This window comes from Acinetobacter sp. NIPH 284 (assembly GCF_000369425.1).
Taxonomy (GTDB): Bacteria; Pseudomonadota; Gammaproteobacteria; order Pseudomonadales; family Moraxellaceae; genus Acinetobacter.
The window spans coordinates 1,628,011-1,734,760 of sequence record NZ_KB850011.1; the positions used below are offsets into that span (position 1 = coordinate 1,628,011).

The window sequence follows — 106,750 nt, forward strand, 5'->3', positions numbered from 1 at the left end:
CAGGACAGTCAACCGATCATGCGTCAACTGTATGTCTGGCTGAAAGAATATCAAGATAAAGTACCAAAGAGTTCGCCTACAGCGAAAGCAATCAATTACAGCCTAAAACGCTGGTCTGCCTTAAGCCGTTATCTGGATGATGGCAATTTGCCAATAGACAATAATTGGATAGAAAACCAGATGCGTCCGTGGGCATTAGGCAGAAAAAACTGGCTATTTGCAGGATCACTGCGTAGTGGTCAACGGGCAGCGAACATCATGACTTTAATCCAGTCAGCCAAGCTGAATGGTCTTGATCCGTATGCCTATCTCAGTGATGTGTTGAAAAGGCTGCCAACACATAAAATGAAAGATATCGAAGCGCTGCTGCCGCATAATTGGAAGCCTGCTTGAGTTCAAGTGGGCTTCACTGGATGCTTACGTTTAGTTTTCTAAATACAATCATTTTGCTACTTTCAAACATAAAAAAGGCACCCAAAGGTGCCTTTTTTAATTCGTTAAGACTTAGAACTGGTCTGAGTTCAACGCTTGACTAAATGCTTGGTCAACTTCACTGAAATCGTTATGAAGTTCAAATTCAGCAGCTTCTGCTTCTTGACGACGACGCTCTAAGTGATATGCAAGACCTGTACCCGCTGGGATCAAGCGACCCACAACAACGTTTTCTTTCAAACCACGTAAATCATCTTCTTTACCTGTTACAGCCGCTTCAGTTAACACACGAGTTGTTTCCTGGAAGGATGCAGCAGAAATGAATGAGTCAGTAGAAAGCGACGCTTTAGTAATACCCATCAATTGACGTTCAAACTTCGCTGGAAACTTGTTCTGAGCCAAGACAGCTTGGTTCTCTTGAACAACGCGGATGTAATCCACTTGCTCGCCTTTGATGAAGCTTGTATCACCGCCGTCAGTGATATCAACTTTACGCAACATTTGACGTACAACAACTTCGATGTGCTTATCGTTGATTTTTACACCTTGGAGACGGTAAACGTCTTGAACTTCGTTCACGATGTAGTTGGTTAATGCCACTTCGCCTTTCAAGCGTAAGATGTCATGTGGGTTTTGTGGACCATCAGAAATGGTTTCACCACGGTTGACATGCTCACCCTCGAACACGTTGATTTGACGCCATTTAGGAATCAACTCTTCGTAGATCTCTGAACCATCATCAGGTGTGATCACTAAACGGTTCTTACCTTTGGTCTCTTTACCAAAGCTTACGATACCAGACACTTCTGCCAAAATCGCATGTTCTTTCGGCTTACGTGCTTCAAATAAGTCAGCTACGCGTGGAAGACCACCGGTAATATCACGGGTACGTGAAGTTTCTTGTGGTACACGACCAAGTACATCACCCACACCAATCGTTGCGCCATCACGAACGGTTACGATCGTATTTTGTGGTAAGAAGTAGAATTGTTCGCCACCATCTGTTGTATCCAACACAATTGCAGGACGTAAATCTTTACCAGAAGCAGGACGAGCTGTTACAGGCAAGATTTCAACAGTGGTCATACCCGTTGCATCATCAGTTTTCGATGTTGCAGTTACGCCATCAGCGATCTGGCTGAAACGCGCTTTACCAGCAACTTCGGTAACAAGTGGATGTGTATGTGGATCCCAAGTCGCCACGATACCGCCCGCTTCTACAGCTTCACCATCTTTCAACAAGATGGTTGCACCGTAAGGAAGTTTATAACGCTCACGTTCACGACCTAATTCATCCGCAATACCAATTTCACCTGAACGTGAAACTGACACCAAGTGACCTTTGGCATGTTGTACAGTTTTCACGTTGTGGAAACGTACAGTACCTTTGTTACGGACTTGAACACTGTTTGCAGCAGACGTTCGGCTCGCAGCACCACCCACGTGGAAGGTACGCATCGTTAACTGTGTACCTGGCTCACCAATTGATTGTGCAGCCATAACACCCACTGATTCACCTGGGTTCACCAAGTGACCACGTGCAAGGTCACGACCATAACAACGCGCACATACACCGAATGTAGATTCACATGCAATCACTGAACGTACTTTGACTTCATCGACACCCGCTTCTTCAAGCTGAGCAGCAATTTTCTCGTCAATTAACGTACCACGTGGAAGTACAACTTCATCATCAGATGCACGACGTACATCTTCAGCAGTTACACGACCTAATACGCGATCGCGTAATGGTTCAATAACGTCACCACCTTGAATGAATGGTGTCATCACTAGGCCACCCGCTGTACCACAGTCAGATTCAGTAATCACCAAATCTTGTGCTACGTCTACAAGACGACGTGTCAAGTAACCCGAGTTCGCAGTTTTCAATGCGGTATCGGCCAAACCTTTACGCGCACCGTGTGTTGAAATGAAGTACTGAAGTACCGTCAAACCTTCACGGAAGTTTGCTTTAATTGGGGTCTCAATGATCGAGCCATCCGGCTTCGCCATCAAACCACGCATACCAGCAAGCTGACGGATCTGCGCCGCACTACCACGGGCACCCGAGTCAGACATCATATAAATCGAGTTGAATGATTTCTGTTTCTCATCTTCACCTTGTTTGTTTTTAACAAGGGTATAAGACAAGTTATCCATCATCGCTTTCGCAACTTGGTCGTTAGTACGCGCCCAAATATCGACAACTTTGTTATAACGCTCACCTGCAGTTACGAAACCTTGCTCAAACTGTTGTTCGATTTCACGAACTTCGGTTTCAGCTTTATCGATAATCGTATGCTTGGTTGGTGGAATCAACATGTCTTCCATACCAACAGATACACCTGAACGCGTCGCTTGACGGAAGCCCAAATACATCAATTGGTCAGCGAAGATAACAGTATCTTTCAAACCAAGTTTGCGGTAGCAAGAGTTGATTAACTTAGAGATGTTTTTCTTAGTCATCTCAAGGTTGATCATATCGAAGCTTAAACCTTGTGGAACGACTTCCCATAACAAGCAACGACCAGGTGTTGTATCAACAATAATGGTTTGCTTTTCACGCTGACCGTTTTCATCAATTACAGTTTGATGTACACGTACTTTTACACGTGCATGGATCGCAACTTTACCCGTTGCTAATGCACGGTTAACTTCGTGAGTATCAGCAAACACCATGCCTTCACCTTTGGCATTTACCGCATCACGTGTGATGTAGTAAAGACCCAAGACAACGTCCTGAGAAGGAACGATGATCGGCTCACCATTTGCAGGTGACAAGATGTTGTTGGTCGACATCATCAACGCACGTGCTTCTAACTGTGCTTCCAATGTCAATGGAACGTGTACCGCCATTTGGTCTCCATCGAAGTCGGCATTAAACGCAGCACATACGAGTGGGTGAAGACGGATTGCCTTACCTTCGATCAGAATAGGTTCAAATGCTTGAAGACCTAGACGGTGAAGTGTTGGCGCACGGTTCAACATGACTGGATGTTGACGAATTACAGAAGCTAGAACGTCCCAAACTTCTGGCGTTTCGCGCTCAACCATTTTCTTCGCAGCTTTAATGGTTGTTGCTTGGCCCGATGCTTGTAGTTTCGCGAAAATAAATGGCTTAAATAATTCAAGTGCCATCTTCTTCGGAAGACCGCATTGGTGAAGACGTAAAGTAGGACCTACGGTAATGACCGAACGACCAGAATAGTCAACACGCTTACCAAGTAAGTTTTGACGGAAACGACCTTGTTTACCTTTGATCATATCTGCCAAAGATTTCAATGGACGTTTGTTCGAACCTGTAATTGCACGACCACGACGACCGTTATCAAGCAACGCATCAACAGACTCTTGTAACATACGTTTTTCGTTACGTACGATGATGTCTGGCGCAGCAAGGTCAAGAAGACGCTTCAAACGGTTGTTACGGTTGATCACACGACGATATAAATCGTTCAAGTCTGAAGTCGCGAAACGACCACCTTCAAGTGGTACAAGCGGACGTAAGTCTGGTGGAAGTACAGGAAGTACGTTCATCACCATCCATTCAGGCTTATTGTTTGAATCTTTGAATGCTTCCATCAATTTCAAACGCTTAGACGCTTTTTTAAGTTTCGTCTCAGACGTTGTTTGTGGAATTTCTTCACGTAAACGCGCAATCTCAGCTTCAAGATCGATATCTTTTAATAAATCCTGAACTGCTTCTGCACCCATTTTCGCAGTGAATTCATCACCGTGTTCTTCAAGTGCATTGTAGTATTCTTCATCTGTTAAAAGTTGATACTTTTCAAACGGAGTCATACCAGGATCAGTAACAACATAAGATTCGAAATACAATACACGTTCGATATCACGTAATGTCATATCAAGCAGTAAACCGATACGGCTCGGTAATGATTTCAAGAACCAGATGTGTGCAACTGGAGAAGCAAGGTCAATGTGACCCATACGCTCACGACGAACTTTTGCAGTTGTTACTTCAACGCCACATTTTTCACAAATGACGCCTTTGTATTTCATACGCTTGTATTTACCACACAAGCATTCATAATCTTTTACTGGACCAAAGATTTTGGCACAGAACAAACCGTCACGTTCAGGTTTAAAAGTACGGTAGTTAATGGTTTCAGGCTTTTTAACTTCACCGTGAGACCATGACTTAATCATCTCTGGTGACGCAAGACCAATACGGATACGATCAAATTCAACAGGTGCATGACCTTCTGAATCCGTTTTCTTACGCATGATATCGAGCAAGTCTTTCAATTTTTTTCTCCGTGTGTCGGGGAGCTACGCTCTCCCGACTGGGTCACAAATATTGTTTTTACTGAAATTTGGAATCTCCCCTAACCCCTCTTTAAGAAAGAGGAGAACTTCCCCCTTTAATAAAGGGGAATCGAGGGGGATTTAGTCACCATTTTTCAGTTCAATGTTGATACCTAAAGAACGGATCTCTTTGGTCAATACGTTGAACGATTCAGGCATACCCGGATCCATATAATGGTTACCATCTACAATATTCTTATAGATGCGTGTACGACCTTCGACGTCATCCGACTTCACTGTAAGCATTTCTTGGAGCGTATATGCTGCACCGTATGCTTCAAGTGCCCAGACTTCCATCTCACCGAAACGCTGACCACCGAATTGTGCTTTACCACCAAGCGGCTGTTGGGTAACAAGTGAGTAAGAACCTGTTGAACGCGCATGCATCTTGTCATCAACCAAGTGGTTCAATTTGAGCATGTACATGTAACCTACAGTTACAGGACGGTCAAACTGTTCACCTGTACGACCATCAAACAATACTGTTTGACCTGTACGAGAAATGTCTGCCAATTCAAGTAAGTCTTTGATCTGACTTTCTTCAGCACCATCAAATACAGGGGTCGCTAATGGAACACCGGCACGCAAGTTACCTGAAAGCGCCAAGATTTCTGCGTCAGTCAAGCTATCAAGCTCTTCCTGCTCACCACCAACCTTGTTATAAATCTTGTCTAAGAATTCACGCAGTTCAATCACTGTACGTTGTTCTTTCAACATTTTTTCGATCTTATCGCCAAGACCTTTCGCCGCCATACCCAAGTGTGTTTCAAGAATCTGACCCACGTTCATACGTGACGGTACACCTAATGGGTTCAATACGATGTCGACTGGTACACCATTGGCATCATGTGGCATGTCTTCAACTGGTAAGATGTTTGATACAACACCCTTGTTACCGTGACGACCCGCCATCTTATCACCAGGCTGGATACGACGTTTAACTGCAAGGTAAACCTTAACAACTTTCAATACGCCAGTTGTTAATTCATCACCTGTAGAAAGTTTACGCTTCTTCTCAGCAAACTTCTCGTCAATCTCGTAACTCTTCTCTTTCAGGAATACCTGAATTTGAGTTAAGCGTTCAGCAATTGCTTCGTCATTTGGCTGAATTTCAAGTAGATCAACCAGCTCTAAACCAGACAATACGTCTTCAGAAAGTTTATCACCACGTTTGGTTGTACCACCACCGTTAGATTCCTGACCTTTCAACAAACGAACAATACGTTCACGTGCTGCTTCTTCGAAGATTTTATATTCTTCTTTCAAGTCTTTACGGTATGCGTCAAGTTGAGCTTTCTCAATTGCTTGAGCACGTTCATCTTTTTCCAAACCATCACGTGTGAAGACTTGAACGTCAATCACTGTACCTTTGGTACCAGACGGAACACGTAAAGACGAGTCTTTTACGTCAGCCGCTTTTTCACCAAAGATTGCGCGAAGTAATTTTTCTTCAGGTGTTAACTGAGTTTCACCTTTAGGTGTTACCTTACCAACAAGGATGTCACCTGCAGTCACTTCAGCACCGATATAAACAATACCTGACTCATCCAATTTAGACAGCGCAGCTTCACCAACGTTAGGAATATCAGCAGTAATTTCTTCTGCACCTAACTTAGTATCACGTGCGACACATGACAATTCTTGAATGTGAATTGACGTTAAACGGTCTTCTTGAAGTACACGCTCAGAAAGTAAGATCGAGTCTTCGTAGTTATAACCATTCCATGTCATGAACGCGACACGCATGTTTTGACCAAGCGCAAGTTCACCCATGTCAGTCGATGGACCGTCAGCCAAGATGTCACCACGAGCAACTTTGTCGCCTAATTTCACGATGACATTTTGGTTAATACATGTATTCTGGTTTGAACGTGTATATTTGATCAGGTTGTAGATATCTACACCTGCTTCACCCGCGATCATTTCATCTTCGTTGACACGAATTACGATACGAGATGCATCAACATATTCAATCGCACCGCCACGGTTTGCGATCACACACACACCTGAATCACGTGCTACGTTTGCTTCCATACCTGTACCAACAAGCGGTTTGTCAGCACGCAATGTAGGAACAGCCTGACGTTGCATGTTCGAACCCATTAATGCACGGTTCGCGTCATCGTGTTCAAGGAATGGAATCAATGATGCCGCAACTGAAACAACCTGCTGTGCAGAAACGTCCATATGTGTGACACGCTCAGGCGACATACGTACGAATTCACCTTGATGACGGACAGAAACCATTTCTTCAGTCAGGTTGCCATCTTTATCAACAGCGGAGTCAGCCTGTGCAATGACAGTCCCTACTTCTTCAATTGCAGATAAATATTCAACTTCATCAGTTACACGACCATCTACAACTTTACGGTATGGTGTTTCCAAGAAACCGAAGTCATTCGCTTTTGCATAGACAGAAAGCGAGTTGATCAAACCAATGTTTGGACCTTCAGGCGTTTCAATTGGACAAACACGACCGTAGTGAGTTTGATGTACGTCACGTACTTCGAAGCCCGCACGTTCACGTGTCAAACCACCAGGGCCAAGCGCAGATACACGACGTTTGTGTGTAATCTCAGACAATGGATTGTTTTGGTCCATGAATTGAGACAATTGGCTTGAGCCAAAGAATTCTTTGATTGCAGCAGCAACAGGTTTTGCGTTGATCAAATCTTGTGGAGACAAGTTATCTGTTTCTGCTTGGCTTAAACGCTCTTTAACAGCACGTTCAACACGAACTAAACCAACACGGAATTGGTTTTCTGTCATTTCACCAACAGAACGTACACGACGGTTACCTAAGTGATCGATATCGTCGACTTCACCTTTACCATTACGAATTTCTACTAATGTACGTAATACATCAATAATATCGTCGTGTGACAGAATTCCTTCAACTTCACGTGACTTCTGGTCAGTACCCACTTCATAAGGACGACCCAAACGACGGTTGAACTTCATACGACCCACTGGAGAAAGGTCATAACGCTCAGAAGAGAAGAATAAGTTGTTGAATAAGTTCTCAGCAGCTTCTTTCGTTGGTGGTTCGCCTGGACGCATGACTTTATAGATTTCAACAAGTGCTTCTTCACGACCTGTTGTTGTATCCGCACGCAATGTATCTGCAACGAAAGGACCACGATCGATGTCGTTCGTGAACAGGATGTTAAACTGTTTAACACCACCTTCAGCGATCTTCACCATGATGTCATGGCTAAGTACGGTATTCGCAGGAATCACATCACCACTTTTCAGTGTGATATCTTCAGCTGTAATACGCTCATATAAATATTCATCAGGTACAGAAAGCTTGGCTAAGTTCGCAGCTTCCATTTGACGTACATGACGTGCATTAATACGTTTACCTTGTTCAACGATCGCTTTACCATCATTATCCAAGATATCGAATTGTGCCATTTCACCACGTAAGCGATCTGGAACAAGATCAATCTGATAGCTACCCATATCAAGATATACAGGTACTTTTTCATAGAACAAATTCAAGATTTGTTCATTGCTGTAATTCAAGGCACGCAGAATCACCGTTGCAAGCAGCTTACGACGACGGTCAATACGTACGTATACTAAATCTTTAGCATCAAATTCAAAATCTAACCATGAACCACGGTAAGGGATAATACGTGCTGAATACAACACTTTACCACTTGAGTGAGTTTTACCCTTATCATGATCAAAGAATACACCTGGTGAACGGTGTAATTGAGATACGATGACACGCTCAGTACCATTGATAACGAAAGTACCGTTATCGGTCATGAGTGGCATTTCACCCATGTAAACTTCTTGTTCACGAACGTCTTTAATTGATTTCGTTTCACGATCTTTAATGATCAAACGAATTTTTACGCGCATTGGTGCTGCATAAGTTGAACCACGTAAAATACATTCACGCACGTCAAACTCAGGCTTACCAAGGCTATACTCAACAAATTCTAAAGCAGCATTGCCAGAATAACTTTCAATAGGAAAAACTGAACGAAATGCGGCTTGGAGACCGATATCTTCGCGATTTTTTGGAGTTTTACCGCCTTGTAAGAATGTACGGTACGAATCGACCTGAATCGACAGTAAGTACGGTGCTTCCATTACGTGGGGCAATTTACCAAAATTCTTACGGATCCGTTTCTTTTCGGTATATGAGTATGCCATCTGGAGTCCTCGGAAAGTAAACTAAACCCGCCTGCAGAACGGGTCTAGAAGGAATTACGCAGGCCGATATGGCCACCACTGTTTACAAATGCTGCAATTTTTAGTGGTATTAAAACGCTTAACAATATTTTTATAAGCAAAAAAATATTGGTAAGCGTTTGATTTCATGAATTTTGTTTAAATAATACGCACAATAAACGTAAAACTATCAAAAAACGAGCCGATTATTGTAACGCAAAAAGGCTGATGACCCAAGAGCCATCAGCCATTTTTTGGAGCCGATTTTGAAAAAATCGACTCCCTACAGCATTACTTAAGTGTAACTGTAGCACCAGCTTCTTCAAGCTTCTTCTTAAGTTCTTCGCCTTCTTCTTTAGAAACGCCTTCTTTAAGAACTGCAGGAGCGCCTTCAACAAGATCTTTCGCTTCTTTAAGACCAAGACCAGTTGCTTCACGAACTGCTTTAATTACAGCAACTTTGTTCGCGCCGAAAGAAGTCAACTCAACGTTGAATTCAGTTTGTTCTTCAGCAGCAGCAGCAGCGCCTGGAGCAGCAGCAACAGCAACAGCAGCAGCAGATACGTTAAATTTCTCTTCGAAAGCAGAGATTAATTCAACAAGTTCAAGAACAGTTTTTTCAGCAACTGCGTTTAAGATTTCTTCGTTTGTTAAAGCCATGAGAATAACTCCAAATGGATATTGAATGGTGTGAAAATAGGATTAAGCCGCTTCTGACTCGTTTTTCTCTTTGAGCGCTGTAATAAGGCGACCCAATTTCGAAATAGGAGCTTGAAGAACAGACGCGAGCATAGTAAGCGCTTTTTCTTGGTTCGGAAGGTTTGCAATTACGCTAACGTCAGCACCTTGATAAACCTTACCGTCAAATGCGGCAGCTTTAAGTTCAAATGCTTTGTTAGTTTTCGCAAATTCTTCGAACAAGCGTGCAGCTGCACCCATGTCATCTTCAGAAGTTGAGAAACCGAGAATGGTTGGGCCAACAAGATTGTCATTTAAGATATCGAATTGAGTACCTTCTAATGCGCGCTTAGCCAAAGTGTTACGTACGATACGCGTTGTAACACCCAACTTACGAGCTTCAACACGAAGTTGTGTCAACTGCTCTACGCTTGAACCTTGATAGTTAGCCACAACAACAGAAAACGCTTTAGAAGCAACTTCGCTTACTTCTGCAACGATCTGTTTTTTGCCTTCGATAAGAAGAGCCATTGTAAAACCTCCTAACGGTGATTTATGCACCTATACAGGCACACTCCCAATTCGTAAGCCTTTCGACTTACACGTGGAGGAGGAACAAATCACACCACCACGTCTACTCAGACTGGATTTTTAAGAAAAGTGTCCGAAAACACTTCTCGCCTGAGGTCTTTGACGCTGATAAATATTCATTTACCAATTCAAAGTTTGCCTAAGTTCGCAAAATACGACAGCGCGTTTCTTACGTAAAAATCAAAGCAGCACTTTGATTTTTGCTCAGGGCTTTAAAATTCTGTCTAATTACTTAGAAACGTTGTTTACGTCAACAGTAAGACCTGGGCCCATAGTAGAGCTTAAAGTGATCTTCTTAACGTATACACCTTTAGAAGTTGCAGGTTTTAAACGTTTTAAATCTGCAATTAAAGTCTCAACGTTTTGACGTACAGCTTCTTCGCTAAAGCCAAGTTGACCGATTGCAGCGTGGATGATACCCGCTTTGTCTACACGGTAACGTGCCTGACCAGATTTAGCATTTTTAACTGCATTAGCAACATCTGGAGTCACTGTACCCACTTTAGGGTTTGGCATTAAGCCACGTGGACCAAGAATTGTACCTAACTTACCAACAACGCGCATTGCATCAGGAGCAGCAATAACCACGTCGAAATCAAGATTTCCACCTTGAATGCTTTCAGCAAGGTCATCAAATCCAACAACATCTGCACCTGCTTCTTTTGCAGCTTCAGCAGCAGCACCTTGAGCAAATACTGCTACACGTACAGTTTTACCTGTACCTGCAGGTAAAGTCGTCGCACCACGAACAACTTGATCAGATTTACGTGGATCAACACCAAGGTTTACAGAGATGTCTAATGATTCTTTGAACTTCGCAGCTGGAAGGCTGTTAAGAACTTGTACTGCTTCTTCCAAAGTATAAACTTTGTTTGCTTCTACAGCAGCAGCAATGGCTTTTTGACGTTTAGTTAACTTTGCCATGTCTTATAGCTCCACTTCCAAGCCCATAGAACGTGCAGAACCAGCAATGGTACGCACACGAGCGTCTAAATCAGCACCAGTTAAATCTGGTTCTTTAGTCGTCGCAATTTCTTCTAATTGAGCACGAGTCAACTTACCAACTTTAGTTTTGTTAGGTACAGAAGAACCCTTTTGAATACCAGCAGCTTTCTTAAGAAGAATAGATGCAGGTGGAGTTTTCATGATGAATGTGAACGACTTATCGTTGTACACAGTGATCACGACAGGAATTGGCAAGCCAACTTCAAGTTTTTGTGTAGCAGCATTGAATTCTTTACAGAATGCCATGATGTTTACACCACGTTGACCTAAAGCAGGACCAATTGGTGGAGATGGATTTGCTTTACCAGCTGGAACTTGCAGCTTGATATAGCCGTCAATCTTCTTAGCCATTGAAAATTACCTCTGGGTACAAACGCCGTCAGGCTCCCCAAAAAATTAAACAACACCGAAGTGTTAGAACAACAATGCCCGATCAAATCGGGCGCTTACCAACCAACTCAAATTAAATCGTTTTTTCGACTTGTCGAAACTCGAGTTCAACTTGCGTTGGTCGATTAAATACATTGATCGTCAACGTTAAACGTGACTTTTCGTATTGCACTTCCTCCACGACCCCTTTAAAGTCAGTGAACGGACCATCAACCACGAGTAATTCTTCACCAGGCTCAAACATTGTCTTAGGACGAGGTGCTTCACCTGTATTACGTACACGCGCAAGAATTGCATCAGCTTCACGTTGAGAAATTGGTGCTGGTTTTTCTGGTGTACCACCAATAAAACCTAGAACCTTTGGACACTCTTTAACGATGTGCCAAGTATCATCATTCATTTCCATTTCAACTAATACATAGCCAGGAAAGAATTTACGCTCAGACTTGCGCTTCTTACCATCCTTCATTTCTACTACTTCTTCAGTAGGAACAAGGACTTCACCAAAACTATCAGCAACAGTGCTGCGCTGGATTCGGTCATTAAGTGAACGCATCACTTGTTTTTCAAAACCAGAATAGGCATGAATAATATACCAACGTTTCATCGCACTCTTACCCGATAATTAACCTAATAAACCAACCTAACCCGTAATCGAAACACCATAAAACCAATGATGCAACAACCACAACCAAAAGTACCTGCCACGATGTCGTGATCGTCTCTTGTTTTGTTGGCCAAGTCACTCGACGCAGTTCAATTCGCGCATCTTGCAACAAACGCACAAAGCCTTTGCCTTGATGGGTGGCGTATAATAAACCTAAAGCGACGACGACACAAGCCAAAATTACCCCAACGCGCACCCAAATATCATTTGCAGGTGCCCAATAGGCTGGTAAATGTTGATTTACCAATGCTGAACCAACTAACAAAACAATTGCAATTAACCACAAGACAATATCAAGTGGAGAATTTGCATTTATAACTTCTGCAGCATTATTTCTTTGAGGGATTGGCGCGTCGCTTAATGCGTCACGCGATTTATCATTCGACATTTTTTTACTCGTCGTAGAATTCGCGAATTATTATATGACAACTTAGCCAGAATTAAGCTTTTTTATTTAAAAAAAGTGGCAGGCCAGGAGGGACTCGAACCCCCAACATTCGGTTTTGGAGACCGACGCTCTACCAATTGAACTACTAGCCTATGAAGCAAATCGAAAGCCGAAGCTTTCGATTTGAATGCAATATAATATTGGGCTTATGCAGTTACTTTAGCAACAACACCAGCACCTACAGTACGACCACCTTCACGGATCGCAAAACGTAGACCTGGGTCCATTGCGATCGGGTGGATTAACTCTACTGACATTTCTACGTTGTCACCAGGCATTACCATTTCTACGCCATCTTGTAATTTGATCGCGCCAGTTACGTCAGTTGTACGGAAGTAGAACTGTGGACGGTAACCGTTAAGGAATGGAGTATGACGACCACCTTCTTCTTTAGAAAGTACATATACTTCTGCATCGAATTTAGTGTGTGGCTTGATTGTACCTGGTTTAGCAAGTACTTGACCACGTTGTACGTCTTCACGCTTAGTACCACGTAGAAGAACACCACAGTTCTCGCCCGCACGACCTTCGTCAAGAAGTTTACGGAACATTTCAACGCCAGTAACTGTAGTCGTTTGAGTATCACGGATACCAACGATTTCAACAGACTCACCAACTTTGATGATACCAGCTTCTACACGACCAGTTACTACTGTACCACGACCAGAGATAGAGAATACGTCTTCGATCGGCATCAAGAATGCTTTATCGATTGCACGCTCTGGTTCTGGGATGTAAGAGTCAAGCGCTTCAACAAGTGCAAGAACTGATTTCTCACCATATTCGCCATCATTGCCGTTCAATGCTTGAAGCGCTGAACCACGGATGATTGGAGTGTCATCACCTGGGAAGTCATAAGTAGAAAGAAGTTCACGAACTTCCATTTCTACTAATTCAAGTAATTCTTCATCATCAACAAGGTCACACTTGTTTAAGAATACGATGATGTAAGGTACACCAACCTGACGTGAAAGAAGGATGTGTTCACGAGTTTGTGGCATTGGACCATCAGTCGCAGCACACACAAGGATCGCGCCGTCCATCTGAGCAGCACCCGTAATCATGTTTTTAACATAATCGGCGTGGCCCGGGCAGTCTACGTGAGCGTAGTGACGGATTGGAGAATCGTATTCTACGTGTGAAGTATTAATTGTAATACCACGTGCTTTTTCTTCAGGAGCTGAGTCGATTTGTGAGTAATCTTTCGCTTCACCGCCGTAAGTTTTTGCACAGATCGTTGCAATCGCAGCAGTTAAAGTTGTTTTACCATGGTCAACGTGACCAATTGTACCCACGTTTACGTGTGGTTTATTACGTTCAAACTTAGCCTTAGCCATTTGATTTTCCTCGTTTACGTCGACACCAGTTTAGAGAAAAACAACCCTGAAAAACTTTCTTTATCGACATTCGCCTAAAAAACTAGACACCCAATACTTGAAAAGCAGACTATAATAGTCTGCTTCTTTAAAAATTTTGTAGAAATTCTACTAAGCTGTATATCTGGAGCTCTTATCGAGATTTGAACTCGAGACCTCTCCCTTACCAAGGGAGTGCTCTACCACTGAGCTATAAGAGCGACATCTTCGATGGAGCGGGAGACGAGGATCGAACTCGCGACATGCAGCTTGGAAGGCTGCCACTCTACCAACTGAGTTACTCCCGCATGTTGGTACTTACCACTTCAATCGAAGTTAGATGGTGGTGAGAGAAGGATTCGAACCTTCGAAACTTTCGTAGCAGAGTTACAGTCTGCCCCCTTTGGCCGCTCGGGAATCTCACCATATCACACTTACACAGTGCTGTTCTTTACGCTATACTACCGCACTTTAAGATGGTGCCGGCACACGGATTCGAACTGTGGACCTACTGATTACAAGTCAGTTGCTCTACCAACTGAGCTATGCCGGCTCTTTCTTAGTGTTTCGTACGTTTCGTATCGGAACGGTGTGCAGTTTAGCAAAACTCTGAATCGATGCAAGTGGTTTTTTCAAAAAAACCGTTAAAAACTCATAAAATCAATCCGTTTGATGATAATTCAACCGCTTTGATCACTGCGCGAGCTTTTATTTGGGTTTCATTCCACTCTGATTCAGGGTTTGAGTCTGCAACTAAGCCTGCCCCTGCCTGTACATAGACCTTTTTATCACGAATCACACAGGTACGAATCGCAATCGACATGTCCATTTCACCATGCCAGCCTAAATAACCTACAGCACCACCAAATACACCACGTTTAACTGGCTCTACTTCATCAATAATTTCCATAGCGCGGATTTTTGGCGCGCCTGAAAGGGTTCCAGCAGGAAAGGTTGCTTTAAACACATCTAAAGCATCCACGTCATCACGTACTTCACCCTGCACATTAGACACGATATGCATGACGTGAGAATAACGCTCAATCACCATACGATCAGTCACTTGCACTTTACCAATTTTAGAAACGCGACCAACATCATTGCGACCCAAATCGATTAGCATGAGATGCTCAGCAATCTCTTTTTCATCTGCGAGTAAATCTTGTTCCAAGGCAAGATCTTCTTCCTTGGTTTTACCACGTGGTCGTGTTCCAGCCAAAGGACGTACTGTTGCAATACCATTTTCTAAGCGTGAAAGAATTTCTGGCGAAGAACCCACGATATGAAATGGCTTTTGATCTGTGAGCGTTTGTCCTTGCACCAGAAATAAATACGGCGATGGATTGAGATGGCGTAATGCACGATAAACTTGTAAAGCCTCACCATCAAAGTCAGACACCATACGTTGACCAGGCACAACCTGCATCACATCGCCTGCACGGATATACTCTTTTACTTTCTCAACGGTTTCTAGAAACTTTTCTTTACCCGTAATGGATTCGAAATGTGGCGCAGTATGAGGTTTCGCTTGTAAGCTGACAGGCGTAGCGAGCAACTGTTCAAGTTGATCCAACTTCTGCTGAGCCGTCTTATAGGCATCAGGCTGACTCGAATCTGCGTGATGAATTAAAAACAAAGTGTCCTTTAAATTATCAAACACAATCACGGTTTGAGACAACATTAACCAAAGATCTGGCAACGTCACAGGATCAGCCGTGGGAACGTTTCTAAGTTTTGGTTCGATATAACGTACCGCGTCATACCCCAAATACCCAACCAAGCCACCAGTAAAACTTGGTAACTCAGGCAATTCAACTTGGGTTGGCACTTTAAATTGACTTTGAAAATCACGGATATACTGAAATGGATCAGCGCAGTCTTGCTGACGAAGCGAGCCATCAGCTTGCTGAATGGTCAATACACCTGCATTACAGGAAAAAACAATCGACTCCCCTAAACCAATCATTGAATAGCGCGCCCAATTCTCACCCCCTTCAACAGACTCAAAGAGATAAGCTTGTTTTTGTTCTTTAAAACGTGCAAAAACAGAAAGTGGGGTTTCTGTATCGGCTAAACGTTGGCGATACACTGGAATGGTGTTATAGCCTGCTGATTTTAATTGCTCAAATTGTACTAAGGTCGTCATGAATCTTCTCTATGGTTTTAATTTCTGTGCGTTTTTTCTGTAGTGCCTTCTCAAGCCCGCCATCGAAAAACCATAACAAACTTCATGCTTGTCTCCTGACTAAATCATCTTCTATCAATTCTGCCAAACTATCGACCACTTGCTGTGGCTGACAGTCATAGATACTTTCCCCATGATTATAGCCATAGCTGACCACAATACAATCAATACCTGCACGTCTAGCGGCTTCCACATCATTACTCGAATCACCGATCATCAAAGCTTGTGACGCTGTAATATTTTGTTGCTGCATACAGTGTAGTAAAGGCAAAGGGTGAGGTTTACGTTCAGCTAAACTATCACCACCAACCACCATCTTAAAATATGGGCTTAACTGCAAAATATCGAGGATACCTTGCGCTAAATGCTCTGGTTTGTTAGTTACGCAAGCCATCGTAATATTATGCTGTTGGCAGTAATCCAAAAATGGTAAAACACCTTCATATACGTTGGTGTTTACACATAATTCTTGTTCATAAATCTCAACAAAAGTATCAAGCAATTGCTTCTGCTGCTGGGCATCAATCTGCCCAAACAAATGCTCCAAGACAGTCTCACATAGTTTAGCCGCACCTTTGCCTACCCAAGCTCGAATCTGCACCTCTGTTACCAATGGTAATGCCAGTTTTTCCAAACTTAGATTCATTGCTCGATATAAATCAGCCGCCGAGTCCACAAGCGTCCCATCTAAATCAAATAAAATTAAACTTCGTTGTTGTAACTGAGCAACAGACATAGATTTCGACTCAAGAAATAAAAAGGCACGCCCATATGAGCATGCCTTGATTGTAAAAGGTTAATATAATTATTTAAAGAATAACCAAGCAATCACAGCTAAAATGATGAGTACAACAATTGAAATCAAACCAATCGATGCATTTTTTTGCTGTTCAATTTCTTGTTGAACACGAGAAATAGGTTCTTCAATCGCAATCGGCTGCTGTTCAGCAGCAGCATGAACATCAATACCTTCAGGAATTGGTGCTGGTTTTGGAATTCCAACTTGTTGTGGCATACCATCTCGATTAATCGAAGTCTCCGCAGCTCGCTCTGCAAGCGTTGGCATACCCGCATCGTGATTCGTTGCCGCTACTGGCTCAACTTCAATTTCAGGTAAATCAGCCTTATAACGCTCAGGAGCAAGAATCATAAATATAAAATTGGCAAACTGGAGCATATCCCCATCATGCAATTCTATTTCCTGTTCCTGCTCAACACGCTCACCATTCACAAATGTTCCATTTGTAGACTTTAAATCTTTTACCCAAACATGGTCATCTCTAAACAGTAATGCAGCATGTTTTCGTGAAATGTCCTTGAGCTGCAACAAAATTTCAGCGTCCTGATCCCGCCCCACCAGCATGTCACGCTCAATACTAATCTCTTGCCCTGTAAATTCACCTGTAATGGCTTGTAATTTCCAAGTCATAGATGTTTATCCTTATCATCATTTCTTTCAATCATAACATTGTGACATAAGCGCTTCTGTGCATCTACTGTGAAGACGCAGGACGAATCGTCGTGGTTGTCACTGTATGTTTACTGCGTTCAGTTGCTTTGGCTGGAAGCTGCACCGTTTTTCGTTGTATTTGAGGCTCAACTACAACGACAGGCTTTGTGATAACCACAGCCTCTTTTTGTGTTGTTGTTGGAACTTTTTGGTATGGTGAGCTACTTACCGCAGGTTGTGGGCGATAAATATCCGCAACATTTTCAGGTAATTTTGCAAAATTACCATTTTTATCCATAGACAATTGGAGACTGTATAGCTGGTTATAACGTTGTTGAGATATACGTTGCACATCCTCAGCATCACCCACTATGGTTGGATGGATAAATACAAGTAAATTACGTTTTTCATTGCCACGACTATCTGAACGGAACAAACGACCAAGATAAGGAATATCCCCAAGAACAGGCAAACTTTGACGACTAACATCTGTCTGATCGGTAACCAAACCACCCAACACGACTGTTTGCCCATGATCTGCGAGGACTGAAGTTTTAATCGCTCGTTTACTTGTCACCAAGTCAGCAGCCTGACCCTTACTATTTTCAACGTTTGAAACTTCTTGCTCCACTTCAAGTCGAACAGAACCACCTTCACCGATATGAGGGATCACCTTTAAAGTAACACCCACATCTTTACGCTCAACAGTTGTGTAAGGATTCACCGTACTGTTTCCAGTCGTCGCAACTGACCCTGTTACAAATGGAACATTCTGCCCTACGACAATATACGCTTCTTCATTATCCATTGTCACGATGGATGGTGTAGACAATAAATTTGATTTTTTATTTTCTTTTAGCGCTTGGATGAGAGCACCATATAATTTACGAGAGCCATTCGCACCTTCTTTGTAGTCACCCAAAATAATAGATGAACCCGTACCAAGTGCTGAACCAACGCCAGCCGCCCCACCTGTTAGATAACCTGCTGCGAGCTTAGAAATACTAGAGCCAACATTCGAAAAGTTAATTAACCCAACACCGCTATTTAGATCACCTAATGCCCATTGCACACCAAGTTGATCAGCATCACTACCTACAATTTCAATAATGGCAGCCTCAATCAAGACTTGCTGACGTCGAGTATCTAACTGCTGAATGGCTGCCTCAATTTCACGCATCAATTGCGGATCAGCTTTAACAACCAAAGCATTTTGAGTGCTATCTGCAATAATACTCACACCAGCACTATTAAAGCTTGTAACACCACTATTTTGGCTATTATTGCTGGTATTGTTTAGGTTAATTGATGAAGTAGAAATTGACGATGAACCTGTCGATGAACCCGAATTTTGGTTATTTGAAACTAGATTGCTAATTGAGTTTGGTTTACTAGCACTAGTATTTGATGAGGACGAAACTGACTGTCCTGTGACTAAACCTTGTAGAATTTCAGCTAAGTTCTTGGCACTCGCATATTTTAAACGGAATACTTTCAAACCACCCAAGCGATCTGCCGATGGAACATCGAGCATTTCAATCATCTGGCGTAAACGTTTGCGTGAATCAGGATCACCCTTAATTAAAATACGATTGGTTCGATTATCTGCAATAATTCGCACACGCGAACCAATAAAATCTTTCGAGGCACCTGTGGCACTCATGGTTTCGAGTAAACCAATAACTTCTTCAGCCTGACTTGATTGCAAACTGATCGCTTCAATATCATTTTGCCCTGTACCATCCAAATTACGGATAATATTTTCAAGTTGATAAATATTCGTCGCACGATCTGAAACGATCAAAGCATTGGTGCCAGCCACAGCAGCCAAATGTGCAAATTGCGGCATTAATGGTCGTAACGCAGGAATCAAATCATTTGGGTTCGTGTTTTGCAACCAAATGACACGAGTAACAATTTGATCCCCACCTGCACGACTTCGAGCATCGTAAGGAATTCCTGAGTTTTTAGCATTGCTATCAGGAACTAACTTGACCGTATTACCTGATGGAAGTGCAACCACACCATTAACATTCAACACACCTAAAAATAGGTCATATACCTCATCTTTATTGAGCGGTTTATTGGAAATAACAGTAACGTTCCCGCGCACACGAGGATCAACTGCAAAGTTCTTACCCGTAATATCAGCGACTTCATTAATAAATGCCGTTAAATCCGCATCACGTAGATTAATCTTCCATGTTTGTGCTTGCACATTGGTACTGATGGTCGCAACCAAAGGTGCGGCAGCAAGTAGTGCCCAAAGTGGACGTTGATGATTCAAGAAAGCCATAACCTGCACTTATTCCTAACTAATGTGATGACGTGTTATCACTAAAAACTTTGTTGTATGGTCATCACTTGATCACCACGTTTTATTTCTATTTTGGCATGTCCTTCACGACGTACTTGCTCTAATAATTGCACTTCGCTAAGACCCTGCCCGACTGTCTGACCGTTGATCGATAGAATACGATCACCAGACCGCAAACCCAAGGTATTTTTTAAATTCGTTGGTGTTCGATCTGAGATTTCGTAACCGTCTGAACCACCACTCACTCCCATATTTTTTAAATACTGCTCACGATTTTCCTGCATTTGTTGGATGGCTTGTCCCAGCGCAGATTGTGATGAGTTTTGAGCAGGCGCAGATGTTTGAGGTGTTGCAGCTTGAGGGTTTAATACAGGGGCAATTGGCTGGTATAAACCATTATCTAAACCCTTAAATTTAACTTCTCGTGTTGCACCATTATCCTGCTTCAGAATGACATGGTCCCAATACACTTCCGCCAGTTGATAGGAAGTTGAACCAATGGTTTCACCAACACGATAACGTTCAGCAGTATCGTTTAATTTAATAACCGCCGATGACAAATAGCTTGGATAACCCAACAATACGCCCTGCAACTCCACATTGACATTATCTTGTGCTGTCGTAGTAGCAGGTTCATTAAATAGTGCAAAAGAACTAATATTAGGAACTTGCGCCTGTTGTGAACCCAATGCAACACGATCAAACTGCATCGGCTGAGGTGGCGCCACAACCAACCAGAATAAAGAAGCTAACTTCCAACATAACCATAAAATGAGTAAAGCTAGGATAAAAGCACTTGTTTTATCGAATTGCTGCCAACGAAACTGCTGTAGTTTTTGTGCTATTGTTTTCATTAAAAACCACCTTGCAACAATGGTTGGCGAGAACTAATCACGTAAGTGTCGAGTCCCGCTTTACCTTGATAAGATGGTACATTTAATAACATCCGCTGTGTCAATTGAACATCGAGCATAAGATTCGGGTCTAAACTTAGATTCGCCATTTTCTGACTTTGCTGATCCCGAACATCTATTTGCAATTGCCCATTTTCATCTTTCATTTCCGCAGTCAATGAAGGCATACTCATACGATCTTGGCGTTGGCCAAAGGTATAATTCAACTCACCACCACCCCAGTGCCATTTACCTTCAGTTGCAGTAAAGCCTTTTTCTTTTTGATAATTAAATTGTACATCTTTAAGTTGAATTGAATTCTCAGGCCATTGCCAATTGGCAAAATACTTTAAAGTCTCTGGTGCAATTTCACCTTGCAAATCTTTGATCAAAATCTTTTGACCTAAACCGTAACCCAAAATACCATTAAATTGGGTATTCCCGCTGTGAATATCGAGATTTGCGCCAAGACGCAACATTAATAAATCTAAAGGACGGGTTTTCCAATGTACAGAACCACGTAACTGACCTTTTTGCCAATCCGCTTGTCCCTGCCAAATATTGCCGCTAACATTATGTAAGATTTGATTATCTTTAGAAAATTTCGCAATTAACCATGTTGCTGGAATTTGTAAAATAATAAAAATTAAAAATGCAAAAATGGTGAAAACCCACCACTTCCATTGTTTGGTATTTTTCTTCATTCCACCCTTACCAAATGCACAAATTATCATCCTTTTAGAGACACTCGCCCCTGAATGACATTATGCATACTTTTTCAACATCGCCAATTCTCTCATATAAAAAAACCAAGCTTTTTAAGCTTGGCTTTAATGAAGCATAGAATCATCGTATGACAGAACGATGACGAGTAAAACTTGCTTAGATTAGAAAATCTTCAAGTTTTGCGCCTTTCTCTAATTCAGCAACTAACCAACGTGGCTGTTTACCACGACCAGTCCAAGTTTCTTCTGTATTATTTTTATTACGGTAACGTGGTTCTACTGCTTTGCGCGTTGTCTTCTTACGCTTTTGCTCACCTAACTCCAATAACTCTTCAACACTAAAACCAACTGCTTCAGCTATTGCAATAATTTCATTATAAGCATCTTCAATTGCTTGATCTTTTTTGCTTGCGATTAAAGCTTCCGCTTCTACCTGTAAACGTTTTAAGTCTTCTACAGATAAATCACTAATATCTGGTTTCATTAGAACCACTCCAACTCAAAAGAAATATATCACTCAAAATAAAAAAGAATTCAAAAATTCTATTGCCATAGTAATTTATATACAATTAAATAATCAATATTAAATTAGTCAAATTAATCACAATACAACCATAAATCATCTTATACTTACAATAAAACAAAAAACTTAAGTGCATTTCATTAAATCCATTGTATTAATTTTTTTTAAAATGATGAAATAATTTTTAGAACCTGATGAATATTAATTTTACCTTAATTCTTGATGCTTTCTATAGGTTGAATTCCATATAACAAATCTAGACTATCTATGAATTAATTCACAAAATAAAAAGATAAGTTATATGAGATTAACGCACTCAAAATAAATATAGACATAATAGTCTTTATAAAATTATTTTAATGCAAGATTATTTCCAACACTTTGTTCAATAGCAATAATATTTTGTTTAATCAATTCAGGAATAGCTTGTTTATTGGAGGTTACTTTATCAACACAAACCATCACTGCCTCTCCTGTTGCAACGATTTGGTTTTGTGTTTCACTCCATAAACTATAATGCATTCGAAAAGCACTATTTCTGAGCTCCTCAATACGTGCACCAATATGCAGCACATCAGGATAAAATACTGGCTTTAAATACTTACATTGACTAGAGGCTACCACCGTCACTATATCTTGATCAAATATATTTAATGCCATTAAATAAGCAATTCGTGCACTCTCAATATAGCGATAATACTGCACATTATTTACATGCCCAAAAGCATCCATATCACCCCAAGCAATTGTTTGTCGATGTACAACAGGATAGACAGACAGTTCTTTCATATCTCACTCATATCTTAAAGTTTAAAAAATTAACATCATTTTCAAAGATTAAATTCAACTGCCTGATCAAATCCAGATTATCTCCAAGCGTTGATTTAATCCGCAAATAGCTCATTAATATATTATCAGGATATAAAGTTAATAACTGCTCAGCTTCTTCTAAACGTTGAGTTGCAACATAAATATGCCATTTTGCAAAGGTCAACATTGGAACACTCGTGTAACGCTGTTCTAGCTGAATAATACGTTGCTCAACATAGCTATAATCGGGAATTTGCTTCAGTAGTTGCTGTTGGAACCAAAGATAAAAAACCTCTGGATCGAAATTTTCTTGCAATAAATGCAATGCAAGATCCTCATGCTGCAATCCCATTTCTGGCATACGTGCCAATAATTTTAACCACAAAACCTTACTACTATATGGTCGTGCTTGAATTTCATTCTCTAGAGCAATATACCGCTGTTGCAGTGCAGCTAAGTCATCCACAGATGCTTGATCAAACTGTATGAGTAATTGTTGCAACCAGAGATCTCGATGTTCTGCACTTAATAAACCATGCTGAATTGATTGTAAATAGGACTTACGCACTATTATTTATAGATTCTCTGTGGTAGGAGATGATTTTTATCGAGAATAAAGTCATCAATGAAGTCTTTGATGATTGGTCTAAATAATTTCTTCTGCCAACGATATACATTTTCAAAGATCCGCTCAAACTGGTTCTTTTGTATCTCGACGTAGGCCATCAAGGCTGCAAAAATATGATTCAAAATCAGTTTAGATCGTCTTACTTGAAACTTTTCAATATGACAAACCTGTTTAATCACTCGGTGATATTGCTCTATTTTCCAATGACTTGAATGTAATTCATGAAAACCCTCAAAGGACAATAAATCATCTTCATCTTGATGCACAATATAAAACCTCTGCTGTTCTTTTAACTGAGTCTTAAATAATTGTACAAAGCCAAAATCTTTGAGCCAGACCACTTGACCCTGATGAAAATCTGGCAATAAACGCAGTTGAAACCATTGTCCTTTTTCTGGGGAAACCTTACGGTTACAGTCGATACCAAACATAAATCGAATACCATATTTTCTTATGGTTTTTAGATTTCCAGTCGATGAATACCAACTATCACCTGTAATAAATTGAATCTTTGCACCCCAACTAAGTACTTCACTTAACATATCCATAAAGTAATCATTCTTGGTTTTACCCTCAGATTTGTCATAAATTCGGAAATTAATTGGAATATTTTGACCATTCTGATCTGTCGCATACAGGGTAATGAGATTAATCCCCTTGACGGATCGGTGGTGTTTGCCTGACCAAAAATAGCTAACCAAGTCCATATGTTGACTATATGGTTTATCTAAAACAGTATCATCAATACTGACTATAAGTTTATTATTATCAATATGTTGAATTGCTTCTTGATATAGGTCGTGAGGTGTGTAGTCTTCACGCTCCAGAAAGCGATTTACACTATCATGCGAGATATTATAAGTCTCGGCAAGTTGTGTGCAGCTAATAGAGTTCGGTTCTGTCATGAGAAAGCCCATATAAATGGGTAATGTACAAGTTGCTGTAGAAGCATGTTTAGTTCGTCTGATCACAGATACTTTATAAACTATTTTAATACTTTTTTGAATCCGTCAATGCGTAAGTCCTAGTAAAAATAACCAAGGCTGTTGTAAGGCAAGTTTGCCCCACAAAACAGTAATGCGTTGTTGATAAGCAGTTTCAATCTCAGCCAACCAAGGTGAAAGTTGATGCTGTGCAAGGAATTCTAAATGGGTTAATGCTTTTTCTGTTTCATGTTGTTCTAAGAAAATATCGATCCGCTGTAGTTCTGCCAGCTCAAAGGCCATCGGTGCTGATTTCTCTAGTTTCTGCAAAGCGAGTTGATAGTCACCATTTTTATAATCAAATTGTGCATCAACAATATTACTCAGCAATCCTGATTGAGCAAAAACACGCTCAATAAATCCCTGCTGTTCTTTTGCCGCATCAAGCAGCCAGACTATACCGAGCTGCTCATATGGATGTAGATCTTTAAATTGTAAAATATTTTCTTTCTTACGCTGTTCTCGCGCAAAATATCTGCGACTCACAAACCATAACAACTGTGCGAATAAACTAATCACAATAAAAAGTGCGATTAAGCCCCATAAACTGCTTTGGAACTGCCAATCGCGCCAGTAAATATAAACATAGCCATTACCGTAGCCATAGCTCAGCATGGCAAACATAGCAAAAAATAATAGGCTTACAAGTAAATAAATGAACACCAGTTGTTTCATAATTACATTACCCCAGTAAACCAAGGGTCGTTAATTTAGGTGTCGGAATAACTGAAAGATTTAACAGCTTTTCTAATTTTTGCTTGATCATTTGACTGTTTTTATCAGGTAAAATTGAGAATAATCGAATTACCTCTTGAACGGATTTGCGATACTCAGATGCTTGTCCCTGATGTAAGGCTTGTGAAGCAAGCAGTAAACGTAACTGAGCTTCCTTTAAAATGAGATGACGATTGATTAAATCAGGCTGTGTACGCTGCACCCTTTCAAATTTGAACCAAGACCACCATGAAGAGGCTTCAGCTTTTTGCATTTTAATAGTTGGGTTATGCACTTCTTGTAAAAGCTTTTGATCCAATTGCTGCAATAAAGTATCAATCTGTTGCTGCTGTTGGGTTTGCATAAGCACATAATGTTGAATAGCTTGTTTATCCTGTTCGATCGCTTTCATCAAACTATGCTGTAAAGCAGGAGATACCGTATATTGGACAATATGCTGCTGTACTTGATTTAATTGATCAATCGCATAAATGAACTGTTGTTGATCTATTGCGAATTGAACTAACTGTAATTGCTGTTTGATTAATATAACAGGCGCTACACCCGTGACCATACTGGGTAAGCTCGAAGCTTCTGAAGGGTCAGATAAATGAGCATCTTGTAATTTTCGCTGCAGAGCGACAAATTGATCATTCAGCAAAGAACAACGTTGCTGCTGCTGTGTAAGCTGTTGCTGGAGTTGAGGAACGATCTGAGAATATTGTGCTACGTCATAACTAAGTTTGGCTAACCATAATAAACTTAGTAATAAAATCAGGTAAACAATCTTTCTCATATACGTCCTTGCCAAGCACCGATACGTTGAATAATCTCTGATATAGATAAATTATCAAGCTGAATAATGTTAATCTCTTGATGTGTTTGCAACCGTGCATTTTTGAGTAGCTGCGCTAAACGGTCACCTAGCGCCAAATATATCCATTTCGCATCTATATTATTTTGACCACAAAGCTGCTGCCAATTATTCCAACTCGCTTCACTACTAATCAATACCATAACAGGTTGACTTGGCATTATTTTTTTTAAAATTTTTGGAAAAAGCCTAACACTTTGAATTGGGCATTGGCGACGATAAAGAACAAAATTAAGAATCTCGACACCTTGCTGTTGCAACTGCTGCATCATAAACTGCCGCCCCCCAAGACCACGCCAAAAAGCAACTTTATCCAAATGTACTTGTTGATTTAATATTGGAAGCTCTAGCATACCTTCCGAATTTTCAACCTCAGGGATGTGGCTGTCTATATCAAATTTTGCGAGTGCTTGGGCAGTTGCTTGACCCACTGCGATCCATTGCACATGCTTAAGTTGATCTAAGGATATCTTTTGTTGTTGTAAATATTGCATACCAACATCAACAGCGGTCGGGCTGACAACAACAATAACTTGCACCTGCTCAAGTTGCTGATACAGTTCACGTAAATGCCCCGAAAAAGGTTCAGCTACAAGTTCCAACAATGGCAGATTGATAACCTGATGACCCACTTCCAACAATGCTTGCGTTAAGTTCACAGCACGATCTTCAGGGCGCGTATTAATAAAAAGCATTAATAAAGCGCTTTTAACAATTCACCTGCACCTTGCTCCAATAAGCATTGTGCAAGTTGTTCACCTAATTGTTCAGCATCTTCTGAAGTTCCAGCCAATTGTTGTTTTAGTAAGATTTTTCCATCAACACTTCCCACACGACCTTCTATGCTGAGCTGATCATTGGCTAAAGTTGCATATCCTGCGATTGGAACTTGACAACCACCTTCTAAATAGGCATTAAACGCACGTTCTGCACGCACACAAATTGAGGTTTCTTCATGCTGTAATGGTTGAATGATTTTTAATAATTCCACATCATCTGCACGACACTCTAAGCCCAATGCACCCTGACCAACAGCAGGTAAACTTAAAACAGGCGCTAAACAATGACGAATTCGATCTGCCAAACCTAAACGCTTTAATCCTGCACTGGCTAAAATGATCGCATCATATAAACCATCATCAAGTTTTGATAAACGCGTCCCCACATTGCCACGTAAGTCAATAATCTCTAAATCAGGACGTATTTGTAAAATCTGGCATTTGCGACGCAAACTAGATGTACCTACTTTGGCACCTTGAGGTAACTCATCAAAACTTTGGTAATGATTCGAAACAAAGGCATCAAGTGGGTCTTCTCGCTCACAAGTCACAGCGAGCGTTAAACCTTCGGGTAAGTGCATTGGCACGTCTTTCATTGAATGGACCGCCAAATCAGCGCGACCCTCTAACAAAGCAGCTTCCAGTTCTTTAACGAATAATCCTTTACCACCAATTTTTGCCAAAGGTGTATCTAGAATTTTATCACCTTGCGTCACAAACTTAAGCAACTCAACCGTTAAATCTGGATAAAGCGCATTTAAACGGGAGCGAATATGCTCCGCCTGCCAAAGTGCAAGAGGGCTTTGTCGAGTCGCAATTTTTAAGGTCTTCATAAATTCAAGTTAAGCATGGATCAAAACAATTGTTTCAAACTTAACTTGCTCATCTAAAATTGCAAGCAAAAACTGATTTTTCATCTGACTTAAGCTCAATATTTTATAATTGATGCATACATTCTCTTAAGCTTGGTAAATGACGGCGACTTACAGATAGGCGTTCATCTAGCTCACGTAATCTAACCTGATACTGACCAGCCGCAATCAGTTCCAACCGTTCTAAATAATCAAGAGAAACTAAAGCATTACGATGAATTCGAATAAAACGATCTGAAAACTCAGATTCTAGATCTTTTAAAGTTTCATCAATTAATACACTGCCATTCCGATGACGCACAGTGACATATTTCTGATCTGCTAGAAAATAGTAAATATTCTCTATTGGAATAAGTTCGACCCCGCGATAAGTTTTCGCAGCAATTTGATGGCGTTGAGTTTTACTATCGTACATATCGTCTTGTTGTTGTAAACCAGTCATTTGTGCTTGTGTAAGTTGCGTCAGACTATTGAACACCTGTTGTAAATCTTGTTGTGCAATAGGCTTGAGCAAATATCCCTGTGCTTGAAATTTAAACGCTTCCAATGCGTGTTGCTCATATGCTGTACAAAAAATAATAGCTGGACGAGGGCTAAAATGACTGATCTGCTCAGCGCACTCCAATCCGTTCATTCCAGGCATTTGAATATCTAATAGAACAACATCGGGCGAATCATTTTCAATATGGTTTAACACATCCTGCCCATGATGCGCCGTCGCAATCACTTCATGACCCATTTGGGTCACTAAACGTGACAAACGCTCTACTGCGAGAGGTTCATCATCAGCAATCAGAACTTTCATCCTCTCCTCCTTGTCACCGTTAACTTCATCCGTCATTTTTTTATGGTTAACTTAACTTATTATTTTACTCGATAGTGATAACTTACCACCGTGGTATATAACGATACTCCTCCATAAACCTGAAACTTCACTGTCTGTCCGTAATAGGCTTTTAGACGTTGCTTCACATTGTCTATTGCAATACCATTCCCTTGTCTCGATTTTATTGTATCGTGAGAATAAGGGTTAGTAATGACTATACTGACTTGATTTTGCAATATTTCAACCAATACACTAATGGTTGAGGGCTGTAAAACTTTTTCTACTCCATGAAAAATACTATTCTCTAGCAAAGGTTGCAATGTTAATAATGGAATCGTGACTCGTTTTAACTCTAAAGACGTCGCCTGTATATTCCATTCTACCTTTAAACGCTCTCCTAAACGTAATTTTTCAATACTTAAGTATTGCTGACACAAGTCAATTTCTTCAGCCAAACTCACCAATTTCAATTCTTGAAAACTGGCGCGGAATAATCGTGACAAGTTAATCAGCATGTTTTCTGCTTTGTCAGGATCAATTGAAATCAAACTCACGACACTATTTAAACTATTAAATAAGAAGTGAGGATGAATACGTGCTTGCATGGCTTGAATCCGCGCATTCAGCTCACTATATTGCTGATTCATCCATTGCTCTCGCATATAGAGATAACGCAAACAGAAAGCACCAAGCAAGATGCCATACCCCAAATGCAGACTTACACCTTGAAATAAGATATCTTCAGAAAAGTTATTTGTTGATGAACCCCAATATTGAATTATATTAATGACACACGTGGTAAGTAAAACAATAAGTTGAAGAAAAATAAAACCTAAAATTAACGCCATTTTCTGACTAAATTTGACAAAAAACTCTTGAAAATAGTCAACAAAAGCAGAAAACGATAAAATTATCCAGTTAATAAAAAGCATGTATTGAAAAACTCGGATACTTTCTACTGCTTGCCAAGAACGGGCTTCTGCAAGTGCGAGTACCATTGCCAAAACATTACTTGCTACAATTAGTTCCAATAAGTGTTGCGATTGCCTTATTTTCGTAAAAAAATAGGACCCTGCTGGACTTATTTGACGTGTTTTCGATAACTTCTTGCGTCGAATTTCAGCAACTACGTTTGGATTTGCTATACTCTTTTTTATTTTACTGAGCCGCCATGACCACATCTTCTCAATCCTCTTCTTCAGCAAGCCCTAATCAAACCTCTGGAATGTGGGGCGGTCGCTTCTCTGAAGCAACAGATGCATTTGTTGCAGAATTTACCGCATCTGTTCAATTTGACCAACGTTTTTATAAACAAGATATTGCAGGTTCGATTGCACATGCAACCATGCTTGCTAAAGTTGGTGTACTGACCGAGGCTGAGCGTGATGATATTATCCAAGGTTTAAATACAATCAAGGCTGAAATCGAAGCAGGTAATTTCGAATGGCGTATTGATTTAGAAGACGTACACATGAACATTGAGTCTCGCTTGACTCAACGTATCGGCATCACAGGTAAAAAATTACATACTGGTCGTAGCCGTAATGACCAAGTTGCAACTGACATCCGTTTATATTTACGCGATGAAATTGATGACATTTTAGGTCTATTACTACGCTTACAAAAAGGCCTACTCAGTCTGGCAAGCAAAAATACCAATACGATTATGCCTGGTTTTACTCATTTACAAACAGCTCAGCCAGTAACATTTGGTCATCACCTATTGGCTTGGTTTGAGATGTTGGTTCGCGATACTGAACGCCTTCAAGATTGTCGCAAGCGTGTTAATCGCATGCCACTCGGTTCAGCAGCCTTAGCAGGAACAACCTACCCAATTGATCGCGCATATACAGCCGAATTATTGGGTTTCGAAGCTGTTTCTGAAAATTCGCTTGATGCTGTTTCTGATCGTGACTTTGCCATTGAATTTAATGCGGCGGCATCTTTGATTATGATGCATTTGTCCCGTATGTCAGAAGAACTGATTTTATGGACTTCGGCTCAATTCAAGTTCGTCAATATTCCAGACCGCTTCTGTACGGGCTCATCTATCATGCCGCAGAAGAAAAACCCAGATGTTCCTGAGTTAGTACGTGGTAAATCAGGTCGCGTGTTTGGTGATTTGATTAGTTTATTAACACTAATGAAAGGTCAACCATTGGCATATAACAAAGACAACCAAGAAGATAAAGAGCCTTTGTTTGATGCAATTGATACCGTTCGTGGTTGCTTAATGGCCTTTGCAGATATGGTGCCTGCACTCGTTCCAAACATTGAAATTATGCGTGAAGCAGCGCTTCGTGGTTTCTCTACAGCAACTGACCTTGCTGATTATCTTGTGAAGAAAGGTGTTGCTTTCCGTGATGCACACGAAATTGTAGGTAAAGCAGTTGCGCTTGGTGTGGCTGAAGAAAAAGATTTATCTGAATTGACATTAGAACAGCTTCAACAATTCTCTGATCTGATTGAAGCAGATGTATTTGACAAAGCTTTGACTTTAGAAGCTTCTGTAAATGCGCGTGATCATATCGGCGGGACATCGCCAAAACAAGTTGAAGCAGCCATTACTCGTGCACACACTCGCCTAGAACAGTTATACGCTTAAGGATAAATCATGACGAGACAAGTATTTTGCCGCAAATATAAACAAGAGCTTGAAGGTTTAGACTTTGCACCATTCCCAGGTGCAAAAGGTCAAGAATTCTTTGAGACGGTTTCAAAACAGGCTTGGCAAGAATGGTTAAAACACCAAACCACGCTCATTAACGAAAAACGCCTCAATGTATTCGAACCCGATGCGAAGAAGTTTCTTGAAGAGCAACGCGAGAAGTTCTTCAACAATGATGAAAGTGTTGAAAAAGCAGAAGGTTGGACGGAACAAAAGTAAATCATTTCAGCTAACACCACTGAATAAAAGAGAGCTAAATATAGCTCTCTTTTTACATGACATTTACACAAGTAATAAAGGTTTACAGAGTATACACAGTTGTCTACGTGACAGATCAACACTCTCCGCTTATATTGAATATCAGAAGCAAAAAGAGATAGTTCGATATCTCAAGTAACACATAATATTTCTCTCCCAGACTTTCCCCCGAAGTCTGGGATTTTTTTATTTGTATGATATCAATTTATATAAAAATCATATTCACGGTTATATTAGGTCAATCAATTGCCCAGCAACGTTGTTCAAATTACGCTAATCCCACAATAAAAAATGCCTTAGGATTTTGAGAAATTATTGGATGACTACTCTTAAAATTTACCTAATGATTACTTCATTTCCGATGACTTTATGCAACGTATGGCAATAAAAAAAGCTGCTCATTATGTAGCAGCTTTGAATCTTTATTTGATGATTATTTTTGATTCACTTTTTGTTCAATTTCTTCAATACTGGTATGACGTACATCCATCCCTTTTGCCATATAAATAACTTGCTCTGAAATATTACGGGCATGATCGCCAATTCGCTCAAGCGAACGCAATACCCACATCACATTAATCACACGAGCAATATGGCGTGGGTCTTCAATCATGTAGGTCATCAAAGTTCGTGTTGCAGACTGATATTCACGATCAATATCCACGTCTGCCATCACCACTTTTAAAGCCTGATCAACATCTAAACGCGCGAAAGCATCCAAAGCATCATGAATCATAACACGCACTTGGTTACCAATATGGCGTGTTTCCATATAACCGCGTGGAGACTCACCTTCTTCACATAAATTTTGCGCAATACGAGCAATTTTTGAAGCTTCGTCACCAATCCGCTCTAAATCTGTATTTGCTTTACTCATCGCAATGACCATACGCAAATCAATTGCAGCAGGATGACGGCGGGCGAGAATCAAGGTCAAACCTTCATCAATATCACGCTCATATTGATTAACAACATTATCTTTAAATTGAACATCAATCGCCAAATTTTCATCTGTGTCTAATAAAGCATGAATTGCATTTGCAACCTGCTGCTCTACTAAGCCACCCATAGTCATAAATTTGGTATGTACATCTTGTAAGTCTTCATTAAATTGTGAAGAAATATGGTGACTTAACACAGGATTACTTGGACTCACAGTATGCCTCCACTAGACACATGGAAAAATGATTGGTGATTAAAACACAGCAATGATGAAACTTTTATGACAATAACACAGCTGAGTCAAAAGTCGATTGCTGCGAATTGATAAAACAAAAATCTAAAAATCTGTTAGTCTAAATGCCTAGCTTGACGGAGCGCAGTTAATTAACTGCTGAGATTATCTTAATCGCAAGATTTAAAGATGAGTACCGTTGAACCTGATCAGGTTAACACCTGCGTAGGAATCAAGCCCAACAAAAGCCTCGCCTTTATTTATCAAAGAGATAAATGCGCTATCGTTTTTGCTCGTGCTTGATTCGTTAATGTAATACATAAGGATCATGCCATGAACCAATTAACGAATCTTCCCTCTGCTGATATTTCTGCTCAACATGAGCAAGATGCTAAAGATTTAACCCGTATTTTACCTGCTTCACGCAAGGTTTATATTGAAGGTTCTCGCCCCGATATCCAAGTTCCATTTCGTGAAATTAGCTTGACAGAAACGCCGACAGGTTTAGGGGGTGAATATAATCCTCCTGTTATGGTTTATGACACATCGGGTGTTTATACCGATCCTGATGTCCAAATTGATTTAAATCAAGGTCTACCTTCTGTCCGCCAAACTTGGATTGAAGAACGTGATGATACCGATGTACTCTCAAGTTTAAGTTCTGATTTTGGTCAGGCTCGCTTAAAAGATATTCGTACTGCTGACATTCGTTTTGCTCATATTCAAAATCCTCGTCGAGCTAAGGCAGGGAAAAATGTTACGCAAATGCATTATGCGAAACAGGGCATTATTACGCCTGAAATGGAATATATTGCAATTCGTGAAAATCAACGCCAAGGTGACGGCGTAGACATGCGTCAGCATGCAGGACAAAACTTTGGTGCTCAGAATTTAAGAGAAATTACACCTGAATTCGTGCGTCAAGAAGTTGCCGCAGGTCGTGCAATTATTCCTGCCAACATTAATCATCCTGAAATTGAACCAATGATCATTGGTCGCAACTTTTTAGTAAAAATTAATGCGAACATTGGGAACTCCGCACTCGGTTCATCGATTGATGAAGAAGTTGCTAAAATGACATGGGCAACGCGTTGGGGCGCCGACACGATCATGGACTTATCGACGGGTAAGAATATTCATGAAACCCGAGAATGGATTATCCGTAATTCACCTGTTCCTATCGGTACTGTTCCAATTTATCAAGCTTTGGAAAAAGTAGATGGTGTCGCGGAAGATCTCACTTGGGAAATCTTTAAAGACACGTTGATTGAGCAAGCTGAACAAGGCGTCGATTATTTCACTATTCACGCAGGTGTGTTATTACGCTATGTGCCTATGACCGCAAATCGTCTCACCGGTATTGTGTCTCGTGGCGGTTCAATTATGGCGCAATGGTGTCTTGCGCATCATCAAGAAAACTTCTTGTATACGCATTTCGATGAAATCTGTGAAATCATGAAAGCCTATGACGTTTCATTTAGCTTAGGTGATGGTTTACGTCCAGGCTGTATTCAAGATGCAAATGATGAGGCTCAATTCAGTGAGCTTAAAACCTTAGGTGAATTGACACACCGTGCTTGGGAACATGATGTTCAGGTGATGATTGAAGGTCCCGGTCATGTGCCTATGCATATGATTAAAGAAAATATGGATCTACAACTTGAAGTTTGTAAAGAAGCACCTTTCTATACACTTGGTCCACTCACCACCGATATCGCACCAGGTTATGACCATATTACTTCTGCAATTGGTGCTGCAATGATTGGATGGTATGGCACAGCAATGCTGTGTTATGTCACACCGAAAGAACACTTAGGTTTACCAAATAAGAAAGACGTCAAAGACGGCATTATCACTTATAAAATTGCAGCACATGCAGCAGACTTAGCCAAAGGTCATCCGGGTGCTCAAGTTCGTGATAATGCATTATCGAAAGCACGTTTCGAATTCCGATGGGATGACCAGTTCAACCTCAGCTTAGACCCTGATACAGCACGCAGCATGCACGATGAGACTTTACCCAAAGAAGCACACAAATCTGCACATTTCTGTTCTATGTGCGGACCAAAATTTTGCTCGATGAAAATCACGCAGAATGTGCGAGATTATGCACAAAATCAGCACAATGCTAAGCAATCAAATGATGCTGAAAAAGATGTTGAAGCAGGTCTCAATGCAATGAAAACCGCTTATCAGGAACATGGTCTAAAACTGTACCACAAGCTGTAAATCGACTAAAAAAAGATTTGCCCACGAATCAATCTCGGTTAGGATGAGATATGTACAATCTCATCCTGATTGAAGATGAATATTCTTGACCACGCCAGCTATTCAGCATCCGACGTTACGATAGAATCTCGGGAGTTTTTATTCCGAGGATTCATTCAAGTTGAGAAAGTGAATCTTACGCACCGACTATTTCATCGATCTGAATATTCACCAATTATTCAGCGTGAACTTATACATCGTCCAGAAGCTGCTGGCGTTTTACTTTATAACAATCAGCAACAACGTTTCGCACTTATTGAACAATTCCGAGTTGGTGCATTAAATGACTCCGAGTCAGCATGGCAACTTGAGATCATTGCGGGTGTACTGGATGGAAATGAATCTCCAGAAACCTGTATTCGTCGTGAAAGTCTAGAAGAATCAGGCTGCGAAATTAATGAATTGCAGCATTTATTCAGTTTTTATCCTTCTGCTGGTGCATGCGCTGAGTTTTTTCATTTATATGCTGCAGAAGTTGATTTACCAAGCAGTGGTGGCATCTTTGGCGTTCCAGATGAAGGGGAAGATATTCAACTCCATTTGTTTGATTACGCTGAAATCACCATGTTATTCAAAAATAATCGCTTGAAGAATGCCCCTGTCATCATGGCATTACAATGGCTTAGTCAACATATACAACGACAATAAATCTGAAAGGGGATAAGACGGTGACTTTTCAAGTCTCAAAATTATCACAAAAAGATTTTGTGATAATACAAATTACTGATACTCATTTATTGGAGTATCCGCATTTAGAGTTTGTCGGGATGCACCCTGAACAAAGCTTTCATGCAGTAATTGACTTGATGCGCCAACAACATCCGCAGATCGATATGATTGTGCATACTGGAGATTTAGCACAAAACCCAACAACTGTGACTTATGATCGCTATCTTAAGCATATGCAGAGTATAGGTATTCCCTTTTTTCAGACGCCCGGCAATCATGATGATGTATCTCACTTCCCTTTTCATGGAGCAGATCCGCATCAACCTACTGTCGTAGAAATTGGCGATTGGTGCATTATTTTACTCAATAGTGCACAGCCAACAAGAATTGATGGCAAAATTGCAGAGGCTGGCCTTGAACAATTAACAGAATTATTAAAAAAACATCATGATCGTCATATTATGATTGCCTGCCATCACCATCCTTTTGCGATGGAATCTGCTTGGATTGATCAACATAAACTAAAGAACTCATCTGATTTACTCGAAAGGATTCAACCTTTTTCAAATATCAAAGCCATTATCTGTGGTCATGTCCACCAAGATTCTATTAACACATGGCAAGATATTCAATTTTTATCAACGCCATCAACCTGCATACAATTCAAACCTAAAAGTGATAAGTTCGCACTCGATGAAGAACATCCGGGTTACCGCTTTATTAAACTCAAAGCAAACGGAGAAATCGAAACTCAGGTCTATCGTTTATCAACTTCACAGCGAATGAATAGCTCTGAAGTCTTGGGATATGACTAAACTTTTGATTACAAATTACATTCTCGTTTTCTCACAAAATCTGGACGGGAATGACTACCATCTTGCTGAAAAACTCTATATGATGTCGACCCTTGATGGGAAAAACCATCTTAGGTTTCTATAAAAACACTTGCATATCACCATATTTTTTGCGTATAGATAGTACGTGTAAGATGAGGAATGCCCTATATGGCGAATGACAACCAAAATCAAGTCTTGGACGAACAAACAGAAGTGATCGACGATCAAAAATCGGCTGTGAAACGCGTACGTAAAACCAAACCAAAAGCTTCAGAAGGTGGTACAACTGCCAGCTTATTTGGAATTGCACCTTATCAGCCGAAGAAAAATGAAGAATATATGTCTGAAGGACAGCTTGAGCATTTCCGCCAAATTTTAAATGCATGGAAAGCTGAGTTAATGTCTGAAGTTGATCGTACATTAAACACAATGCAAGATGAGTCAACTGCGCTTCCTGACGTCAACGACAGGGCAACGCAAGAAGAAGAATTTGCGATTGAATTACGTACACGTGACCGTGAGCGCAAACTCATTCGTAAAATCGAACAATCACTTGAAACAATTCAAAACGAAGATTACGGTTTCTGTGAAACCTGTGGTATCGAAATTGGCTTACGCCGTTTAGAAGCACGTCCAACAGCGACTTTATGTATCGATTGCAAGACTTTGGCTGAAATCAAAGAAAAGCAAAATAACGGTTAATAATCCCTCCCAACCTCCCTTTGAAAAGGGAGGAATACTACGAATTGAAAGATTTATGATATTCGAGTATTTCCCCTCCTTTATAGGAGGGACTGGAGAAGGATTGAAATACACAACCATAAAATCTTTATGCCTTATATCGGACGATTTGCCCCCTCTCCAACTGGCCCATTGCATTTTGGCTCCCTACTCACCGCAGTCGCAAGTTACTGTGATGCCAAAGCCAACCACGGCAAATGGCTAGTTCGAATTGAAGATACCGATATTCCTCGTATCTATCCCAATAGTGAAAACCATATCCGATCTTGTATTGATGCCTTTCAATTTGAACCCGATGCAGAAATTATTTGCCAAAAAGATCGTTTAGAGATTTATGAACAAGTTCTTGAGCAGTTAAAACACTTAGATGCGATCTATGCCTGTCAATGTACCCGTAAAATACTGGGTTCAAATCATATTTACGCTGGTACTTGCCGCGATTTACATCTGGATTTCAATGATCAATCTATTCGCTTGAAAGTTGCCGATCAATTGATTTGTTTTGAGGATCGCTTACAAGGTCAGCAATCTGCCAACTTAAAACATGATTTAGGTGATTTCGTACTCAAACGCCGTGACGGCATTATGAGCTATCAATTGGCTGTGGTCGTAGATGACTATTTACAAGGTATTACGCATGTGGTTCGCGGCGCAGACCTTTTAGACAATACCGTCAGACAAATTTGGTTAGGCTCTTTACTGAATTATCCATCTCTCAACTATATGCACCTCCCCCTTGCCATGAATCATCAAGGGCAAAAACTGTCTAAACAAAATTTGGCTCAAGCACTGGATATCAGCAAAGCATCAAACCTCTTACAGCAAGCCATTTTAGCTTTAGGGCAACCTTTGGTTGAACTTGACCAGCCACGCATCATGCTTCAACAAGCTGTTCAACAATGGGACATCAAGGTAATTCCTAGAGGTATCCATCTCACAGGTACTTTCTTATGAGCCATAAAAAAGCCCTACTTAAAGTAGAGCTTTTTATTTTCGATACGATTAGAAGTTTGATTCTTCTTTAACTGGATTAAGTTCTTGCGTTGATGCATCAATTTTCAGAATTAAACTAATCATTGCAGCACACATCATTAAAGATGTACCGCCATAACTAATGAATGGCAAAGTCAAACCTTTAGTCGGCATTAAGCCCATATTCATGCCAGCATTTACCAAAATTTGCATCAGAAAAATAATGCTAATGCCATATGCTAAATAGCCTGCGCGTAAGTAGTTATGTTGCAGAGCACGATGTCCTATTCGAATACAGCACGCTAACATCGTAAAGGACAATACCATCACCAAGGTGACGCCAACAAAGCCAAATTCTTCGCCAAGAACCGCCAACATAAAGTCTGTATGCGCCTCTGGAAGATAGGAAAGCTTTTGTACGCTGTGTCCTAAACCCGTTCCAATCCATTCTCCACGTCCAAATGCCATCAACGCATTTGATAACTGATAACCGACACCTAATGGGTCAGCCCAAGGATTCGTAAAGGAAATTAAACGCTGGAAACGGAATGGTTCAAATAAAATAAGTGCCGTAATCCCTGCAAGGATTGCTCCTAACATAATTAGGAATTGTGTTGCTGGTGCACCTGCCAAGAAAAACACACCCACCATCATGAGGACAATAACAACCGTTGCACCGAGATCGGGCTCTGCAACAATAAATCCAACTGTCAAAGCCATGACGCCACTTAGTCGCAATAAGCCTTTCCAATGCGTTCGAACTTCTTTAGCACGGCGAACAACATAGTCAGCGGTAAAAATTGCCATCACAATCTTGGCAATTTCCGTCGGTTGTAAAGTAAAACCACCGAGCTTAATCCAACGATGTGAACCGTTTACTTCCGAACCAACGACCAACACCGCCAATAGTAGTACCATCGTCACAAGCCATAATGGAAAAGCATTTTTAAACCATAAGTTCAAGGAAACTCTATAGGTTAAGAATGCCACCACAGCAGCAACAACAATCGAAATTCCATGACGAATTAAGAAATAAAAAGGATTCTCATGAATATATTCGGCATATGGCATCGATGCGGATGCCACCATGACCGAACCGAAACACAGCAAAGAAATGACGCAAAAAATGAGAATATTACGTGCTGTCATTTCCGCAGGAAGCTTGGGCAACCGACTCAATAATTGTGAAATCTTTTGTACCGTATTTTGGGCTAAATCAGCCATAGATCAGTTCCTAATTTTTATTTTCATTCAGGGCATTTACACATGCCACGAATTGATGTCCACGATCATTATAGCTTTTAAACATATCAAAGCTTGCACAAGCTGGTGATAGTAAAACGACATCTTCAGCCTGAGTATATTTCTGTGCGAGAGCTACAGCTTCCGATAAACTCGTTGCGTGTTGGATTACGGTGGTACCTTGAATAGCTTGTTCAATCACAGCTGCATCTTCACCAATCAGAATCGCTGATTTTACGTATTTTTGAATCGCATCTCGTAATGGTTTGAAATCCTGACCTTTACCTTGACCTCCTAGAATTAATGCTAGTTTGCCATGTTTCACTTCGATAGCAGCGCCTAAACCATCAATTGCAGCAAGGGTTGCACCTACATTGGTTCCTTTAGAATCATTATAGTAACGCACCCCAGAAACTGTTTTCACATATTCACAGCGATGCTCTAAACCTTTAAAGTGCTTGAGTGTTTCCAACATGGATTCAGTATCTAAACCAATCGCTTCACCCAGCGCCAAACATGCGAGTGCATTAGCAACATTGTGCATACCTTGAATATACATATCAGAGGTTTTCATCAAACGTGCCCTGCCACGCGCTAACCACATCGTGCCATCAGCATCACGAAGCACGCCATATTGATTTAAATCAGGTGCATTCAAACCAAAACTTTGCATTGGTGTAACATCAGGTACAAGCGGACGACTCAAATTGTCATCGCGGTTATACACCACTTTTTTCACGCCTTGGAAGATTCGATGTTTGGCCTTGTGATAACCGAGCATATCACCATGACGATCTAAATGATCTTCACTCATATTCAAAACAACTGCGACTTCTGCATTTAAATTTGAGGTTGTTTCTAACTGAAAACTAGATAACTCTAAAACAATTAACTCTGGCTTATCTTTGAGCAAATCTAATGCAGGACGTCCTAAATTCCCGCCTACAGCGACTTTTCGACCAGCTTCTTGTGCCATTAACCCAATCAGCGTCGTTACTGTGCTTTTTGCATTTGATCCTGTAATTGCAACAATTGGAACTTCAGTAGCACGACGTAGTATTTGAATATCACCAACAACAGGAATACCTTGTTCAATTGCTTGTTGAATTTCTGGCAATTGCGGCGCAAGTCCTGGACTAAGAATAATTTCTTCTGCTTGTAATAAAAGTTCTGTATCCAACTTTCCAAAACTGGTACGAACACCGGTAGGAATTTGATCATGCCCTGGCGGTGTTTCCCGAGAATCCGTTACTGCAACTTGGTAGCCTTGTTCATGTAGGAAGTTGACTGCTGACACTCCCGAAATCCCTAAGCCAGCTACAACTTTTAATCCACCACGTTGTATTAACATTTTTGCCCCATTTTTTTGCAGATTACAGAATGGCAAAAATGTTAGCACTTTACTGTTTTAAATGCTTTTTCAGTTTTCATTTTATTCAGGTTTTTTTGTGTCAGTGCGTAAAAGTGAATCTATATCTTGTATAGGGAATTGTTCACATTCAAAAGATGTTTGTGATATGAGCCGTATAGCGCAAAATTTTTAGATAAAAATACGTTTCGCGAGATTTATTCATTCTGAATGAAGAAAGATAACGCAGTGACAACAACAATCGTTCTCTGTAGGGCTTTGACTAAAATGCTCACCATTCCCAATTAATTAGGAATAAAATAAGAAAATACCAATAAAATGATCGCAACATACATTATCCCATCAATTTTCTTGGCTGTGGCATTTCGTAGCTGAAAATGAATAATCTCAGGTCTTAACCATAAATACATAAAACAGAGATTAGAACCTAAGCAAGATAAAATTGCTTTTAAATGATGAGTTTCCGACCAATTCAGAATAGCAAAAATATTCAGCAACACGATGAAACCAAACAAAATTAACTTATGTCTAAGGCTCAATACTTTTATTTCTATATTTTCTAGTTGATTCATTCTGTGACTCTTTATTTTAGTTCTTTGATTATTAAAAAATTGCCCATACCCTAGGATATGAGCAATCATTATCTTTTAACGCCATTTGATCGCTTGAATGGTTTCCTGTTTCTTGGGTTCATTGTTATCATCGACAGCACAGCCGCAACCTCCGCCACAGCCCACCACAATTTTAGGTTTTAACCATGTTGCCAAACGGTACCAACCAAATCGCTGACATAGATTTGACAAAATAAGCGACAAGGAACTTGCGGTTTTAGGGAATACTTTCTTAAAAACGACAAAAGCACTCCATAACACTAATACAGCAACAATCGAATACTCAAACATAAGCGACTCCTTTTAGCCCCAAATGCGTGATGCAATTTGGTAGGTGAAAAAAGACATTAGATAAGCCAAGCCAAACAAATACGTTGCCATGATTGCAACATATTTCCATGAACCCGTCTCACGGCGTACCGTTGCTAAGGTTGCCAAACAATGTGGCGCATAAATAAACCAAACCAATAAAGATAAACCTGTAGCCAATGACCAACCTGTACCATCCATACTGATTAAATGTGATAAACCTTGTGCCACTGCATCATCATCAGCACCAGATAAAGCGTAGACCGTACCCAATGCTGCAACGACTACTTCACGTGCTGCCATCGCTGGAATCAATGCAATACAAATCTGCCAATTGAAACCAATTGGGGCAAAAATTGGTTGTATCAAGTGACCTAACATTCCTGCAAAGCTATAATCAATTGCAGGCTGTGTCGCACCATCTGGTGCTTGTGGGAAAGTACATAGGAACCAAAGTAAAATCGAAAGAGCGAAAATAATTCCACCCACACGTTTTAAGAAGATTTTGGCGCGATCTAATAATCCAATCCCAACACTTTTTAAATCAGGAATACGATAATTTGGTAACTCAAGTAATAATGCATGTTGTGATTTATCTTTTTGTAGAAATTTCATCACAATCGAAACACACAATGCACTAACAATACCCGACATATATAAGCCAAAGAGTACCAAACCTTGCAGGTTGAAAATTCCCCATACCATTTGATTTGGAATAAATGCTGCAATCAATAAGGCATAGACGGGTAATCGTGCTGAACAAGTCATTAATGGTGCAACCATAATCGTGGTAAAACGATCACGCGGATCACTAATACTACGTGTTGCCATAATACCCGGCACTGCACACGCAAAGCTTGAAAGTAACGGAATAAACGCACGACCACTGAGGCCTGCTTTAAACATTAATTTGTCGAGCAAAAAAGCTGCGCGTGGTAAATACCCAGACTCTTCCAACACTAAAATAAAGAAGAACAGAATCAAAATTTGGGGCAAGAACACAACAACGCCACCTGCACCCGCAATAATCCCGTCAACGACTAAACTATGGAGCAAAGGCTGCGAAATATAGGTACCAAGTGTCGTACCTAACCATCCGAAAAGGCTTTCAATCCCATCCATAAATGGAGCTGCCCAAGCAAATACAGCTTGGAACACAATAAACATCATCACAGCAAGGCTTAATAAGCCCAATACAGGATGCAAAAATATTTTGTCGAGAAAATCGGTTCGCTTATCTTCCTGATCAACAAAGTTCACCACATCTTTAAAAATAACTTGGATCTTTTGATGATGCTCACCCGTTAAACCACTGAGTTCGGTATGGGGCACTGTATATTTTTGTTGATCTAATGCGTGCAGTAAGTTCTCAATACCTGAGTTACGCACAGCGACTGTCTCAACCACGGGAACGCCCAATCGTTCTGATAATTTTTGAGTATTGATTTGAATTCCACGGCGACGTGCTTCATCCATCATGTTTAACACAACAAGGATCGGACGCCCTAACTCAATAATTTCTAGCACTAATCCGAGATGAAGCTTTAAATTAGTCGCATCAACAACACATAAAAATGCATCTTGCTGCCCTTCTTCAGCAATTTTACCTTCACACACATCACGCGTGATTTCTTCATCAGGGCTTGTTGCTTGCAAACTATATGTTCCAGGCAAATCAAGTACTCGAACATTTCGACCTGAAGGCAACTGAAAATGTCCAACCTTACGCTCTACTGTGACCCCTGCATAATTGGCAACTTTCTGGCGTGTTCCAGTTAAGTGATTGAATAAAGAAGTCTTACCACAGTTTGGATTTCCCACAAGGGCAACACGTAACGCATCACTCATGCAGGTGCTCCTTCAAATTGGATTTCAATTTTATCGGCTTCAGTTTTACGTAATGCAAAACGAGTAAAACCAATTTGGATTAGAATCGGATCGCCACCAAAAATACCTTTGGTAATCACCTGTACTTGTGTACCAGGCACAAAGCCTAAACTCTCTAAACGAATAGCCACAAGGTCTGGCTGTTCGGCATCATCGACTAAGCGATTCACTTTAGTAATCATCGCCGTTTGCTTGACTTTTAATGCTGACAATCGCACCGCTTCTAACCCTAAACTCTTTTCTCCAAGAGTATACAGACAAATGAGAATAATTACCAAAAACAATCTCAATGGCATTCGCTTCTGTGACAGATCGACAACAATTCATTTTTCTTTTACAGTGCAGTTGAATGAAGGACTTTTCTGATTATGTTAAATAAAAAACCTCGTATTCCAACTGCAGTCACAATTCCAGAACATCTCAGTTTTTTACACGGTTTTCGTGATTATTTAGTGGCGCAAACCGTGAGTCCACATACACGTAATGCCTATCTATCAGATCTTATTCAATGTGCTGAGTTACATCCAAATGTGACATTAACGCAATGGTCCAGTGATGATATTGCTGATGTATTAATTGCACTCACTAAAGCAGGCAAAAGCCCACGCTCCATTGCACGCTGCTTGTCTGCTTTACGTCAATTTTATAAATTTCTAAGAGAACAGAAACTAAGAGATGATAATCCCGTGGCAAACCATCGTTCTCCTAAAATTGGACGTGCTTTACCTAAAGATTTATCAGAACAAGATGTAGAAGCATTAATCAATGCACCCGATGTCAATACGGCGCTTGGTCTCCGTGACCGAGCAATGTTTGAAGTGTTATATGCCTGTGGCTTACGTGTATCAGAACTACTTAATTTACGTTTGGAATTGATTAATCTCAAACAGGGTTTTCTTCGTATTACAGGTAAAGGCAATAAAGAACGCCTCGTCCCTCTCGGACAACACGCTTGTGAGTGGATCGAAAAATATCTCGCCGAATCACGACCTCAGCTCTATAAAAGTAGTACGGATTATTTATTTTTGACGCAACATGGCGGCATCATGAGTCGGCAAAATTTTTGGTATGCGATTAAACGTTATGCACTACAAGCGAATATTCTCGCTGAACTATCCCCACATACCTTACGACACGCGTTTGCAACACATTTACTCAATCATGGTGCTGATTTACGTGTTGTGCAAATGTTACTTGGCCATAGTGATTTATCAACTACTCAAATTTACACGCATGTTGCTCAGCATCGGATGCAAGAACTACATAACAAATACCATCCAAGAGGATAAAACTACCTTTTATCAATCAACATGATTTCATTCACATGGCATCAGCAAGATTTAACGAACTCAATTTAAATTTTTGGTATGCTTGGGCAAGCTTATAAATACAGTATGAAAGGTTGTTTATGTTGTTTACTCGGTCTCAGTTGTTCATTGCATGTGCATTAACCTCAACACTTTTGATCAGCGCTTGTTCAAAAGAAAATTCAGCACAAAAGCCTGATGCTCTGACGGCGAGTGCACCAGCCACGGGTGAAGCATCAACTTTAAATGAACGTAATGCACAACAACGTCTGGTTTCTACTTTAGAAAAACATTTTAAAACCGCCAATATTAATGCCAAAATTCTTGCAATTAAAAAAACCGAGGTTCCAAATTTATTTTGGGTGAGCCTAGAAGGCATGGGATCAGTTTATGCGACCAGTGATGGGCAATATATCATTCAAGGTGATGTCATTCGTCTTGGTGAAAAACAATTAAAAAATGTGAGTGAAGCTTTACAAGCGACTGAAAATAAAAAGCACTTAGCAGCACTCAAAACAGAAGACCTTATCGTTTACCCAGCACAAGGGGGTAAAGCGAAACACGTCATTTATGTATTCACTGATTCAAGCTGTCCTTATTGTCACAAACTACATGAACATCTTGCCGAAATTAATGCGAAAGGCATTGAAGTCCGTTACATCGCATGGCCACGTGGAGAGCAATTTATGCCAACCATGCAAGCGATTTGGTGTAGTCAAGATCGTAAAGCTGCATTCGATCAAGCTGCGCAAGGCTTACCAGTTGCATCAGCAGAATGTAAAAATCCAGTTCGTGATCAATATCAATTAGGCTTAAATATGGGCGTGAATGGCACACCTGCAATTTATAATGTTGAAGGTGTGTATTTAGGTGGATACATGACTCCAGATGAAATCATTAAACGCCTAGAAAAATAAAACATTCTCTACACCACCTCACCACGACTCGGGCGACAGATTAAAGATGATCTTAGCCCTAGTGTCTGCGCACTTTTTTAGCTATGATCAAGCTTCATTAAAATGATTGAATAAAATGGAGTGTGACGTGAAACCAGTTCGTCTGGCGATACTCGGTCTTGGTACTGTAGGTGGTGGAGCCCTTAAATTATTACAAGAAAATGCTGCTGAAATTAAACGCCGTACCGGTCGCGAAATTCAAATTACACATGTAGGCACACGCCGTCCACGTCCAGATTTACAACTCGAAGGGATCAAACAAAGTGATGATCTCATGGACATCGTACGTCAACCTGATGTTGATGTCGTAGTCGAAGTGATGGGCGGTATTCATCCTGCCTATGAAGTTATCATGGAAGCCATCAAACATGGCAAGCAAGTTGTTACTGCCAATAAAGCATTACTTGCAGAACATGGTAATGAGTTGTTTAAAGCAGCTGAAGATAATGCTGTTCAAATCGCTTATGAAGCAGCGGTTGCTGGTGGTATTCCAATTATTAAAGTCATTCGTGAAGGTCTAGCTGCAAACCATATTCAATGGCTTGCAGGTATCATTAATGGTACAGGTAACTTCATTCTGACTGAAATGCGCGAAAAAGGCCGTGCATTTGATGATGTGCTCAAAGAAGCTCAAGAACTCGGTTATGCTGAAGCAGATCCAACTTTTGATGTAGAAGGCATTGATGCTGCGCACAAACTCACCATTTTGGCTTCTTGTGCATTTGGTATTCCATTACAGTTTGATAAGGTCTACACAGAAGGCATTAGCAAAATTACCGCACAAGATGTGAAATATGCTGAAGAACTTGGCTTCCGCATCAAACATTTGGGTATTGCACGTCGTGCAAGTAATGGTATTGAGTTACGTGTTCATCCTACACTGATTCCAGCAGAACAACTGATTGCCAATGTGAACGGTGTTAAAAATGCGGTATTGGTACAAGCACATGCTGTAGGTCCAACGCTTTACTATGGTGCTGGTGCTGGTGCTGGTCCAACGGCTTCTGCAGTTGTCGCTGATGTGATTGATATCGTACGTGATATTTCTTATACCGAAGATGGTGCAGGAACGATTCCACAATTGGCATTTGAAGCACTAACGAACATGCCTATCCTGAGTCGTGAAGAAATGACGACTGGATACTACATCCGTTTAAATGCTGAAGACCAAACGGGCGTACTCGCTGATATAACCACCATCCTTAGCCGTGCTGGTATCAGCATCGATGCGATCATGCAGCAATCTCGCTTGAAAGATTTGATTCCTATCGTGATTTTGACAGACCCAATTGTTGAATCAAAAATGGATGAAGCACTTGCTCAAATTCAAGCATTACCAGCTATTCGTGGCGAAATCGTAAGAATTCGTTTAGAATCGCTCGATAGTTAATCAGGTTGAGGGAAAATGCATTCCCTCTCCCAGCTCTACCTCATATTGGAACACCATCATGTCGAATGCCAATCGTTATACTGGTCTTGTAGATCGTTATCGTGACCGTTTACCTGTGTCTGCAACTACACGTGCAATTTCTCTAGGTGAAGGAAATACTCCTCTTATTAAACTTGAGAATATTCCACGTATTATTGGCAAAAACGTTGAAATCTATGTGAAGTACGAAGGTCTTAACCCAACAGGTTCATTTAAAGACCGTGGTATGACGATGGCTGTAACAAAAGCTGTTGAAGAAGGTTCAAAAGCGATTATCTGTGCATCCACTGGAAATACTTCTGCTGCAGCAGCAGCATATGCAGCGCGTGCAGGAATTAAAGCCTTTGTTTTGATTCCTGAAGGCAAAATTGCAATGGGTAAAATGGCTCAAGCAATGATGTACGGTGCAATCACCATGCAAATCCGCGGTAACTTCGATGACGGTATGCGCCTCGTAAAAGAAGTAGCAGATCAAGCGCCTGTGACTATCGTAAACTCAATCAACCCTTACCGTTTGCAAGGTCAAAAAACGATTGCTTATGAAATTGTAGAAGCATTAGGCCGTGCACCTGACTACCACTGCTTACCAGTTGGTAATGCAGGTAATATCACGGCTCACTGGATGGGTTATACCGAAGCAGTTGCAAATCAACCTGCTGATCAATTTGAATCCGTTATCTATGATGCTGCAACAGATCAATTCACAGGCCCTAAACCTGAAGGCTTACCAACGATGGTTGGTTATCAAGCTTCTGGTGCAGCGCCATTCTTACGTGGCGCTCCAGTGGAAAGTCCTGAAACCGTTGCAACGGCTATTCGTATTGGTAATCCACAAAGCTGGAATCATGCAAAAGCAGTTGTACGTGATTCGAAAGGTTGGTTTGATGAACTTCAAGATAGCGAAATTCTTGAAGCTCAACGCTTACTTTCTATGTATGAAGGTGTTTTCGTAGAGCCAGCTTCTGCTGCTTCTATCGGTGGTGCTATTCGTGACATCAAAGCAGGTAAAATTGCTGAAGGTTCTGTGATCGTATGTACTGTGACAGGTAACGGTTTGAAAGATCCAGATACAGCAATCAAACAATGTGCGGATGCTGTGATGTTATCCATCGATGCAACGATGAATCAAGTTAAAGATTCTATTCTTTCAAATATGTAAGAATAAATTTTTAGTAATAAAAAACCAGTTGCAAGCAACTGGTTTTTTATTAACTAGAACATGATTTTATTCTTCATATTCATAATCTTCATCATAGCTGTATTGTTTTGCTAAGTCTTTTTCAATTTTTTGAATTTCTTCTAGATTAATTTCTTTAATTTCAAACAAAGGTTGCTTCAATAGCGAATTCACAGCATACAATGCTTCATCTTGCCAAGCATCAATGACAAGAGTTTGTTTTGCTTCATCATAACTTAAACCAGATTGTGTACTAATCATTGCTTGCAATAAAATCGGTTGGGCTGAAAGTTCATCCAAGCTGCCTTTTATTTCAATTGCTGAATAATCATAATCAGCAAAAATATGCTCAACTTTAGATTTAAAAGCATCTAAACTTTCTGAATATATTAAACCCGCAAAGCATTCATCATGCTCCTCCACCCATTGTTGTTTTTTTACAGACCATAAACTATAAAACTTGACTTCATTTTCGAATTCAACCAATTGGAATTTTTGCATTCCAGCAAGCTGAATAAATTCAAAGGTATCATCGTCACTTAAACTTGCAGGTAATACATCGTCAGAAATATCCCCTTCTTCGCAAATATGTTCACCACAACGTGAATATACGAAGTCATCTAATTGCTGCAATAATGCTTCATCAGCATCAAAAAGGGATTCAACTTCATATAATGCAAAATCACGCGCTCCATCTATCTCAAGTTTTTTATAAGCTAATTCAGCCTGTTGCTTATTATCAAAAACATTCGCAATACGATTGCCAGCTACGTAGAAAACTTCATCGTTATAACCAAAATACTTCTCACGAATCACATAAGTCGCCATCTTATTTCCCCAATTTTAGCTTTTTTGACATGAAAATAATTATTAATGTCTGAAATGCTAATCTAACAAAAAGTGCTCAAAATAGAAGTGATAAAGCATTTTTTACGTCATAAAATGTCGTTACGTTATATAAAAAAGCTCCTCATATGAGGAGCTTTACGTTCGTAAGCAATTAAATTCTTTTCGGTAAAGTACTCAGCCAAGTTAATAAGTTGGTTGCATCATTGGTACGTGCTTGAGAAGTTGAAGCCCCCAATAGTACGACTACAGCAGGACGTGAATTAACAGTTGCATGCATGACCACACAGCGCCCAGCCTCACCGATATATCCTGTTTTAGATAGATTAATATTCCAACCACCATTACGCACTAAGGCATTGGTATTATTTGACTTAAGCACACGATAACCTAAATTAAAATCATAAGTTGGCGTGGTAGAAAATTGACGAATCAAGCCATATTGAGAAGCAGCACTCACCAAAATACCAAGATCACGTGCGGAAGAAACGTTATGAGGATCTAAACCTGTTGATTCTGCATAACGGGTTGAGGTCATTCCTAATTGTTTTGCTTTTGCATTCATTGCAGCAATAAATGCTGAACGTCCGCTTGGGTAAGTTCTCGCTAATGCTGCCGCAGCAGGATTTTCTGATTTCATCAAAGCGAATAACAAAAGTTCCGCTCGATTCATGGTATCGCCTACTTTCAAGGTCGAACTTGAATTCTTTCCACCTGCACCCGCAAAGTCAATTTGCTGTAGCGTAATTTCTTCCGACATATTCAGCCGTGCATCTGCGGTAATCACAGCCGTCATCAATTTGGTAATTGAGGCAATCGGTACCGACATATTACTGTTTTTACTAAACAGTACTTCGCCCGTTTGTGCATCCATCACCAAGGCTGCACGTGCATTTACAGCGGGTTGGCTACTGAAATGAGAGGTATCTCGAATCTGTATGCTTTTTTGTGGCGTTGCAGATGAACTAATACTTGCAGAACCACCACTTCGTAAAGTGGTTGTAACCGAAGTTGAACCTTGCGGGCTGATCTCTAATGAATCATCATCTTGCATCAATTGGCTTGCATCACTTGCAGACCAATTTAACGAAGCTGAAGAACTATTCGCACTTGTAGAGGCTGGATTGTTGTTTACAACCAGCTCAGCATAACTTGTTGAACTAAGCGCCAACAAAATAGACATGCTCAAGGCATGCATGATAGATTTTTTAGAATTTTTCACGACACAATACTCAACTCGGGACGCTGCACATTTGCGCTTAATAACATTATGCCTTACATTTGAACAAATCGGGTAAAGCTTTTATAGACACAATTGTGTACAACTATTCTCTAAACATGGAGAATAGGATTGCTAATTTTGTCGTTTGATTGCAAGCTCATTTTTCTTTATGTAACAAAAAAATCGTTTTTTTGAAAAAAGGAGGTCTTCTTGATCACTGTTCTCGTTGTTGATGATCATGAACTCGTACGTACAGGCATTTGTCGTATGTTGGAAGACCACCCAGATGTAGAAGTCATTGGACAAGCTGAATCTGGAGAAGAAGCGATTGCTTTAGTTCGATTAAAGCATCCTCAGGTTGTACTATTAGATGTCAATATGCCAGGAATTGGTGGCGTAGAAACAACACGTCGCCTTTTACAAACAGCACCTGAGACTAAAGTGATTGCTGTCAGTGGTTTAGCGGAAGAACCTTATCCATCGTTGTTATTAAAAGCAGGGGCAAAAGGCTATATCACAAAAGGCGCGCCTATTTCAGAAATGGTACGTGCAATCAATAAAGTGATGCAAGGTGGTAAATATTTCAGTGCAGATATTGCTGAACAGCTTGCGAGCTCTTATCTTTCAGATACGCAACAATCCCCTTTTGACGCACTTTCTGAACGTGAAATGCAAGTCGCAATGATGGTGGTAAATTGTATTAGTGCTCAAGAAATCGCTGATAAATTATTTGTTAGCGTTAAAACTGTAAATACTTATCGCTATCGAATTTTCGAAAAACTAGCAATTGATAGTGATGTAAAATTAACCCATCTCGCCATCCGTTATGGACTCATTAAACCTTAATCATATTAAGTGATCGCTTATGTTGGGAAAAATTGCGTCATCAGTGTCCCAAACCGTTTATCGGCTCGGAATTTGGTATAGTGGATACAGACTGATTATTTCAATCAGTCTGATTCTTATTTACTTACTTACCGCAGAGCAACTTGCTACCAATTATGATTATCCATTTTTATATTTCTACACACTAATTTGTTATATTGCCATCAACATTTTCCAGCTTTTTTTACTTAAGCTGGTTCCATTACAAATCAGTAAACAGCTTATTTTTATTTTTATTGTAGACGTGATCTGCTTAAGTGTGATTACCTTTTCGGCAGGCGGTCCAAACTTACAATTAAGCTTATTGTATGTCATCATTATTTTTTCCTCAGCAATCCTCTTGAATGCTCATCTTTCACTGATTGTGACCCTTTTTGCCGTTATTATGGTGGTTTACCAGCGTTTCCTTGGCAATTTTTTTGATTACAGTAATTTAAATAACTTAGGTAATAGCGCATTACTTGCTTTCTTATTTTTTGTAGTACACGCGATTGGTCGTATTGCCGTTCAACGCTTTAAGATTTTAGAAACACTCACTTTTCATCAGTCGATTGAGATTCACCAGCTGCAAAATATTAACCGCTATATTTTGGAACAAATCGAAGATGGCTACTTAGTTTTAGATACCAGTAACCATATTGTACTGAGTAACCCAGCCGCTAATACCTTATTGGGGATTCATATTCCTGTTTCTCCTGAAAAAACACCATTACTCAAATGGCAACCGGACTTATTCGAATTAATTAAATTTAGTGACTTAGAAGATGGTGAAGAATTTAGTTTTGAATCACAACAAAGTCCTTACACAATTAATGTCCGTGTTAAACACCTAATCGTCCCTGAACAATCATTAATTTTACTTATCTTGAAAGATGCACAAAAACTCACGCAGCAAGTTCAACAATTAAAACTCGCCGCGCTCGGTCAACTCTCTGCAAGTATTGCACATGAAATTCGCAACCCCTTAGCAGCAATTGTGCAGGCCAATGAATTATTTAAAGAAAGTGACAGTCATCAACAAGAAATGCTCTGTCGTATGATTAGCAAACAAGCTAGACGTATTGATAATATTGTGCAAGATACATTAGGCATGGCGCGCAACAAACCAACAGAGCCACAAGTCATTCAATTGGCTGATTTTTTTGAGAGCCTATTGAATGAAGATCTAGTCGATGCGAAACATATGATTAAACTCAATCTGCCCGAACGCACTAGTATCCTGTTTGATGAAAAGCAGTTAAGGCAGGTCATGATCAACCTGATTCGTAATGCTTTGCGGCATAATGCCGCAGATGCCGAACATATTGAGGTGCAGGTACATTTAAAAGAGGGCCGAACTTGTATTGATGTCATTGATTTTGGTACAGGTGTGGCAAAACGAGATATTTCTCAGCTATTCAAACCATTTTTTAGTACCGAAATTAAAGGAACTGGTTTAGGATTGTACCTGTCTCACACCTTTTGTGAGGCAAATCATGCAAAGCTCACTTACGTAGAGCGACAACAAGGAGCATGTTTCAGGATTGAATGCTCAAAAATTCATTGATTAGATTAGGTTTTTCGGGGAAATGGCAACTAAACAACCGCTCGTCTTACTCGTAGACGATGAAGAAGACTTATGTCTCTTAATGCAAATGACGCTCGCACGAATGGGCATTAAAACTCATCTTGCCTATCGCGTAGAGCAAGCAAAAAAATTCTTTACCGAGTTTCAGTACGATGCTTGTTTAACAGATTTGAATCTCCCAGATGGCAATGGTCTGGACTTGGTTAAACATGTCACACAAAACTATCCCAACACACCGATTGCAGTATTAACAGCGTATGGCAATATGGATATTGCAATTGCTGCATTAAAAGCAGGTGCTTTTGATTTTGTCAGTAAACCTGTCAATCAAACTCATTTAGATCAATTGATTCAAAAAGCATTGAATCGACCACAGCCTGAACAAGAAGCTGCTGAAAGCGCATTAGAAAATAAACTTCTCATTGGTCGATCTACGCCCATTCAGCAATTACGGATTGCTTTAAAGAAAATTGCTCGATCTCAAGCCCCTGTCTTTATTACCGGTGAATCAGGGACAGGAAAAGAAGTTGTTGCCAATTTAGTTCATCGTCTGAGTAACCGTAGTGAAGGACCTTTTATTGCGATCAACTGTGGTGCTATTCCAACAGAGTTAATGGAAAGTGAACTATTTGGTCATAAAAAGGGCAGCTTTACAGGCGCAACCCAAGACAAACAAGGTTTAATTCTTTCCGCACATGGGGGTAGTTTATTCTTAGATGAGATCGCTGAATTACCTTTAAGTATGCAGGTAAAACTGCTTCGTGCTGTACAAGAAAAGAAAATTCGACCTGTCGGCTCCGATCAAGAAATTGATGTTGATTTCCGTGTCATCAGTGCAAGTCATCAAGATCTTGAATTACTAGTGCAACAAGGTCGTTTCAGACAAGATTTATTCTTCCGTATTCACGTCATGGATATTGTATTACCTCCTTTACGTGAACGTGGGCAAGATATTTTGTTATTGGCGAATCACTTTATTCAAAAAATTAGCCAAGAATGGGAAGTCTCTGTCAAAACCCTTTCTTCTCGTGCTGAACAATTCTTATTGCAACAATATTTTCCAGGTAATGTACGCGAGCTTCGAAATATTATTGAACGTGCAATTACGCTCAGTGATGATGAAACAATTGATCTTGCTCATCTACAAACTGCACCATTACGTAGTCCAATTCCGACACCAAGTATTTCATTTTCCTCACAAGAAGAAACTGATCATACAACAGCCACTGCAAGCCCAATGATGGGCTCTAAAAAACTACCGCCAGAAGGTTTGGAACGCTATTTAGAAAATATTGAGAAAGAGATTCTTCTCAATGCACTGAATTTAACCCATTGGAACCGAACGTTAGCAGCTAAGAAATTAGGAATGACTTTCCGTTCTTTACGTTATCGTTTGAAAAAATTTGGTTTAGATACAGAAGATGATGAATAGTCTTAAAAATAAAGCCCCTAAATAGGGGCTTTATTTTTAATTAAATTTTACTTTTTAGAACCAAATCTGTGACGTGTTCCAAATAACCATCTTCTTTCATTTCAGGTAACAACGGATAACTTTGATTCGGTTGAATCCCTTGACCTTCAATCATATTCCCATTGGGCGTGTAATAATGTGAGACCGTCATTTGCAATGCTGCACCACTCGGTAATGGAAATAATTTCTGTACCACACCTTTTCCATAGCTATTTTCACCTACAACCCACGCACGTTTATGTTCTTTTAATGCTGCGGTGAATACTTCAGCTGCCGAGGCTGAACGATGGTTAATTAAGATACCTAATTTTATATTTTGAAATTCATTTGAAGGTAAAGCCTGAAATTGTTGATCTCCTTCTGAACGACTCTTTGTCGTCACAATTAAACCTTGATTCAAGAATAAATCTGTTGATTCAACAGCAGCCGACAATAAACCTCCTGGATTATTACGCAGGTCAAGAACGACAGCCTTGAGTTTAGTTGTACTATATTCTTCGATTAAACGTTTAATTTCATTCGCTGTATCTTGTTGAAACACTCTAATTTTAAGTACCAGCACCTGATTATGTAGTAAAACAGGTTCAATATCTGTCTCGACCTTTTTATTTCGAACCAAAATCACCGTACTATTATTATTTTCTGGTTGTATTTGTACGGTACTGCCTATCGAGCCATAAAGCAGACCTTGCACTTGATCCTGATTTAAATTTTTTAATTCTTGATTATCGACTTTGAGTATGGCTTGTCCATTACGCAAACCCAACTTACTAGAATCAGACCCTGATTTTAGGTCTTGAATTTGCCATAAACGATTATGAGCATCGTAATTTAAATTAAAATCAACAGAAGCCAGATCACCTTCAGTGTATTGAATAAGCTGGCGGTATTCTTCGGCGGATAAATAACGAGAATAACGATCTAAACCGCTCACTAACCCTTTGATTGCTTGCTGAAAAAGTGCATCGTCTGTTTTTTTATCAACGTAGTTATCTTTCACAATCCCATAAATCTGTACAAATTGCTGAATAGATTCAAGTGGCACTTCAGCATTTCGACTTGTAGTCTCTTCCCCCCATCCTGAGGCATGTGTAATAGGTGCAGATAACGTATGTGATCCCCAACACATCAACAAACTCGCAAAGAACCCTCGATAAATGTTGTTGTGTTGGGTCATAAGTTCACCTTATTTTAAAGTAATTAAATTCTTGCCTTGCATGTCGGAAGGTACAGGAATATTCATCAAATGAAGTAATGTTGGTGCAACATCAGCCAATACACCACCCTCTGCAATCGTTGCTTGAGTTGGGCCCACATAAATAAATGGCACCAATTCAGTGGTATGTTGTGTATGAACTTGTCCACTGTCATAGTCTTGCATTTGCTCTACATTACCATGATCCGCTGTAATTAACATATGACCTTTGTTTGCCATTACTGCTTCATAGACACGACCTAAACACGTATCAACAGTTTCAACCGCTTTCACTGCTGCATCAAATACACCAGTATGTCCGACCATATCACCATTGGCATAATTGACAACCAGAAGGTCAAACTCGCCCGAATTAATAGCATTTACTAACTCATCAGTGACTTCATAAGCACTCATTTCTGGTTTTAGATCATAGGTTGCGACATTCGGAGAAGGAATCAAAATACGCTTCTCTCCCAGATATTCATCTTCACGACCACCGCTGAAGAAGAATGTCACATGTGCATATTTCTCTGTTTCAGCAATACGCAATTGGGTTTTGCCCAAACCTGATAAATATTCACCGATGGAATTTTTAAGCTCTTCTGGCATGTATGCAACTGGCGCATCAATACTTGCCTGATAGCGTGTTAGCATCACAAATTTAGATAAACTTGGAGCGACTTTACGCGTAAACCCAGTAAAATCTTTCTCAACAAAGGCACGGGTGATTTCACGCGCACGATCAGCACGGAAGTTCATGAAAACCACACTATCGCCATCTTGGATTTTGGCAATTTCACCAATACGTGTTGCTTGAACAAACTCATCATTTTCTTCTGCTGCATAGGCTTGCTCTAAACCTTCTACAGCTGAGTTTACAACACGGACTGCCTCGCCTTCTGTCATTAAACGATAAGCGAGTTCAACACGATTCCAGCGGTTATCACGATCCATTGCAAAATAACGACCAATCATCGAAACGATACGACCTTGATTTGGATACTGAGCAAATAAAGCATCGAATTTTTCTAATGAAGGTTTTGCGCTACGTGGAGGGGTATCACGACCATCAAGGAAAGCGTGTAGATATACTGTTGCGCCACGTTTTAATGCCAGCTCACACATCGCCATAATATGATCTTCATGCGAATGCACTCCACCTTGTGACAACAACCCCATGACATGAACGGCGCCATTCGCTGCTTTGGCTTTTTCAACTGCATCCACTAACACTTCATGCTCAAAAAAAGCACCTGTCCGAATATCTTTAGTAATCCGTGTAAAGTCCTGATATAAAACACGACCTGCACCTAAGTTCATATGACCTACTTCAGAGTTACCCATTTGTCCATCAGGTAGGCCTACATCTTCGCCAGAACCTGAAATCAAACTATTTGGATGCTTTGCTTTCATCGCAGTCAGATTTGGTGTTTTTGCTGCTAAATATGCATTATCCTCAACTGCTTCACGATGTCCTACACCATCCATAATTACAAGAACGTGAGGAATTTTGCCAGCATTTGCATCCGTCATAATGGACTCTCTGTTTGTCTATCATTTGATCGGCGTATTTTACCCAAATTTACTGTAATTCTCTATGGCGTTACTGATGGCTTTCATCAATCAAAAGCATCGGGAATCATCTTTATATTCAAGTTTGGGGCTGATCTTGATTCATTATTTTATTGAGCATCTGCGTGATGACGTGTTGGGTATAACTATGTGCCTGAGGCAAACTCACCCCTTTTGGACCTGCGACATTTAAAGTAGTAATATTATTCTGATGACAAAATAAATAGATCCGCTCTGCTGCTCGCTCGATCGAAACCTCATTTCCATCAATCAGCAAATATGCTTTGGACTGCTTGATACATTCTAATAAGGTAAGCTCTGTACCACCTTTGGGATAAATATAATCGAAATAGATAATGACTGTTGCATCACTATCTCGAACATTCTGCTTAGTCCGCTTTCGATAGCCACTCTCTGCTAAAATAATTAAGGGATACTTGTCTGGAATTCTTCCATCTTCAGCCATCCGATCCTCGGGACACCAACCACCACACGGTACCCCTAAAATCTAATGCGGCATCTAAAGCAGTTCTATCAACCCCAGTTTGTCCACCAGATATAATTTTAATGTGCATAGAAATCTAATTTTCTACCTTGCTCGATATAATAAATAGCTACCCATCATAAACATCAATACCACTGGTAATAATACGAACCAAGCAGGCGACGGTGCATAAACTAAGCTTGCATAACCTAAAAAGTCTTGTAAATAGAAGAACCCTAACCCAGTGAAAAGTGCGATAACCAAGCGAAAACCCATCGACTGCTGACGCAATGGGCCAAAAATAAATGAACAGGCAATAAGAACCAACGTAATCAGTGCAAATGGAGACGTGACTTTTTTCCAAAAGGCTAACTCATAGGTCTTTGGAACTTGGCTATATTCTGATAAATACTGCATAAAACTAATCAATTGACTTGGTGATAAATCATCTGGGTCCAAAGTCACCATGTGTACATATTTAGGTTGTAAAGCCAATCCTAACGCTTGTTGCTCGTGATCCGTTTTAATCGCATTCCCTTGAGCAAGTAAATCAACCTGATGTGATTTCTCTAAAGTCCACTGACCATCTTTTAAAAATTGGCCTTTTTCAGCAGTGACAAACGACTGCAATCGATAGTTTTGATCAAAATCAATCGCCTGAATATTACGTAATTGACCTTGGGAATTCGCATAATCAATATAGATAAAACGTTGGCCTTCACGTGACCAATAACCTTTTACCTCACCTAAAGCCGCTACGCTACGTTGTTTTTTAATGCTTTGTGCTTTTTCATTGGTATAAGGAATCACCCATTCACTCAACACAAAAGACAATACAATTAAAAGTAAAGCTGAGCGCATTACCCAACCCACAATACGCCACAGGCTGATACCAACCGAACGCATGACGATCAGTTCACTATTCGAAGCAAGAGCACCCAAACCTAAAACAGAGCCGATTAACGCTGCAACAGGTAAAATATCATACAAATAACTCGGTGCGCCCCATATCACATATAGGAAAGCTTGCCACGCATTATAAGTTGGTTTCAGCGAACCTAATTCACCTAAGTAAGTGAATAATATTTGTAAAAAAGATAACACGAGCGTTGTGCCCAGCATTGCAAGGACTGTAGTTTTTGTCACATGTTTGGCGACTATTCGACGTGCTAACATTACAACCCCACTCGCTGAATACTTTTCTTAAGTTTTGGTGCTAACTTTTGTTTCCGTGCAAAAATTGCCGCCGCAATGGCATAAATCATTAATGCGACAGGATAAGCCCAGATGTCTAATTCACCTTTACTAATTCGTGTCTGAATTGCGATCATTAATACAATAAGGCTAGCAAAAATAAATATAGATGGAATAAGACGATAATATCGACCTTGACGTGGACTTACTTCAGATAACGCAACCGCAAGCATCAATCCAACAATAATCACAAATGGACCAAAGATACGCCAACCAAGCTCGCTGCGAATGACAGGATCATCACGTCGTTCCCATAGCTTAGACATCGATAAAGCTTCAACATCATCGCTTTCAAACTTAACGTCTTTATCATTCTCTAAACGTAAGCGATAAGATTGAAATTCTGCTTGGGTATAGCGTGGCTGATTCGGATAAATTTCGTAACGACGACCTTGAACCAAATCAACGACATTTGCCGTATCATTTGCCATTTCGACCCGTGTCGCTTCTTTGGCTAAAATCATCACATCTGGTTTATCTTCACGATCGGCTTTCTGATAATAAAAAATATCTTTTAAATTTTTTCGATCTTCAGAAAGTGAACCTGCGTAAATGGTATAAGGCCCTGAAGAAATAAACTCTTTAGGTCGGACCAAATCAAAACCTGCTCGCACTGCTTGTGTTTGCATCAAGCTTTCGTAAGCACGAATTCCAGATGATGAACCCCAGAACATTAATATTGCTTGAACAATCAAAAAAACAAATGTCATCGGCAATAAAAGTTTGGCCAATTGATTACGGCTAACACCACTGCCATTTAAAACTGCCATTTCATGGTCAACATATAGACGACCAAAAACCAGCATGAGTCCAATAAAGAAACCCAATGGCAAAATTAAAGTTAGAAACTCTGGCAAACGATAAGCAATGATACTCAGCAACACACTAGCGTCTAAACGACCCTGTGCAGCTCGCCCAAAAATCTTGATTAACTGCCCACCCATAATAATTAAAGTAAGCAAAGCAGTCACAACCAAAGAGGTGGAGACCACTTGTTTGACGAGATAACGCCGAATAATCAAAGTAATGCTTCCAAAAATAGACCAATCGAGGGGTAGTGCTAGTTTACCCGAATGTTAAAAATATAAAACCTATCGCTTGTTGCGGATTGCAACCTCATATCTGAAAGTGTTTAATGGACTTATCTTTCTTTTTCGCTGCTTAGGTTCTATACAAACAATGAAATTTACCCTTCATACCGCATTCCCAACACAGTCGTCTAGTGAATCTTTGTGGATTTTGGTTGATTCAGAACAATTACAACAAAACTTAAATCGTTATCAAATCAATCATCTAGAAGATGTTCTGAATGCCACACAATTCAAAGCTGGTTTTAATGAAAATATTGCCCTGATTACCAATATCGCTGTACAAGCCAATGCACATTTACTCGGTTTAGGCAAAAGTGCTGAATTGAAAGCGACAAAATTAGCAAAACTCGCACAAACGATTATCAAATCATCACAAAATAAATTTAGACAAATCACTGTAGATCTCAGCGCATTACCAACTGATTTACATTACCTATTTGCCTTAGGTTTAACTCAAGCAGCCTATGCCTATGATGAATTTAAATCTAAAAAAAATGAGTTCATCTTAGAAACGATTAATCTAGTTGCAAATGACACTGTACTTGATGATGCTCAATTAAAGCTCGTCCAAGCAGTTCAGTCTGGACAAAATTACGCTCGAGATTTAGGCAATCGCCCAGGAAATATTTGCTTCCCTGAATACCTTGCAGATCAGGCGATTGCACTTGCAGCACAATACCCTGACCTATTAAAAGTCACTATTCTGAATGAACAGCAAATGGCTGATTTAGGGATGAATGCTTTTCTTGCTGTAAGTAAAGGCTCTGATCGACCAGGCAGAATTATTACACTTGAATATCACGCGAAAGCTGATCAAGCACCTATCGTACTTGTCGGTAAAGGCGTTACTTTTGATACAGGCGGTATTTCATTGAAGCCAGGCTTAGGTATGGATGAAATGAAATTCGATATGTGTGGTGCTGCCTCTGTATTAGGTACTATGCAAGCACTTTGCGAAGCTCAACTCCCAATTCATGTTATCGGTGCGATCGCAGCAGCAGAAAATATGCCTTCAGGTCATGCAACACGCCCTGGAGATATTGTGACGACCATGAGTGGTCAAACTGTAGAAATTTTGAATACTGATGCAGAAGGTCGTTTGGTTCTATGTGACACCCTCACTTATATCAAACGTTTTAATCCTGCGCTTGTGATTGATATTGCGACACTTACAGGTGCATGTGTTGTTGCGCTGGGCAAAGTCGTCAGTGGGCTATTCTCTCCAGATGATGAACTTGTACAAGAATTACAACTTGCTGGTGAACAATCACTCGACCGTGTATGGCGTATGCCTGTGATGGAAGAATATCAAGAACTCCTTGATTCACCGTTTGCCGATATTGCCAATATTGGTGGTCCTTATGGTGGTGCAATAACTGCAGCATGTTTCCTTGAGCGTTTTACTCGTGATTACCGCTGGGCACACCTTGATGTGGCTGGGACAGCATGGTTATCTGGTGCAGCTAAAGGTGCAACTGGACGCCCAGTACCGTTACTTATGCAGTTTTTAGCTAATCGTGTTGAAACGAATAACTAATCTATGGCACAAGTTAGTTTTTATTTGTTTGAAAATAGCATTGAGCGGCAAGTCGAAAGTGCTTGCCGTTTATGCCGAAAAATTCTGAATCAGCACCCACAGATTTGGTGGTATTGTGTTGATTCAAATTTACAAAATGAGTTGGATAACAAGCTATGGAGTTTTGATTCAAGTAGCTTTATTGCTCATGGAATTGATCAGTTGAATAGTCCAGTGTGTATTTCAGCTGAATTACCACCATCCAATGATTGGATTGTATTTAATTTTAACAATCATGCACTTGAACAAACTCAAGATTTTCGCCACATTATCGAAATTATTGAAAATAATGAAACTGCAAAACAGATCGGGCGAGAGAAATTTAAGATGTATCGTCGTTTAGGCATTGAGCCACGCACATTTAAATTATAAGTCTGTAAATCATAGCATCGTATAAGGAGTGTCGTGTGGCATTAAATGTAGGTCAAGATTTTAAAAAACGTTGGTTAAATACGCCTGAAACTGTACGTCAGACCTATCAGGAAGATTTAGCTCGTATCTGTGATCTACTGTTACCACAAACACAAATCCAAACATGGATACAACTCGAAGAAAAAGCTCAGCTACGCTCTCAACAACGAATTGATCAATCTTATGCACATTTAAAAGCCGAGTTAATTGAACAAGCACGCGTTCGTAAACAATTGGCTTTGGAAAAAGCTTTAGCAGAAAAACGTGCTGCCCAAGCTGCTTATGCCGCGCAACTGCAAGCAGATGAGTTAAATCAGTTCGAACAACAAACGGAAAATCTTGTTGCCCTTCGACAACACATTGATCAAGAAATTGCACAACAAACTGAACGTTATCAACCAAATCCTGAACAACCAAGTATTGATTATGCGCAGGCTCAACGTGTTCGGATTGATGACCAACAAATCTTATCTGAACTTGAAAGTGTGCGTGTTCGCTTAGAACTAGAAGCAGAAAACTTAATAGAACAAGCTGTAACTGTATTCCGAGCAAAACTACATGCACTTGCCCAAGATGAAATTGATTACATTCTGAAAAATAGTAAGTTCTCAGATGAAAAATAATAAAAAAGCCCAGTTTAAACTGGGCTTTTTTATGTTTCATTTTTTATTTTAAGAAACCGTTTTCAGCCAAAAATGCCATACTGATGTTTGACTCAGTTTTTTGTTCCGCTGCTTTATCACCTAACAATAAGCGCTCGATATAACGTGCCAGCACATCGACTTCTAAATTAACTTTTGTACCGACTTGCCATGTGCCAATATTGGTACGCTCAGCAGTATGAGGGATGAGATTCAAACTCAGAATATTGCCACGTAGATGGTTAATGGTCAGACTAATCCCATCGACAGTTACAGAACCTTTTTCAGCTAAATATTTTGCTAATTCAACAGGTGCTGTTACTTCAAAATATAATGAACGTGCGTCTTGCCGAACAACTGTAATTTCTCCAAGACCATCGACATGCCCACTCACAATATGTCCACCAAAACGTGTTGTTGGCAACATTGCTTTTTCGACATTGACGGATTGACCTACTTTCCATTGACCTAAAGTCGTTCGATTTAAGCTTTCACGAGACACATCTGCAGCATACCAATTGCTTCCCCACTCGATCACTGTGAGACAAATTCCATTCGTCGCAATTGAATCACCTAAATGTACATCAGACATATCCAAATCAGTTTGAATACGTAGACGTACATCACCGCCTACACTTTGTAAGCTCTCAACCTTACCTAAACTTTCAATAATGCCTGTAAACATGGGAGTTCTAACCTAATCTTATGCAATATATGCCATAGTGAATCGAATACCATAAAGCAAAGCCTTAGAGATAACAAGGGACTCCAAGTTCAAATACTTGCAATAAAAAAGGCGATCTATTGATCACCTTTTATTATTTTTAACCTTAAATTACTGCATTTCAGAGACACGTTTATTGGCTGTCTGTTTAAGCTCAACCGTATTATTTAACAAGAAATGGCTAAAAAATAATTTATAGCCTAATACCCCTAAGCAAGCGCCAACAATCGGTGCAAAGATAGGCACAATAAAGTAAGGAATATCACGACCGCCAGTAAAAGCAATTGAACCCCAGCCTGAAAAATAGGCCACAACTTTTGGACCAAAATCGCGTGCAGGATTCATAGCAAAGCCTGTTAATGGACCAAAAGAAGCGCCAATGACAGCAACTAATAATCCCACCAAAATTGGTGCTAAAGCACCACGTGGCAAACCATTATGATCATCCCCAATCGCCATGATGAGCCAAAGTAATAACATAGTGATAAACATTTCCACCATAAACGCCTGTCCAATAGACAATAAATGATGTGGATAGGTTGAGAAAATTCCAGCCAACTCCAAACTCTCTACACTCCCCCGTACCATATGGTGTGTTTGCTCATAATCCATAAATAGATTGCTATACAACCCATAGACCAGAAGTGCGCCTAAAGCAGCACCAGAAACTTGAGAAATAATATAGAAAGGAACCTTCCGTTTATCGAAACCAGCAAACAGTGCTAATGCAATCGTAACGGCAGGATTGAGATGAGCTCCAGAAATACCTGCAGATAGATAAACAGCTAATGCTACAGCCAAGCCCCATACAAGGCTGATTTCCCATAGCCCTAGACTTGCGCCTGCAAGTTTAAGCGCAGCCACGACACCAATACCAAAAGATAAAAAAACTGCGGTAGCAAAAAATTCAGCTATACATTGCCCCAATAAGCTGGGTTCCGAGCGACTCATCACAACCTCTCTTGGTCAGTGCTGCGTATAGACATGACCTGAAATAAAGCTCGGCAAAATATATTCATTTTCGAAAATGATCAATATTCTTATGGTAGTTTTTCAACCAAATAGTAAAATATTTTTTGTAAATAAAAAAGATTAATCCACACAATAAGAATAGATAAGCAATTGTTTTTAATTAATTTAAAGGCAAATAGTTATTCAGAAAGACTAATTTAAATTCAATGACAATTCATGTAAAAACAATCATTTATTTTATAAAATTATATGTATTAGCAAGAAAGTGAAAAAAATAGAAAATAGACACCACTTTATCCAAAGATGGTGTCTACTTGAATTTACCAAAGTGCAAGCTGAGTACTATTGCCTGTCGTATCAACACCACCCAACTCAGCAAAATGATATAACTGCCCTAAAAGTTGTCGTAATGGCGGGCCAGACTTCGCATGGGTATCCGTAATCACAATAAACTCAAGCACACGTGCACGTTCTGATTGACGCTGTTTACTCACTCGATAACGCGGTACATCTTGAGTTAGCAAAGTCACTTTGCCGCGCTTTAAATTAGCAGTCAGCAAATCTTTAGGCTCAATATTTCCATCAGTCGAATAACTAGTCAAAATATAGCGTGCATTAATCGTTTCCAATAACTTTTCATAAGCCTCTTTCGCATACTTAGATGAGTTATAAGGACTTGGGCGCTCTTTACGCCATGCGCGATCAATTCCACTCTTAAAGCCTTTGGTATCAGGTGATGGTAAATCGACTTGATCCCATAAAGTCAGGGCATTGAGAACGTGGTAATTACTACTGTAGGCATGCTGATTATAAGGTGGATCAAGATAGGCAACATCAACTTCGAAACCACTCATTTGGTTAGCTAAATGTTGTGCATCGACACACCACATTTCAGCCGCAGGTCGTTTGGGATCTCCAATCTCACAGAAACGACTCGGTGTAAGCCATATTAATGACTCGATTCGTTCTAGCGCCGTTTGAGTTCGGCCACCCCAACCCTGATGAAAGCTCTTAAATACACCACTGGTATTACTAACAAAACTTGCCGAATATAAAAGTGGTGCCAATAGAGCACTCATTTCTACATCATTGATTGCACCTTGCGCCTGCCAAGTTGCGATCTGTTGACGAATTGCATCAATACGCATCCCATTGCGGCGTTTGAAAAACAAACGATCACGAGCAGGATCATACACATCATCATTACGTGGACAAAGATTATGTGTCACCCAGCCTTTGACTTCTGGCAATCGATTCAGATAATCAATCGCTTTTTGATAGCCACCTAATTCTTTAAATGCGGGTGCATCAACACAGGCTAAAATGGCGTTGTTCAATGCATGGCTATACGGTTCCCAGTCATTTGCAATAACACGATAGCCGTTTTGACGTGCTAAACGTGAGACCACGCCACTCCCTGCAAAGAAATCAGCAAAAATCGGTGGATTCTTTTTCTTACTATTCAGTGTGCCCGTAATCTCAAGTGCTTCCAAAATGAGATGAAGCAGTCGACGCTTATTGCCTAAATAAGGTACTAGCTGATGAAAAAGATATTCGTCAGTCGTACGTGCTGCATGACGACGCTTGTGATAAACCGATGGTTCTGGATTCATATCATCTCTTGGATAGGGAGCAATCTTAGGCGAATATCTTGCCCAAGTTGGGTTACATCGACTAAATCAAAACGCAATTGTTCTGCCATTGTACTCAATTCAGCATTCAACATTGCACGAGCAGATTGACCAAGTAAAGTCGGTGCAACATAACTGATCATTTCATCAACTAAACCCTGCTGTAAAAAAGCCGTTGATAAAGTTGCGCCTGCTTCAACCAAAACATCATAAATTTGATACTGCTGAGTTAAAGTTTGCAATAATTGACTTAAGGATTGCGGCGTCAATTGTATCACGCCTAAATCAGCAAGTTCTTGACGAAATGGTGTCATCACCATCACTGTTTCAGGATTTTTCAAAATCTTCGCTGAAAGTGGTAACTGTCCTTGGCGATCCAATACAATACGCTTCGGCTGAACCACGGTACTTAGCTCAATACCGTCCAATGCACGTACATTCAGCTCACAATCATCGGCTAAAACGGTTTGAATCCCTGTAATCACAGCACCCGAAATTGCACGCCAATGTTGTACATCTTGTCTAGCGATTGCTCCAGTAATCCATTTTGATTCTCCTGAGGCCATTGCAGTACGTCCATCTAAACTTGATGCAATTTTCAAACGCACATACGGCGAACCCGTAGACATCGCTTTTAAAAAGCCCAAATTGAGCGTTTTTGCAGTTTCTACACAAATTCCTGTTTCAACTTCAATACCCGCTGCTTGTAAAATTTGAACGCCTTTTCCCGCGACTAATGGGTTTGGGTCTGAACAAGCGACCACGACTTTCTTTACCTGAGCTTTAACCAATGCTTCTGCACAAGGCGGAGTTCTACCATAATGTGCACATGGTTCCAAAGTCACGTAAGCTGTCGCGCCTTTAGCATGTTCGCCCGCTTGGCGAAGTGCAAAAACTTCTGCGTGAGGTTGGCCCGCTTTAGGGTGATAGCCCTCTCCAATCAGCTGCCCATCTTTGACAATAACGCAACCCACATTAGGATTCGGCTTGGTTGAATATTGCCCTAGTCGAGCCAACTCAATTGCTTGCTGCATCCAATATTGATCTTGGGATAAATGAATTTGCGTGAACTCAGACATGATTTCTCTAACTTATGCTTCATTTTCACGTTGTTGCATTTGCTCAATCTGACGACGAAATGCTTCAACATCTTGGAAATCTTGATAAACAGAGGCAAAACGAACATAGGCTACATGATCCAGTGCAAATAAAGCCTGCATCACAATCTCACCAATTGTTCTAGACTTTACATCTCGCTCACCTAAACGGCGAATTTGTGATTGTATATCACTTAAAACCGTTTCAATTTGCTCTTGGGTTACTGGGCGTTTCTGTAAAGCATGCATCAATGAGCGGCGCAATTTTGCTTCATCAAATGGTTCACTTTTTGAATCGGATTTAATGACTCGCGGCATCACCATTTCATAACTTTCAAAGGTGGTAAACCGCTCACCACAAATCGTGCATTCTCGACGACGACGGATTTGACAACCCTCAGCCGCAAGGCGAGAGTCGATGACTTTACTATCAGCAGCGTTACAAAATGGACAATGCATAATGGTGCGATTATTTACTCACTTTACTTAAGTGTAGCAAAGTTTCTGCAATTGCTGAACTAGCACACGAAAGGCATAAAAAAACAGCCTTATTCGGCTGTTTTTTAAACTTCAAAGAATAATGAATTATTCGATACGCTCGCCATGTTGGCTAAGGTCAAGACCCATGCGCTCATCATCAGCACTTACGCGGATACCAATCACAAGATCAATCACTTTAAGGATAATGAAAGTCACTACTGCGCTATATACCATCGTTGCGAGTACACCTTCAAGTTGTACTTTTAGTTGTTCGATGATTGTTGGAGCAAGCGCAACGTTAGCAGCTTTAATGATTTCATCACTGTAGAAGATACCTGTCAGTACTGCACCTACGATACCACCAACAGCGTGTAAACCGAATGCATCCAAAGCATCATCAGCTTTAAGTAAGCGTTTCAGTGCAGTAATACCCCAGAAACATACTACGCCACCGATCAGACCCATGATCAATGCACCACCTACACCAACGAAACCAGCAGCAGGAGTGATTACAACCAAACCAGCAACCGCACCTGATGCACCACCAAGTACTGAAGCCTTACCACGAACGAGACGTTCAACAAGTAACCAAGAGAATGCAGCAGCGGCAGCAGCAACTTGAGTTACCAAGATTGCCATACTTGCACGAGCACCCGCACCTAATGCGCTACCACCATTGAAACCGAACCAACCTACCCAAATTAAGCTCGCGCCGATTACAGTTAAAGTAAGGTTATGTGGCGCCATAGATTCACGACCAAGACCTGTACGTTTACCTAACATGTATGCAGCCACTAAACCAGCAACACCCGCGTTGATATGTACAACAGTACCACCAGCAAAGTCTAAAGCACCTGCTTTGAATAACCAGCCATCTGCAGCCCAAACCCAGTGAGTAATTGGAGCGTAAACGAGGATGACCCAGATTGCGATGAATGCCATGAACGCAGAATATTTCATACGATCAGCAATAGAACCACTGATAATTGCCACAGTGATGATCGCAAACGTCATTTGGAAAATTACAAATAAGCTTTCAGGAATCGTTCCGCTTAAGGCATCAAATGCTACGCCATTTAGCATTGATTTGGCAAAGTCACCGACATAAGCACCTGAACCAGAGAATGCAAGCGAATAACCAACGATAACCCAAATTAAGCTGACTAGAATTGCCGCAGAAAGGCTAAACATCATGGTGCTGAGTACGTTTTTCTTACGAACCATACCACCATAGAATAGAGCCAAACCAGGAATAGTCATCAACAGAACCAGTGCTGTTGAAACGAGAATCCAAGCTGTATCGCCTGTATCAACTTTTGCAACTGGTGCAGGAGCTGGAGCAGCTTCTACAGGAGCAGGAGCTTCTGCTGCTACAGTGACAGTTGATGCAGCCGCCGTATCAGACGCTGTTACAGTTTGTTCAGCAACGGGTGTTGATGCAGCATCTTCTGCCCAAACCATCGCTGAACCACCTAAGAGTGCGCCAGATAGACTGAGCGCCATAAGCATTTTTTTCATTCGTGTCCCCCAACCTTATTTTGTGAGCTATTTCTCTTAATTCTAACTCAGCAAACTTTGTGCCAATTTAGACAGCATCTGGTCCAGTTTCACCAGTACGAATACGGATGACTTGTTCCAAATTCGTGACAAAGATTTTACCGTCACCAATTTTTCCAGTGCTTGCGACACGAGTGATAGATTCAATAACCGCATCGACCATTTCATCGCTAATCGCAATTTCAATCTTTACTTTCGGTAAAAAATCAACGACATACTCTGCACCACGATACAGTTCAGTATGACCTTTTTGACGACCAAAACCTTTTACTTCAGTTACGGTAATCCCTTGAACACCAATATCAGAGAGTGCTTCACGCACATCATCGAGTTTGAATGGTTTTACAATTGCAGTTACAAGCTTCATGTGTGTTTTCCTTCGGCTTATTTTCACCAGTAAGGTTTTATGTTCAATTTTCATGCCAATATTTGAAGGTTGGGGATTTTCAAACCATTAGCAAGAGCTTTCTTTATAACCTATTTGGGCGTCAAGATGTAGATATTCAATCGAAAATAAGTTTCATTTGCTCCTGTTTAACTGAATTTAGATACCGGTGGCATCAATGCGTTGAACAGGGCTATGGGATTACTACAAGCAATGGTACACTTGCCTACAAATACATATAACCTATTGAGCGCTTCATGATTGAAACTCTTTTACAAGCCATTCTTGAACAAGTTGACCAACCTAAAAAAGATTTAGAAAAAAATTTACGTGCTTTGCTAAATGAAAGCGTCGAAAAATTAGATTTAGTCTCTAAACAAGAGCTGGAACGCCAGAAAATAGCGCTAAATTTGGCAAACCAACGCCTCGCTGCACTGCAACAGCAAATGAATGCACTAGAAGAGATGGTGCAGAAGCAAAAATAAGCACTAGTTTAGCGCAACAACCCATAAAAATGATTAAAAATAAAGCACCATGATGGAACAATAATAAAATGTCTTTCGCAAAAATTTACACGAGGGGTTTATTGGGTTTACATGCCCCTCAAATCGAAGTTGAAGTTCATATCAGTTCAGGACTCCCCTCCTTAACCATTGTAGGTTTAGCAGAAGCCGCTGTAAGGGAAAGTAAAGATCGAGTTAGATCAGCAATTATTAATAGTGGTTTCTTGTTTCCAACCAAACGTTTAACGATTAACTTAGCACCTGCAGATCTTCCCAAAGATGGCTCCCGCCTAGATTTACCGATCGCACTAGGAATTTTGATTGCTTCAGGTCAACTTCCTGAAAATTGTACTGAAGGATTTGAATTTATTGGTGAACTTGCACTCGATGGGCATTTACGCCCTGTTTCGGGAATATTGCCAATTGCGATGGCTTGCCAACAAGCCCAACACCGCTTATTGGTTCCTACTAATAATCTAGAAGAAGCCAATCAACTCCCACAGTTTGAAGTTTATGCTGCCAAGCATCTGCAAGACGTATGCGCACACTTTTTGGGCACTTCTTATTTATCAGCGTCGCCCAAACATGAAAATTTAACCACTACTCAGTATCAATTTGATCTTGCAGATGTCAAAGGTCAATTACGTCCTCGTCGTGCACTAGAAATAGCAGCAGCGGGTGGACATTCTTTACTTTTCAAAGGTCCACCTGGTACAGGTAAAACATTACTGGCTTCTCGGCTACCTTCTATTTTGCCACCACTCAATGCCCAAGAAAATTTAGAAGTCGCAAGTATTTATTCGGTTGCAAATGCTCAACATACTTTTGGACAACGCCCCTTCCGTGCACCACACCATACTGCGTCAGCGATTGCATTAGTTGGAGGCGGTTCACAACCTAAACCAGGCGAAATTACACTTGCACACTTAGGCGTATTATTTTTAGATGAATTACCTGAATTTGACCGCAAAGTTTTGGAGGTTCTCAGACAACCGCTAGAGTCGAAAGAGATCGTCATCTCCCGTGCGGCAAGACAAATGACATTTCCAGCGAATTTTCAATTTATTGCAGCAATGAATCCATGTCCTTGTGGTTACGCATTTAACCAAGATAGCCGCTGCCAGTGCTCAGCAGAAAATATTCAGCGCTATCAAAACCGTATCTCAGGTCCATTACTAGATCGTATTGATTTACATATTGATGTGCCACCTTTGCAGACCAAAGAACTACAAGATCAAAGTCCGACAGAAAGTTCTACAATTGTGCGGCAACGCGTGATGAAAGCTTATGATAAACAAATGTTAAGACAACAATGTTTGAATCAGGCACTTTCTCCAAATTTGCTAGAACAATATGCTCAATTAGATGAAAATTCAGCCAAAATCATCGAAATGGCTCAACAGCGACTTAATCTCTCAGCACGCGCCTATCATCGGGTGTTACGTGTGGCACGCACCATTGCGGATTTGGCAGAAAGTGAAATTATCTCAAGCTCGCACCTGACTGAAGCACTGTCTTATCGGGGTCATTCAACTTAAAACCAGACCATAAAAAAGCGACCTTATAGGTCGCTTTGGTTTTTATTGTTCTTAGAAAGCGTAACCTAAACCCAAAACAACTTTATTTTTTTGCTTTGTTTCATCACGAGTATAGCCACCGAAGATATAGTCTAGACTCCAAGTTGCACCAGTATTACCTAAAGGATGTGACAGTCCAAGAGTTGCGTGACGGAAAGCAAAATCAGTTTTGGTGACATCTCCTGCTTTAGCTTGGTAAGCTAAATACTCATCATCATCACCATAATAATAAGCCGCAACTTGTGCTTTACCTGTAAATCCGCCAGCTAATTTAGATGCATAAGTTGCCAAGAAATAGGTGTCACCTTTATTACCAAAAGTCACATTATTTAATAATGTCTGAGCAGTAATATTAAAGTCTTTGTAGCTCAGTCCGACAATTGTTTCATATCCCGTTGATTCCCAACCTGGATAATAGTAATAAACCGTACCACCAATTTGATAACCAAGATCATCTGTAATCTTACCTTTATAACCAGCATATAAATCATTTTCAAATGACTTTTTAGCTTCTTTTACATCTGTCGGTGAGGTATTAAAATCTGCATATGCAGCAGTTAAGGTCGAAAACCAGTATCCCAAATAGAATCCACTATCATGCGTATAATCAAGTCCACCTTGTACTGCAGGTGTATCACTTTCAGGTGAATTTGTCATACCACGTAAATTATAACTAGATACTACGTTTACATTGCCTGTAATCGTTCCTGGAAATGGTAGCTTTGTTTCTTCAGCCAAACTTAAAGTTGATGCTGTAAATACCATCGCTAGAACTGTAGCTTTGCATGCAAATTTCATCATATTGATTTCCCCCATGATTTAGATATTCAACTGATTTATGTTCTAAATTGCATCATGATGAAATTTGCAAATGCTGTGCCAAAAGTACAATTTAAATTTAAATTAAATACAAACCATTGATTATAAATATATTTTTAAAATGTTGAGTATATTTTTATATTAATCAATCAACCGCTCAGGATTAAAATGTGATAATAAAATGCATCTTTAAATATAGAGGCGCACATAATTAGCACCTATTTTTAATATGAAATTTTCGTTTTTTCTTTTCTAAGAATGAATAAAAAAAGCCAGCAATTTGCTGGCTTTTTAAAGGTTTATAAATGTTTTTTAAATTAGAATGTTTTAGTCAAACTAAATAAAACACCCGTATCATAAGGTTTTTTAGCATTATCGCTCATACCTGAAGTACTTACATTTGTTCCAACAACATCAACTTCAGCGAGGATACCTAAGAAGTTATAATTTACACCAACTTTATAGTCGATATAATTATCATCTTTTCCAGGACCACCAGCAACAACACTTAAAGCGTCTTTATTTTTTAATTTATTATACCCTACAGATGCTAAACCTGTTAAACCTGTGCTTGCAATTGGTGCTGAGTAACCTAAGTTAAAATACCAAAAATCATCAGTTCTACCCCAGTAATCAGGTGAATAATTCACGCCTACACTTAGAGCATCACCTGCTAATAATGTTTCAGGGAAAGTCAGCTTACCAAATACTTCTGTAAAAGCTAAACCTTTCTTACCATTATATCCATTTACAGCATTAGATTTAGAACCTATATATCCATAATGAATTACACCTACATCGTAGGTTGGTTTAATTTTATCTGTTAAGGCAAAACTATTAGTAAAACCTAATGTAGCGTCAGTTTCAGTTGAAACACCAGGAATACCGAAATCTACACTTGAACCCCAAAGTGCTAAATACGCACCTGAAGTATGTGAAAATGTAAATCCACCTTGAATCGCAGGATTATTCGAAGATTGTGTCACACCACGAAAACGATAATCTGTTACAGCTGAAACATTGCCCGATGCAGTAATACCATATAATGAAGGTTTATCTTCTGCCATAGCAAAAGTCGAAGTCACAGCAAAAATACTCAACGCGATCGCTTTACATGCAAATTTCATCATATTGATCTCCCCCATGATGGATATTCGACTGATTTATGTTTTAAGTTGCATCATTTTGTAATTAGCAATTGCTGTGCCAACTTTTAGAAATGCTTGCTAAATCTAGCTTCTGTTCAGTAAGAGTGCTATCGACGCCATTTGGCTGTGCTGAAATATTATTTTTTCTTTAATAAGGTTCATTTTTCTGAACCATTAAGAAGCACTGCCATTGTTGTGCCTAAAAAATGCACAAAAATAATGCAATTCAATTTAATAAAAAGTGCTTTTCTCCTTAAATAACAATCAAATATGTTGATATAGCCTAAATAGCCCCCTAAAAGTGCACAGATAAAACTTAAATCTTCCTGAAAATAATGGTGTGTTTTTGTACAGCGAAAAATGTCATTCGTCGGGATGTAATTTTTTGCAAATCAGTCGAATAGCTTTTGATCAAAGAAAAAATAAATCATTAAAATAAAAGAGAAAAAACAGAAACAAATCACGTATTTTTAATGTATTTAACCAAAAAATAATCAATATATTTTACGATTAAAATAAAACAATATATTAATAAAAATCAATATATTAATTTAAATATGATTTAATTTTAAACGATAATTAAATCATAAAATGTTAGCTGAATTTTGTGTAAATTTAATTAAAATATTTTAATAAAAATCTATCTTTTTTATGCATAACTTATACAATTGGTCAAAATTTCGATTCTGACCGAAATTGATCTTATTTATTATGAGGCTACCTATGCCAAAGGCACAGAAACTTATATTGGCGGTTTTGATTAATGCCGCATTGATCTCCTCAACATACGCAAGCGAACAAAGCGAAGCAAAAGGTTTTGTTGAGGATGCAAATGGTTCAGTATTGTTCCGCACAGGCTTTTTCAATCGTGATAAAAAAGACGGTTTAACAAATGATACAAGCTCAACAGCGCAAACTGCCATTTTTGATCTTCAATCAGGTTTTACAAAGGGTATTATTGGCTTTGGTGTTGGCGTAGTAGGTGATGCATCTTTCAAGCTTGGTGCGAATAATAATACGGGTAATCAAATGATTCCTGTAGATGATCGTGGATTTGCTTATGATCATTGGGCTCGTGGTGGTGCCAATGTGAAAGCACGTATTTCCAACACAACCGTGACTTATGGTACACAGGTATCAACACTTCCTGTCATGGCAAGTAATCAAGCCCGTTTAGTACCTGAGTATTACACAGGTGTTTTCGTTGAAAGTAATGAAATTCCAAATCTAAATGTGGTTGCAGGTAAGTTCACAAAAAACCAAATGTCAAACCAAATTAGTACCGATAAAGATGTGACAGGTCAAGGGCTTGATCGTGCAGTAGTTTGGGGTGCTAAATATAAATTTAATGATCAACTCAATTCATCGTATTATGGCTTAGATGTTCAAGATAAGCTAGAACGTCATTATGCCAATGTAAACTTTACCCAAAGCTTAAAAGACAAGAGTACCTTAACACTTGATGCCATGGGTTATCATACAAAATGGGATAAAGATGCGCTCACTGATTCACATACCACAGATGATCTAGCAAACCGTAAAAACTCGATTTGGGCTGTTTCAGTGGGCTATGGCAAAGATGTACATAATGTCATGCTTTCTTATCAAGATAACACAGGTAATACTGGATATGACTATGGCTATAATGCTGATGGTTTACAAAGTATCTATGTGCCTAATTCCTATTTAGGTGACTTTAATGGCAATGATGAAAAATCTGTCGGGCTACAATATAACTACAACTTCAAAAATCACGGTTTACCTGGTCTAAACTGGACAACTGCATTTGTCTATGGTTGGGATATTGATATCGCTAAAATAACAGATCGCTCAAAAATCATTGACCAAGCCGAAGAACATGAGTTCTTTAACCAAGTCAAATATACAGTTCAAACAGGTGCATTGAAAGATGCAAGCCTACGTGTTCGCTATTCTTACTTACGTTCAAGTGATACCTATAATAATGTTTCTGGTCAATATGTCAGCAATGTCATTGGCTCAACCAATGAATGGCGTTTATTCCTTGATATTCCTGTGAAACTGTTCTAATTCACTTTAGATCAATTCATAAAAAACCGCCATTCAATTGAATGGCGGTTTTTTATGAGCCTGATTTTAGGGTGATAAAATCTGGCTTTATTTTTTCAAAATTATTTTTTAGCAGCTTCGATTGCTTTCAACACTTCAGCTTTTGCAACATCAGCATTTTCCCAACCACTGATTTTTACCCATTTACCTGGTTCTAAATCTTTGTAATGCTGGAAGAAATGCTCAACTTGACTGATCAACAGCGGTGGAAGATCGGTATATTCCTGAACATCTTTATACAATGGAGATAATTTCTCGTGTGGCACAGCGATCAGTTTCGCATCGATACCACCATCATCTTCCATATTCAGTTTGCCCACTGGACGGCAACGAATCACAGAACCCGCAGCAACAGGATGTGGAGTTACAACAAGTACGTCTAATGGATCGCCATCTTCAGACAATGTATTTGGTACATAACCGTAGTTTGCTGGGTAGAACATTGCTGTGCCCATGAAACGGTCTACAAACAACGCATCAGAATCTTTATCGATTTCGTATTTGATTGGCGCTGCGTTTGCAGGAATTTCAATGATGACATAGATGTCATTTGGTGCGTCTTTACCCGCAGGAATATTGCTATAACTCATATCAACACTCTTTTATCTTGTGAACTTAGATGTAAATCCGACAGATTATAGCGTGAATACCATAAAAATGATGCTAGATATGCTGAGCGTTAAAGAATTTTATACTCAACATCAATTTAGGTCACTTTAATCGTAATCACAAACAATAAAATTGGACAAAATATTGAAAAAAACCAGATGATTGAGCGCAAGGTCGCTAGATTGGCCAAATAACATATTCCATAAATAATGCGCAATACGATATATGCCCAGCCTAAGCTCAGAATAAATTTCTCAGGCACAACCATATATTCGGCCATTAAAATTGCAGCGATAAATAAGGGTAGACTTTCAAAACTATTCTGTTGTACTGCATTGGCTCTGGCGGCTAGACCTGTCGTTTTCGCCAAAAATTCACGCGGATTCTGGTTATCCTTTGCCTGAAAACCACCTTTTGCTTTTGCAATCAGGGTAAAAACATACGGCAACAAACATGCGATGATAATCATCAATATAATGCCGCTAATACCTTGCATGCTCACATCCATCATTTGAAGTTCTGCTGATCATGCTATCATAACTCATAATCTATTGAATTTTCATTTGTGCTTGTTCGCCAAGTGTTTCCTTTAAATATTTTCTTTGTGTAAAAGTTCTGTTTTTTTCATACTGTTTTAAGGTCAAGTTATGCAACCTCAAAATGAAAAAGAAATGTTTGATGTCCTTGCCAAACAACGGCAGCATCAGCTTTTAGTTGACCGCGCGCTGAAAGTAGTGTTGCCCATCATCGCATTTCTACTCAGCGTGATTTGTGCCAACTTAAACTGGCAGTCTACATTGGGAACTTTTGTGGTGCTAACCATTGCCTTTTATGCGGTGGGGATTCAGCGTTTCACTCTTTGGCACTGGCTAACGATAGTTGTTCTCTACGTTTTTGCGGACAATTACTTCAGCTTTAATGGAATTGACCCAATTCGCTTACGTTTTCAACTTGCGACCATGCTTGTATTTGTCGGCATTGTTGGGATTGGACGGCCTTATATTGATCGTTGGTTGATGAAATCAAATAATACTCAATAAGCCCAAATAAAAAAAACGCCACAATTGTGGCGTTTTTTATTTCCAATAGCTCCCTTATTTTAAACGGAGACTAAGTGGGATTCTTAAGCTGGTTTACGTAAATCTTTACGTAAGATCTTACCTACGTTCGATTTTGGTAGATCATCCATAAACTCAACATAACGTGGGCATTTATAGCCTGTTAAGTTTTGTTTTGCATAAGCAATAATTTCTTCAGTTGTTAATGAAGGATCTTTTTTCACGATGAATAATTTAGGCACTTCACCTGATTTTTCATCTGGCACACCAATCGCAGCAACTTCCAATACTTTTGGATGCTTCGCAATCACTTCTTCAATTTCACTCGGGTAAACGTTAAAGCCTGAAACCAAGATCATATCTTTTTTACGGTCTACAATTTTGAAATAACCGCGTGAATCCATGACACCAACATCACCCGTACGGAAGAAACCGTCTTTGGTCATGACTTTCTCAGTTTCATCAGGACGATTCCAGTAGCCTTTCATTACCTGTGGGCCACGAATCGAAATTTCACCCTGCTCACCAAATGCCACTTCGTTACCATCATCATCAAGTAAAGCAACTTCAGTCAATGGTAATGGGATACCAATCGTGCCGCTAAACTCAGTCGTTGCAGGAGGGTTTGCTGTTGCAACTGGTGAAGTCTCAGACAAGCCATAACCTTCAATGATGATGGTGCCTGTTACTTTTTTCCACGCTTCAGCAGTCGATGGCAATACCGCCATACCACCACCCATTGCCATCTTCAATTTGCTATGGTCAAGCTGTTTGAATTCTTCGTTATTCACTAAGGCATTAAACAAGGTGTTTACTGCTGGGAAGAAAGAAGGTTGGTATTTACGTAATTCGCCAACGACTGCTGGTAGGTCACGTGGGTTCGGAATCAAGATATTCGCTTGACCTTTATACATACCGTAAAGCGCGCACACCATGAATGCAAAGATGTGATAAAGCGGTAACGCACACACGATACGATCATCTTTAGAACCGTCACCTGTGCCAAATTTACTTGAGAAAATACCATCACATTGTAATAGGTTAGAAACCAAGTTACGGTGTGTTAACTCAGCACCTTTAGAAACACCTGTCGTACCACCTGTATATTGCAGTACAGCAGTATCGCTTAAGGTCAAACTTGGGCGTTTATAATTGCTTGGATTTACTTTACCTAACGCTGCATTAAATTTAACGTGGCCAGGAATATTCCATGCTGGAATTTGTTTACGTACTTTACGTAAAACGAAGTTTACAATCGTACCTTTCAGTGTACCGAGCATGTCACCGACAGAAGCAACCACAACATGCTTCACTGGTGTTTTACCAATAATGCTTTGATAAACACTAGCAAAGTTTTCGATGATTACAAGAGCTTCTGCCCCAGAGTCATTTAACTGATGCTCAAGCTCACGTGAAGTATAAAGTGGGTTTACATTGACCAATACTAAGCCTGCACGGAATACACCTAGAGCAACTACTGGATACTGGAATACGTTCGGCATCATCACCGCAACGCGCGATCCTTTTTTCAAGCCCAGACCTTGCAGGTAGGTGGCAAATTTACGGCTGGCGACTTCTAATTCATTATACGTTAAAACTTTATCCATGAAGATAAAGGCATCACGTGAACCGAATTTTTGGAAATTGCGTTCAAAAATATCAACAAGTGAGGTGTTTTCAGCAGGCAGCGCAACTGTTTCTGGGATTCCTGTCTTTTGGTATTCTGCAAACCAAATTTTTTCCATAATGCCATTATCTCCGAGTAGTAATCCTTAAAAATGTAACGACGTTACTTTCCATGACAAAACTTTTTTTTAACTTTTGGAATTGCCCTGTCAATCTATTCAAATAATATGAATACCTTGTCATATATAACGTATTTTTATCACAGAATACTAGCCTTATCTCTGAATGAGGAGTCTATTTGCTTTTTGATATCCCCGTGGTAAAAGTTGCCCCTTTGTTGCTCTTTTTCCTATATATTTTTGGAGATCGTCCCCTTTCAGTTTTAGGTGTTGTTGTCCTGCAGCGACTTGGATTATTTCATCTAAACTCAGTGTTGTCATGGATAAAATTTGCTCTTTTTCATCAAGTTGTATCAACTTGTTACCTTTACCTTTATTCAGAACAGGTAATTCAGCCAAATCTATGATCAATAAGCGCCCTGATGAACTGAGAATTGCAACATGTGTGGCTTGTTGAATTGGCAATAAAGGTAAAGCGGTTGCATTGTCTGCAACTGTCAAAAAGGCTTTACCTGCTTTCGCATTGGTATCTAACTGCGCCGCTTGCGTTTTAAATCCATATCCGTTTGAACTGACAGCAAGTAACTCATTACTGTCCTCATCAACAAATACTTGAATAAATGACACGCCGCTGGCTGGTGCAAGCTTTGAGCTCAATGGCTCGCCTAAACCACGTGCAGAAGGGAGACTACTAATCGGCAGCGCATAACTCCGCCCTGTTTCATCTAAAAAGTAGACTCTCTGATTGGTTTTCCCAACTGCATGACTCAAATATTGATCACCTGCACGGAAATTTAGATTTGCTGCATCAACGTCACCACCTTTAGCGGCTCTCACCCAGCCTGCTTCTGACAAGACCACAGTTACTGTTTCCGCAGGCATTAAATCTTGCTCTTTGATTTGTACCGCATCTGCACGTGTCACAATCGGTGAACGACGATCATCACCGAACTTTTTCGCGTCTTCTTTTAACTCACCAATAATTAAATTTTTCAATGATTCAGGATTTGCAAGTTGCTCGCGAATAATCGCTGCTTTTGCTTCCAGTTCTTCTTGTTCACGTCGGATTTCCATTTCTTCAAGTTTAGCCAAATGACGAAGCTTGAGCTCCAAAATTGCCTCAGCCTGAATATCATCAATCCCAAAGTGCTGCATCAAAACAGGTTTTGGTTGATCTTCTTCACGAATAATCCGAATCACGGTATCAATATCTAAATAAGCAATTAAAAGGCCTGCCAAGATATGCAAACGCTTTTCGATTTTAGTTAAATGGTATTGTAGACGTCGTGTTACGGTTTGCTTACGAATCTCAATCCATTCCAACAAAATACGGCGAATCGATTTGACTTGAGGACGACCATCTGCACCAATCATATTCAAATTAACGCGATAGCTGGATTCTAAATCAGTGGTCGCAAATAAATGGCTCATCACCGTTTCAGCATCTACACGATTAGAACGCAATACAATGACTAAACGTGTTGGATTTTTATGATCTGATTCATCACGAATGTCTGCCACCAAAGGCAACTTTTTCGCAATCATTTGATCTGCAATTTGCGTGACGACTTTTGAACCTGAAACTTGATAAGGTAGCTCAGTAATCACAATCTCATTTTTTTCAACCGTATACACTGCACGCGCACGATAGCTACCACGCCCTGTAGTTTGGATTTTCAGTAATTCTTCTGGTGGCGTAATAATTTCAGCTTTGGTCGGTAAATCGGGTGCTGGAATATATTCTGCTAATTTTTCATCAGTGGTTTCAGGGTTACGAATCAGCGCAATCGTACCTTTGACCACTTCACGTAAGTTATGCGGTGGAATATCAGTTGCCATCCCCACTGCAATGCCCGTCGTACCGTTCAGTAGGATATTGGGAATCCTTGCAGGCAAAGTAATCGGTTCTTTCATCGAACCATCAAAGTTATCTTGCCATTCACTCGTTCCTTGCCCAAGCTCAGTCAGTAATAATTCACTATAAGCAGACAATTTGGCTTCGGTATAACGCATTGCAGCAAATGACTTAGGGTCATCAGGTGAACCCCAGTTGCCTTGACCTTCAATCAATGGATAACGGTAGCTGAATGGCTGTGCCATCAATACCATCGCTTCATAACAGGCTGAGTCACCATGCGGATGATATTTACCAAGTACATCGCCAACAGTACGGGCTGACTTCTTCGGCTTGCCTGTTGACTTCAAGCCCAGCTCACTCATTGCATAGACAATACGGCGTTGTACAGGTTTTAAACCATCGCTGATATGCGGCAATGCACGATCCATAATCACGTACATGGCATAATTTAAGTAAGCTTGTTCTGTGAATTCGGCTACGGAGCGGTTTTCGGTTGCATGATGTGCAAGGCTGGTCATTTCAGCAAGTCATCCAAAATCATTGTTATCGTCAATGCTTTGTATGCTATGTGGATGAATGGCTTGTGACAACCCCTTGTTGTTGTTTAAACGTCAAATGGTGTCTTTGTATAGAAGATAACTTGATCTATCACTTTCTATGGTGAGTATCGCTTTGATACTCACTATTCTTTTAATTAATTAGCGTTATAACCAAATGTTCTCGTAAGTAATGTATTCTTCCACCAACTTTCTCGATTTAATATGACTTGGTCATCAGTTGTTGATTTAAAAATATCTAAAATAGAAAATTTAAAATTCTTTTCAATATATTCTCGACTCAGTTTTTCTAACTGAATATTTCCACCATGCCCACTTTTGATATAATTTTGCCATCTATTTAAAAGCATATTTTCACCATATGCTGACCCTACATACATTTTTCCATTAGAAATATCGGTAATGAGATAAACAGCTTTTTGATTTTGTAAAGCAATTTTCCATGATTCTTTATCAATGACATATTTCAACTGATTCCATGACAAATGGATATGTTCATATCCTGGAAACTTTTCCATAGGTTGATCAGAATATAACTCTATTACTTTTTTATCTGCATTATGATAATGTTGATGCCATGACCTTTCTGCATCCCCCCAATCAATAACTAATCTAAATTTTAGCGCATTAAATTGAGGCATTTCTTCAAGATCATACTCATACTGATCTTTCTCTGGGTTATATCTCCCACTATGGACTTTAAATACCCCCCAAAATAAGGACTTTCGCCCCTCAAAACCAATAAAAGAAATAATGTAATCTAAATTTTTAAATACATCTTTACGCTGTTCACTTTGATAACCCTCTAACTCTGAAATATTAGGAACAATATGTTCAGAAAGCTCTAAGAATCGTTTCTTATCCTTATGGCGAACATACTTAACTCTACTATTTTCATCTAAAGGGCTATTTTCAATTAATTTCATTAAGCTTTTAAATGTCAAATGGTTCACTATTGTTCTCTTTTCTATAAAATATGATTACTTAAAAATTAAGTCAGGTTGAATATCTAAGATACGAAGTAAAAGCAACACTGAACCCGTTGGAGATCGCTTTCGACTTTCCCAATTTTGAAGCTTTTTCATATCTATATGTAAACGTGCAGCGAACTCCTCTTGGGATAAATAGGTCTTTTCTCGCACTTTTTTCACATCTGGATAAGAAATATTACGAAGTACACATTCTATCGGATTGTTCCCCAATCCAAGTTCCCCTTCCTCCAATAAATCCTTAAATTCAGGGTGATTAGGTGAAATTATTTTGACTTCTAAATTTTTAGACATTTATCTATCGACCCTATATTTTTTTAAAGTATAAAGTGCTTAAATTTATAAAAATATAAGGATAAAGATCAAGACGTCAAATTATGGCGCATAAAACATAAGTAATTAATCTATACAAATAATTGTAGAAAAAGCACTCTTATTTTAATTTTGACTAAAAGAATCACTAAGAATCTTGATCTGCTGTCTTAATTGCTTAAGTGCATCATTATTCATTTTAATGCTCATCTGTTGAAGAAGCAGACTCAGCATCATCTTCTTTATAAATAAATTTCGGCATTTGCAAACCAAAATAAATTGCGATTACACGCAAGGTAAAACCAAATACTAAAGTAAAAATCACAGTCAAATCATGAGGTAAACCAATTTCCAAACACACCCAATAGCAGATGACTGCAACGAAGGAAATACTGGCATACAACTCACGGCGGAACACCAAAGGCACATCATTACAGAGAATATCTCGTAGGATACCGCCTGAAACTCCCGTTAACACGCCTGCCACGGCAGAAACTACAAAACCATGCCCCATCGATAATGCAATTTGACAACCAATAATCGTAAAACCAATTAAACCCATGGCATCGAGCAATAAGAATACACTGCGTAAATGCTTCATCCATTTGGCGATAATAATGGTGACAAACGCTGCACAACAAGTCAGAACCAAATATTCAGGATGTTTGACCCACGTTAAAGGATAATGGCCTAGTAAAACATCTCGAACAGAACCACCACCTAAAGCAGTCACACAAGCAATCAGTGTTACCCCAAACCAGTCCATACTACGTCGTCCTGCTGATAACGCCCCTGTCATCGCTTCCGCAGTAATGGCAATAATATAAATCACGGTGAGTAACATCTGCCGACATCCCTAAATCAGGCATCAAAGTGTGCGCTATTTTAAGACAAACTTAGATGAATTGTGCACAACATTGTTTAAATTTTTTCCCTGAACCGCAAATACAGGGTTGTTTCATGGTGATTTGCAGATCCAAGGTTGGATCAAGAAAATACCAGTGCTGCTGATGCAAAACAAAATGTGAAATTTCATGATGAATATGCGCCTGTTTGTCACCCTGATTTTTATCACAATAATGAGCTTTGAACTCGACCAAGGCATGGGTTTTATCCAGTTTTGGCTGGTGCTGCACGACTTCTAATTTTAGCCACTGATTGGATTGACTCCAATCTGCAATCGCATCTCGATCCAAAGCGGCTTGCTGCCCCAAAGCGGTGGTTTCCAAAATATAATCAATCTGTTGTAAAGCAAAAGCACTGTAACGCGAACGCATTAATTGCTCTGCATTTTGAGCAAATTGTTGTTTCAAATGCAAAGGTTGGCAACATGTTACATATAGCCCACTTCCACATGGGCAATTCTCTGTCAATGTCATTTCAATACTCAAATAAAAATAGCCTTGAGCAAAACGACCGTAATCACGATCGTAAAACTCAGAGGCTATTTAAAACAAACTTAATTATGTATCGGCTAACTTTTCTTTGGCAATAATACGCACTTTTTCAATTTTGTGCCCATCCATTGTAACAACTTCAAAGCGATAGCCATCAGCTTCAACCATTTCCCCATTTTCAGGTAAACGACCTAAATGGAATAACACATAACCAGATAAAGTTGAATATTCTTCACTTTCATCAACCAGATCTTTACCTAATAACAGTGATACATGGCGAATGTCAGTTGAACCTTCCAGCAACATCGAACCATCATCAAGACTTTCTGCCGCTGCTTCCAGCTCATCTTCATCAGGGAATTCACCCGCAATCGCCTCTAGTACATCTATCGGCGTTGCAATTCCCTCGATAGAACCGTACTCATTTAAAACGATGGCAATTTGTAATGGAGCCTGACGTAACTGCTCCATCACCATTAATACTTGTGCATTTTCATGCACAATCACAGGCTCACGTAAGTGTTTACTGAAATCAATTGCACCTGTTTCAATATATTCATTCAACACTTTATGCGTTAAAACAACACCTTCAATATTGTCTAATTCACCACGCGCAATAATCAACCGCGAATGGGTCATTGCCATTAAACGTTCTTTCAACTCTGCCGGATCAGCATCTAAATCTAACCATTCTAATTCAGGACGCGGCGTCATCACAGATTTCACAGGACGCTCAGATAAGCCTAAAACACCCTGTACCAATACGCTGTGATAGACGCCATTATCTTCGTCAAACACTTCTTTGGCATAGGCTTGAGTCGCTAAAACATCTTCGGCTTCTTTATTTTGACCTTCATTACCATTACCTTTACTGCCCAACATACGCAAAACGGCAGAAGCTGTGCGATAACGTAAATCAGTCGTCGTCACCAATTTCTCTTGATTACGACGCATGGTCTGATTCACGATTTCCACTAAGACAGAGAAACCAATCGCAGCGTACAAGTAACCTTTCGGAATATGGAAACCAAAGCCTTCAACCACTAATGAGAAACCGATCATCATCAGGAAGCCAAGACACAGAATCACCACTGTTGGATGCTTATTCACAAAATCCATCAGCGGTTTGGATGCCCAAAGCATAATACCAACAGCGATAATCATTGCTAGCATCATGACACTTTGATGCTTCACCATGCCAACCGCAGTAATCACACTATCTAAAGAAAAGACGGCATCCAAAACTACAATCTGAACAATCACCATCCAAAAAGTCGCATGTACAGGATTTTCTTCTTTCAGTGTTTGGTGACCCTCGATTCTTTCATGTAACTCCATCGTCCCTTTGAAGAGTAAGAACACACCACCAAACAGCAAAATCAGGTCACGACCAGAAAAGGCATGGTCAAAAATATGGAATAGTGGTTCAGTTAGAGTCACAACCCATGCAATTGCAGCAAGCAATCCTAGACGCATAATTAAGGCGAGAATCAAACCAACTCTACGAGCAGCATTACGTTGTTCTGGTGGTAGTTTTTCTGCCAAGATTGCAATAAATACTAGGTTATCAATACCTAGGACGATTTCAAGCACCACCAATGTGGCTAAACCAACCCATGCAGCAGGATCAGACATCCATTCAAAAATCATTGATGTGACTCCTCTGCAAAATCAGCAATATCGTTATGTAGTTGAAATTTTAAAAGGTCAGCACAAATAGCCAAAACATTTTTTTTAGGAAATAAGAACAAAGCGGAGCGACAACAACCACTACTCATAGAGGTACATAAATTAATAAAAGGATTTTCAGTATAGGCAAGATTGCAGTGAAATTCATCTTTTTTATGTGCTTGTTGTTTTCAAATTTTTTCTAAAATTCATGATATTGTTTTGTACGTAAAGTGTGCATAAAACTGTCATAAAAGTCATTTAACCTAGACAAGCACAATGAAAATGATAAGGTGAAAATAAACCGAATGAATAGTGTATTTAGAATGACAGATAAAAAAACCATTTCTTCTACTCCCAAAAAAACCACCCAATCCCTTATTGCTTTATATTGCGGTTCTCGTACAGGTAACAAACCCATTTATCGAGATAAAGCCATCGAACTTGCTCAACACATCGCGAATCAAGGTCTTGGAATTGTCTATGGCGGGGCAAGTATTGGCTTAATGGGTCAAGTTGCAGATACTGTACTCGAACATAGCGGTGAAGTAGTCGGTGTAATTCCTGAGTTTATGTTGGACTATGAAATTGCACACAGTAAATTAACAGAGCTTCATATTGTTGAAACCATGCATGAACGTAAAGCATTGATGGCAGAACGTGCCAGTGCTTTTATTGCTTTACCTGGTGGTTTGGGTACTTTTGAAGAGATTTTAGAAATAGCGACTTGGGGCCAACTCAATCAGCACCAAAAACCGATGATTATTTATAATGTTAATCGTTTTTATGATGCCTTGATTGCTCAACTAGATCATGCAGTTGAAGAGGGATTTTTACCTCCTCAACATCGTGCCAAAGTGATTATTTGTGATTCGCTTGAACAAATTACCAATGTAATTAAAAATTTGAATAGTCCTACACGTATCGAAGTCTAAAATACTCAACATAAAAAAACGGATCAAATTGATCCGTTTTTTTTATGCCAAGAGTTTATTGAAGATTAACTTGGTAAACAGCCGTTGAACCACTGACTTCATTACCAACCACCAGTAATGGCTTGCCATTTGGGGAGTCTTTTGCTGAGACAAAGATCAACCCCTCAGGTCCTAAATCACCCTGCTGCGCAATATCTGTTTCTACAAAGTTACGGGTAGTAAAATATTCAATAAACTTAGGTTTATTCGGCGTGGTGATGTCATACGCCATGACGCCACTCATACGTTCCAAACCAATAAAAGCAAAGGTTTTCTTCCCGATTGTCCCCACAGTAATACCTTCTGGTTCTGGACCTTTGGCAGCACTTCGCTTATCAAAAGTGACTTCTTCATGATCACTATTAAAGTATTTAGGGAATAACTCTGCTATTTTCTTTTCAAATTCGCTGCCCGAATCCCAAACAAGTTGACCTTGGGTATTCCAGATACTAAATGAACGTGCACCATAGGCATAGAGTTTGTCATAAACCAGATAACCATCTGCATCCAGTTTTGGTGTACCGTCTTGATTCATTTGGTATCCTTTGGTCCACGTCACTTTTAAACGACCTAATTGACCATCTTCACGACAGCCTTTTGCATCTGTTGCCGTTGCGCCACAATAACCAAAAGTTGATGCATTTAATCGTGCACCTTTTACGCCTACAGCGATTTTCTGTAAATGCGCTGGATACTCATCTTTGACTTTATTGGTAAAACCACTACTCTTAAACAGATCTTTAACGCGAATTTCTTCTACAAAGCCCTTACTGGTATCACCACCAAAATATGCCTCAGCATCTTTTAACCAAGCTCGTGAATCCCCTTCATTGGCAGTCACCAAATAAGTTTGTCCATTCACCTGATAGTTCGCAATCGAATCTGGTTGATACATCCCCACTAAACCTTCCCAAGGTTTGATATTGATAATTCCCTTATCTTTATCTTTGGTATCAATAACACCATCACCATTACAATCCGTTTTTGGATCACAATCCCGATCACTCAAATCTAAAGCATTCTCAACCAAACTATGCTCTTTATAGCCTAATGGATAAATATCGGTGACTTTCTGTTGTGCGATATCTATTCTCGCAATTGCATTATTTTCTTGTAACGTGACCCAAGCGGTTTTGCTATCTGCTGAAATGGTTATATATTCAGGTTCTAAATCTTGAGCAACGCTGGCATTTGGACCAAAGATACGTACTCCTTTGGCTAATAAATCTGACTTTTGATTATTCCATGCACTAAAACCTGCCACACTGGCTTTAGGTTGTTGGATATTGCTGATATCAATAATGCTGATCGAACCTTCAGGATCAACCGAATAATCATCATTCGGTTCTGCTTCATTTGCGACTAAAACCGTTTTAGCATCTGGACTAAAAGTCAGCATATCAGGTAAAGCACCTACACTCACTTTGCTAATAAAACTGAGATCTTTGGCATTAAAAAACACCACCATTCCGGTATCCGTTTTATTCTCAGCTTGTACTGCAATCGCAACAATGCCATTTTTCACAGCAACACTATTTACTTCAGAATTTGCTAAATAAGTTCGTGCTGAAAGCTCTGCAATGTGTACAGGCTGTGCTGGTTTAGATGCATCTAAAACATCGACTAAACCTTTTTGTGCATTGACTACAAATAAGCGTTTACTTGCCGCATCATACGCAGGAATCTCAGCTGCACTTTTAACAAACACCTTGGTTTCATAACGCCCTAACAGACTTAACTTCATTGTTTCAGGCGTTGCTTCTACAACCTCTGTTGAGTTCGTAGCGTTATCATTCTCATTACAGGCAACCAACCCGACAGACAACAATGTTGTCAATAAAACTGAAATCTTAAATTTCATCATCAAATTCCATACCCTTATTTTGTATGGTTAATTTAGTGATTTGAGATGCAAGTTCGATGACACTTTAATGTCAGTTCCATGACCACTCTTTGACAATTTTGGTCTTTATTTCCAATAGGCTTGCATTAAACTAGAACCGATTTCTTATGTGTCAGAACTCATGACCACGACAACACACCAAGCTGTACAGCCCGAATTTCGATGGTTGGTCATATTGGTTTCGATTGGCTTTTTTATGCAAGCCTTAGACACCACCATCGTGAATACTGCAATACCAGGCATGGCGATTCAACTGAATGAGAATCCATTACAAATGCATAGTGTGATTGTCGCCTATGTATTATCTGTTGCAGCCTGTATTCCCTTGAGTGGTTGGTTAGCCGATCGTTTTGGGATTCGTAATATTTATCTCAGCTCTATGGTGATTTTCAGCTTGGCATCATTGGGATGTGGCTTATCTCAAAATCTAGAACAACTCCTGTTTTTCCGTGTCATTCAAGGAGCCGGCGGTGCATTACTGATGCCTGTAGGCCGTTTGGCTTTATTAAAGCTAATTCCACGCTCCCAATTTCTTTCAGCCATGAGTCTCATGAGTTTGGCAGGGCTAATCGGTCCACTGATTGGACCTACATTAGGCGGTTGGTTAGTTGAAGTCGCAACATGGCATTGGATTTTTTTGATTAATCTTCCGATGGGTATTATCGGTATGATCATGACATTTAAGATCATGCCCAATCAAAAAGAGCCGACGGTGAAAACTTTCGATTTCAGCGGTTTTATCTTATTAATGGGCGCGATGGTCGGTTTATCCTTAGGCATTGAAAATATGGCCTCCTCACAATATTCAAATCTTGTGAGTATCAGCTTATTGTTGATTGGTATAATTGCCACGGTTAGCTATGCCTATCATGCGCACACCCATCAAAATGCATTATTTCATGGGCGTCTATTCCGTTACAAAATCTTCTCGATCGGTGTATTAGGTAATTTCTTTGCGCGTTTAGGCAGTAATGCTATTCCTTTTATTTTACCTTTGATGTTGCAAGTCGTCTTTGGCTTTGAACCTTTCATTACAGGATTAATGATGATTCCATTGGTCTTGGGTTCATTATTTTCGAAACCCATTATCCGTCCATTAATTCAACGTGTAGGATATCGTCGTTTTCTACTCACCAATACCATCTTGGTCGGATTATGTATTGCGAGCTTCTCATTCATGACAGCAGTGACTCCACTGTGGTTGAAAGTCTTACACTTGTTTATTTTTGGCACATTAAATTCGCTACAGTTTGTAGGCATGAATACGCTCACTCTCAAGGACTTGCCACAACACGATGCCAGCAGCGGTAATAGTTTCTTATCAATGATAATGATGCTGTCTATGAGTATTGGGGTCGCAATGGCAGGCACATTGATTAATCTATTCAGTCAGCACCTTTCAACGACATCAATGAGCAGTGCTTTCCATGCCACATTAATTACACTGGGTTGTATTAACATCATTACTGCAATCATCTTTTGGCAGATCCCAAAAGAAACTACGGATGAGTCTCCATAAGAGAATGTCTAGGATTACTCTCAATACATCATGTAAATTTGTGGAACAATTGAGCCATCAGATGATCAATCTAAAAGCTAAACCGAGTACAATCGCTGCATAACGAATACTGTAAATCTAGCACTCAACTCGATATTGCATAGTACAAAATCTCATTATGGCAAAGAAAATACCGAAGTATCCACTCTCTCAGCATTATCCAGCACTGACTAGTATTGCTTTAACAGTGATGCTCGGTATCGTCAGTTATTTTGGATTGTTCTATCAACAAAAAGCCGTAGCACAAAACTATTCAATCCGTGGATTTGATGTATCACATCATCAAGGTGAGATTAACTGGAAAAAGATCTCTCCGATGCAATACCAATTCGTGTATCTCAAAGCCACCGAAGGTGGCGATTTCAAAGATCAAAATTTTCAGCAGAATTGGCTCAAAGCACGTGAAAGAGGTTTACATGTCGGTGCGTATCATTTCTACCGTCTCTGCCGTGATGGCACCGTTCAGGCTGAAAATTTTATCGCTACTGTGCCAAAGAAAGCAGATGCCTTACCACCTGTGATTGATCTTGAATATGACAGTAATTGCATTAATACCTATACCAAAGAGCAGCTACTCAAAGAAATTCAGATCATGAATGATCAACTACACAAACATTATGGCAAACAACCTATTTTTTATATTTCCAAGACTTTTTACCACATTGTCTTGATGAGTAATTTTAGCAATACCCCATTATGGGTGAGGGATTATGAGGGTAAACCTGAACTCAAAGATGGACGAAAATGGCTCTTTTGGCAACATAGTCAAAGTGGAAAGATAGATGGGATTCCCAAACCTGTTGATCTGAACGTATATGCAGAGTCACCGAAACAGTGGCGAATCTTTTTAAAACAACAAGGCATCGTAGATGCCAAGTGAACTGCGCAAAATCATCCACATTGATATGGATGCCTTTTATGCATCGGTTGAACTCAGAGAACGCCCTGATCTCAACGGCTTACCTGTGGTGATTTCTTCACATCACCCTCGTGCTGTAATTGCTGCAGCATCCTACCCCGCTCGCGTATTTGGCCTACGCTCGGCGATGTCGATGGGACAAGCCAAAAAACTCTGCCCACAGGTTATCGTGATTGAGCCTAATTTTGAAAAATATCGTGAAGTTTCAGCACAAATTCATCAGATTTTCCAACAATACACCCCTCTAATTGAACCGCTATCATTAGATGAAGCTTATTTAGACGTGACTGAGAATCTAAAAAACATTCCGAGTGCGACTGAAGTCGCTGCACACATTCGTGCTGATATTTTTGCGGTGACAGGACTCACTGCGTCCGCTGGTGTAGCTCCCAATAAATTTTTGGCAAAAATTGCCTCTGATTGGAACAAACCTAACGGTTTATTTGTGATAAAACCTCATCAGGTACTCAATTTTATTCAGGATTTAGCGCTCAATAAAATTCCAGGGGTCGGTAAAGTCACTCAAGAAAAATTAAGTCAGCTGAATTTACATACGCTTGGTGATCTACAAAAAATAGAAGAAAATATACTTATTCATCATTTTGGCAAATACGGAAAACAACTGTATTTATATGCTCAAGGGATTGATCATCGCCCTGTAAAAGCAGAACGGGAGCGCCAACAAATATCAAAAGAGATCACTTTTGATGATGATTATACACTTGAAGAATGTCATCACACTTGGCAGCCCCTAGCTGGGCAAGTGTGGCGTAGTCTGAATAAAAAACAATTAACTGCTCGGGGAGTCAATGTAAAACTTAAACTTAAAAATTTTCAGGTTTTACAACACAGTAAAAGTTTCAAACAAGCGCTACAATCTGAACAGGACTTAACACAAGTCATCTTTCAACTACTGAATGAAATGCATATTGACCCCACTTTTCAATTCCGTTTAGTCGGTGTTGGTGTCTATCAATTACAGCCCATGCAACAAGAATCTCAACTTTCTTTATGGTAGTGGCGTTTTTTTACACAAAAGCATATCCCAAACTAAAATTTATGTTTGCTTTTTATGCGGTTTTCAGTACTCTAGGCGGCGCGGTAACATTATCCTTGTTGCTTGCCCTTGCTAAAGAAATCCTCGCTTTTAGCATTTGCTCCTGTGGTTAGCGTGACGATCAAATCCGAATATTACAGGGCACTTCAGGTGTCCTTTTCTTATTTATCTTTTATAAAAATTCTCAACATTAGTTCTCTCGATCCAGACTTCAGTTAAACTTACATCATAAAATTAGAAAATATTGATTACTGATTATTATGAATCAAAAACAAATTCTCTGTATTGAAGATGAAGCTGCCATTGTATTACCACTGCGTTATGCACTTGAACGTGAAGGTTGGAGTGTCAGTTGGGCAAATACAGGAATGCAAGCACTCGAATTACTCTCTCAACAGACTTTTGATTTTATTATTTTAGATGTAGGTTTACCTGATCTCAATGGTTTTGAAGTCTGCAAACAACTGCGTCAAAAATATCAAACACCTTTATTATTTTTAACTGCTCGCGATGATGAAATTGATCGGGTTGTCGGTTTAGAAATCGGTGCTGATGATTATTGTACTAAGCCCTTTAGCGCACGAGAAATTGTGGCACGAATTAAAGCCATTTGGCGTAGAATGGAAGTACAAACGCAAAATATTCCATCACAACCACCCATCACACCAACAGAAATTACTTTGCAATCTGCTACGTGGACGTGCAATCCACAATCGCTACAAATTCAATATCATGGGCAAATGCTGCAACTGACGCGATATGAATATCGTTTGTTGTTTTTACTAATTCAACATCCAGAACAAGTGTTTAGTCGTCAGCAACTCATGGATCATATTTGGGAACATCCTGAGCATAGTTTAGAACGGACAGTGGATACTCATATCAAAAGTCTAAGGCAAAAACTTAAACAAATTACCCCCGATGATCCTATTCGAACGCATCGAGGGTTTGGGTATAGTTTGGTACAGGCTTAAAATACGGTTTCAATACTGCAAATACAGACAATACTAGAATGAAAGAAAAGATTGATATGCATGATTGGTCACTTATCTCCATTCATATAGATTGGATTCAATCAAATCTGAAAGTTCAGCTCAGAAATAATCAATCTGAAGATGTCACACTCATTGCTGAAAAATTTAAAAACTTTCATATTGCTAATCACAATGAATGGGGTAAAAGTATCTCTATCAATCAAATTTTAGATTTCTCTATTTTAGAAAATGGTCATTCACGAATAATCATTGAAATACAATCAGGTGATCTATTCGAGATTGAAGCAAAGAAAATAACACTTCCCTTCATATCCTAAATTTTGATGTCATCATAATATGTCCATCTTTATCCGCATTTGGTTTTTCTTTAGCTTGGTGGTGGTACTGAGTCTCAGCTTTATTGCCTATACCCTCACCCAACAAGTCAAACCCAATGTACGACAAGTGGTCGAAGACACGCTCGCGGAAAATGCCAATATTATTGCGCAACTCATTGCCGAAGATGTACATCAACAACAAGTAAATACCCTAGAGTTTGATCAGAAGATTCAAGCTGCATTATCACGTCAACTTGATGCAACGATTTGGCAACATAAAAAAGATCAAATTAACCAACAGCTTTATATTACCGATCAGCATGGTATCGTCATTTATGATTCCGAAGGGAAAGCGGTTGGACAAGATTATTCTAGATGGAATGATGTCTACCTAACGCTACGTGGCAAGTACGGCGCACGCTCTACCGCCACCAATCCTAATGATCGAAGTAGCAGCGTCATGCACATTGCTGCACCGATTATCTATAAACAACAATTGCTCGGTGTGGTGAGTATCGGGAAACCGAATCAATCCGTACAGCCCTATATTGAACGTGCCGAGCAACAACTCATTCATCAAGCCTTGTGGATTGCAGCGCTCAGCTTATTACTTGCCAGTATGGTTGCTTATTGGCTTAAACATAGCATTGATAAAGTACGGCGTTACGCCCAAGCACTTGCGCCTGTGAATCAAGCACCGTTTTTCTATTCAGCCAAAGAGCTGAATCAAGTGACCCAAGCGCTCAGTGACATGCGGGAAAAATTGGAAGATCGAGCCTATGTTGAAAACTATGTCAATACGCTCACTCATGAGTTGAAAAGTCCACTGACTGCAATCCAAGCCAGTGCAGAATTATTACAGGATGATTTACCTTTAGAAGATCAACAGCAATTTGCAACCCATATTGTGCAACAAGGTCAGCGTCTACAATCCTTAATCGAACGCATGCTATTACTGACACGACTTGAAAAAAATCAGCATGTTTTAGAATTTCAAATGCTCGACCTAAGCACGCTGATTCAACAATGTTTTCAGCAACAACAAAGCGCGTTACAGCGTAAAAAAATACAGGTGCAACTTGATCTTCCTGAGCATTGCTCAATCTATGCTGATCCATTTTGGTTAAAACAAGCACTCAATAATCTATTGGATAATGCGAGAGATTTCTGCCCTGAACAAGGTTTGATTGCAGTTCGATTGAAACAGCATAGCGTTACGAATAGTATTGAAATTTCCTTGTTTAATGAAGCTGAAGCGATTCCTAACTATGCACTCGCTCGGGTCTTTGAGACTTATTTTTCGCTAGCACGTCCGCATAATCAACAACGAAGTACTGGAATTGGTCTTAGTATCGTGCAGCAAATTATTCAACAACATCAGGGCAAAATTAGCATTCAAAATATCTCAGCTAACGCTCTCGATTTCTTAGAAAATCATCGTTCTGGTGTCCTAGTTACACTGATACTTCATACAAACTTCACATAAGCTTCAAGCGGAACTCATCGGAAGTGCATCTCGATTCGGAATACTTGTCATATCACAATGACAATGGATTCCACCATGCGCCGTAATTTTATTTATCTGAAAATAGCAGCAATTCTGTTCCTGATTTTGGTTTTTTATATTGGTCTTTTCTTTATTTCCAACTTGGTGACGGAACGTCAAAGCTACCAACAACAAGTGATTCGTGATATTGCCAATGAACAAATTCGACCACAACAAGTCATTGCACCTTACTTAAAACTTCCTTATCAAGTTCAAACCACATGTACCAATGAAGAAAAGAAGACCTATGATTGTACTCAAACCGTTTTTATTAGTTTAGGGGCAGAAACAACAGACTGGACAGCACAATTTGACGTATCAGACAGCACTTACAAGCGTAATATTTATAAAGCCATCAGCTATCAAAATACGATGTCTGGTAAAGGAATATTTAAAGCGGTCGGCAATGAATCTCAACGCAACTATCTTTGGGATCAGGCTGAAATTATTTTCCCAATTCAGGATGCACGCGGGTTAAATGCCAAACCCATGTTTAATGTTGATGGCAAAGCCTATAAATTCGATTTTGCTGAACAAAGCCAAGGTCAGCAAGGCTTTGATTTGATGCATATCACAGCAAAGCAATATCCTGAGTTAATCCAAAAATTTCAACAAGGATTTCTATTTAGTCTGCAATTCAAACTAGAAGGGCTGAGTGAATTTCGCTTTATTCCAACCAGTTATGAAATGACCTATCACGCAACAGGCAATTGGGGTGATATCAAATATGATGGGCAAAGTCTACCGTTTAAGAAGTCCAGCAAGAAACAAGAATTTTCAGCTGATTGGAAAAATATCGCTCTAGGTAAGCGTAATTTAGACAGTGTTTCGAAGTGTGAAAACAGCCAATGCATTTATGATGTGTTAAATAATTCAGGCGCTGCAACGGCGGCACTCGAAGCACGTGCTGCTGATAATGTAACATCCTACGCTACAACCACGTTATCGAATATCTCAGGGATTTCTACTCAGTTTTTAGAACCCGTCAATATCTATACCCAAACTGATCGTGCCATTAAATACGGCATCATGATCATTATTATTACCTTTGGGTGCTTCTTCTTATTCGAGGTCTTAAAAAGCCTTAAAATTCACCCTGTCCAATATGCGTTAGTCGCTATGGCACAAGGTGTGTTCTTTGTTTTATTACTTTCAATCAGCGAATATTATGCTTTTGCATGGGCTTATCTAGTCGCTGTAGTTGCCTGTATCAGTTTAATTACATGGTATTTGTACTTTGTTGTTCAAAGTTATAAAGCAGCATTCCTATTTGGTCTTTTGCTGAGTACGCTATACGGCATGATGTATCTACTTCTGCAATCTAGCGGTAAAACCTTCTTATTCGGTTCTATTCTTTCCTTCATTCTTATCGCCTGCGTCATGTTTATTACTCGTCATGTCAATTGGTATCAATCAGAACAACAAACCATATAAATCGAGTTGGGCGTAACTCTCATTTCGCCCAAGTCCTAAATCATATTAATAGGAATAAAACCATGTACCAAACGACTTATTTAGCGTTAAAGCAACTTAAACAGCTATGTCCTTTACATAGCTCGATTGCAAGCTGTCTGAATCAATTACGACAAGCCAAAATCCAGTTTTTGAATCTGGGAAATATTATTATTTGCCCACAACAACGCTGCATTTTGATTTTCAAACATCGTAACTTAATGGAAATAGAAACTTTTTTCGCCTGATTTATAGAAAATTACATTGCAGTTGCATGGCATCAAGTACAATTCTAGCTATCCATTTTCATTAGGTAATTCTTTATGACTGTGCAAAGACTGCATGTCACTTCACGTTATTGCGAAGTCGCAATTTCAGGAAATCTAGTTCATTTGGCAGGTCAACTGGCAGATGATACCAGTGTCGATGTTACTGCACAGACACAACAAACTTTAGATAATATCGATCGTTTACTCGCAGAAGCAGGTACAGACAAAACGCATATTTTATCTGTCCTTATTTTTCTAAAAGACATTGAACAAGATTATGCAGCAATGAATGCGGTTTGGGATGCATGGATTGCTGAAGGTCATCCCCCAGCACGTACCTGCGTAGAGTCTAAACTGTATACACCAGATGTTTTGGTTGAAATGACCGTGACAGCAGTACGTCCATAATCAATTAAGATGATTTTGCTGCTAGAACATTATATTTCATAACTCGTTCCGTTTGCGGCATTGTGGTTGCTGTGATTGAAACAGGCATGATCGGTTCAAGTAGATCAGGAACTAAGTTCTCACGTAACTCTTGCTCCGTTGGAATACTGCTATAGCGCAATACTCGATAACCCGCTAATTCTAATAAGCTGTCTTGATAATGCTTTTGATGTAGACGATTCACATATGACTCGTCTGCAATCTCAATAATTGCAAGCACTTGATGTTGCTGATCAAGTACGACAAAATCAGCAACTAAACCTTGATACTTACGACGCGTATGTGCAAATTTTGTCGTTAATAGCGCATCAAAAGAAACATGCGCCAAAATCGTATGACGAGGTAATACAGCTTGTAAACGCATCAAGGTAATTTGCTCAGAAATATTGAGAATACCACGGCGTTTTAATGGACTATCTTGACGCCGATTAGGATGTAGACGTCGAAACACAAGTGCTGTAATCAACAGCAATCCAACTATTGTTATGAAATAATACATTTCTAACGAATCCCTTTAGATTTTTTATAATCATTTTGGCTTTGAGCCATTTTTTTAATCAGTAACAACGATAGTTAAAGTCATTTTAGCAGTGTAACTTAAATTTTTTTAATCGTGTTTCACTCGCCGACCAAAGTCGTAAAAGCATCCTGCATCTATATTTATAATCATCAGTAGGCAAATATTCAAGCGGATATTGTCAGTATATGTTTCGATAAATTGTACTTTTATAACCAGATTGTGACTACCCTACCATTTATTTATAAAAAAGAAGGCATCATGACTGATGCCTTCTTTTTATTGATTTAACGCTTTGGTTTCACTTTAGGTTTTGATTTTCCTGAGAATGGTTTTTTGTCACCCGTTTCACGTGGCGGTAAACCAGTATGTTGCGTTAAGATCTGCCTTTTTTGTGGACGTTTCTGACCTGATTGTGGCTGAGATTGCGCTTGACCACGCTTCGCTGAATCACCTGCAACAGTTGAGTTCTTTTTACGTGCAGATTTATATTCACCTTCAGCCGTACCTTGTGGCTGATAGGTTGGGATCAGATGCTGCTTAGAATTACCAATTAAATCCGAACGCCCCATCTCTTTCAGTGCTTCACGTAACAAAGGCCAGTTATTTGGATCATGATAACGCAAGAATGCTTTATGCAGACGGCGACGCTTTTCACCTTTCACGATATCGACATTTTCAGTATAACGTGCCACTTTAGACAATGGATTTTTGCCTGTGTAGTACATCGTGGTCGCAGTGGCCATTGGTGATGGGTAGAAGGTTTGTACCTGATCAGCACGGAAACCATTTTTCTTCAACCAAATCGCCAAATTCATCATATCGTAATCCGTGGTCCCCGGATGTGCAGCAATAAAGTAAGGAATTAAATATTGTTCCTTACCTGCTTCCTTACTGAAACGCTCAAACATTTGCTTGAAGCGATCATACGTCCCAATCCCCGGTTTCATCATCTTCGATAATGGGCCATTTTCGGTATGCTCAGGCGCAATTTTCAGGTAGCCACCGACATGGTGCTGTACCAGCTCTTTCACATATTCAGGGTTCAGTACCGCAAGGTCATAACGCAGACCAGAACCAATCAAAATCTTCTTCACACCTTTGATTTCACGTGCTTTACGATACAGTTGAACCAATGGTGCATGATCGGTATGTAAGTTCTGACACACACCCGGATAGACACAGGATGGTTTACGACAGTTTTTCTCAATTTCAGGATCGTTACAGTGCAAACGATACATGTTTGCCGTAGGCCCACCTAAATCCGAGATAATCCCAGTGAAGTTGGGAGCAGTGTCACGAATTTTTTCAATTTCACGTAAAATTGAATCTTCAGAACGGTTTTGAATAATACGCCCCTCATGTTCAGTAATTGAACAGAAGGTACATCCACCAAAACAACCACGCATGATATTGACCGAGAATTTGATCATATCAAAGGCTGGGAAACGTGCATTTCCATAAGAAGGATGCGGTAAACGTGCATAGGGTAAATCAAACACATAATCCATTTCCTCAGTGGTCAGAGGAATTGGTGGTGGGTTGATCCAGACGTCCCGCTCACCATGACGCTGCACTAAGGCACGTGCATTACCCGGATTGGTTTCAAGGTGCAAGATGCGGTTGGCATGGGCATACAACACATGATCATCAGCAACGGCTTCAAAAGACGGTAAACGAATCACGGCCAATTCACGTGGAGGTAATTTATGTTTAATCGCTTTTGATGGCGCAGGCTTGAGCTGCACAATCTGTGTATCTGGATCGAGCTGATCGCCTTCACGCACGATTGGATTGGCAACGATTTCTTTTTGGAAATTTTGATACTGCGCTAATGAGTTACCTTTTTCTTTTTCAACTTCACAGCCATCAATATCCTCAGTCATGACATAAGGATTAATAATTGGATCGACACGTCCAATGGTATCCACATCATTACTGGCAATTTCAACAAATTGTGCTTTTGATGCTTTATTGTGTTTATTAATAATAAATGCTGTACCACGAACATCAGTGATGTCATGAACTTTCTCACCTTTAGCTAAACGATGCATCACTTCAATGATTGCACGCTCACCATTTCCGTACATCAATAGATCAGCTTTTGAGTCCATCAAAATAGAGCGGCGAACTTTGTCAGACCAATAATCATAATGTGCAATACGACGCAAGCTGCCTTCAATACCACCAAGCAAAACAGGAACGTCAGGAAAAGCTTCACGGCAACGCTGACAGTAAACTGTTGCTGCACGGTCTGGACGTTTATTCGGTTCATTATTTGGCGAATAAGCATCATCTGAACGAATTTTACGATCTGCCGTATAACGGTTGATCATTGAATCCATATTCCCTGCCGTTACCCCCCACGCAATGGTGGGCTTGCCTAGAACACGGAAGCTCTCTGCGTTGGTCCAATCTGGTTGTGCAATGATTCCGACACGGAAGCCTTGTGCTTCAAGTACACGCCCAATCACACCTGATACAAAAGATGGATGGTCAATATAGGCATCACCACAAACCAAAATAAAGTCACACGCATCCCAGCCGAGTTGATCCATTTCTTCTCGTGACATCGGCAAAAATGGTGCGGGTTCAAAACACGACGCCCAATATTTGTCGTAATCAAACAACGCTTTTGGCGCGGTCTGCATGGTGTAGGCAGTAGACATGGCTTGCGAATCTCGGCTAGCAGATGGAGGAGAGACATCTAAAGATGAAAGCCGATCATTTTAACATGAATTCAATTCATTTTCCCTGTTTATAAAGCATTCAAGAACAAGGAGATAACAAATTATTTGTACAAAGTTTATTCGAATTTAAAATTTTAGGCTGAACGTTGTAATTTACTAAGATATAAAGCGGATACTAACCCAATCACCAAAACCACACTCACACTCAAATTAATTCCAATCCAGCCAAACTGTTCCCAAACCAATCCACCGAAGCTGCCGAGCAAACTTGAACCAATGTAATAGCAGAATAAATACAGCGAGGATGCCACTGCACGATATTGAACTGCTTGTACTGAAACCCAACTACTTGCGGTCGAATGCGCTGCAAAAAATGAAAAAGCGAAGATAATCAAACCGATCAAAATTGACCATAATGATGGAATGAGTGTAAACCACAAGCCAATCATCATCGTCATTAACATCATCGGCAGAACATTATCACGCCCATATTTAAAGCCCCATTGTGCTGCTTTAGGCGAACTATAAATGCCTGCTAGATAAGCAATCGAAATCACACCAATCCATGTTTGTGATAACTGAAATGGTGCTTCCAGCAGGTGATAACTTATATAGTTAAACACCGTGACCAGACACCCCATCAGGATAAAGCCCTCGGCAAACAGGATGCGTAATTTACGGTCTTTCAGGTTCTGCTCAAATGCAGCCTTAAAACGGGAAAAGCGAAAAGGATAGGGTTTAAAATGCTGGGACTTGGGTAAAAGTAAATAGAACAGACAGGCAATGACAAGATTGATAAAACCAATGATATAGGTTGCAGATTGCCAAGAAATAAAGTCAACCAATACCCCTGCAATTAAACGTCCACCCATGCCGCCAATCGCTGTGCCAGAGATATACAATCCCATCGCAAAACCGATATCTTTCTGCGCAATTTCTTCGCCGATATAAGTCATTGCAACGGCTGCGACCCCACTCACGGCTAAACCAATCAGAATACGAGTGCTGAGAAAAATCTCCCAAATTGGAAACGAAGCACTAATCAATAAGAGAATCGAAACGAGGAATAAGGCACAAACCATGATCGTTTTACGTCCAAAACGATCAGAAATAAAACCTGTGAATAACAGACCAATTGCTAAGGCGACGGTAGAAAAAGATAATGGAAAACTACTATGCGTCGGTGTAACCTGAAAGAATTTTGCAAAAATTGGCATCATGGGTTGTACACAGTACAACGATGAAAAGGATGCAAAACCAGCAAAAAATAAAGACCATAAAATCGCAGTAAACGATTTTGAACCATATTCGATATGGGTTTTGACAATGTCCGACATAAATCAGCTTTTTCTACAGGTCTGGTTTGATTTTAGTCCCTTTTAGACTTCCTGTAATGGCTGCCTTTAAAAAAACCTGAAAAGTTGGGCATTGCATATAGTTTTCTGCAAAATGACCCTATATTTTGTAGGCTAAAACGTACACGAGTTGGGGTAATTAGCGAATATACGACTCAAGTTTAATTATCTATGATATTAGTCATAAAAAGATAGGATGTCTCATTCAGAACAACAAGAAACACAGGATGTGGTCGTTGACAGGAGTTAACGGCAAGAAACCAAATATGAAAAAGCCTCGACAGGATGTCGGGGCTTTTTCTATTGATAAAGAGATATTCACATGATCATAAAGTAACTGTTATTGACTCATTTATTCGTGGTTAATACCATCCATTTAACTTAACACTAACGGTTTATGATTTTGCAATTCATCTCCATTCACCATGATCAACAACGATCTATAAAAAAATTAAAAAGGCTGATTATTCAAATAAGTTTGATTGTGATTGCAATCAATATGACAGCTTGCAGTAGTTTAAGTGGATCATTCGCCAATCGCTCTACTCAGTTGTCATCTGGACTACAAAATGCCTATTCTGTTTCTCCAAATACAGCAAATCGCTTATCCCCAATGATCGTGCAAAATGCAGAGCGTTATGATATATCACCCACTTTACTCGCTGCGCTCATTCGCCAAGAATCAAATTATAATAGTTCAGCACGCTCCCCTACAGGTGCGATCGGTTTAACTCAAATAGTTTCGACTCATTGGCGCCAGTCTTGTCCTGGCAATCTTTATGATGAAAATACTAATATTAATTGCGGTGCATATATCCTATCGACCTATTATAAATCAGCAGGCAGTTGGTCAAAAGCCGTAGCGTATTATAATGTTGGGCCATCAGGTTATGAACGGAGTTTTTGGACACGCCATAAAGGTAAAAAGTATGCTCGTTCAGTAAAACGTCATGAAAAAATCTTAAAAAAAGCCCTATAAAATAAAGAGTAAATAAGAAACCATGCTCTTAGGCATGGTTTTTATTCGCTGAATAATGAAATTATGCTTCGTCAAACAAACCTTCGAATAACACCGAAGACAAATAACGCTCACCACTATCAGGTAAAATCACCACAATGGTTTTCCCTGCATTTTCTGGACGTTCAGCAATTTGTGCCGCCGCCGCCAATGCCGCGCCACTTGAAATCCCCACTAAAATACCTTCTTGAGTTGCACACTTTCTTGCCCACTCAATCGCATCGGCACTGTTCACTGGCAGGACTTCATCAACCAAGTCCAAATCCAGATTTTTAGGGATAAAATTGGCCCCAATTCCCTGAATTTTATGCGGTGCAGGTGTAATACTCTCACCATTTTTTGTTTGGGTAATGATTGGAGATTCAGTAGGTTCAACTGCGACAGAATAAATTGGCTGATTCTGAACTTGCTCAAAATAACGGGAAATGCCAGTAATTGTCCCGCCAGTGCCAACACCTGCAACTAAAATATCCACTTGCCCATTGGTTGCCTGCCAGATTTCTGGGCCTGTGGTATCGACATGAATTTGAGGGTTGGCTGGATTTTCAAATTGTTGTGGTAGGAAATAAAGCTCAGGATTTTCAGTGGCTAAACGAACAGCTTCATCCACCGCACCTTTCATGCCCTTAGCAGGCTCGGTCAAAACCAGATTCGCTCCTAAAGCTTTTAATACTTTTCTACGCTCTAAGCTCATACTTGCTGGCATAGTTAAAGTAATAGGATAACCTTTTGCCGCTGCAACAAACGCTAAAGCAATACCTGTATTACCGCTAGTCGGTTCAACAATATGCATACCCGTTTTAAGTACACCACGTTTTTCCGCATCCGCAATCAACGCTGCGCCTATACGGCATTTTACTGAAAATGCGGGATTACGGCTTTCCACTTTTGCCAATACTGTAGCATCTGATTTAATCAAGCGATTGATACGAACTAAAGGTGTATTACCAATGGCTTCGGCATTGTTTGCATAAACAGCGATACCTAAGTTGGCAGGCGTTGGAAATTGCTGATCGGTCGACATGTTATTTCCTTATTAGATTTGGAATGATTCTTAAGCATTATAGGCTTGTGAATCTAAGAGGAAAGTAGAAAACATTAAGATTTATGAAAAGTTTTTCCCATATTCATAGTTTTCTTCGCCGATTATGCACCCGTAAACCATGAGAAAAACACATAGTCATCGGACGTTTCATAAAATATCTCTATCTCATTCCAATCTGCTGTTAATCCTAATGCTAATTTTATATCTGAAGAAATAGGTAAAGTAAAACTTTCAACTGGAGTAACCTCCACACCATTATGATAAATTCCCCAACGATCAGAGTATTTTAGATTTTTCGCATTCTGATTTTTCTTTATTAATTTTTGGATAAAATACACTATCCATTGTGTTTGTTCTTGTACTTCTAATTCAGTTAGTTTTTTAAAATTAGCTTTCTCTAATATAGATAATAGCCAAATATCAAAAATATTTTTTAAATCTGTTGTAGTTGTTTCAAGAATATCCCATTCTTCATAAAAATGAAGTTTATGAATAACCAGTATTATAAATGCTTCTAATGAATTCAAACCTTGTGATTTTTTACAAATAAAATAGACAGCATCACACATCCCTTCATCGAAAGTCCTATATTCAATTCGATCAATGTGTACACGGGTAGAATTAGATAGTATATTTTTTACTTGTTTAAAATTTGATTTAATTTTTTCTAATGAGATTTCATCCATAGCATCTTCTTAATCAATGACAATCATATAATTAAAATAAATGTAACATAAAAAACACCCCTAACCGTTAGGTTAGGGGTGTTTGTATTTAAAAGCTGGCGATGACTTACTCTCACATGGCAAAGGCCACACTACCATCAGCGCTAAGAGGTTTCACTTCTGAGTTCGGGAAGGGATCAGGTGGTTCACTCTTGCTATTGTCGCCAGCAAACTGTTGTGGTGTTTTGGGGTCTTACTGATCATGTTGTGTTTTCACTTCATGTCTGCCTTACTTACGAACCAAAGAGTTATTAACGGATTAGATATTGAGTCTAACTTTGTGTTCAGCATTTTAACTAGTTTTCACACTAAATCAAGTTATGTATTGAATTTATCTTGAATACAACAACTGTTTGGGTGTTGTATAGTCAAGCCTCACGAGCAATTAGTATTGGTCAGCTTCACACGTCACCGTGCTTCCACACCCAACCTATCAACGTCCTAGTCTCGAACGGCTCTTTAGAGGAATAAATTCCTAGGGAAATCTTATCTTGAGGTAGGCTTCCCGCTTAGATGCTTTCAGCGGTTATCCCTTCCGAACATAGCTACCCGGCGATGCGACTGGCGTCACAACCGGTACACCAGAGGTTCGTCCACTCTGGTCCTCTCGTACTAGGAGCAGATCCTCTCAAATTTCCAGCGCCCACGGTAGATAGGGACCGAACTGTCTCACGACGTTCTAAACCCAGCTCGCGTACCTCTTTAAATGGCGAACAGCCATACCCTTGGGACCTGCTTCAGCCCCAGGATGAGATGAGCCGACATCGAGGTGCCAAACACCGCCGTCGATATGAACTCTTGGGCGGTATCAGCCTGTTATCCCCAGAGTACCTTTTATCCGTTGAGCGATGGCCCTTCCATACAGAACCACCGGATCACTAAGACCTACTTTCGTACCTGCTCGACTTGTGGGTCTCGCAGTTAAGCGCGCTTTTGCCTTTATACTCTACGCGTGATTTCCGACCACGCTGAGCGCACCTTCGTACTCCTCCGTTACTCTTTAGGAGGAGACCGCCCCAGTCAAACTACCCACCAGACATGGTCCTCGCCCCGGATTACGGGGCAGAGTTAGAACCTCAACATTACCAGGGTGGTATTTCAAGGACGGCTCCATTGGAACTAGCGTTCCAACTTCAAAGCCTCCCACCTATCCTACACAAGTAAGGTCAAAGTTCAATGTCAAGCTGCAGTAAAGGTTCACGGGGTCTTTCCGTCTAGCCGCGGGTACACTGCATCTTCACAGCGATTTCGATTTCACTGAGCCTCTGCTGGAGACAGCGCCGCCATCATTATGCCATTCGTGCAGGTCGGAACTTACCCGACAAGGAATTTCGCTACCTTAGGACCGTTATAGTTACGGCCGCCGTTTACTGGGGCTTCGATCAAGAGCTTCGCTTACGCTAACCCCATCAATTAACCTTCCAGCACCGGGCAGGCATCACACCCTATACGTCCACTTTCGTGTTTGCAGAGTGCTATGTTTTTAATAAACAGTTGCAGCGGCCTGGTTTCTGTGGCTGCCAATAGCTCAGGGAGCAAGTCCCATCACCGTCAGCAGCGTACCTTCTCCCGAAGTTACGGTACCATTTTGCCTAGTTCCTTCAGCAGAGTTCTCTCAAGCGCTTTGGTCTACTCGACCTGACCACCTGTGTCGGTTTCGGGTACGATTCCTGTGTAACTGAAGCTTAGAGACTTTTCCTGGAAGCATGGTATCAGCCACTTCACTGTACAAGTACAGCTTGCTATCAGTTCTCAGCATAGAGTACCCCGGATTTGCCTAAGATACATGCCTACAACCTTCCACCTGGACAACCAACGCCAGGCTGACTTAACCTTCTCCGTCCTCTCATCGCATTACACAGAAGTATTGGAATATTAACCAATTTCCCATCGACTACGCCTCTCGGCCTCGCCTTAGGGGTCGACTCACCCAGCCCCGATTAACGTTGGACTGGAACCCTTGGTCTTTCAGCGAACGGGTTTTTCACCCGTTTTGTCGTTACTCACGTCAGCATTCGCACTTCTGATACCTCCAGCAT

General features: G+C 40.0%; 95 protein-coding genes, 5 tRNA genes, 2 rRNA genes, 2 pseudogenes and 1 riboswitch (1 of these 105 cut by a window edge). Of the genes and pseudogenes, 33 read left to right on the forward strand and 71 right to left on the reverse strand.

The genetic code is table 11. The features are described from left to right. Positions 1 to 393: the 3' portion of an IS66 family transposase gene (gene tnpC / locus F908_RS13600; protein ID WP_005159552.1), read on the forward strand. Its footprint begins 1,194 nt before the window's first position; the window shows 393 of its 1,587 coding nt (coding positions 1,195-1,587); the start codon falls outside the window, past its left edge; it ends in the stop codon at positions 391 to 393. A gap of 111 nt (positions 394 to 504) precedes the next feature. On the opposite strand, the gene rpoC is transcribed toward tnpC, so the two are convergent. The 30 genes and pseudogenes from rpoC to F908_RS13750 all read right to left on the reverse strand — a co-directional run bounded on the left by rpoC (position 505) and on the right by F908_RS13750 (position 29,840). Continuing rightward, positions 505 to 4,698, reverse strand: a complete 4,194-nt coding sequence (gene rpoC / locus F908_RS13605) for a DNA-directed RNA polymerase subunit beta' (protein WP_005163047.1) — start codon at positions 4,696 to 4,698, stop codon at positions 505 to 507. A 141-nt stretch (positions 4,699 to 4,839) separates the two neighbouring features. After that, the gene (gene rpoB, locus F908_RS13610) at positions 4,840 to 8,928 is read right to left on the reverse strand and encodes a DNA-directed RNA polymerase subunit beta (RefSeq protein WP_005163054.1); all 4,089 of its coding nucleotides are present in this window, start codon (positions 8,926 to 8,928) and stop codon (positions 4,840 to 4,842) included. Positions 8,929 to 9,237: 309 nt separating this feature from the next. Then, the gene (gene rplL / locus F908_RS13615) at positions 9,238 to 9,606 is read right to left on the reverse strand and encodes a 50S ribosomal protein L7/L12 (RefSeq protein WP_004656287.1); all 369 of its coding nucleotides are present in this window, start codon (positions 9,604 to 9,606) and stop codon (positions 9,238 to 9,240) included. Between the two features lie 42 nt (positions 9,607 to 9,648). Beyond that, positions 9,649 to 10,155, reverse strand: a complete 507-nt coding sequence (gene rplJ, locus F908_RS13620; RefSeq protein WP_005163057.1) for a 50S ribosomal protein L10 — start codon at positions 10,153 to 10,155, stop codon at positions 9,649 to 9,651. A gap of 288 nt (positions 10,156 to 10,443) precedes the next feature. Then, entirely contained in the window at positions 10,444 to 11,139 is a 696-nt protein-coding gene (gene rplA, locus F908_RS13625; RefSeq protein WP_005163060.1) for a 50S ribosomal protein L1, read from the reverse strand. A gap of 3 nt (positions 11,140 to 11,142) precedes the next feature. Next, on the reverse strand, positions 11,143 to 11,571 hold the full coding sequence (gene rplK / locus F908_RS13630) for a 50S ribosomal protein L11 (RefSeq protein WP_004637639.1): 429 nt from the start codon (positions 11,569 to 11,571) through the stop codon (positions 11,143 to 11,145). A gap of 112 nt (positions 11,572 to 11,683) precedes the next feature. Beyond that, positions 11,684 to 12,217, reverse strand: coding sequence for a transcription termination/antitermination protein NusG (gene nusG, locus F908_RS13635; RefSeq protein ID WP_004659359.1), 534 nt, complete (start codon positions 12,215 to 12,217; stop codon positions 11,684 to 11,686). A gap of 7 nt (positions 12,218 to 12,224) precedes the next feature. Then, positions 12,225 to 12,665 (reverse strand): preprotein translocase subunit SecE, encoded by a 441-nt coding sequence (gene secE / locus F908_RS13640; protein WP_005163063.1) that lies wholly within the window; start codon positions 12,663 to 12,665, stop codon positions 12,225 to 12,227. A 76-nt stretch (positions 12,666 to 12,741) separates the two neighbouring features. Next, positions 12,742 to 12,817: transfer RNA gene (locus tag F908_RS13645), tRNA-Trp, on the reverse strand. A gap of 54 nt (positions 12,818 to 12,871) precedes the next feature. After that, a complete protein-coding gene (gene tuf / locus F908_RS13650; RefSeq protein ID WP_004680739.1) occupies positions 12,872 to 14,062 on the reverse strand; it encodes an elongation factor Tu in 1,191 nt (396 codons plus the stop codon). Positions 14,063 to 14,226: 164 nt separating this feature from the next. Then, a tRNA-Thr gene (locus tag F908_RS13655) sits at positions 14,227 to 14,301 on the reverse strand. Between the two features lie 11 nt (positions 14,302 to 14,312). Next, a tRNA-Gly gene (locus F908_RS13660) sits at positions 14,313 to 14,388 on the reverse strand. 33 nt (positions 14,389 to 14,421) lie between these two features. Next, positions 14,422 to 14,505, reverse strand: a tRNA-Tyr gene (locus F908_RS13665). 52 nt (positions 14,506 to 14,557) lie between these two features. Next, positions 14,558 to 14,633 (reverse strand) — tRNA-Thr (locus tag F908_RS13670). 99 nt (positions 14,634 to 14,732) lie between these two features. Beyond that, complete coding sequence (gene trpE, locus F908_RS13675) at positions 14,733 to 16,226, reverse strand: anthranilate synthase component I (RefSeq protein WP_005163064.1); 1,494 nt, start codon at positions 16,224 to 16,226, stop codon at positions 14,733 to 14,735. Positions 16,227 to 16,308: 82 nt separating this feature from the next. Further along, the gene (locus tag F908_RS13680; RefSeq protein WP_005163066.1) at positions 16,309 to 17,001 is read right to left on the reverse strand and encodes a phosphoglycolate phosphatase; all 693 of its coding nucleotides are present in this window, start codon (positions 16,999 to 17,001) and stop codon (positions 16,309 to 16,311) included. A gap of 69 nt (positions 17,002 to 17,070) precedes the next feature. Further along, the gene (locus tag F908_RS13685; protein WP_005163069.1) at positions 17,071 to 17,694 is read right to left on the reverse strand and encodes an FHA domain-containing protein; all 624 of its coding nucleotides are present in this window, start codon (positions 17,692 to 17,694) and stop codon (positions 17,071 to 17,073) included. Between the two features lie 64 nt (positions 17,695 to 17,758). Further along, positions 17,759 to 20,011 carry a type II secretion system secretin GspD gene (gspD, locus tag F908_RS13690; protein ID WP_005163072.1) on the reverse strand — a complete coding sequence of 751 codons (2,253 nt, stop codon included), beginning with the start codon at positions 20,009 to 20,011 and terminating at the stop codon, positions 17,759 to 17,761. Between the two features lie 41 nt (positions 20,012 to 20,052). After that, positions 20,053 to 20,886 (reverse strand): type II secretion system protein N, encoded by an 834-nt coding sequence (locus F908_RS13695; RefSeq protein ID WP_005163074.1) that lies wholly within the window; start codon positions 20,884 to 20,886, stop codon positions 20,053 to 20,055. Continuing rightward, positions 20,886 to 21,629 carry a type II secretion system protein N gene (gene gspN / locus F908_RS13700; protein WP_005163076.1) on the reverse strand — a complete coding sequence of 248 codons (744 nt, stop codon included), beginning with the start codon at positions 21,627 to 21,629 and terminating at the stop codon, positions 20,886 to 20,888. Before gspN ends, F908_RS13695 begins: the two co-directional genes overlap by 1 nt. Positions 21,630 to 21,807: 178 nt before the next feature. Continuing rightward, positions 21,808 to 22,134, reverse strand: coding sequence for an H-NS histone family protein (locus F908_RS13705; protein ID WP_005163077.1), 327 nt, complete (start codon positions 22,132 to 22,134; stop codon positions 21,808 to 21,810). Between the two features lie 390 nt (positions 22,135 to 22,524). Further along, entirely contained in the window at positions 22,525 to 22,962 is a 438-nt protein-coding gene (locus F908_RS13710) for an acyl-CoA thioesterase (protein ID WP_005163081.1), read from the reverse strand. Between the two features lie 7 nt (positions 22,963 to 22,969). Then, a pseudogene (locus tag F908_RS13715) lies at positions 22,970 to 23,539 on the reverse strand (heme biosynthesis protein HemY); the annotation flags it as partial. 14 nt (positions 23,540 to 23,553) lie between these two features. Further along, entirely contained in the window at positions 23,554 to 24,582 is a 1,029-nt protein-coding gene (locus F908_RS13720) for an IS701 family transposase (RefSeq protein WP_081399852.1), read from the reverse strand. Positions 24,583 to 24,639: 57 nt separating this feature from the next. Further along, a pseudogene (locus F908_RS13725) lies at positions 24,640 to 25,269 on the reverse strand (heme biosynthesis protein HemY); the annotation flags it as partial. A gap of 7 nt (positions 25,270 to 25,276) precedes the next feature. Continuing rightward, complete coding sequence (locus F908_RS13730) at positions 25,277 to 26,104, reverse strand: hypothetical protein (RefSeq protein WP_005163092.1); 828 nt, start codon at positions 26,102 to 26,104, stop codon at positions 25,277 to 25,279. Beyond that, positions 26,101 to 26,877 (reverse strand): uroporphyrinogen-III synthase, encoded by a 777-nt coding sequence (locus tag F908_RS13735; protein ID WP_005163095.1) that lies wholly within the window; start codon positions 26,875 to 26,877, stop codon positions 26,101 to 26,103. Before F908_RS13735 ends, F908_RS13730 begins: the two co-directional genes overlap by 4 nt. After that, complete coding sequence (gene hemC / locus F908_RS13740; protein ID WP_005163098.1) at positions 26,877 to 27,794, reverse strand: hydroxymethylbilane synthase; 918 nt, start codon at positions 27,792 to 27,794, stop codon at positions 26,877 to 26,879. Before hemC ends, F908_RS13735 begins: the two co-directional genes overlap by 1 nt. 103 nt (positions 27,795 to 27,897) lie before the next feature. Further along, the gene (locus F908_RS13745) at positions 27,898 to 28,638 is read right to left on the reverse strand and encodes a LytR/AlgR family response regulator transcription factor (RefSeq protein WP_005163103.1); all 741 of its coding nucleotides are present in this window, start codon (positions 28,636 to 28,638) and stop codon (positions 27,898 to 27,900) included. A 59-nt stretch (positions 28,639 to 28,697) separates the two neighbouring features. Continuing rightward, positions 28,698 to 29,840: a sensor histidine kinase gene (locus F908_RS13750; RefSeq protein ID WP_005163106.1), complete on the reverse strand. Its 1,143-nt coding sequence runs from the start codon at positions 29,838 to 29,840 to the stop codon at positions 28,698 to 28,700. On the opposite strand from F908_RS13750, the gene argH reads away from it, so the two are divergent. Both argH and F908_RS13760 read left to right on the forward strand, forming a co-directional pair. Next, entirely contained in the window at positions 29,831 to 31,264 is a 1,434-nt protein-coding gene (gene argH / locus F908_RS13755; protein ID WP_034602814.1) for an argininosuccinate lyase, read from the forward strand. The genes F908_RS13750 and argH overlap by 10 nt on opposite strands. Positions 31,265 to 31,273: 9 nt before the next feature. Beyond that, on the forward strand, positions 31,274 to 31,546 hold the full coding sequence (locus tag F908_RS13760) for an oxidative damage protection protein (protein WP_004773983.1): 273 nt from the start codon (positions 31,274 to 31,276) through the stop codon (positions 31,544 to 31,546). Positions 31,547 to 32,018: 472 nt separating this feature from the next. Here F908_RS13760 and phoU read toward each other — a convergent pair whose 3' ends face one another. Further along, the gene (gene phoU / locus F908_RS13765) at positions 32,019 to 32,741 is read right to left on the reverse strand and encodes a phosphate signaling complex protein PhoU (RefSeq protein WP_004659390.1); all 723 of its coding nucleotides are present in this window, start codon (positions 32,739 to 32,741) and stop codon (positions 32,019 to 32,021) included. A gap of 146 nt (positions 32,742 to 32,887) precedes the next feature. Beyond that, positions 32,888 to 33,008, forward strand: a riboswitch (TPP riboswitch). Positions 33,009 to 33,092: 84 nt separating this feature from the next. Here phoU and thiC point away from each other — a divergent pair. From thiC to gluQRS, 5 genes are all read left to right on the forward strand, one after another. Further along, positions 33,093 to 34,988 (forward strand): phosphomethylpyrimidine synthase ThiC, encoded by a 1,896-nt coding sequence (gene thiC, locus F908_RS13770; protein ID WP_005163112.1) that lies wholly within the window; start codon positions 33,093 to 33,095, stop codon positions 34,986 to 34,988. Positions 34,989 to 35,063: 75 nt separating this feature from the next. Continuing rightward, positions 35,064 to 35,675, forward strand: coding sequence for an NUDIX domain-containing protein (locus F908_RS13775; protein WP_005163115.1), 612 nt, complete (start codon positions 35,064 to 35,066; stop codon positions 35,673 to 35,675). A 20-nt stretch (positions 35,676 to 35,695) separates the two neighbouring features. Beyond that, on the forward strand, positions 35,696 to 36,511 hold the full coding sequence (cpdA, locus tag F908_RS13780; protein WP_005163117.1) for a 3',5'-cyclic-AMP phosphodiesterase: 816 nt from the start codon (positions 35,696 to 35,698) through the stop codon (positions 36,509 to 36,511). Between the two features lie 189 nt (positions 36,512 to 36,700). Further along, positions 36,701 to 37,234, forward strand: coding sequence for an RNA polymerase-binding protein DksA (dksA, locus tag F908_RS13785; RefSeq protein WP_005163120.1), 534 nt, complete (start codon positions 36,701 to 36,703; stop codon positions 37,232 to 37,234). Between the two features lie 129 nt (positions 37,235 to 37,363). Then, positions 37,364 to 38,227 (forward strand): tRNA glutamyl-Q(34) synthetase GluQRS, encoded by an 864-nt coding sequence (gene gluQRS, locus F908_RS13790; RefSeq protein WP_005163123.1) that lies wholly within the window; start codon positions 37,364 to 37,366, stop codon positions 38,225 to 38,227. 48 nt (positions 38,228 to 38,275) lie between these two features. Here gluQRS and ftsW read toward each other — a convergent pair whose 3' ends face one another. The 6 genes from ftsW to F908_RS13820 all read right to left on the reverse strand — a co-directional run bounded on the left by ftsW (position 38,276) and on the right by F908_RS13820 (position 43,881). Then, positions 38,276 to 39,469 carry a putative lipid II flippase FtsW gene (ftsW, locus tag F908_RS13795; RefSeq protein ID WP_005163125.1) on the reverse strand — a complete coding sequence of 398 codons (1,194 nt, stop codon included), beginning with the start codon at positions 39,467 to 39,469 and terminating at the stop codon, positions 38,276 to 38,278. Positions 39,470 to 39,479: 10 nt separating this feature from the next. Further along, complete coding sequence (gene murD, locus F908_RS13800; protein ID WP_005163127.1) at positions 39,480 to 40,838, reverse strand: UDP-N-acetylmuramoyl-L-alanine--D-glutamate ligase; 1,359 nt, start codon at positions 40,836 to 40,838, stop codon at positions 39,480 to 39,482. A gap of 302 nt (positions 40,839 to 41,140) precedes the next feature. Further along, positions 41,141 to 41,428: a hypothetical protein gene (locus tag F908_RS13805; RefSeq protein WP_005163129.1), complete on the reverse strand. Its 288-nt coding sequence runs from the start codon at positions 41,426 to 41,428 to the stop codon at positions 41,141 to 41,143. Between the two features lie 75 nt (positions 41,429 to 41,503). Next, positions 41,504 to 41,758 (reverse strand): DUF6587 family protein, encoded by a 255-nt coding sequence (locus tag F908_RS13810; protein WP_005163132.1) that lies wholly within the window; start codon positions 41,756 to 41,758, stop codon positions 41,504 to 41,506. A 12-nt stretch (positions 41,759 to 41,770) separates the two neighbouring features. Beyond that, positions 41,771 to 43,624, reverse strand: a complete 1,854-nt coding sequence (gene feoB, locus F908_RS13815) for a ferrous iron transporter B (protein ID WP_005163135.1) — start codon at positions 43,622 to 43,624, stop codon at positions 41,771 to 41,773. Continuing rightward, positions 43,621 to 43,881: a FeoA family protein gene (locus F908_RS13820; protein WP_034602880.1), complete on the reverse strand. Its 261-nt coding sequence runs from the start codon at positions 43,879 to 43,881 to the stop codon at positions 43,621 to 43,623. Before F908_RS13820 ends, feoB begins: the two co-directional genes overlap by 4 nt. Before the next feature lie 150 nt (positions 43,882 to 44,031). On the opposite strand from F908_RS13820, the gene xerD reads away from it, so the two are divergent. The 4 genes from xerD (at position 44,032) to thrC (ending at position 48,514) form a co-directional block, all read left to right on the forward strand. Beyond that, a complete protein-coding gene (gene xerD / locus F908_RS13825; protein WP_005163144.1) occupies positions 44,032 to 44,952 on the forward strand; it encodes a site-specific tyrosine recombinase XerD in 921 nt (306 codons plus the stop codon). A gap of 119 nt (positions 44,953 to 45,071) precedes the next feature. Then, on the forward strand, positions 45,072 to 45,887 hold the full coding sequence (locus F908_RS13830; protein ID WP_005163146.1) for a DsbC family protein: 816 nt from the start codon (positions 45,072 to 45,074) through the stop codon (positions 45,885 to 45,887). 127 nt (positions 45,888 to 46,014) lie between these two features. Beyond that, on the forward strand, positions 46,015 to 47,316 hold the full coding sequence (locus F908_RS13835; protein WP_005163149.1) for a homoserine dehydrogenase: 1,302 nt from the start codon (positions 46,015 to 46,017) through the stop codon (positions 47,314 to 47,316). Positions 47,317 to 47,374: 58 nt separating this feature from the next. Next, the gene (gene thrC, locus F908_RS13840; RefSeq protein ID WP_005163151.1) at positions 47,375 to 48,514 is read left to right on the forward strand and encodes a threonine synthase; all 1,140 of its coding nucleotides are present in this window, start codon (positions 47,375 to 47,377) and stop codon (positions 48,512 to 48,514) included. Between the two features lie 66 nt (positions 48,515 to 48,580). Here thrC and F908_RS13845 read toward each other — a convergent pair whose 3' ends face one another. After that, the gene (locus F908_RS13845; protein WP_005163153.1) at positions 48,581 to 49,360 is read right to left on the reverse strand and encodes a hypothetical protein; all 780 of its coding nucleotides are present in this window, start codon (positions 49,358 to 49,360) and stop codon (positions 48,581 to 48,583) included. Between the two features lie 172 nt (positions 49,361 to 49,532). After that, positions 49,533 to 50,600, reverse strand: coding sequence for a D-alanyl-D-alanine endopeptidase PBP7/8 (gene pbpG / locus F908_RS13850; RefSeq protein WP_143225221.1), 1,068 nt, complete (start codon positions 50,598 to 50,600; stop codon positions 49,533 to 49,535). A 210-nt stretch (positions 50,601 to 50,810) separates the two neighbouring features. Here pbpG and F908_RS13855 point away from each other — a divergent pair, with 210 nt between their 5' ends. From F908_RS13855 to F908_RS13865, 3 genes are read left to right on the forward strand one after another with little or no spacing between them, the layout of a single operon-like run. Next, positions 50,811 to 51,446, forward strand: a complete 636-nt coding sequence (locus F908_RS13855) for a response regulator transcription factor GacA (RefSeq protein WP_005163158.1) — start codon at positions 50,811 to 50,813, stop codon at positions 51,444 to 51,446. Between the two features lie 19 nt (positions 51,447 to 51,465). Continuing rightward, complete coding sequence (locus F908_RS13860) at positions 51,466 to 53,031, forward strand: sensor histidine kinase (RefSeq protein ID WP_005163160.1); 1,566 nt, start codon at positions 51,466 to 51,468, stop codon at positions 53,029 to 53,031. Between the two features lie 22 nt (positions 53,032 to 53,053). Next, positions 53,054 to 54,484, forward strand: coding sequence for a sigma-54-dependent transcriptional regulator (locus F908_RS13865; RefSeq protein WP_005163161.1), 1,431 nt, complete (start codon positions 53,054 to 53,056; stop codon positions 54,482 to 54,484). Between the two features lie 40 nt (positions 54,485 to 54,524). Here F908_RS13865 and F908_RS13870 read toward each other — a convergent pair whose 3' ends face one another. The 6 genes from F908_RS13870 to lptF form a co-directional block, all read right to left on the reverse strand. Further along, complete coding sequence (locus F908_RS13870; protein ID WP_005163163.1) at positions 54,525 to 55,700, reverse strand: S41 family peptidase; 1,176 nt, start codon at positions 55,698 to 55,700, stop codon at positions 54,525 to 54,527. A 9-nt stretch (positions 55,701 to 55,709) separates the two neighbouring features. Beyond that, the gene (gene gpmI / locus F908_RS13875) at positions 55,710 to 57,254 is read right to left on the reverse strand and encodes a 2,3-bisphosphoglycerate-independent phosphoglycerate mutase (protein ID WP_005163165.1); all 1,545 of its coding nucleotides are present in this window, start codon (positions 57,252 to 57,254) and stop codon (positions 55,710 to 55,712) included. Between the two features lie 118 nt (positions 57,255 to 57,372). Next, positions 57,373 to 57,759, reverse strand: a complete 387-nt coding sequence (locus tag F908_RS13880; RefSeq protein ID WP_005163166.1) for a YpsA SLOG family protein — start codon at positions 57,757 to 57,759, stop codon at positions 57,373 to 57,375. Beyond that, entirely contained in the window at positions 57,752 to 57,868 is a 117-nt protein-coding gene (locus F908_RS16415) for a YpsA SLOG family protein (protein WP_265596597.1), read from the reverse strand. Before F908_RS16415 ends, F908_RS13880 begins: the two co-directional genes overlap by 8 nt. A gap of 14 nt (positions 57,869 to 57,882) precedes the next feature. Next, positions 57,883 to 58,953, reverse strand: a complete 1,071-nt coding sequence (lptG, locus tag F908_RS13885) for an LPS export ABC transporter permease LptG (RefSeq protein ID WP_004659432.1) — start codon at positions 58,951 to 58,953, stop codon at positions 57,883 to 57,885. Further along, positions 58,953 to 60,053, reverse strand: coding sequence for an LPS export ABC transporter permease LptF (gene lptF / locus F908_RS13890; protein WP_004659434.1), 1,101 nt, complete (start codon positions 60,051 to 60,053; stop codon positions 58,953 to 58,955). Before lptF ends, lptG begins: the two co-directional genes overlap by 1 nt. Before the next feature lie 157 nt (positions 60,054 to 60,210). On the opposite strand from lptF, the gene F908_RS13895 reads away from it, so the two are divergent. Genes F908_RS13895 through F908_RS13905 form a run of 3 tightly spaced genes read left to right on the forward strand, consistent with a single transcriptional unit; the run spans position 60,211 to position 62,732 of the window. After that, complete coding sequence (locus F908_RS13895) at positions 60,211 to 61,659, forward strand: leucyl aminopeptidase (RefSeq protein WP_005163171.1); 1,449 nt, start codon at positions 60,211 to 60,213, stop codon at positions 61,657 to 61,659. A gap of 3 nt (positions 61,660 to 61,662) precedes the next feature. Next, positions 61,663 to 62,070 carry a DNA polymerase III subunit chi gene (locus F908_RS13900; RefSeq protein WP_005163173.1) on the forward strand — a complete coding sequence of 136 codons (408 nt, stop codon included), beginning with the start codon at positions 61,663 to 61,665 and terminating at the stop codon, positions 62,068 to 62,070. Between the two features lie 35 nt (positions 62,071 to 62,105). Then, on the forward strand, positions 62,106 to 62,732 hold the full coding sequence (locus F908_RS13905; RefSeq protein ID WP_005163175.1) for a cell division protein BlhA: 627 nt from the start codon (positions 62,106 to 62,108) through the stop codon (positions 62,730 to 62,732). A gap of 43 nt (positions 62,733 to 62,775) precedes the next feature. Here the strand turns inward: F908_RS13905 and F908_RS13910 are convergent, their stop codons facing one another. From F908_RS13910 to glnK, 7 genes are all read right to left on the reverse strand, one after another. Further along, positions 62,776 to 63,435: a riboflavin synthase gene (locus F908_RS13910; RefSeq protein WP_004659440.1), complete on the reverse strand. Its 660-nt coding sequence runs from the start codon at positions 63,433 to 63,435 to the stop codon at positions 62,776 to 62,778. A 150-nt stretch (positions 63,436 to 63,585) separates the two neighbouring features. Next, positions 63,586 to 64,425, reverse strand: a complete 840-nt coding sequence (locus tag F908_RS13915; RefSeq protein WP_005163178.1) for an MIP/aquaporin family protein — start codon at positions 64,423 to 64,425, stop codon at positions 63,586 to 63,588. A gap of 341 nt (positions 64,426 to 64,766) precedes the next feature. Next, positions 64,767 to 66,059, reverse strand: coding sequence for a DNA adenine methylase (locus F908_RS13920; RefSeq protein WP_004659442.1), 1,293 nt, complete (start codon positions 66,057 to 66,059; stop codon positions 64,767 to 64,769). Beyond that, positions 66,056 to 67,156 carry a bifunctional diaminohydroxyphosphoribosylaminopyrimidine deaminase/5-amino-6-(5-phosphoribosylamino)uracil reductase RibD gene (gene ribD, locus F908_RS13925; RefSeq protein WP_005163181.1) on the reverse strand — a complete coding sequence of 367 codons (1,101 nt, stop codon included), beginning with the start codon at positions 67,154 to 67,156 and terminating at the stop codon, positions 66,056 to 66,058. Before ribD ends, F908_RS13920 begins: the two co-directional genes overlap by 4 nt. 12 nt (positions 67,157 to 67,168) lie before the next feature. Then, positions 67,169 to 67,633, reverse strand: a complete 465-nt coding sequence (nrdR, locus tag F908_RS13930; protein ID WP_004659444.1) for a transcriptional regulator NrdR — start codon at positions 67,631 to 67,633, stop codon at positions 67,169 to 67,171. 126 nt (positions 67,634 to 67,759) lie between these two features. Continuing rightward, the gene (locus tag F908_RS13935; protein ID WP_005163184.1) at positions 67,760 to 69,172 is read right to left on the reverse strand and encodes an ammonium transporter; all 1,413 of its coding nucleotides are present in this window, start codon (positions 69,170 to 69,172) and stop codon (positions 67,760 to 67,762) included. A 67-nt stretch (positions 69,173 to 69,239) separates the two neighbouring features. Beyond that, the gene (glnK, locus tag F908_RS13940; protein ID WP_000780326.1) at positions 69,240 to 69,578 is read right to left on the reverse strand and encodes a P-II family nitrogen regulator; all 339 of its coding nucleotides are present in this window, start codon (positions 69,576 to 69,578) and stop codon (positions 69,240 to 69,242) included. A gap of 275 nt (positions 69,579 to 69,853) precedes the next feature. Between glnK and F908_RS13945 the strand changes: the two genes are divergently transcribed. Next, positions 69,854 to 70,081 carry an accessory factor UbiK family protein gene (locus F908_RS13945; protein WP_004659447.1) on the forward strand — a complete coding sequence of 76 codons (228 nt, stop codon included), beginning with the start codon at positions 69,854 to 69,856 and terminating at the stop codon, positions 70,079 to 70,081. 68 nt (positions 70,082 to 70,149) lie between these two features. Further along, on the forward strand, positions 70,150 to 71,637 hold the full coding sequence (locus F908_RS13950; RefSeq protein WP_034602819.1) for a YifB family Mg chelatase-like AAA ATPase: 1,488 nt from the start codon (positions 70,150 to 70,152) through the stop codon (positions 71,635 to 71,637). Between the two features lie 51 nt (positions 71,638 to 71,688). On the opposite strand, the gene F908_RS13955 is transcribed toward F908_RS13950, so the two are convergent. Together F908_RS13955 and F908_RS13960 are read right to left on the reverse strand one after the other, a co-directional pair. Continuing rightward, positions 71,689 to 72,477, reverse strand: a complete 789-nt coding sequence (locus F908_RS13955; protein ID WP_005163188.1) for a TorF family putative porin — start codon at positions 72,475 to 72,477, stop codon at positions 71,689 to 71,691. Between the two features lie 335 nt (positions 72,478 to 72,812). Continuing rightward, the gene (locus F908_RS13960; protein ID WP_004674244.1) at positions 72,813 to 73,625 is read right to left on the reverse strand and encodes a TorF family putative porin; all 813 of its coding nucleotides are present in this window, start codon (positions 73,623 to 73,625) and stop codon (positions 72,813 to 72,815) included. Between the two features lie 741 nt (positions 73,626 to 74,366). Here F908_RS13960 and F908_RS13965 point away from each other — a divergent pair. Continuing rightward, positions 74,367 to 75,692, forward strand: a complete 1,326-nt coding sequence (locus tag F908_RS13965; protein ID WP_005163190.1) for an OprD family outer membrane porin — start codon at positions 74,367 to 74,369, stop codon at positions 75,690 to 75,692. 101 nt (positions 75,693 to 75,793) lie between these two features. On the opposite strand, the gene ppa is transcribed toward F908_RS13965, so the two are convergent. Both ppa and F908_RS13975 read right to left on the reverse strand, forming a co-directional pair. After that, a complete protein-coding gene (gene ppa / locus F908_RS13970) occupies positions 75,794 to 76,321 on the reverse strand; it encodes an inorganic diphosphatase (RefSeq protein WP_005163193.1) in 528 nt (175 codons plus the stop codon). 116 nt (positions 76,322 to 76,437) lie between these two features. Next, positions 76,438 to 76,836, reverse strand: a complete 399-nt coding sequence (locus F908_RS13975) for an MAPEG family protein (protein WP_004680785.1) — start codon at positions 76,834 to 76,836, stop codon at positions 76,438 to 76,440. Between the two features lie 151 nt (positions 76,837 to 76,987). Between F908_RS13975 and F908_RS13980 the strand changes: the two genes are divergently transcribed. Then, a complete protein-coding gene (locus F908_RS13980; protein WP_005163195.1) occupies positions 76,988 to 77,380 on the forward strand; it encodes a hypothetical protein in 393 nt (130 codons plus the stop codon). Positions 77,381 to 77,463: 83 nt separating this feature from the next. Here F908_RS13980 and F908_RS13985 read toward each other — a convergent pair whose 3' ends face one another. The 7 genes from F908_RS13985 to F908_RS14015 all read right to left on the reverse strand — a co-directional run bounded on the left by F908_RS13985 (position 77,464) and on the right by F908_RS14015 (position 85,906). After that, complete coding sequence (locus F908_RS13985; RefSeq protein WP_005163196.1) at positions 77,464 to 79,143, reverse strand: long-chain-fatty-acid--CoA ligase; 1,680 nt, start codon at positions 79,141 to 79,143, stop codon at positions 77,464 to 77,466. Positions 79,144 to 79,299: 156 nt separating this feature from the next. Then, positions 79,300 to 81,519: a DNA topoisomerase IV subunit A gene (gene parC / locus F908_RS13990; RefSeq protein ID WP_005163198.1), complete on the reverse strand. Its 2,220-nt coding sequence runs from the start codon at positions 81,517 to 81,519 to the stop codon at positions 79,300 to 79,302. 176 nt (positions 81,520 to 81,695) lie between these two features. After that, complete coding sequence (locus tag F908_RS13995; protein WP_155756608.1) at positions 81,696 to 82,484, reverse strand: GIY-YIG nuclease family protein; 789 nt, start codon at positions 82,482 to 82,484, stop codon at positions 81,696 to 81,698. Between the two features lie 54 nt (positions 82,485 to 82,538). Continuing rightward, positions 82,539 to 82,841, reverse strand: coding sequence for a helix-turn-helix domain-containing protein (locus tag F908_RS14000; protein WP_005163201.1), 303 nt, complete (start codon positions 82,839 to 82,841; stop codon positions 82,539 to 82,541). Positions 82,842 to 83,058: 217 nt separating this feature from the next. Then, a complete protein-coding gene (locus tag F908_RS14005) occupies positions 83,059 to 83,703 on the reverse strand; it encodes a trimeric intracellular cation channel family protein (protein ID WP_005163204.1) in 645 nt (214 codons plus the stop codon). A 52-nt stretch (positions 83,704 to 83,755) separates the two neighbouring features. Then, complete coding sequence (locus tag F908_RS14010; RefSeq protein ID WP_005163214.1) at positions 83,756 to 84,238, reverse strand: YchJ family protein; 483 nt, start codon at positions 84,236 to 84,238, stop codon at positions 83,756 to 83,758. An 84-nt stretch (positions 84,239 to 84,322) separates the two neighbouring features. After that, complete coding sequence (locus tag F908_RS14015; RefSeq protein WP_005163216.1) at positions 84,323 to 85,906, reverse strand: TerC family protein; 1,584 nt, start codon at positions 85,904 to 85,906, stop codon at positions 84,323 to 84,325. A 326-nt stretch (positions 85,907 to 86,232) separates the two neighbouring features. On the opposite strand from F908_RS14015, the gene F908_RS14020 reads away from it, so the two are divergent. Further along, complete coding sequence (locus F908_RS14020; RefSeq protein WP_005163217.1) at positions 86,233 to 86,859, forward strand: LOG family protein; 627 nt, start codon at positions 86,233 to 86,235, stop codon at positions 86,857 to 86,859. A 55-nt stretch (positions 86,860 to 86,914) separates the two neighbouring features. Here F908_RS14020 and F908_RS14025 read toward each other — a convergent pair whose 3' ends face one another. After that, positions 86,915 to 88,759 carry a choice-of-anchor I family protein gene (locus F908_RS14025; protein WP_034602821.1) on the reverse strand — a complete coding sequence of 615 codons (1,845 nt, stop codon included), beginning with the start codon at positions 88,757 to 88,759 and terminating at the stop codon, positions 86,915 to 86,917. A gap of 163 nt (positions 88,760 to 88,922) precedes the next feature. Here F908_RS14025 and mdtD point away from each other — a divergent pair, with 163 nt between their 5' ends. The 9 genes from mdtD to F908_RS14070 all read left to right on the forward strand — a co-directional run bounded on the left by mdtD (position 88,923) and on the right by F908_RS14070 (position 97,322). Beyond that, positions 88,923 to 90,320 (forward strand): multidrug transporter subunit MdtD, encoded by a 1,398-nt coding sequence (gene mdtD / locus F908_RS14030; RefSeq protein ID WP_005163220.1) that lies wholly within the window; start codon positions 88,923 to 88,925, stop codon positions 90,318 to 90,320. A 157-nt stretch (positions 90,321 to 90,477) separates the two neighbouring features. Then, positions 90,478 to 91,239 carry a glycoside hydrolase family 25 protein gene (locus F908_RS14035; RefSeq protein WP_005163222.1) on the forward strand — a complete coding sequence of 254 codons (762 nt, stop codon included), beginning with the start codon at positions 90,478 to 90,480 and terminating at the stop codon, positions 91,237 to 91,239. A gap of 1 nt (position 91,240) precedes the next feature. Beyond that, the gene (dinB, locus tag F908_RS14040) at positions 91,241 to 92,296 is read left to right on the forward strand and encodes a DNA polymerase IV (RefSeq protein WP_171063597.1); all 1,056 of its coding nucleotides are present in this window, start codon (positions 91,241 to 91,243) and stop codon (positions 92,294 to 92,296) included. 296 nt (positions 92,297 to 92,592) lie between these two features. Further along, the gene (gene creB, locus F908_RS14045; protein WP_171063598.1) at positions 92,593 to 93,309 is read left to right on the forward strand and encodes a two-component system response regulator CreB; all 717 of its coding nucleotides are present in this window, start codon (positions 92,593 to 92,595) and stop codon (positions 93,307 to 93,309) included. Between the two features lie 38 nt (positions 93,310 to 93,347). Continuing rightward, on the forward strand, positions 93,348 to 93,647 hold the full coding sequence (locus F908_RS14050; RefSeq protein ID WP_005163230.1) for a hypothetical protein: 300 nt from the start codon (positions 93,348 to 93,350) through the stop codon (positions 93,645 to 93,647). A gap of 19 nt (positions 93,648 to 93,666) precedes the next feature. Beyond that, positions 93,667 to 95,133, forward strand: a complete 1,467-nt coding sequence (gene creC, locus F908_RS14055; RefSeq protein ID WP_005163232.1) for a two-component system sensor histidine kinase CreC — start codon at positions 93,667 to 93,669, stop codon at positions 95,131 to 95,133. 75 nt (positions 95,134 to 95,208) lie between these two features. Beyond that, the gene (gene creD / locus F908_RS14060; RefSeq protein ID WP_005163234.1) at positions 95,209 to 96,627 is read left to right on the forward strand and encodes a cell envelope integrity protein CreD; all 1,419 of its coding nucleotides are present in this window, start codon (positions 95,209 to 95,211) and stop codon (positions 96,625 to 96,627) included. A gap of 62 nt (positions 96,628 to 96,689) precedes the next feature. Continuing rightward, positions 96,690 to 96,893: a hypothetical protein gene (locus F908_RS14065; RefSeq protein ID WP_005163235.1), complete on the forward strand. Its 204-nt coding sequence runs from the start codon at positions 96,690 to 96,692 to the stop codon at positions 96,891 to 96,893. Between the two features lie 75 nt (positions 96,894 to 96,968). Beyond that, on the forward strand, positions 96,969 to 97,322 hold the full coding sequence (locus F908_RS14070; RefSeq protein ID WP_004659495.1) for a RidA family protein: 354 nt from the start codon (positions 96,969 to 96,971) through the stop codon (positions 97,320 to 97,322). Positions 97,323 to 97,326: 4 nt separating this feature from the next. Here the strand turns inward: F908_RS14070 and F908_RS14075 are convergent, their stop codons facing one another. The 3 genes from F908_RS14075 to F908_RS14085 all read right to left on the reverse strand — a co-directional run bounded on the left by F908_RS14075 (position 97,327) and on the right by F908_RS14085 (position 101,905). Then, positions 97,327 to 97,860 carry a DUF2726 domain-containing protein gene (locus F908_RS14075; protein ID WP_005163240.1) on the reverse strand — a complete coding sequence of 178 codons (534 nt, stop codon included), beginning with the start codon at positions 97,858 to 97,860 and terminating at the stop codon, positions 97,327 to 97,329. A 305-nt stretch (positions 97,861 to 98,165) separates the two neighbouring features. After that, complete coding sequence (locus F908_RS14080; protein WP_005163241.1) at positions 98,166 to 100,547, reverse strand: YgiQ family radical SAM protein; 2,382 nt, start codon at positions 100,545 to 100,547, stop codon at positions 98,166 to 98,168. A gap of 155 nt (positions 100,548 to 100,702) precedes the next feature. Continuing rightward, complete coding sequence (locus F908_RS14085; RefSeq protein WP_005163242.1) at positions 100,703 to 101,905, reverse strand: MFS transporter; 1,203 nt, start codon at positions 101,903 to 101,905, stop codon at positions 100,703 to 100,705. A 517-nt stretch (positions 101,906 to 102,422) separates the two neighbouring features. On the opposite strand from F908_RS14085, the gene F908_RS14090 reads away from it, so the two are divergent. After that, positions 102,423 to 102,902: a lytic transglycosylase domain-containing protein gene (locus F908_RS14090; protein WP_228127634.1), complete on the forward strand. Its 480-nt coding sequence runs from the start codon at positions 102,423 to 102,425 to the stop codon at positions 102,900 to 102,902. Positions 102,903 to 102,963: 61 nt separating this feature from the next. Here F908_RS14090 and cysK read toward each other — a convergent pair whose 3' ends face one another. The 4 genes from cysK to F908_RS14110 form a co-directional block, all read right to left on the reverse strand. Then, the gene (gene cysK / locus F908_RS14095; RefSeq protein ID WP_005163245.1) at positions 102,964 to 103,965 is read right to left on the reverse strand and encodes a cysteine synthase A; all 1,002 of its coding nucleotides are present in this window, start codon (positions 103,963 to 103,965) and stop codon (positions 102,964 to 102,966) included. A gap of 122 nt (positions 103,966 to 104,087) precedes the next feature. Then, positions 104,088 to 104,672 (reverse strand): hypothetical protein, encoded by a 585-nt coding sequence (locus F908_RS14100; protein ID WP_005163248.1) that lies wholly within the window; start codon positions 104,670 to 104,672, stop codon positions 104,088 to 104,090. Between the two features lie 93 nt (positions 104,673 to 104,765). Next, positions 104,766 to 104,880: ribosomal RNA gene (gene rrf, locus F908_RS14105) — 5S ribosomal RNA — on the reverse strand. A gap of 195 nt (positions 104,881 to 105,075) precedes the next feature. Further along, a 23S ribosomal RNA gene (locus F908_RS14110) occupies positions 105,076 to 106,750 on the reverse strand; the annotation flags it as partial.

Coding starts and splice junctions, on each gene's coding strand:
- rpoB (WP_005163054.1), bottom strand. CDS start 8,928: ATGGCATACTCATATACCGAAAAGAAACGGATCCGTAAGAATTTTGGT.
- rplL (WP_004656287.1), bottom strand. CDS start 9,606: ATGGCTTTAACAAACGAAGAAATCTTAAACGCAGTTGCTGAAAAAACT.
- rplJ (WP_005163057.1), bottom strand. CDS start 10,155: ATGGCTCTTCTTATCGAAGGCAAAAAACAGATCGTTGCAGAAGTAAGC.
- rplA (WP_005163060.1), bottom strand. CDS start 11,139: ATGGCAAAGTTAACTAAACGTCAAAAAGCCATTGCTGCTGCTGTAGAA.
- rplK (WP_004637639.1), bottom strand. CDS start 11,571: ATGGCTAAGAAGATTGACGGCTATATCAAGCTGCAAGTTCCAGCTGGT.
- nusG (WP_004659359.1), bottom strand. CDS start 12,217: ATGAAACGTTGGTATATTATTCATGCCTATTCTGGTTTTGAAAAACAA.
- secE (WP_005163063.1), bottom strand. CDS start 12,665: ATGTCGAATGATAAATCGCGTGACGCATTAAGCGACGCGCCAATCCCT.
- tuf (WP_004680739.1), bottom strand. CDS start 14,062: ATGGCTAAGGCTAAGTTTGAACGTAATAAACCACACGTAAACGTGGGT.
- trpE (WP_005163064.1), bottom strand. CDS start 16,226: ATGACGACCTTAGTACAATTTGAGCAATTAAAATCAGCAGGCTATAAC.
- F908_RS13680 (WP_005163066.1), bottom strand. CDS start 17,001: ATGTCTGTTGCTCAGTTACAACAACGAAGTTTAATTTTATTTGATTTA.
- F908_RS13685 (WP_005163069.1), bottom strand. CDS start 17,694: ATGACTTGGAAATTACAAGCCATTACAGGTGAATTTACAGGGCAAGAG.
- gspD (WP_005163072.1), bottom strand. CDS start 20,011: ATGGCTTTCTTGAATCATCAACGTCCACTTTGGGCACTACTTGCTGCC.
- F908_RS13695 (WP_005163074.1), bottom strand. CDS start 20,886: ATGAAAACAATAGCACAAAAACTACAGCAGTTTCGTTGGCAGCAATTC.
- gspN (WP_005163076.1), bottom strand. CDS start 21,629: ATGAAGAAAAATACCAAACAATGGAAGTGGTGGGTTTTCACCATTTTT.
- F908_RS13705 (WP_005163077.1), bottom strand. CDS start 22,134: ATGAAACCAGATATTAGTGATTTATCTGTAGAAGACTTAAAACGTTTA.
- F908_RS13710 (WP_005163081.1), bottom strand. CDS start 22,962: ATGAAAGAACTGTCTGTCTATCCTGTTGTACATCGACAAACAATTGCT.
- F908_RS13730 (WP_005163092.1), bottom strand. CDS start 26,104: ATGAGAAAGATTGTTTACCTGATTTTATTACTAAGTTTATTATGGTTA.
- F908_RS13735 (WP_005163095.1), bottom strand. CDS start 26,877: ATGCTTTTTATTAATACGCGCCCTGAAGATCGTGCTGTGAACTTAACG.
- hemC (WP_005163098.1), bottom strand. CDS start 27,794: ATGAAGACCTTAAAAATTGCGACTCGACAAAGCCCTCTTGCACTTTGG.
- F908_RS13745 (WP_005163103.1), bottom strand. CDS start 28,638: ATGAAAGTTCTGATTGCTGATGATGAACCTCTCGCAGTAGAGCGTTTG.
- argH (WP_034602814.1), top strand. CDS start 29,831: ATGACCACATCTTCTCAATCCTCTTCTTCAGCAAGCCCTAATCAAACC.
- F908_RS13750 (WP_005163106.1), bottom strand. CDS start 29,840: ATGTGGTCATGGCGGCTCAGTAAAATAAAAAAGAGTATAGCAAATCCA.
- F908_RS13760 (WP_004773983.1), top strand. CDS start 31,274: ATGACGAGACAAGTATTTTGCCGCAAATATAAACAAGAGCTTGAAGGT.
- thiC (WP_005163112.1), top strand. CDS start 33,093: ATGAACCAATTAACGAATCTTCCCTCTGCTGATATTTCTGCTCAACAT.
- F908_RS13775 (WP_005163115.1), top strand. CDS start 35,064: ATGAATATTCTTGACCACGCCAGCTATTCAGCATCCGACGTTACGATA.
- dksA (WP_005163120.1), top strand. CDS start 36,701: ATGGCGAATGACAACCAAAATCAAGTCTTGGACGAACAAACAGAAGTG.
- gluQRS (WP_005163123.1), top strand. CDS start 37,364: ATGCCTTATATCGGACGATTTGCCCCCTCTCCAACTGGCCCATTGCAT.
- ftsW (WP_005163125.1), bottom strand. CDS start 39,469: ATGGCTGATTTAGCCCAAAATACGGTACAAAAGATTTCACAATTATTG.
- murD (WP_005163127.1), bottom strand. CDS start 40,838: ATGTTAATACAACGTGGTGGATTAAAAGTTGTAGCTGGCTTAGGGATT.
- F908_RS13805 (WP_005163129.1), bottom strand. CDS start 41,428: ATGAATCAACTAGAAAATATAGAAATAAAAGTATTGAGCCTTAGACAT.
- F908_RS13810 (WP_005163132.1), bottom strand. CDS start 41,758: ATGTTTGAGTATTCGATTGTTGCTGTATTAGTGTTATGGAGTGCTTTT.
- feoB (WP_005163135.1), bottom strand. CDS start 43,624: ATGAGTGATGCGTTACGTGTTGCCCTTGTGGGAAATCCAAACTGTGGT.
- xerD (WP_005163144.1), top strand. CDS start 44,032: ATGTTAAATAAAAAACCTCGTATTCCAACTGCAGTCACAATTCCAGAA.
- F908_RS13830 (WP_005163146.1), top strand. CDS start 45,072: ATGTTGTTTACTCGGTCTCAGTTGTTCATTGCATGTGCATTAACCTCA.
- thrC (WP_005163151.1), top strand. CDS start 47,375: ATGTCGAATGCCAATCGTTATACTGGTCTTGTAGATCGTTATCGTGAC.
- F908_RS13845 (WP_005163153.1), bottom strand. CDS start 49,360: ATGGCGACTTATGTGATTCGTGAGAAGTATTTTGGTTATAACGATGAA.
- F908_RS13860 (WP_005163160.1), top strand. CDS start 51,466: ATGTTGGGAAAAATTGCGTCATCAGTGTCCCAAACCGTTTATCGGCTC.
- F908_RS13865 (WP_005163161.1), top strand. CDS start 53,054: ATGGCAACTAAACAACCGCTCGTCTTACTCGTAGACGATGAAGAAGAC.
- F908_RS13870 (WP_005163163.1), bottom strand. CDS start 55,700: ATGACCCAACACAACAACATTTATCGAGGGTTCTTTGCGAGTTTGTTG.
- gpmI (WP_005163165.1), bottom strand. CDS start 57,254: ATGACGGATGCAAATGCTGGCAAAATTCCTCACGTTCTTGTAATTATG.
- F908_RS13880 (WP_005163166.1), bottom strand. CDS start 57,759: ATGGCTGAAGATGGAAGAATTCCAGACAAGTATCCCTTAATTATTTTA.
- F908_RS16415 (WP_265596597.1), bottom strand. CDS start 57,868: ATGCACATTAAAATTATATCTGGTGGACAAACTGGGGTTGATAGAACT.
- lptG (WP_004659432.1), bottom strand. CDS start 58,953: ATGTTAGCACGTCGAATAGTCGCCAAACATGTGACAAAAACTACAGTC.
- F908_RS13895 (WP_005163171.1), top strand. CDS start 60,211: ATGAAATTTACCCTTCATACCGCATTCCCAACACAGTCGTCTAGTGAA.
- F908_RS13900 (WP_005163173.1), top strand. CDS start 61,663: ATGGCACAAGTTAGTTTTTATTTGTTTGAAAATAGCATTGAGCGGCAA.
- F908_RS13910 (WP_004659440.1), bottom strand. CDS start 63,435: ATGTTTACAGGCATTATTGAAAGTTTAGGTAAGGTTGAGAGCTTACAA.
- F908_RS13915 (WP_005163178.1), bottom strand. CDS start 64,425: ATGAGTCGCTCGGAACCCAGCTTATTGGGGCAATGTATAGCTGAATTT.
- F908_RS13920 (WP_004659442.1), bottom strand. CDS start 66,059: ATGAATCCAGAACCATCGGTTTATCACAAGCGTCGTCATGCAGCACGT.
- ribD (WP_005163181.1), bottom strand. CDS start 67,156: ATGTCTGAGTTCACGCAAATTCATTTATCCCAAGATCAATATTGGATG.
- nrdR (WP_004659444.1), bottom strand. CDS start 67,633: ATGCATTGTCCATTTTGTAACGCTGCTGATAGTAAAGTCATCGACTCT.
- F908_RS13935 (WP_005163184.1), bottom strand. CDS start 69,172: ATGAAAAAAATGCTTATGGCGCTCAGTCTATCTGGCGCACTCTTAGGT.
- glnK (WP_000780326.1), bottom strand. CDS start 69,578: ATGAAGCTTGTAACTGCAATTGTAAAACCATTCAAACTCGATGATGTG.
- F908_RS13945 (WP_004659447.1), top strand. CDS start 69,854: ATGATTGAAACTCTTTTACAAGCCATTCTTGAACAAGTTGACCAACCT.
- F908_RS13950 (WP_034602819.1), top strand. CDS start 70,150: ATGTCTTTCGCAAAAATTTACACGAGGGGTTTATTGGGTTTACATGCC.
- F908_RS13955 (WP_005163188.1), bottom strand. CDS start 72,477: ATGATGAAATTTGCATGCAAAGCTACAGTTCTAGCGATGGTATTTACA.
- F908_RS13960 (WP_004674244.1), bottom strand. CDS start 73,625: ATGATGAAATTTGCATGTAAAGCGATCGCGTTGAGTATTTTTGCTGTG.
- F908_RS13965 (WP_005163190.1), top strand. CDS start 74,367: ATGCCAAAGGCACAGAAACTTATATTGGCGGTTTTGATTAATGCCGCA.
- ppa (WP_005163193.1), bottom strand. CDS start 76,321: ATGAGTTATAGCAATATTCCTGCGGGTAAAGACGCACCAAATGACATC.
- F908_RS13975 (WP_004680785.1), bottom strand. CDS start 76,836: ATGCAAGGTATTAGCGGCATTATATTGATGATTATCATCGCATGTTTG.
- F908_RS13980 (WP_005163195.1), top strand. CDS start 76,988: ATGCAACCTCAAAATGAAAAAGAAATGTTTGATGTCCTTGCCAAACAA.
- F908_RS13985 (WP_005163196.1), bottom strand. CDS start 79,143: ATGGAAAAAATTTGGTTTGCAGAATACCAAAAGACAGGAATCCCAGAA.
- parC (WP_005163198.1), bottom strand. CDS start 81,519: ATGACCAGCCTTGCACATCATGCAACCGAAAACCGCTCCGTAGCCGAA.
- F908_RS13995 (WP_155756608.1), bottom strand. CDS start 82,484: ATGAAATTAATTGAAAATAGCCCTTTAGATGAAAATAGTAGAGTTAAG.
- F908_RS14000 (WP_005163201.1), bottom strand. CDS start 82,841: ATGTCTAAAAATTTAGAAGTCAAAATAATTTCACCTAATCACCCTGAA.
- F908_RS14005 (WP_005163204.1), bottom strand. CDS start 83,703: ATGTTACTCACCGTGATTTATATTATTGCCATTACTGCGGAAGCGATG.
- F908_RS14010 (WP_005163214.1), bottom strand. CDS start 84,238: ATGACATTGACAGAGAATTGCCCATGTGGAAGTGGGCTATATGTAACA.
- F908_RS14015 (WP_005163216.1), bottom strand. CDS start 85,906: ATGATTTTTGAATGGATGTCTGATCCTGCTGCATGGGTTGGTTTAGCC.
- F908_RS14020 (WP_005163217.1), top strand. CDS start 86,233: ATGAATAGTGTATTTAGAATGACAGATAAAAAAACCATTTCTTCTACT.
- F908_RS14025 (WP_034602821.1), bottom strand. CDS start 88,759: ATGAAATTTAAGATTTCAGTTTTATTGACAACATTGTTGTCTGTCGGG.
- mdtD (WP_005163220.1), top strand. CDS start 88,923: ATGACCACGACAACACACCAAGCTGTACAGCCCGAATTTCGATGGTTG.
- F908_RS14035 (WP_005163222.1), top strand. CDS start 90,478: ATGGCAAAGAAAATACCGAAGTATCCACTCTCTCAGCATTATCCAGCA.
- F908_RS14050 (WP_005163230.1), top strand. CDS start 93,348: ATGAAAGAAAAGATTGATATGCATGATTGGTCACTTATCTCCATTCAT.
- creC (WP_005163232.1), top strand. CDS start 93,667: ATGTCCATCTTTATCCGCATTTGGTTTTTCTTTAGCTTGGTGGTGGTA.
- creD (WP_005163234.1), top strand. CDS start 95,209: ATGCGCCGTAATTTTATTTATCTGAAAATAGCAGCAATTCTGTTCCTG.
- F908_RS14065 (WP_005163235.1), top strand. CDS start 96,690: ATGTACCAAACGACTTATTTAGCGTTAAAGCAACTTAAACAGCTATGT.
- F908_RS14070 (WP_004659495.1), top strand. CDS start 96,969: ATGACTGTGCAAAGACTGCATGTCACTTCACGTTATTGCGAAGTCGCA.
- F908_RS14075 (WP_005163240.1), bottom strand. CDS start 97,860: ATGTATTATTTCATAACAATAGTTGGATTGCTGTTGATTACAGCACTT.
- F908_RS14080 (WP_005163241.1), bottom strand. CDS start 100,547: ATGTCTACTGCCTACACCATGCAGACCGCGCCAAAAGCGTTGTTTGAT.
- F908_RS14085 (WP_005163242.1), bottom strand. CDS start 101,905: ATGTCGGACATTGTCAAAACCCATATCGAATATGGTTCAAAATCGTTT.
- F908_RS14090 (WP_228127634.1), top strand. CDS start 102,423: ATGACAGCTTGCAGTAGTTTAAGTGGATCATTCGCCAATCGCTCTACT.
- cysK (WP_005163245.1), bottom strand. CDS start 103,965: ATGTCGACCGATCAGCAATTTCCAACGCCTGCCAACTTAGGTATCGCT.
- F908_RS14100 (WP_005163248.1), bottom strand. CDS start 104,672: ATGGATGAAATCTCATTAGAAAAAATTAAATCAAATTTTAAACAAGTA.